This is a genomic window from Cupriavidus pauculus (assembly GCF_003854935.1).
Classification (GTDB): domain Bacteria; phylum Pseudomonadota; class Gammaproteobacteria; order Burkholderiales; family Burkholderiaceae; genus Cupriavidus; species Cupriavidus pauculus_C.
This window is the reverse complement of the sequence record NZ_CP033969.1, coordinates 1,021,174-1,133,568: the sequence shown is the minus strand read 5'-3', so window position 1 is coordinate 1,133,568 and position 112,395 is coordinate 1,021,174. Positions and strand designations below refer to the sequence as shown.

Genomic DNA, 112,395 nt, shown 5'->3' with positions numbered 1-112,395 from the left:
TGCTGTTCGGCAGTTGCCGCTCGGCCAGGGCCACGCGCTTTTCCACCTCCACCTTCTGCTTGCGCAGTTCGTCCAGATTGGCCACCTGGGCGACCTTCGACGCGAACTGCTGGCGTAGCTGCTCGTGCTCGGCGTGCTTGCGTTCCAGCTCGTCCTGCTTGTCGCTCCAGTAGAACTGCCATCCCAGCACCAGCACGATCAGCGCGGCCAGCACGGAGAACAGCACGCGCGGCGCGGCGGGCCAGGTCTCGGGTTCGTTGAGGTTCAGGCCGCGGAACTGCGCGGTCAGGTCCTGCAGCGAGATATCGGAATTGAGTGCCATGATCAGACCTTGCCTCCCGCGGGCTTGGCCGCCGCGTCGGAGGCGCCCTTCTTCTTGTCGCCCGGCTGCTCCGGGGCGCGGTACGAGAAGCGCATCGAGAAGTCGAACAGCCGGCGCTGCTCGCGCAGGTTGTTGGTCATCATGATCGCCTTGGACTCCACCAGCTCGGCGCGGTCGAGCCATTGCACCTGGCCGATGTTGCGCAGCAGTTCGGACACGCGCTCGTTGGACTGGGCCACGCCGGACATGACGAAGTCGTCTCCGGTCTGCTTGAGCCCGTTCAGGTACACGCCTTCGGGCACCTGGCGCACCAATTCCTCCAGCAGCTGCACCGGCAGGTTGCGCTGCGCCTGCAGGCTCTCGATGGCGCGCTGGCGATCCAGCAGGGCCTCGATGTCCTTCTTCAGCGTATTGACCTCGCGGATCTGCCCGTCCATGCGGGCGTTCTCGGTGGTCAGCGTCTGGTTCAACGCCGTCGTCTCGTCGATCTGGGCGTCGATGTAGAAGCCGCCGATCAGCACTACCAGCGCGCCGGCGCCCGCCGCGCCGCCGAGCATGGTGTAGACCTTCTTGCGCCGGGCGGCCTTGCGCGCCTCGTGATACGGCAGCAGGTTGACCGACGGAATGGTATTCGTCGTCGTGGACATGGGTGTCCCCCCGGGTGGCTTATTGCAGGCCGCGCAGCGCCAGTCCCGCACTGACGATGTAGGCGGGCAGGTCGCGCTGGAGATAGCGCTCGTTGACCTTGCCTGCGGTCGTCATGTTTGCGAAAGGATTGGCCAGCGTGGTCGTGATCTGCGTCTGTTGCTGGATCGCCGCCTGGACACCCAGCAGCGACGCGTGCCCGCCGGAAAGCAGGATCTCGTCGACGCGGCCGAGGCTGGAGCTGGCGATGAAGTTGCCGATGGCGCCCTGCACCTCCATGGCCAGCGCCTCTAGCGACGGCTTGAGCAGTTGCGCGCGCCAGGCATCGGGAAGCGTGTTCTTGCGCTTCTTGATTTCCGCCTTGAGCGCGTCGAGCGTGAACATGCGCGCCGCGCTCTGCGTCAACTGGTCGCCGTAGCTGTTGAGCGGCTGCTCGTAGAGTTCCTTCCAGCCCTGGTAGAAGATGGCCTTGGAGCGGCTGCCGCCGAGGTGGACCACTGCCACCACGGGCATGTCCTTGGCGTCGGTCTCCGTCAGCCCGGCGGGTACGCCGAGCATCTGGACCACCGAGCGCTGCACGGCGAATTCCTCCACGTCCATCACCTGCGGCTTCAGGCCGGCCATTTCGGCCGCCGTCACGCGCTCCTGGACACGATCACTGTTGGCGGCCGTGACACGCACGCCGATGCCGCCTTCCGTTTCGCTGGGACCAATCACCGCGAAGTCGAAGTTCACCGCCTGGGAAGGCGGATAGAGGCGGTGCGCCTCCGATTCGACCTGCGAATAGAGTTCGTCTTCGGACAGGTTGTCCGGCAGACTGACCGTCTGGGATTCCGTCAGCATGGACGGCACGCCAAGGACCACGTCCTTGGTGCGGATGCCGGCCTTGCCGAGCGCGCGCTTGAGCGCGATGCCCACGGCCTCGATGTTGACCACGTTGCCATCGGCAACGGCGTTGCGGTCCAGCAGTTCGCTGGCGCATTTTTCCAGCCTGAAGTCGTTTTTGCCTGCCCCGACGGACAGCTCGACGACCTTGACGCTGGACGACCCGATATCCACGCCGACCGTAGTGCGGCGCAGAAGACCCGACAAGATGCCCCGTCGCAAGGTGACCCCCTGACATTTGAACTCGCCCACGGCATGTTTGCTCTAATGGTGCGAGCCAGTTTCTTTGGATGAAACGTTTGCTCTTTTATGTTCGTGGATTCTCACAAAATCCGGAGGCGCTGGCAATGTGCCGCTCTGACCACGCTTTCTTTTTGAGAATGCGCCCCCGAATCCGTTGTCAAAATCCCACGGTCCGCAACCCCGCGATCGGGTGGCATCGGGCCGACACGAACGCTCCCGATCATCCTCCGCATCGCCCCGCCCGCCGCGTCCGACGACGGCCAGCCCGCCTCCCGCCCGCCTCTTTCACCGCGTGACCATCTGATATCAGCGCCATTACATCTTGTAACAGCGTCGTAGCGTCTCCGGCGGCACTGCCGGGCCGGGGCGCACGGGCACCGACGATATAATCGCGGCACTCTTGTTAGGTAAACCCTTATGGCCACAGCACAACAGAAGCCGTCCCTCCCCGTCCGCCGTCCGTTGTGGGCGCGCGTCATGTTCTGGGTACTTGGGCTGCTTGCTGCCGGCGCCGTCGCCGTGGCGCTGCTGGTTGGCTATGCGCTGGTCGTGGCCGCGCCGAACCTGCCGTCGCTCGACACGATCACCGACTACCGCCCCAAGATCCCGCTGCGCATCTACACCGCCGACAACGTGCTGATCGGCGAGTTTGGCGAGGAGCGCCGCAACTTCGTGCCGATCAGCGAGATTCCCGACGTCATGAAGAAGGCCGTGCTGGCCATCGAGGACGACCGCTTCTACGAGCACGGCGGCGTGGACTTCGTGGGCGTGATGCGGGCCGGCCTGGCCAACCTGCGCGGCGGGCTGTCGCAGGGCGCGTCGACGATCACGATGCAGGTGGCGCGCAACTTCTTCCTGTCCAGCGAGAAGACCTACACGCGCAAGATCTACGAGATGCTGCTGGCGTACAAGATCGAGGCCAACCTGAGCAAGGACCAGATCCTCGAGCTGTACATGAACCAGATCTACCTGGGCCAGCGCGCGTACGGCTTTACCAGCGCCGCGCGCGTCTACTTCGGCAAGTCGATCAAGGACGTGACGCCGGCCGAGGCCGCGATGCTGGCCGGGCTGCCCAAGGCGCCGTCGGCCTACAACCCGGTGGTGAACCCGCGCCGTGCCAAGGTGCGCCAGGAATACATCCTCCAGCGCATGCGCGACTTGCGCTACATCACGCCGGAGCAATACGACCAGGCCGTGCGCGAGGAACTGAAGGTACGCAGCGAAGGCAACGAGTTCTCGACGCATGCCGAGTACGTGGCCGAGATCGTGCGCCAGCTGATGTACGCGCAGTATCGCGAGGAAACCTACACCCGCGGCCTGACGGTCTACACGACGCTGAACAAGACCGACCAGGACGCCGCCTACGAGGCCGTGCGCAACGGCATCATGACCTACGAGCGCAAGCACGGCTACCGCGGGCCGGAGGCGTTCATCGACCTGCCGTCCGGCGCCGCCGAGCGCGAGCAGGCCATCGACGACGCGCTGGTCGAGCATCCGGGCAGCGACGACCTGCGCTCGGCCGTGGTGACCAGCGTGTCGGCCAAGCAGGTCAAGGCGACGCTGCTGTCCGGCGAGGTGGCGACGATCGAGGGCTCGGCGCTGCGCTTCATCGCGCCGTCGCTGTCGGCCAATGCCCAGCCCAAGGTCAAGATCCGGCCGGGCGCGATCATCCGCGTGACGCAGGACCCGAAGGACAACAGCTGGTCGGTCACGCAACTGCCCGAGGTGGCGGCCGCGTTCATTTCGCTGAACCCCGAGGACGGGTCGATCCGCTCGATGGTGGGTGGCTTCGACTTCAACCGCAACAAGTTCAACCATGTGACGCAGGCCTGGCGCCAGCCGGGCTCCAGCTTCAAGCCGTTCATCTACACGGCGGCGCTGGAAAAGGGCTTCTCGCCCGCGACGGTCATCAACGACGCCCCGCTCAGCATCGGCCCCGACACCGGCGGCCAGGTCTGGGAGCCGAAGAACTACGACGGCAAGTTCGAGGGCCCGATGACCATGCGCCGCGCGCTGGCCAAGTCGAAGAACCTGGTCTCGGTGCGCATCCTGCGCGCGATCGGCACCCAGTACGCGCAGGACTACATCACGCGCTTCGGCTTCGAGGCCGACAAGCACCCGGCCTACCTGCCGATGGCGCTGGGCTCGGGCAGCGTCACGCCGCTGCAGATGGCCGGCGCCTATTCGGTGTTCGCCAACGGCGGCTACCGCGTCAATCCGTACTTGATCCAGCGCGTGGAAGACTCGCGCGGCAAGGTTATCTCCGAGACGCATCCGCAGAAGGCCGGCGAGGACGCCGTGCGCGTGCTGGACGCCCGTACCGCCTTCATCGCCGACAGCATGCTGCGCGAGGTGGTGCGCAGCGGCACGGCCAACCCGGCCAAGCAGCGCCTGGGCCGCAACGACATGGCCGGCAAGACCGGTACGACCAACGACGCCGTCGATGCCTGGTTTGCCGGCTACACGCCGAAGCTGGTGGCCATCGCCTGGATGGGCTACGACCAGCCCAAGAGTTTGGGCGTGCGCGAGACCGGTGGCGGCCTGGCCCTGCCGATCTGGGTCGGCTACATGAGCAAGGCGCTCAAGGGCGTGCCGGAGAGCCCGGATCGCCAGCCGCCCGAGGGCGTGGTGATGGCCGCGGGCGACTGGACGCTGGAGGAGAATGCGGCCGGCGCCGGCGTGGCGTCGGTGGGCCTGGGAGACCCGTGGCCCGGCAAGCCCGAGGAAAGCTCGCGCCCGCCGCAGGACACCGAGCAGGAAAAGAAGAAGATCCTGGAAATGTTCGGCGGCGCCTGACGGCCTACCCGGCCTGCCGCCCGTCCCTGGCTGGGGCGGGCGAAAAAAAACCGGCCCAGAAGGGCCGGTTTTTTTGTGGCTTGCGCCAGTGTCACAGCATCACGGCGTCACAGTGCCAGCGTGGTGCCGGCCTGCTGGCTCATGTAGCCGGACAGCGCCGCGTACAGTTCGGCGCCGCTGCGCGTGTCAACCCAGCGGCTGCCGTCGTGGCGGAAGTGAAAGCCGCCGGCCTTGGCCGCCACCCACAGCTCCTGCATCGGCGCCTGGCTGTTGACGATGATCTTGGAGCCGTCCTCGAATTCCAGTTCCATCACGTTGCCGGTGCGGTTGATCTCCACGTCGGCGTCGGCGGCATCGGCGGCAGCCTCGATGTCGGCTTCCAGCTTGTCCAGGGCCGCGCTGGCCAGCACCAGGAACTCGGTCTCGCTAAGGGGGGGCATGCTACACTCCAAGGCCGCCGGCAGCCCTCAAGACGGGACCACTCGGCCGGCATCAAATTGATCGGAAACAGGAAAGCCACGCGCTTTCCAAGCCATCCGGAAGCCATCCAAACAATGAAAGACTCCCCGATGCTGCGTCGTGCTGCGATTGTATCGGCGTTTGCCGCCCTGCTCGCGATACCCCTGGCCGGGTGCGGCATTCGTGGCCCGCTGTACATGCCGCGCGTGCCGCCGGCCCCCACGCCGCCCACCGTGCCCGACCCTGGCCTGGGCCAGCCCGGCGCCACGCCGCCGGCCACCACGCCCATGGGCGAGCCGGCCACGTCCGCGCCGGTGCGCACCGAACCCGCCAAGAACAGCTCCGCCCCCTCGGCACGTTGAGTGCCCGCTCCGACATGAATGATTTTTTCCATCGCCGGCAAGACGGCGCCCTGACCGTCGAACAGGTACCGCTGGCGCGCATCGCCGCCGACTTCGGCACGCCCACCTTCGTCTACTCGCGCGCGGCCCTGACCACCGCGTACAACGCCTACGCGGCCGCCTGCCAGGGCCGCAACGCCCACGTGCAGTACGCGGTCAAGGCCAATTCGAACCTGGCGGTGCTGCAGGTGTTTGCCCGGCTGGGCGCGGGCTTCGACATCGTGTCGGGCGGCGAACTGCTGCGCGTGCTGGCCGCCGGCGGCGATCCGCGCAAGGTCGTGTTCTCGGGCGTCGCCAAGAGCGAGGCCGACATGGCGCTGGCGCTGGAGCACGACGTGCGCGGCTTCAACGTCGAGTCGATTCCCGAGCTGGACCGCCTGAACGCCGTGGCCGGCCGGCTGGGCAAGCGCGCGCGCGTGTCGCTGCGCATCAACCCGGACGTCGACGCCAAGACCCACCCGTACATCTCCACGGGGCTCAAGGGCAACAAGTTCGGCGTGGCGTTCGAGGACGTGCTGCCGACCTACCGCGCCGCCGCCGCGCTGCCGCACCTGGAAGTGGCCGGCATCGACTGCCATATCGGCTCGCAGATCACCGAGGTGGCGCCGTACCTGGAAGCGCTGGACAAGGTGCTGGACGTGGTGGAGCAGCTGGAAGCCGAAGGCATCCGTCTGGCGCACATCGACGTGGGCGGCGGGCTGGGCATTACCTATGACGACGAGACGCCGCCGGACATCACCGGCTTCGCCACCACGCTGATCGACCGCGTGGCCGCGCGGGGCCACGGCCACCGCGAGGTGCTGTTCGAGCCGGGCCGGTCGCTGGTGGGCAACGCCGGCGTGCTGCTGACGCGCGTGGAATTCCTGAAGCCGGGCGCGGCCAAGAACTTCTGCATCGTCGATGCCGCGATGAACGACCTGGCGCGTCCGGCCATGTACGAGGCGTACCACCGCATCGAGCCCGTGGCGCCGCGCGCCGACGCGCCAGCCACGTACGACGTGGTGGGGCCGGTCTGCGAATCGGGCGACTGGCTGGGCCGCGAGCGCGCGCTGGCGGTGCAGCCGGGCGACCTGCTGGCCGTGATGTCGGCCGGCGCCTATGGCTTTGTGATGAGCTCGAACTACAACACGCGCGGCCGCGCGGCCGAAGTGATGGTCGATGGCGACGCCGTGCACCTCGTGCGCGAGCGCGAACTGCCGGCCGACCTGTTCCGCAGCGAGCGCCTGCTGAACGACTGACGCCCGGCCAGCCTCAAGCAAAGCCAAAGGGCGACGCACTGCGCGTCGCCCTTTTTTCATCGTGCCACGGCCTGCGCCTTCGGCAGCTTCGGCTTGCGCGCCCACCACCACACCCGCATGGCCAGCAGCACGAACACGACGGCCGCGTAGATCGACACCTCGCCGAAATCGTTCTTGCCGGCCTTGTGCCACCAGTAATGAAGGATGGCCAGCACGGCGATTGCATAGATCGACCGGTGCAGCGCCTGCCAGCGCTTGCCGCCCAGCCAGCGGATGGCCGCATTGAACGACGTGGCCGCCAGCGGCACCATCAGCACGAAGGCCGCGAAGCCCATCGTGATAAATGGCCGTTTGCCGATGTCCTGGATCATGTAGGCGACGTCGAACCCGCGGTCGACGGCCAGCCAGAGCAGGAAGTGCTGCAAGGCGTAGAAGAACGTGAACAGGCCCAGCATGCGGCGCAGCCGCAGCAGCCACGGCCAGCCGGTGAGCCGGCGCAGCGGCGTGACCGACAGCGTCACGCAGAGCATCACCAGCGTCCAGGTGCCGGTCGAGCGCGTCACGAATTCCAGCGGATTGGCGCCGAATTGCGACGTGGCGCCCAGGTACAGCAACCGCAGGAACGGCAGCAGCGCCACGATCCAGACCACGACCTTCACCGCGCGCACGCGCGCCGGGGCCAGCATCGCCAGCCCGCCCGCCGGGCGCCCGCCGTCCGATGCCGCCCGGGCCCGCGCCGCGGCCTGCAGGTCGCGCTCGGCCATCAGAAGTTCTTCCTCAGGTCCATGCCCTGGTACAGCGACGCCACCTGGGCCGCGTAGCCGTTGAACGGCAGCGTCTTGCGCTTGGGCGCGAACAGCGCGGCAAACCCGCCGCCGCCCTTGTCCTCGCCAATGCGGCGCTCGGTGGCCTGGCTCCAGCGCGGGTGGTCGACGTCGGGGTTCACGTTCGAATAGAAGCCGTACTCGCTGGGCGCCGCAAGGTTCCAGCTGGTGGGCGGCTGCTTGTCCAGGAAGCGGATCTTGACGATCGACTTGGCGCTCTTGAAGCCGTATTTCCACGGCAGCACCATGCGCACCGGCGCGCCGTTCTGGTTCGGCAGCACCTCGCCGTACAGGCCGAAGGTCAGCAGCGCCAGCGAGTGCATCGCCTCGTCCATGCGCAGGCCCTCGCTATACGGCCAGTCGAGCACGCCGCTGGACAGCCCCGGCATCTGCTTCTTGTCCGCCAGCGTGATGAACTGGACGAACTTGGCCCCCGGCTGGGGCTCCACGCGGCGGATCAGCTCGGCCAGCGGATAGCCCGTCCACGGGATCACCATCGACCAGCCCTCCACGCACCGCAGGCGGTAGACGCGCTCTTCCATCGGCGCCAGTTTCAGCAGTTCGTCGAGGTCGTAGACCTTCGGATGCTTGACCAGCCCCTCCACGGCCACCTGCCACGGCCGGGGCCGCAGCGTGCCGGCGTGGCGTGCCGGATCGGCCTTGTCGGTGCCGAATTCGTAGAAGTTGTTGTAGGTGGTGACGTCGGCGTACGGCGTGCGTTTCTCGGTCACGGCATAGGCGCTGTTGAGCGTGCCCGGCAGCTTGGCCAGCTTGCCCGGCGCTTCCTGCGCAAACGCCTGCCGCGCGAACCAGGGCGACGCCAGGCCCGTGGCGGCCGCCGCGCCGCCCAGCGCCAGCAGGCGGCGGCGCGACAGGTAGAGCGACTGGGGCGTGATTTCCGAGGCGGCGATATCGTCACCGCGCAGCCATTTGGGGGAAGGGATCAGCATGATTCGCAGCGTGTTGGGGGAGCCTGGAGCATTGGACAGCAAAACCGGGGCGAAGGTGCGGCGCCCCGGTTTTGCTGTCCGCAGGGTGCCGCAGGCGGGCGGCACCCTGCGCAGGCGGCTGGCCTCCAGCCGCCGTGCCCGTCAGGGCTTGGCGACGTGCCAGACGTTGTTGAGGTTGTCGCCGGTCTTGTCGCCCGGCTTGGCGTCCTTGGCAAAGCGGTACAGCGGCATGCCCTTGTACGCGTACTGGCGCGCGCCGTCGTCGCGCGTGATGATCGAGTAGCTGCCCGATGCGGTGCGGCCCGGCTCGGCCAGCAGCGGCGGCCAGTTGGTGGCGCACATGCCGTTGCAGGCGCTCTTGCCGCTATTGGCGGTGTCGCGGTCGAACGTGTAGAGCGTCAGGCCCTGCGGATCGGTCAGCACGCCGTTGGTCACCTTCACCGTCGGCGGCATGTTGCCCGCGCCGGACCCGCCCATGCCCATCCCGGAGCAGCCGGCCAGCAACACGGCGGCGGCTCCCACGGCCAGGGCAAACGGACGCAGCGCGGATACAGCAGTGTGACGATTGGTCATCTTCAGGTCTCCTTCTCGGGTCGGTGCCGCCAGTCGGCCCCGTTCTCCCTCAGTAAACACCCGATGTGACTTGTTTATTCCGTTTGCGCGAAAAAAAGTGCTGCTTCGGTGAGAAAAGTGGATTTATAGGCATATGTCGACCGGGAAGCGAACGAAAAAAAGCCTGCCGGGCAGGGGCAGGCTTTTGTACGACGGCGACACGCCGGATCAGAGTTCGCCGTAGCTATGCAGGCCGGACAGGAACATGTTGACGCCGAGGAACGCGAAGGTCGTCACCAGCAGGCCCACCAGCGCCCACCACGCCGCCACCGTGCCTCGCAGCCCCTTCATCAGCCGCATGTGCAGCCACGCTGCATAGTTCAGCCAGACGATCAGCGCCCAGGTTTCCTTCGGGTCCCAACTCCAGTAGCCGCCCCACGCCTCGGCCGCCCACAGCGCCCCCAGGATCGTGGCGATCGTGAAGAACGCAAAACCCACCGCGATGGCCTTGTACATCACATCGTCGAGCAGCTCCAGCGACGGCAGGCGTTCGGCCAGGATGCCCCGCTGCTTGAGCAGGTACGCCACCGACACCATCGCCGCCAGCGCAAACGTGCCGTAGCCGATGAAGTTCGCCGGCACGTGGATCTTCATCCACCAGCTTTGCAGCGCCGGTACCAGCGGCTGGATCTCCTGCGCGTTGCGGCTGACCGTGTACCAGAGCAGGAAGCCAACGGCCGCCGACACCACCAGCATCACGAACGGCCCCATCGCCCGCGTGGCATAGCGGCGCTCGTAGTAGAGGTAGAACAGCGACGTGATCAGCGTGAAGAGGACGAAGACCTCGTAGAGATTCGAGATGGGGATGTGCCCGATGTCGGCGCCAATCAGGTACGACTCGTACCAGCGCACCATCAGGCCGGTGAAACCGAGCACCACGGCCGCCCAGCACAGCTTGCTGCCGATGCTGGAGCCCGTATCGGACTTCGACGCAAACCCGACCCAGTGGAACAGCGTCGACAGGAACACCAGCGCGCTCATCCACAGGATGGCCGACTGGCTCGACAGGAAGTACTTGAGGAAGAACGCCTGGTCGGCGCGCGCCAGGCTGCCCTGGTACAACTGGATGGCGAACAGCGACAGCACCGCGATGCCCGCCATCAGCGGCCGCACCGCCTTCCAGTGCCAGCCGAGCAGCGCGAACGTCGGCACGGCGGCAATCAGCACCGCCTTGTCGTAGCCGTTCATCCAGTGACCGTACTGCATCAGCGCAAACCCGGCGCCCACGGCCAGCAGCACGGCAAACAGCCAGTCCACCCAGCCCAGCCGGCGCAGGAACGACGGTTCCAGGAAGTCGGCTTCCAGGGCCGCGCCGGCGCCTTCGTCAGGTGCGGCGGATTGTCGCGGCGTCAGGCCGGGATCGGCGTGATGGAGATTGGAGGACATGGCATTCCTGCTCTGCTTGTTGAAGCACTGTTATGTCTGCGGTTGGCCGGCACAGGCGGCCACTCACTTTCTACTATAGCGAGGGCCCCGGCCTATCATCGGCGCCTGATGGCCCGGATCGCGGTGCGTCCGGCGTCATCGGCGCCGGGCCGCTGGCTGGCACCGCCGTCACTTCGGCCCCGACGGCGCGCCCCACGTCGTCACGCAAGGTGACGAATTCCTTTTCGAAATCCATCGTGCGGCGCTGGGTGGACATCGCCATCAGGACATGGCTGCCCGCCGAATGGTCGAGGTCGCCGGGCTGCCTGTCCTTGATCCAGATCCAGACGCGCCGCTCGCGGATATAGAACATCGCGAACACGCCCAGGACCAGCAGCAGGCAGCCAAGATACACGATGTTCTTGCCCGGCGCACGGGTCATCTGGAACACGCTGGCGTTGACCTTCTGGAAGTCGTCGAGCTGCAGGAACACCGGCGCGGCGTAGAAAAAACTGTCTGACAGCGCGTTGATCGACTGCTGCAGGAACTGGCCGCTCTTGGCGTCGTTCGGCACGGCCGGCAGCTTGTCCTGCTCGCGCGCCAGCTGCCACAGTTCCCACATCGAACCATTGAGAATCTTCAGCAGCACGTCGGCGGCCTTCTGCTGCTCGGCCTGCGGGACCGATTTCTCCAGGAAGGCGGCGATGGCCGTGAAGCCACCCGGCGGCGCGTCCGGCGCGGCGCGCGTGGCGCCGGCAAACAGGTCCATCGCGCGCAGCGCGCTCTCGGCAAGCTGGTGGCGCAGCGTTTCCTTGTCCGCGCCGGGCATCGACACCAGCGCAAAGCGCCGGGCCGCCTCGCCCCGCATCGCGCTGGACTGCAGCGCGGCGCGCAGGCGCATCCAGTCGGCCACGCTCATCTGGTCGTCGGCCGGGATGCGGAGGTAGCGGAACGGCTCGCTCGGTGACTCGCGCATGCCAGCCAGGAACAGCGTCTGACCGTCGAGCTGCACCGGCAGCATGTAGTTGTTGAACTCGCGCGCCTGGCCGTTGCGGTCGCGCAGCTTGTACTGGACCGACGGCCCGACGTTGCGCAGGTCCTTGTCCTTGTCCAGGCTGGCGGCGGCGCCCAGGTGCTGCTCCAGCGTGGACTTGCGCGCCACGCCGCGCACGTCGGCCTTGCCCGACGCATCGGTCACGGTCTCGACGTTGATCTGGCGGAAGTCGCTGAACTCGACGGTCAGGCTTTCCTGGTCGGCCGCGGTGCCCGTGCCGGTCAGCTGGACGTTGCCGCCTACCGTGCCGGCCAGCGGGAACGTGGCGTGCGTGCTGCCCGCCATCGGATAGCCGACGAACTTGAGCCGCGACCCGCCGTCCTCGAAGCTGGACTGGTAGATCGCCACGCCGTCGACGATCAGCGGCTCGTTGACCTTGATCGTCGCCGCGGTCTGCTTGCCGGTCGCGCGGTCCGTCACCACCACGTCGGACGCGAACAGCTTGGGCATGCCGGTGGAGTAGTAGTCGACCGTGAACTTCTTGAGCGTGATCGAGAACGGCAGGTCTTGCACCAGCGCGCCGTCGGCGACATTGAGGATGGCCGTCGACACGGTGGCGCCCTCCGGCACGAATGCATTGCCGCGGAAGCCCGGGTTCGACGCCGACAGCCGGTGCTTGGCCGGGATCTCGCTGATGATGGCGTTGCCCGAGATGGGGGACTTGCCGCCGAACCACATCTGGGCGCGGATCAGCATGTCGCCGTCCAGCAGGCCGCCCACGCAGATCACGACGATGGCCGTGTGCGCGAGGATGTAGCCAAGCTTGTTGGCCGCGCCGGCCTTGGCCGCCAGCAGCGTGGCGCCGTCGTGCGCCACGGGCTTGACGCGGTAGCCGCGGTTGCGCAGCAGCGCGCCCAGCCGCGCGGCGGCCTCGGCACGGGGGCGCGGGGCATCGAACTCGCCCCGGTGGTGGAACGCCCGCAGGCTGCGCTCGCGCACGTGGTCTTTCCACGAGCGCATGTCGACGATCATCTTCGGCGCGTTGCGCGCGATACACAGCGACGTCGACACGACCAGAAAGCCGAGGATCAGCAGGAACCACCAGGAGCTGTACACCTTCTGCAGCGACAGCGCGTGGAACAGGTCCGCCCAGAACGGCCCGAACTGGTTCACGTAGTTCGGGTACGGTTCGTTCTGCTTCAGTACCGTGCCGATGATGCTTGCGATGGCAATCACCGTCAGCAGCGTGATGGCGAAGCGCATCGAGGACAACAGCTCGACGCCGTCTCGCAGCACGCGGTGTTGGGTCTTCAGGTGCAGGCCCGAAGTGGAAGGGGTGGACATGTACGGTAAAGCCTAAGGCCGGTTTGGCGCGCTGATCGGGAGCCCGCCAGTGTCACGCGCCGATGTGACGCGACGTGGTGGCGCGGAAAATGAAAAAGGGTGGACATGCTTCGGCAAGCAGGCCACCCTCTTCGATTGTCGGCCGCGCGGGCGGTTCATCCCCTGCGGGAATCCCCGGACGCGCCGCCCAGGTACGACTTAGCGGACGCCGGCGACGTAATCCGCCACCGCCTTGATCTCGGCATCCGACATCCTAGCGGCAATCGTGCTCATGACCGAATTGTTCTTGCGGGTGCCCTGGCGGAACGCCACCAGTTGCGCTTCGGTGTACTCGGAATACTGGCCTCCAATACGCGGATACTGGGACGGGATGCCGGCGCCGGTGGGGCCGTGGCAGGCCGCGCAGGCCGGCACGCCCTTGGCGGCGATACCCGCGCGGTAGATCTTCTGGCCGTCCTCGATCGTCGTCTTGTTCTTGGCCGTGGCAGGCTTGAGCTGCTGCTTGCCCAGGTAGGCGCCGATGTCCTTCATGTCCTGATCGCTCAGTGCCTGGGCGTACAGCGACATGATGGGGTTGTCACGGGTCTTGGCCTTGAAATCGGCAAGCTGCTTGTGCGTGTACTCGGGCTGCTGGCCCGCCAGCTTGGGATTGACGGCGGCGGTGCTGTTGCCGGCCGTGCCGTGGCAGGAGAAACATGCGGGAACATTGCGATCGGGAACACCCTGCGTATAGAGCGTCTCGCCCTTGGCGGGATCCGCCTTGGCGGCCTGGGCCTGCTCTGCGGCAGATGCCAGCCCTGTCATTGCCCCCAGCGGAACGGCCAGCGCCATGACACCCAGAAGTTTCGCAATGCGGTTCATCCTTACACCTTGTCAGATTTGTTATGAACACCGTAATGCATGCCGGTCTCCTTTCTCCCCCTGCCCGGCGGTGAGGAGGCGCCATGGGGCAAGAGCTGGTTACGCGGCTGCGCGAATGCCGAAAAATTGATCGCGGACAATACCGACAACCAATTTCAGGCTTCGCCGATGACATCCGGCAAGGATGCCACACGTCACCCGCTCAGGAGACCGTAAACCGGGTTATTGTACAATAAATCGCTTTCCGGATTGACTTAGGTCAGTCTCTGTGGCGACGTCTGCACTGGCCTCTTGCCAGCCCCGGGTCTAGCCGCTCCAACGCAACCGCGCATGTCCCTCCTACACCAGGCCCGATTCTTCAATACCGTCAACCATCTGCGCGACCTGCCCGCCACGGCCGTTCCGGAGGTGGCGTTCGCCGGCCGGTCCAACGCCGGCAAGTCGACGGCCATCAACACGCTGTGCAACCAGAAGCGGCTGGCGTTCTCGTCGCGCACGCCGGGCCGCACGCAGCATATCAACTACTTCACCGTGGCGCCGGTCAAGGCGACCGATCCGCTCGGGTTCCTGGTGGACCTGCCCGGCTATGGCTATGCCGAGGTGTCGGGCAGCGCCAAGTTCCACTGGCAGGGGCTGCTGTCCGACTACGTGCAGAGCCGTGCGCAACTGGCCGGCCTGATCCTGATGATGGACGCGCGGCGGCCGTTTACCGACCTCGATTGCCAGATGGTCGAGTGGTTCCTGCCCACCGGCAAGCCGATCCACGTGCTGCTGACGAAGGCCGACAAGCTCACGAACAACGAGAACGCCAACGCGCTGCGCGAGACCCGGCAGATGCTGGCCGACTACGCGCGGCAACTGGAGCATCCGCCGGCGCTGACCGCCCAGCTGTTCTCCAGCCTCAAGCGCCGCGGCATCGAGGAAGCCCAGCGCGTGGTGGCTGGCTGGCTGGCACTGCCCGAGGCCCAGCCGCCCGAGGCCGCCGCCCCGCAGGCCTAGGTACGGCGCGCACACCTGCCCAGCCCGTCACGCCGCCGGTCGCGCCGCCGGTCGCCCAAGCACGCCGGACAAAAAAAAGCCCCGTTGCAAGCAACGGGGTCCAACTTTCCCGCCGGTTCAGGGCGGGTACCCGCTCAGGGAGGAGTAGCGGGGGACACCGTGCTGCGCGAAGCAACACAAGGTGTCCGCGAGTATGATAGCGGGCACGCACAAAAGTTCTTTTTTCTTTCGGTGCGTGGATTCCCGGCACGCCGCGCGTTGTCGCGGCGACGGGCCCACGCCATCCGTCCACGACCCAATCCTCCCCGTTTCTGCCATGTCCACGTTCCCCGAGTATCGTCCCCGCCGCATGCGCCGCGATGACTTCTCGCGTCGCATGATGCGCGAGAACCGCCTGTCGGCCGACAACCTGATCTATCCGGTGTTCATCCTGGAAGGCCAGAACAAGCGCGAAGCCGTGGCGTCGATGCCGGGCGTGGAACGGGTGTCGGTAGATCTGCTGCTGCCGGTGGCCGAGGATTGCGTGAAGCTGGGCATTCCCGTGATCGCGCTGTTCCCGGTCATCGATCCGTCGATCAAGACGCCCGACGGCATCGAGGCCACGCGCGCCGACGGCCTGGTGCCGCGCGCCGTGCGGGCGCTGAAGGACCGCTTTCCCGAACTGGGCGTGCTGACCGACGTGGCGCTGGACCCGTACACGAGCCACGGCCAGGACGGCGTGCTCGACGAGAACGGCTACGTGATCAACGACGTCACGGTCGACATCCTGGTCCGCCAGGCGCTGGTGCAGGCCGAGGCCGGCGTCGATATCGTCGCGCCGTCCGACATGATGGATGGCCGCATCGGGGCCGTGCGCACGGCGCTGGAAAACGCCGACCACATCCACACCCGGATCATGGCCTACTCGGCCAAGTACGCGTCGGCGTTCTACGGCCCGTTCCGCGATGCGGTGGGCTCCGCGGCCAACCTGGGCAAGGGCAACAAGATGACCTACCAGATGGACCCGGCCAACACCGACGAGGCGCTGCGCGAAGTGGCGCAGGACATCCTGGAAGGCGCCGACATGGTCATGGTGAAACCGGGCATGCCGTACCTGGACATCGTGCGCCGCGTGAAGGACGAGTTCCGCTATCCGACCTACGTCTACCAGGTGAGCGGCGAGTACGCCATGCTCAAGGCCGCCGCGCAGAACGGCTGGCTGGACCACGACAAGGTCATGATGGAATCGCTGCTGGCGTTCCGCCGCGCTGGCGCCGACGGCATCCTCACCTACTTCGCGCGCGACGCCGCGCGCCTGCTGAAGGCCACGGCCTGACAGCCGCCGCATGCAGCTACTCGGCTTTTCAGCCAGCCAGGTGCATCCGCTCGCGACGCTGGATGCCGCGCGCGACTTCCTGGCCGGCAACGCGGCAGCCCGCTTCGTGTGGGCCGACTGCTCGACGGACGAAGTCACGCCCGCACCCGGCGCGTGGCGCGACCGGCTGGAGGCGCTGACCGGCGCCCCGATCCTCGACCTGCACCTGGCCGACGCCACCAATCCCGCGCATCCGTCGTTCTTCGACACGACAAACGCGTACGACATGGTGATCTTCCGCAAGCTGACGTTCGAGACCAGCCGGCAGTTTGCCGAGGCCGACGCGGCGCCGGGAGACGGGGCCGGCGAGCGGCTGGCGACGGGTGCCACGGTGGCGCCTTCGGCCGGCAACGGAAGCGTTGCCGGCGTGCCGCCGGCCGGTGCTGTGGGCGCGTCGCCGCTGCCCGCGCCGCGCAAGGCATCGCGCAAGTACCCGCCCGGGTTCCTGCCCGCGCTGGCGCGCATCGACACGCAGCCGGTGGCCTTCTTCGTCTTCGACAACGTGCTGGTCACCGTGCGGCCCGCGCCCTCGCGGACCATCGAGCAGGTCAGGCAGCGGCTGCTGGATACGTGCGGCGCGCCGGCGTCGGCCGCGCGCCCGAATGGCAGCGGTTCGCTGCTGCACGGCGTGCGCCCGCCCACGCGGCCCGAGGACCTGATGCTGCGGCTGCTGAACGCGATGGTGGACCGCTACCTGGACCTGCGGACGCCGCTGACGCGCCAGCTCGACCGCTGGCAGCGCGCGCTGCTGAGCACGCGACAGAGTTTTTCGAGCTGGGAGGGGCTGCTAGACGCCCGCATCCAGCTCCGCCGGCTTGAAAACCTCAGCGAGGAACAGCGCGACGCGCTGCAGGAATTCCGCGACAGCCTGCTGGACAACCGCTACAGCTCCGGCGATGCCGATCCCGGCGCCGCCAGCCGCGACGAAATGCTGCTGGTACGGCTGACGGACCTCATGGAGCACATCCTGCGCGTGCTGGCGCACGCGCGGCGGCTGGAAGACTCGATCGAATCGGCGGTGCAGATCCACTTCTCGGCGGTTGCCCACCGCACCAACCGCACGATGCGGGCGCTGACCGTCATCACGGCCCTGTTCATGCCGCTGACGCTGATCACAGGCGTCTTCGGCATGAACTTCGCGCGCATGCCGTGGCTGCAGGAGCCCAACGGTTTCTGGTGGTCGATCGGACTGATGGGCGGCGTGGTGGCGACGATCGGCACCATCTGGGCGCTCGGGCGCTGGCTGGACCGCTAGGCGGCCTGGGCGGCCGCCAGCGGGGCGCGCTCAGGTCTGCGGCGCCTTGCCCAGGGCCCGCTCCAGGCTGTCCAGGAAGCGGTTGGCCGACTGGTAGCCGATCACCCGCACCGGCCGCTCGCGTCCGTCCGGGCCGAACAGGATGATGCCGGGCGGGCCGAACAGCCCGAACCGCTTGAGCAGCGCCTTGTCGTCCGCATTGTTGGCTGTCACGTCGGCCTGCAGCAGCACCACGTTGGCCAGCCGCGCGCGGACCCTCGGATCGGGAAACGTCAGCTTTTCCATTTCCTTGCAGCTCACGCACCAGTCGGCATAGAAATCGAGCAGCACCGGCCGGCCCGCGGCCGCCGCCTGCGCGACCCGCGCATCGAGTTCCGCCACGCTGCGCACGCGGTCGAACCTGAGCGCGGCATCCTTGCCCGCCGGCGCGCCCGACACGGCGCCGGAGAATCCGCCAATGTGGGACAGCGGCTGCAGCGGATCGCGTCCGCCCGAGGCGACGCCGACGACCTGGATCGCGCCGGCCAGCGCCGCAACCAGGCCGAGACCCTTGCCCAGGCGCAGCAAGCCGCGCGGGTCGGGGCCCAGCGCGTCGAAGGCGCCGAGATAGACCGCGGCAACAATCAGCAGCGCGGCCCACGCGAGCATCACCAGCCAGGCCGGCAGCACCGGCGTGACCATCCAGATTGCCACCCCGAGCAGCAGGAATCCGAAAAAGCGCTTGGTGGCTTCCATCCACTTGCCGGCGCGCGGCAGCAGGTTGCCCGCCCCGACGCCGACCAGCAGCAGCGGCACGCCCATGCCCAGCGCCATGGCCAGCAGCGCGGCCCCCCCGACCAGCGCATCGCCGGTCTGCGCGATATAGGCCAGCGCCCCCGCCAGCGGCGCGGTGACACACGGGCCAACGATCAGCGCCGAAATGGCGCCCATCGCCGCTGCACCCGCAATCTGGCCGCCCTGGCGACGGTTCGACGACTCGGTCAGTCGCGTCTGCCAGCGCTGCGGCAACTGCAGTTCATAGAGGCCGAACATCGACAGCGACAGCGCGATCAGCAGCAGCGCGAAGAGGCCGAGCACCCAGGGGGTCTGCAGCGCCGCGGACAGGCCCTCGCCCGCCAGGCCCGCCGCCACGCCCACGGCGGTGTAGACCACCGCCATTCCAAGCACGTAGGCCAGCGACACGACGAAGGCCCGGCCGCGCGTGACATGCTCGCCGACGACGATCGACGACAGGATCGGCACCATCGGCAGCACGCACGGCGTGAACGTCAGCAGCAGCCCCAGCCCGAAGAACAGCCCGGCGATCAGCGGCAGGCTGCGGCTGGCCAGCGCGCCGGCAATACGGTCGTTGTCGTCGACCGGCGCACCGCGCACGCGTCCGGCCGACGATTCGCCGGCTGGCGGCTCGGCCGCGGGGCTATCGGCCTGGGGCGCGACGGGGCTGGAGCGCGCCGGCGCGTTGCGGTCGCCGAACAGGTTGCCGAGGACCGATCCGCCCACCTTGTAGACGCTCTCCATCGGCGGATAGCAGAGCCCCTTGTCCGCGCAGCCCTGGGAGGTCACCACCAGCGTCCAGCGGCCGTCGGCGGGCGCCTGCTCCACCGGCACCCTGACGACCACGGCGCCGCGGTATGTCTCCATGTCCTTGCCAAAGGTCTCGTCGAAATGCACCTTGCCCGCCGGCATCGACGGCTTGCCGAGCACCACCCCGGCCGGCTGGGCGGCAAACGCAAAGCGCTCGCGGTAGAGGTAGTAGCCGTCGGCCACGTCGAAGCGGACTTCGATCGTCGTCGGATCGATCTGGCGCGCGGCGAACTTGAACGCCTGTTCGGGCGGCAGGAAATCATCCTCGGTGGCGGCATGGGCGCCGCCGAGCCCGATCAGGCAGGCCAGCATCGCCAGCACCAATGCGACGATATGCCGCATGCCCGACCGCAGCCCGAAGCCCCGGCTGTCGCCTTGCCGCGACGCTGCACCGATACAGATCCCCGTCATTCCCATGTTTTTCCGTTATGTGTTCTGGCGTCAGGTACGCGGTGCCGGCCCGGTCGTTTCCGCCCGCACCCAGCCCAGGTAGGCCGGCAATCCGGCCTGCAGCGGCCATGCAACCACCTCGGGCACGTCGTAGGGGTGCTCGGCGCGGATGATGGCCTCCAGGGCCGCGTACTGGCCGGCGGTCGTCTTGATCAGCAGGGGCCATTCCTGCGCCTGCTCCAGCTTGCCTTGCCACCAGTACTCCGACTGGCACGGCGCCAGCCGGTTCACGCACGCGGCCACCCGGGCGGACAGTATCGCCTGCGTCACGCGGATGGCCGACGGCTCGTCCGGAAGGTTGGTCATCGCCATCCAGACGGCTTCAAAGGGTGCGGGCTGCGCGGTGCCGCTGGGGGCAGGTGTGACGGTCATGACAGGTCGGGAAGCACAAAACAAAAGAGCCAGGCAAAAGCCTGGCTCGATTGTAGTGCTGTGTCCGCTGGCCCGTCAGCGTGCGACGGACCGGGCATCACTTATTCCGCGGCTTCTTCGGCCGGGGCTTCGGTGATTTCCGGACGATCCACCAGCTCGACCAGCGCCATCGGCGCGTTGTCGCCCTGACGGAAGCCGAACTTCAGGATGCGGGTGTAGCCGCCCGGACGAGCGTTGTAGCGCGGGCCCAGTTCGGTGAACAGCTTGGTGACCATGTCGCGGTCGCGCAGGCGGGCGAAAGCCAGGCGGCGGTTGGCAACGGTGTCTTTCTTGGCCAGCGTGATGAGCGGCTCGACAACCTTGCGCAGTTCCTTGGCCTTGGGCAGGGTGGTCTTGATCAGCTCGTGCTGGAACAGCGAGTTGGACATGTTGCGCAGCATCGCGAGACGGTGCGACGAGGTGCGGTTCAGTTTCCGCAGGCCATGACGGTGACGCATGATGATTCCTTTCGATTACAGTGTTTGACCAGCTCTTCTATCGCTGCCGCCTGCGAGATCGCGGGCGTCGGCGCGGGCCGGTAGTGCTTCATTGCCACGGGCGGAATTGCCCGGGGCACATGACCGGCGAAGCCACCTTGCGGCAGCCTCGCCCTGCCAATTACTTCTCCAGACCTGCGGGCGGCCAGTTCTCGAGCTTCATGCCGAGGGTCAGGCCACGCGAAGCCAGGACTTCCTTGATCTCGTTGAGCGACTTGCGACCCAGGTTCGGGGTCTTGAGCAGTTCGTTCTCGGTACGCTGGATCAGGTCGCCGATGTAGTAGATATTCTCGGCCTTCAGGCAGTTGGCCGAACGCACCGTCAGTTCCAGGTCGTCCACCGGACGCAGCAGGATCGGATCGATCTGCGGCGCGCGGCTCGACGCGGCCTCGGCGGCCGATTCCGTGCCTTCCAGCGCGGCGAACACCGACAGTTGGTCCACCAGGATGCGGGCCGACTGGCGAATCGCTTCCTCGGGCGAGATCACGCCGTCGGTTTCGATGTTCATCACCAGCTTGTCCAGGTCCGTACGCTGTTCCACACGGGCCGATTCCACGGCGTACGACACGCGGCGGACCGGCGAGAACGAGGCGTCCAGCACGATGCGGCCGATGACCTTGCCCGATTCGTCGCCGAACTTGCGCACGTTACCCGGCACGTAGCCACGGCCTTGCTCGACCTTGATCTGCATGTCGAGCTTGCCGCCGGCGGACAGGTGGGCAATCACGTGATTCGGGTTGATGATCTCGACGTCGTGCGGCAGCTCGATATCGGCGGCCGTGACCACGCCTTCGCCATCCTTGCGCAGCGACACCGTGACTTCGTCGCGGTTGTGCAGCTTGAACACCACGCCCTTCAGGTTGAGCAGCAGGTTGACGACGTCTTCCTGCACGCCATCGATGGTGGAATACTCGTGGACGACCCCAGCGATCGTGACCTCGGTCGGGGCATAGCCGACCATCGACGACAGCAGGACGCGACGCAGCGCGTTACCAAGCGTATGCCCATAACCGCGCTCAAACGGCTCCATCACGACTTTGGCGTGGTGGTCGCCCAGCGGTTCGACGGCGATGATTTTTGGCTTGAGGAGTGCTGTTTGCATTAGGTTGTCCTTTTCAATACCCTCGGCTCGTTACACCGATAAGGCTGACGTTTGGAACCTGAGAAAACCCATCGCATGATGGGCAATAAGCCCGGCGCGCCGCAGGGCGCGCCGGGCTGAAAGCGAAGCCTTGATAACCAGGCAAGCGCTGAACCGTTCGAATGTCGGTCCGCGATTAACGCGAATACAGTTCGACGATCAGGCTTTCGTTGATGTCGCCAGAGATATCGGCGCGATCCGGAGCCTGCTTGAACGTGCCTTCGAACTTCTTGGCGTCAACGCTCACCCAGCTCGGGAAGCCCGACTGCTCGGCCAGCGACAGGGCCTCGGCGATACGGACCTGCTTCTTCGACTGCTCGCGGATCGACACGATGTCGCCAGCCTTGATCTGGGCCGACGGCACGTTCAGCGTCTGACCGTTCACCAGGATCGCCTTGTGCGACACCAGCTGGCGCGCTTCGGCGCGGGTCGAGCCGAAGCCCATGCGGTACACGACGTTGTCCAGGCGCGATTCCAGCAGTTGCAGCAGCTTTTCGCCGGTGTTGCCCTTGCGGCGGTCGGCTTCGGCGAAGTAGCGGCGGAACTGACGCTCCAGCACGCCGTAGATGCGCTTGACCTTCTGCTTTTCACGCAGCTGGTTGCCGTAGTCCGACGTACGGGCACCCGAGGTGCGGCCGTGCTGGCCCGGCTTGCTGTCCAGCTTGCACTTGTCGGCCAGCGAGCGACGGGCGCTCTTCAGGAACAGGTCGGTGCCTTCGCGGCGGGAAAGTTTGGCCTTCGGGCCGGTATAACGTGCCACTTTATCTTCCTTTGATCGATCGCGACGCCATCGAGACGCGCCGCGAGTCCGCCATCAGATCGTGGCGGACGGTGGGCTTATGGTTCTTCATCCGCCGTGGGCAAGCCACGCGGAGGCAACGCAAAAGCATGACGAAATCGCCCTCGCCCGAGACAGCAGTCTCGGCACGCGGACGCAAAACGAAAGCCCGCCGCAATGAATTGCAGCAGGCCAACGCGGGATACTACCACAGCCCGGAGACATAGGGCAAAGCCCCTCGCCCCGCAGGCCCAGCCTGGCGCTTAGATACGGCGGCGCTTCGGCGGACGGCAGCCGTTGTGCGGCACCGGCGTCACATCCTCGATCACGGCGATCTTGATGCCCAGCGCGTTCAGCGCACGGACAGCCGACTCGCGACCCGGACCCGGACCCTTGATGCGCACTTCCAGGTTCTTGATACCCTGGTCTTGCGCCACACGGCCGGCGTTCTCGGCAGCTACCTGGGCAGCGAACGGGGTCGACTTGCGCGAACCCTTGAAGCCCTGGCCACCGGCGGTTGCCCACGACAGGGCGTTGCCCTGGCGATCGGTGATGGTGATGATGGTGTTGTTGAACGAAGCGTGGACGTGTGCGATGCCGTCGGCAACGTTCTTCTTGACCTTCTTACGCGCGCGCTGGGCGGCGTTATTCGGACCTTTTGCCATTCGATTCTTCCTATGCCTTCGGCTTTACTTCTTCAGTGCCACGCCGGCCTTGCGCGGACCCTTGCGAGTACGTGCATTGGTGCGGGTACGCTGACCGCGCATCGGCAGACCCTTGCGGTGACGCATGCCACGATAGCAACCAAGGTCCATCAGACGCTTGATATTCATCGTGGTTTCACGACGCAGGTCACCCTCGACCGTGACCTTGCCCACTTCGTCACGAAGCTTTTCCAGGTCGGCGTCGGTCAGATCCTTGACCTTCTTGTCAAACGGTACACCGGTAGCCTCGCAAATCTTGCGGGCGCGCGAGCGGCCGACACCATAAATGGCCGTCAGACCGATTTCGGTGTGCTTATGGTTCGGGATGTTAACCCCTGCGATACGTGCCATTCGTCAATCCTCTTTCCGATTAGCCTTGGCGTTGCTTGTGGCGGGGATCCGACGAGCAGATCACGCGCACGACACCGTTGCGCTTGATGATTTTGCAGTTGCGGCAAATGCGCTTAACAGAAGCCAGCACTTTCATGATTTTCCTCTTCCTTCAATTCCAGTTCGCGTCACTTAGTCCGAAAGACGATACGTGCGCGCGACAGATCATATGGAGTCAGCTCAACCGTCACCTTGTCACCCGGAAGAATCCGGATGTAGTTCATTCGCATCTTGCCCGAGATATGCCCGAGTACTACGTGGCCGTTTTCAAGCTTGACGCGGAACGTCGCGTTGGGGAGATTTTCCAGGACCTCCCCCTGCATCTGGATGACGTCGTCTTTTGCCATACCTGGTGCCCGTCCCGACCCGGCAGTTCTAGCGCAAGGTCAGGTTACCCTTGAAATTCGCCTTCTTCAGCAGCGACTCGTACTGCTGCGACATGACATAGGACTGAACCTGTGACATGAAGTCCATCGTGACGACCACGATGATCAGCAGCGAGGTTCCGCCAAAATAGAACGGAACGTTCCAGCGCAGCACCAGGAATTCCGGCAACAGGCAAACCAGTGTGATGTAAATCGCACCGGCCAGCGTCAGGCGCACCAGGATCTTGTCGATATAGCGCGTCGTTTGCTCGCCCGGACGGATGCCCGGAATGAAGGCTCCACTTTTCTTCAGGTTATCCGCAACTTCCCGGCTGTTATAGACCAGAGCCGTATAGAAGAAGCAGAAGAATACAATCGCAGCCGCATACAGCAGGATGTAGACCGGCTGGCCCGGCGACAGCGTGGCGGCCAGGTCCTTGATGAACCGTCCCACCGTGCCCGTCGAGTCAGACGTGAACCAGCCCGCAATCGTCGCCGGGAACAGAATGATCGACGATGCAAAGATCGGCGGAATCACCCCTGCCATGTTCAGCTTCAGCGGCAGGTGCGACGACTGACCGCCGTACACCTTGTTGCCGACCTGACGCTTGGCATAGTTCACCAGGATCTTGCGCTGGCCACGTTCGATAAACACCACGGCGAAGGTCACACCAGCCACGATCGCAACGATCAGGATCGCCGCGATGATACTCATGGAACCCGTGCGGACCAGTTCGAACAGTCCGCCGATCGCGTTGGGCAGGCCCGCCGCGATACCGCCGAAAATGATGATCGAAATGCCGTTGCCCAGACCACGCTCGGTGATCTGCTCACCCAGCCACATCAGGAACATCGTCCCGGTCACCAGCGTGATGACCGCCGTTGCCCGGAACATCAGGCCCGGATCGTTAACCAGCCCTGGCTGCGACTCCAGCGCCACCGCAATCGACAGCGCCTGGAACGTGGCCAGAACCACGGTGCCGTAGCGCGTGTACTGCGTGATCTTGCGTTGCCCTGCCTGCCCTTCCTTCTTCAGCGCTTCCAGCTGCGGCAGCACGATCGTCAGCAACTGCATGATGATCGACGCCGAGATGTACGGCATGATGCCGAGCGCGAAGACGGTAAAGCGCGACAGCGCACCGCCCGAGAACAGGTTGAACATCCCGAGGATGCCACCCGACTGACTCTGGAAAAGCTTCGCAAGCTGGTCCGGATCGATCCCCGGCACCGGAATATGTGCACCGATGCGGTAGACGATCAGGGCCAGCACCAGGAACATCAGCCGGCGCTTGAGATCGCCGTACTTCGCCGTGTTCCTGGCCTGCGCGCTTGCATTGGGTTTCGCCGTGGCCAAACGATGCTCCGACTGTGACTTCGCCTATGCTGCGAATGCTACTGCGTAATTACGCTTCGATCTGGCCGCCAGCGGCTTCGATCGCAGCCTTGGCGCCAGCGGTGGCACCCAGACCCTTGATCGTCACCTTGCGGGACAGTTCGCCAGCCTTGATCACCTTCGCGGTCTTGACCAGCTCGCCCACCAGGCCAGCCTGCTTGAGGACCAGCAGGTCCACTTCGGCAGCTTCCAGGCGTTCGATGTCGCGCAGGGTCACCTCGGCCGTGAAGGCCTTGGTCAGCGAGGTAAAGCCACGCTTCGGCAGGCGACGGTACAGCGGCATTTGACCGCCTTCGAAGCCGACCTTGTGGAAGCCGCCCGAACGCGACTTCTGACCCTTGTGACCGCGACCGGCCGTCTTGCCCAGGCCGGAGCCGATACCGCGGCCGACGCGACGCTTGGCGTGCTTCGAACCGGCAGCCGGTTTCAGGTTGTTCAGTTGCATGTTGCTCTCCAAGTCCCGATCAGGCCAGAACCTTGACCAGGTACGAGACCTTGTTGATCATGCCGCGCACGGCGGGCGTGTCCTGCAGCTCCGAAACGGAGTTCAGGCGACGCAGGCCCAGGCCACGTACGGTGGCGCGATGATCCTCGCGCGTGCCGATCAGGCTGCGCACGAGTTGCACTTTTACGGTTTTCTGCGACATTTCGTTCACCTTAGCCGAGGATGTCTTCAACCGACTTGCCACGCTTAGCGGCGATTTCCGCCGGCGTGCTCATCTTTTGCAGACCATCGAGGGTGGCACGAACCATGTTGTAAGGGTTCGTCGAACCGTGCGACTTGGTCACCACGTTCGTCACACCCATCACTTCGAAGATCGCGCGCATCGGGCCGCCGGCGATCACGCCGGTACCTTCCTTGGCGGGCATCATCAGCACCTTGGCGGCACCGTGCTTGCCAACGACTTCGTGCTGCAGCGTGCCGTTCTTCAGTGCGACCTTGACCATCTTGCGACGGGCTTCGTCCATTGCCTTCTGCACGGCCACCGGAACTTCCTTGGCCTTGCCCTTGCCCATGCCGATGCGGCCGTCGCCGTCACCCACCACGGTCAGCGCAGCGAAACCGAGGATACGGCCACCCTTCACCACCTTGGTGACACGGTTGACCGAGATCATCTTCTCGCGGAGGCCGTCGTCGCGTTCGTCCTGTTGGACTTTTGCTTGCATCTTTGCCATGACGTATCTCTCTTTGAGCGCTTAGAACTTGAGGCCGGCTTCACGCGCGGCATCAGCCAGGGCCTTCACGCGACCGTGGAAGCGGAAGCCACCGCGATCGAACGCGACGGTTTCCACGCCAGCGGCCTTTGCCTTCTCGGCAACGCGCTTGCCCACCAGGGTGGCGGCGGCAACGGTAGCGCCGCTGCCAGTCAGTTCCTTGCGCACTTCTGCTTCGGCGGTCGAGGCCGAAGCCAGCACTTGCGTGCCGCACGGCGAGTACACCTGAGCGTAAATATGCGAATTCGTACGGAACACGGTCAGACGATTGATCTTCAGTTCCGCGATCTTGGCGCGGGTCTGACGTGCACGGCGCAAACGAGCGTCTTTCTTGTTCATCATTGCACCCCTTACTTCTTCTTGGTTTCCTTCAGGATGACGCGCTCGTCGGCGTAACGGACACCCTTGCCCTTGTAGGGCTCGGGCGGACGGTACGCGCGGACTTCCGCGGCAACCTGACCGACTTTCTGCTTGTCAGCACCCTTGATCACGATCTCGGTCTGCGTCGGCGTTTCGGCCTTCACGCCTTCCGGCATTTCGTGGATCACATCGTGCGAGAAACCAAGCTGGAGCTTCAGCGCGGAGCCTTGCAGTTGAGCGCGGTAACCCACGCCAACCAGCGTCAGCTTGCGCTCGAAACCGGTGGTCACGCCCTTGACCATGTTTGCCGCCAGGGCGCGCATGGTGCCTTGCAGGGCGTTCGCTTCGCGCGACTCGTCAGCCGGTTCGAAAGTCAGCGTGCCGTCGGCAACGTTGGCCTTCACCAGGCTGTGAATCGGCTGGGACAGCGTACCGAGCGGGCCCTTCACGGAGAGCACGCCAGCCGCCACATTCACTTCCGCGCCTTTCGGCAGCGCGATGGGAGCCTTACCTACACGGGACATGTTTGCTCCTTACGCGACGTAGCAGAGAACTTCACCGCCCACGCCAGTGGCACGTGCCTTGCGGTCGGTCATCAGACCCTGCGGGGTCGAGATGATCGCCACACCCAGGCCGTTCATCACTTGGGGGATGTCGCTGCGGCCCTTGTACACGCGCAGGCCGGGCTTCGAGACGCGCTCGATGCGCTCGATCACCGGACGGCCGGCGTAGTACTTCAGACCAATGGTCAGTTGCGCCTTGCCGCCGTCTTCCTGCACCGAGTAGTCTTCGACGTAGCCTTCGTCCTTCAGGACCTTGGCGATCGCAACCTTCAGTTTGGACGAGGGCATGACCACCGACGCCTTCTGCACGCCCTGGGCGTTGCGAATGCGCGTCAGCATATCGGCGATAGGATCGCTCATGCTCATACTGTTTCTCCTGTAGCCTGTGCGTAATTACCAGCTGGCTTTCGTCAGACCCGGGATTTCGCCCTTGAAGGCGATTTCGCGGATCTTGTTACGCGCCAGGCCAAACTTGCGGAAGGTACCGCGGGGACGACCGGTGATCGCGCAGCGATTACGCTGGCGGGTCGGGTTCGCGTTGCGCGGGAGCTTTTGCAGCTCGAGACGCGCCAGATAACGCTCCTCTTCCGACTTTTCTTGGTCGTCAATAATGGCCTTGAGGTTTGCGCGCTTGTCGGCATACTTCGCCACGAGCTTTGCGCGCTTCTTCTCACGTTCAATCAGAGCCAGTTTAGCCACGGTTACCCCTTAATTACGGAACGGGAACTTGAACGCGTTCAGGAGAGCCTTGGCTTCCTCGTCGTTCTTTGCCGTCGTCGTGATGCTGATGTTCAGACCACGCAGTGCGTCGATCTTGTCGTACTCGATTTCGGGGAAAATGATCTGCTCTTTCACACCGATGTTGTAGTTGCCACGACCGTCGAACGACTTGCCCGATACACCACGGAAGTCACGCACGCGCGGCAGGGCCACGGTCACGAAACGGTCCAGGAATTCGAACATGCGCTCGCCACGCAGGGTCACCATCGCGCCGATGGGGTAGCCCTGACGGATCTTAAAGCCGGCGATGGCCTTCTTGGCCTTCGTCACCACGGGCTTCTGACCGGCGATCTTGGTCAGATCGCCAACGGCCAGCTCAATGACCTTCTTGTCATTGATGGCTTCACCGAGACCCATGTTCAGGGTGATCTTGGTGAAACGCGGCACTTCCATGATCGACTTGTAGCCGAACTGCTTCATCAGCGCCGGCACAACTTGTTCTTTGTAAAACTCTTGCAGACGTGCTGTCATGCTCAACTCCTATCTGTGCCCAGAATCAAGCGGCCAGGACGGCACCGGTCGACTTCAGCACGCGCACGCGCTTGCCGTCTTCGACCTTGATACCGACACGCGACGGCTTGCCATTGGCATCCACGAGCGCAACGTTGGAAATATGCAGCGGCATCAGCTTGTCGACCACGCCACCGGTGGTACCCAGCATCGGGTTCGGGCGAGCGTGCTTCTTGGCAACGTTCACGCCTTCGACCACGACCTTGTCGCCTTGCACTGCCTGGACGACACCGCGCTTGCCCTTGTCCTTGCCGGTCAGCACGATGACTTCGTCGCCTTTGCGAATCTTGTTCATGGCGGCTCCTTACAGCACTTCCGGAGCGAGCGACACGATCTTCATGAAGCGCTCGGTACGGAGTTCACGAGTCACCGGCCCGAAGATACGGGTGCCGATCGGCTCGAGCTTGTTGTTCAGCAGTACGGCGGCGTTGCCGTCGAACTTGACGAGCGAACCGTCAGCGCGGCGCACGCCCTTGGCGGTACGCACGACGACTGCGTTGTAGATGTCGCCCTTCTTCACGCGACCGCGCGGCGCCGCGTCCTTCACGGTCACCTTGATGATGTCGCCCACGCTCGCGTAGCGGCGCTTGGACCCACCCAGTACCTTGATGCACAGCACTTCGCGCGCACCGGTGTTATCGGCCACTTCGAGCCGGCTTTCTGTCTGAATCATGGTGTTATCTTCCCAACTTAATCCGCCAGTCCTTCTGTAATTGAGGACAGCCGGTCAGTCTTGGTCCCGTCGGAGCCAGGCATTGCGCCAGCGCCGCTTGGGTTGATCAACTTGGAAGTCGGTAGTGGCCGCATCCAAACCTGCCGGATGCCTGCCCTTGGCTCGCTTCACAGGCCGCCGGGTGATGTTGCAAGGCGAGCGCAATAAAGCGGAAGTCCAGGATTATAGCAACACAATCCTGGACTTGCAAGTCAACGTCGTACTGTTGTACTTAGATGACGCGCGCCGCTTCTACCAGCCGGGAAACCACCCAGGACTTGGTCCGCGACAGCGGACGCGTTTCCTGGATCTCGACCTTGTCGCCTTCCTTGTACTGGTTGGCTTCGTCGTGTGCGTGGTACTTCTTCGAACGCAGCACGTACTTGCCGTACAGAGGATGCTTGACGCGGTTTTCGATCAGGACCGTGACGGTCTTGTCCATCTTGTCGCTCACGACACGGCCCACGAGGGTCCGGCGAAGCGACGTTTCAGTCTTCGCAGCTTCAGTCATTTCGCGTTCGCCTTCTCGGTCAGCACGGTTTGCACGCGCGCGATGTCCTTGCGCACCTTCTTCAGCTGGCTGGTGTTCTGCAGCTGTTGGGTGGCCTTTTGCATGCGCAGGCTAAATTGAGCCTTCAGCAGCTCGGAGAGCTCCTGGTTCAGGCCTGCGGCGTCCTTGCCGCGCAGTTCGGATGCTTTCATCCCAATCTCCTTACGTACCGACCTGACGCACCACGAAATTCGTGGCGATCGGCAGCTTGGCGGCCGCGAGGCGGAACGCCTCACGCGCCAGCTCTTCGCTCACGCCATCCATCTCGTACAGCATCTTGCCCGGCTGAATTTCAGCCACGTAGTATTCCGGGTTGCCCTTGCCGTTACCCATACGGACTTCGGCAGGCTTCTTCGAAATCGGCTTGTCCGGGAAAATCCGGATCCAGATGCGGCCGCCACGCTTGATGTGACGGGTCATCGCACGACGTGCCGACTCGATCTGACGAGCGGTCAGGCGGCCACGGCCCATTGCCTTCAGGCCGAATTCGCCGAAAGACACGGCGTTGCCACGGGTAGCCTTACCCGTGTTGCGGCCCTTCTGCTCCTTGCGATACTTCCTACGCTTCGGTTGCAGCATTGTTATTCTCCACTCTTCGCGTCTGCGCCAGGCGCAGCACGACGACCAGCACCGGCACCACCGCGGCGGTTACCCGACGGACGGCCTTCGCCTTCACGGCGGCGGCCTTCCGGGCGACCCGGACGACGACGACGGTCTTCTTGCGGCTCTTCAACCACAGGCGCGTCGTTGCGGCCCAGGTGATCGCCCTTGTAGACCCACACCTTGACACCGATGATGCCGTAGGTGGTTTCGGCTTCCGAGAAGCCGTAGTCGATGTCGGCACGCAGGGTGTGCAGGGGCACACGGCCTTCGCGGTACCACTCGGTACGTGCGATTTCGATACCGTTCAGACGGCCCGAGCTCATGATCTTGATGCCCTGGGCACCCAGACGCATCGCGTTCTGCATCGCGCGCTTCATGGCGCGACGGAACATGATGCGGCGCTCGAGCTGCTGCGTGATCGAATCGGCGATGAGCTGCGCATCGGTTTCCGGCTTGCGGATTTCCTCGATGTTCACGTGCACGGGCACACCCATGCGACGTTGCAGCTCGGCCTTCAGCAGTTCGATGTCCTCGCCCTTCTTGCCGATCACCACGCCCGGACGCGAGCTGTAAATGGTGATGCGAGCATTACGGGCCGGGCGCTCGATCACGACGCGGCCAACCGATGCGTTCTTGAGCTTCTTCTTCAGGAAGTCGCGAACTTCGATGTCTTCTTTCAGCATGCCGGCGAACTTCGTGTTGTTGGCGTACCAACGCGAAGCCCAGTTACGGCTGACGGCCAGACGGAAGCCAGTCGGATGAATCTTCTGTCCCATCGTGACTCCTTAGTTGCCGAGCGTCACAGTGATGTGACAGGTTTGTTTCTCGATGCGGTTGCCGCGGCCCTTCGCCCGTGCGGTGAAGCGCTTGAGCGAGGTTGCCTTGTCGACGAAGATCGATTTGACCTTCAGTTCGTCGATATCGGCGCCTTCGTTGTGCTCGGCGTTGGCGATGGCCGACTCGACCACCTTCTTCACGATCCCGGCAGCCTTTTTCGGGCTGAACGTCAGGATGTTGAGCGCGCGCTCGATCGGCAGACCGCGGATCTGGTCAGCGACCAGACGCGTCTTCTGGGCGGAGATACGGGCACCGCGATGAATCGCTTTCACTTCCATGATGGCACCTTACCTCTTCGCTTTCTTGTCAGCCGCGTGGCCCTTGAACGTGCGGGTAATCGCAAATTCGCCGAGCTTGTGGCCAACCATGTTTTCCGTCACGTACACCGGCACGTGTTGACGGCCGTTGTGCACGGCGATCGTCAGACCGATGAACTCAGGCATGATCGTCGAACGGCGCGACCATGTCTTGATGGGCTTCTTGTCCTTGCCGCCTGCAGCCGCTTCCACCTTCTTCAGCAGGTGGTCGTCGCAGAACGGACCCTTTTTTGCGGAACGAGTCATATCTTTAGCTCCTACCTACCGATTAGCGCTTGTGACGGCGCTGGACGATCATGCTGTCCGTGCGCTTGTTGCTGCGGGTACGGTAACCCTTGGCCGGGGTACCCCACGGCGACACGGGATCGCGACCAGCAGCAGTCTTGCCTTCACCACCACCGTGCGGGTGGTCGACCGGGTTCATCACCACGCCGCGAACGGTCGGGCGAATGCCGCGCCAGCGCGTGGCACCGGCCTTGCCGATCACGCGCAGGCTGTGCTCTTCGTTGCCCACTTCACCGATGGTGGCGCGGCATTCGATGTGAACGCGACGCACTTCACCGGAGCGCAGACGAACCTGGGCGTACAGGCCTTCGCGGGCCAGCAGCACGGCGGAACCACCGGCAGCGCGTGCGACTTGCGCACCCTTGCCAGGCAGGATTTCGACGTTGTTGATCGTGGTACCGACCGGGATGTTGCGGATCGGCAGGTTGTTACCGGCCTTGATCGGCGCTTCCGAGCCATTCATCAGCGACTGGCCGGCTACCATGCCCTTGGTGGCGATGATGTAGCGGCGCTCGCCGTCGGCGAACAGCACCAGCGCGATATTGGCGCTGCGGTTCGGATCGTATTCCAGGCGCTCGACCTTGGCGGGGATGCCGTCCTTGTCGCTGCGCTTGAAATCGACCACGCGGTAGTGGTGCTTATGACCACCGCCCTTGTGGCGGGTGGTGATATGACCATTGTTGTTACGGCCCGACTTCTGGAATTGCTTTTCCAGCAGCGGAGCGTGCGGGGCGCCCTTGTGAAGGTCCTTGTTGACCACCTTCACCATCGAGCGACGACCCGGGGAAGTCGGCTTGGTCTTGACGAGTGCCATGATTACTTGGCCTCCGCTTCAAAATTGATTTCCTGACCCGGCTTGAGCGCCACGTATGCCTTCTTGACGTGGTTGCGACGGCCCATGAAGCGGCCAAAGCGCTTTTGCTTGCCCTTCTGGTTCAGGATCTGAACGGACTGCACCTCGACCTTGAACAGCAGTTCGACGGCGGCCTTCACTTCTGCCTTGTTGGCATCGCGAGCCACTTCGAACACGACTTGTTCATTCTTGTCGGCGACCAGGGTTGCCTTTTCGGAAACCACCGGCGCGAGCAGCACCTGCATCAAACGATGATCGTTCTTGGCTACTTGCGTCATTTCAGCAACTCCTCGATCTGCGCAACGGCTGCCTTCGTCACGATCACCTTCTTGTAGTGCACCAGCGACAGCGGATCAGCGTGACGCGGCTCCACGACTGCCACGTTCGGCAGGTTGCGCGAAGCCAGGTAGAGGTTTTCGTCGAGGCTGTCGGTGATGATCAGCACCGAGTCCAGGCCCATGGCCTTGAACTTGTCGGCCAGCAGCTTGGTCTTGGGCGCGTCGACAGCGAAACCGTCCACCACATTGATACGACCTTCACGTGCGAGCTGCGAGTAAATCGAGCGCATGCCGGCACGGAACATCTTCTTGTTGACCTTCTGGCTGAAGTTCTCTTCCGGCGTATTCGGGAAGATACGGCCACCGCCACGCCACAGCGGCGAGGACGACATACCCGCACGAGCACGGCCCGTACCCTTCTGGCGCCACGGCTTCTTGGTCGTGTGCTTGACCTCTTCGCGGTCCTTCTGCTTGCGGTTACCGCTACGGGCGTTCGCCTGGTACGCAACGACGATCTGGTGAACCAGCGCTTCGTTGTAGTCACGGCCGAACACTTCGGGCGAGGCAGCAACGCCGGCGCCGATTTGACCGTTATCCTGGAGGAGCTTGAGTTCCATTACATGCGCTCCTTAAGCTTTGGCCTTGACGGCCGGGGTCACGATGACCTTGCCGCCCTTGGAACCGGGGATGGCGCCCTTGACCAGCAGCAGCTTGCGCTCTGCGTCGATCTTGGCGATCTCGAGGTTTTGCACGGTACGGGTGACGTCACCGAGGTGACCCGTCATGCGCTTGCCCGGGAACACGCGGCCCGGATCCTGCGCCATACCGATGGAACCCGGCACGTTGTGCGAACGCGAGTTACCGTGGGTGGCACGACCCGATGCGAAGTGGTAGCGCTTAATGGTACCGGCGTAGCCCTTACCGATGGTCACGCCCTGCACGTCGATCTTCTGACCGACCTGGAACAGGTCGACCGACAGCGAACCGCCAGCTTGCAGTTCGGCAGCCTTGGCTGCATCGATGCGGAATTCTTTGATGATTTCACCAGCTTCCACGCCGGCTTTGGCGAGATGACCCGCCAGCGGCTTGGTAACGCGGCTTGCGCGTCGGCTGCCGAAGGTGACTTGAACCGCAGTGTAACCGTCGGTCTCGTCCGTCTTGATTTGCGTCACGCGGTTGTCGCCGACCTCGACCACGGTAACGGGAATCGAATCACCGTCGTCCGTGAAAATACGGGTCATGCCAACCTTGCGACCTACAAGGCCAAGGCTCATGGTTTGCTCCATTCCCAGCTGCGATTGGCCGGGGCTGATTGATACACGAAAACTGTGCGATTTGCGGGTTGCGCGAAAAGGACTGCGCCGGCCAAAACGGCCCCCACTACCCGGAGAAACGGGTAGCCTTACAATATAACGCAGGCTTTTGGAAAGGGCAAGATGTGTGGCGCTTTTTCTGGCTAGGAAGCGCAGAAATCGCCGGCACGGCGTCCAATGCGGCACTTTGCATGCCGAAGCCGTGGTTTTCCGGGCATATGCCGGCGCGGCAGGCGCCGCATAAACAAAAACGGCGAACTTGCGTCCGCCGTTTCCGCTGCACCAGGCCGCCAGGCGGCCCGACACATGATTACACCTTGATCTCGACGTCCACGCCGGCCGGCAGGTCGAGCTTCATCAGCGCGTCGACGGTCTTGTCCGTCGGATCGACGATGTCCATCAGGCGCTGGTGAGTGCGGATCTCGAACTGATCGCGGCTGGTCTTGTTGACGTGCGGCGAACGCAGGATGTCGAAGCGCTGGATGCGGGTCGGCAGGGGCACCGGGCCCTTGACGATCGCGCCGGTACGCTTGGCGGTATCCACGATTTCGGCGGCCGACTGGTCGATCAGGCGGTAGTCGAAAGCCTTCAGGCGGATACGGATCTTCTGGTTCTGCATGATTGTTCCTTAAAAGAGCGATGGGCAGCGTGCCCGGATTGTCGGGAACACGCCCGAAGGCATGTCCCGGGAAGGTTGCTTAGTCGAGGATCTTTGCCACAACGCCGGCGCCGACGGTACGACCGCCTTCGCGGATAGCGAAGCGCAGGCCTTCTTCCATGGCGATCGGGGCGATCAGCTTGACGGTGATCGACACGTTGTCACCCGGCATGACCATTTCCTTGTCCTTCGGCAGCTCGATCGAGCCGGTCACGTCGGTCGTGCGGAAATAGAACTGCGGGCGATAGTTGTTGAAGAACGGCGTGTGACGGCCGCCTTCGTCCTTCGACAGGATGTACACCTCGCCGGTGAAGTGCGTGTGCGGCTTGATCGAGCCCGGCTTGCACAGGACCTGACCACGCTCCACGTCTTCGCGCTTCGTGCCGCGCAGCAGCAGGCCGACGTTGTCGCCAGCCTGGCCCTGGTCCAGCAGCTTGCGGAACATTTCCACGCCCGTGCAGGTCGTCTTCACCGTCGGGCGGATACCCACGATTTCGATTTCCTCACCGACCTTCACCACGCCGCGCTCGATACGGCCGGTCACCACGGTACCGCGGCCCGAGATCGAGAACACGTCTTCCACCGGCATCAGGAACGTACCGTCCACGGCGCGCTCCGGCGTCGGGATGTACGTGTCCAGCGCTTCGGCCAGGCGCATGATCGCTTCTTCGCCCAGGTCGCCCTTGTCGCCTTCCAGCGCCAGCTTGGCCGAACCCTTCACGATCGGCGTGTCGTCGCCCGGGAAGTCGTACTTGCTCAGCAGCTCGCGCACTTCCATTTCCACCAGCTCGAGCAGCTCGGCGTCGTCCACCATGTCGCACTTGTTCAGGAACACGATGATGTACGGCACGCCAACCTGACGGGCCAGCAGGATGTGCTCGCGCGTCTGCGGCATCGGGCCGTCAGCGGCCGAGCACACCAGGATGGCGCCGTCCATCTGCGCGGCGCCCGTGATCATGTTCTTCACGTAGTCGGCGTGGCCCGGGCAGTCAACGTGGGCGTAGTGACGGTTGGCCGTCTCGTATTCCACGTGCGCGGTGTTGATCGTGATGCCACGCGCCTTCTCTTCCGGCGCAGCGTCGATCTCGTCGTACTTCTTGGCGGCGCCACCGAACTTCGCAGCCAGCACCGTGGCAATCGCTGCCGTCAGCGTCGTCTTGCCGTGGTCAACGTGACCAATCGTACCTACGTTCACGTGCGGCTTGGTCCGCTCGAACTTTTCCTTTGCCATGTTTCAGCTCCTAATGGAATACAGTCTGATTCGATTCTTTTGCGCCGCCACGCAGGTCATGCGTGGCGGTGCGACGTTTATTGCTTGCCCTTGGCGGTCATCACGGCTTCGGCGATGTTCTTCGGCGCCTCGGCGTAGTGCTTGAATTCCATGGTGTACGTGGCGCGGCCTTGGGTGGCCGAGCGCAGCGCCGTGGAATAACCGAACATTTCCGACAGCGGGACTTCGGCCTTGATGATCTTGCCGCCGCCAACCATGTCGTCCATGCCCTGCACGATGCCGCGGCGGGACGACAGATCGCCCATCACGGTACCCGTGTAGTCTTCCGGCGTTTCCACTTCCACGGCCATCATCGGCTCCAGCAGAACCGGGCTGGCCTTGCGCATGGCTTCCTTGAAAGCCATCGAGCCGGCCATGCGGAACGCGTTTTCGTTCGAGTCCACGTCGTGGTACGAACCGAACGTCAGCGTGACCTTCACGTCCACCACCGGGAAGCCGGCCAGGATACCGGACGGCAGCGTGTCGACGATACCCTTCTCCACCGCGGGGATGTATTCGCGAGGAATCACACCGCCCTTGATGGCGTCGATGAACTCGAAGCCCTTGCCCGGCTCCTGCGGTTCCAGCGTGATCACGGCGTGACCGTACTGGCCGCGGCCGCCCGACTGCTTGACGAACTTGCCTTCGACGTCCTCGGCCTTCTTGCGGATGGTTTCGCGGTAGGCCACCTGCGGGGCGCCGATGTTGGCTTCCACGCCGAATTCGCGCTTCATGCGGTCCACCAGGATTTCCAGGTGGAGCTCGCCCATGCCCGAAATGATGGTCTGGCCCGATTCTTCATCGGTACGCACGCGGAACGACGGATCCTCGGCGGCCAGGCGGTTCAGGGCGATGCCCATCTTTTCCTGGTCGGCCTTGGTCTTCGGCTCCACGGCCTGCGAGATCACCGGCTCCGGGAACACCATGCGCTCGAGCACGATCGGGGCAGCCGGATCGCACAGCGTGTCGCCCGTGGTGGCGTCCTTCAGGCCCACCGCGGCGGCGATGTCGCCGGCCAGCACTTCCTTGATTTCCTCGCGCTGGTTGGCGTGCATCTGCAGAATACGGCCCAGACGCTCCTTCTTCTGCTTCACCGGGTTGTACACGGTGTCGCCCGAGTTGATCTTGCCCGAGTACACGCGGAAGAAGATCAGCTGGCCGACGAACGGGTCGGTCATGATCTTGAAGGCCAGCGCCGAGAACTTCTCGTTGTCGTCGGCCTTGCGTTCCAGCTTCTTCTCGTCGTCGCTTTCGTCCACGCCCTTGACCGGCGGGATGTCCACGGGCGACGGCAGGAAGTCGATCACGGCGTCCAGCATACGCTGCACACCCTTGTTCTTGAACGCGGTGCCGCACAGCATCGGCTGGATTTCGCAGGCGATGGTACGGTCACGCAGCGCCTTGACGATCTCTGCGCGGGTCAGCTCTTCGCCGCCCAGGTACTTTTCCATCAGCTCTTCGCTGGCTTCGGCGGCCGACTCGACCATCTTCTCGCGCCATTCGTCAGCGGTGTCCTTCAGCTCGGCCGGGATGTCCTGGTACTCGAACTTCACGCCCTGGCTGGCTTCGTCCCAGATGATGGCCTTCATTTCCAGCAGGTCGACCACGCCCTGGAAGCCGTCTTCGGCGCCGATCGGCACCACCACGGGCACCGGGTTGGCCTTCAGGCGGGTCTTCAGCTGGTCGTAGACCTTGAAGAAGTTCGCGCCGGTACGGTCCATCTTGTTGACGAACGCCAGACGCGGCACGCCGTACTTGTTGGCCTGGCGCCAGACGGTTTCCGACTGGGGCTGCACGCCACCCACTGCGCAGTAGACCATGCAGGCGCCATCCAGCACGCGCATGGAACGCTCCACCTCGATGGTGAAGTCCACGTGGCCCGGGGTGTCGATGATGTTGAAACGGTGCTCGGGGTAGTTGCCGCCCATGCCCTTCCAGAAGGCGGTGGTAGCAGCGGAGGTGATCGTGATGCCACGCTCCTGCTCCTGCTCCATCCAGTCCATCGTGGCCGCGCCGTCGTGCACTTCACCGATCTTGTGGTTCACACCGGTGTAGAACAGGATCCGCTCGGTCGTGGTGGTTTTACCCGCGTCAATGTGAGCCGAAATACCGATATTGCGGTAGCGCTCAATGGGAGTCTTACGAGCCACTTTAATCCTCTATTCGTCCGTGAGGCGCAGCAATCTCATGGGCTGCGCCCCTAACACAAACGGGCGAGATGTGTGAAAACACAGCCCGCCCGGCAACCAACAGCGTTTTTCGCGCGCCTTAGAAGCGGAAGTGCGAGAACGCCTTGTTGGCTTCGGCCATGCGGTGTACTTCGTCGCGCTTCTTCATTGCGCCACCACGGCCTTCTGCAGCTTCCATCAGCTCACCTGCCAGGCGCAGCGCCATCGACTTCTCGCTGCGTTTTTTCGCGGCCTCGCGCAGCCAACGCATCGCCAATGCCAAACGACGCGACGGACGGACTTCGACCGGAACCTGATAGTTAGCACCGCCCACGCGACGGCTCTTCACTTCCACCACCGGCTTCACGTTGTTGATCGCAACGGAGAACACTTCGATGGGGGCCTTGCCTGCCTTCTTTTCGATCTGGTCGAACGCGCCGTACACGATACGTTCGGCAACCGACTTCTTGCCGTCCAGCATCAGCACGTTCATGAACTTGGCAACTTCGACATTGCCGAACTTCGGATCAGGCAGAACTTCCCGCTTGGGGACTTCACGACGACGTGGCATCTTCTTTCCTTAAGATTCAGTTGAGAGGCGGTCTGAATGTTTCCGCTCTCCGGCCACCAACTAGCTTGCCAGCATCAGGCTGGACAAATTCGCCGGGTGACCACTTACTCGACGGCACGGCGCACAAAAAACGCTCCGTTTTACCGCCGCCTGGTGACAGCTCCATGACGCATCGTCACGGCCGTCGGATATTGCTTTGCGCGAAAGCTTAGGCAGCCTTCGGACGCTTCGCACCGTACTTCGAACGGGCCTGCTTGCGGTCCTTCACGCCTTGCAGGTCCAGCGAGCCACGGACGATGTGGTAACGCACACCCGGCAGATCCTTCACACGGCCGCCGCGGATCAGCACGACCGAGTGTTCCTGCAGGTTGTGGCCTTCACCGCCGATATACGAAATGACTTCGAAACCGTTGGTCAGGCGCACCTTGGCGACCTTACGCAGTGCCGAGTTCGGCTTCTTCGGCGTCGTGGTGTACACGCGGGTGCACACGCCGCGACGCTGCGGGCAGTTCTCAAGCGCGGGGCTCTTGCTCTTGATGACTTCAGAGACACGCGGCTTGCGAACCAGTTGGTTGATAGTTGGCATTGTTCAATCCAGCTTGGTTTTACAAAAACACCCCTCCGCCAGCATCTGACCAAGGGGCAACAACGGGTTTTGGGCGGGAAAGGCGAGCAGGACGCTCTGTAGGAAGGGCTGTGAAGTGACAGACTTGCCAAAGAGCGCGAGCTTGCCGGGATCCCGCTGCCGTCCTGCCTGCCGGGCACCTGAAGCGCCACAAACCCGACGGACGAGCGAAATCCGAAGCCAAAAACTCGAATCTGGCACTCTAGCAGCGTGGTTTGCAACGGTCAAGGGGTATACGCGGCGTATACGTATACGTGCCACATCCAGTCTGGCCTCACACCGCCCGCAGCGCTTCGAGGATTTCGTCGCCGTACCGCTCCAGCTTCGACGCTCCGATGCCGGGCACCTCCGCCAGGTCGTCCAGCGACTCCGGCGCGCTGCGCGCCAGCTCGGCGAGCGTGGCATCGTGGAAGATCACGTAGGCCGGCACGCCATGCGACTTGGCCGTGGCCGTCCGCCAGCGCCGCAGCGCCTCCCAGTTGGCCAGCGTGTCGGCGTCCATCGTGGCGGTGTGGTCGGTGCGCGTGCCGCCGCGCCCTGCCCGCTCTCCGGACTTGGCCGGTTTGCTTACCTGGCGCCGCAGTGTGATCGATTGCTCACCCTTGAGCACCGCCCGGGCCGGCTCGCCCAGCAGCAGCGCGCCATGGCCGCCGTGATCGATCACCAGCAGCCCGTGGGCAATGAGCTGGCGGAAGATTGCGTGCCATTCCGATACGGACAGGTCCTTGCCGATGCCAAAGGTCGACACCTTGTCGTGGCCCCACTGGCGGATCTTCTCGGTCGAATTGCCGCGCAGCACGTCGATCAGGTGCGTGGCGCCGAAATGGACGCGACTGGTCTGCGCCGTGCGGTAGACGCAGGACAGTGCCATCTGCGCCTCCCGGGTGCCGTCCCACGTGGACGGCGGCTCCAGGCAGGTGTCGCAGTTGCCGCACGGCCCGGCCGACTCGTCGAAGTAGGCCAGGATCCGCACCCGCCGGCAGCCGGCCGTCTCGCACAAACCCAGCAGCGCGTCGAGCTTGGCGGACGACACCCGCTTGTGGGCGTCGTCCGCCTCGGATTCGTCGATCATGCGCTTCTGCTGCACGACGTCGCCCAGGCCATAGGCCATCCACGCGTTGGCCGGCAGCCCGTCGCGGCCGGCGCGGCCAGTTTCCTGGTAATAGCCTTCCATGCTCTTCGGCAAGTCCAGGTGTGCCACAAAGCGCACATCCGGCTTGTCGATGCCCATGCCGAACGCAATCGTCGCCACCATGACGATGCCCTCCTCCTCGCGGAACCGGGCCTGATGGTGCTGCCGCACCTGGGCGTCCATGCCGGCGTGGTAGGCCAGCGCGTTGATGCCGTGGCCGGCCAGCCACTGCGCGGTTTCCTCCACCTTCTTGCGCGACAGGCAGTAGACGATGCCGCTGTCGTGCCCGCCGTCGCCGTTCATGTGCTCGGCCTTGATGAAGGCCAGCAGTTGCTGCCTGGCGTTGTCTTTCTCGACGATGCGGTAGCGGATGTTCGGCCGGTCGAAGCTGGAGATGAAGACGCGCGCATCGTCCAGCGCGAGCCGCTCGATGATTTCGTTGCGCGTCAGCGAGTCCGCGGTGGCCGTGAGCGCGATGCGCGGCACGTTCGGGAACCGCTCGTGCAGCACCGAAAGCTGGATGTACTCGGGCCGGAAGTCGTGCCCCCATTGCGACACGCAGTGCGCCTCGTCGATGGCGAACAGCCCCACGCGCGTGCGGTCCAGCAGATCCAGGAAGCGCGGCGTCATCAGCCGTTCGGGCGCCACGTACAGCACCTCGATCCGGCCGGCCAGCAGGTCGCGCTCCACGGCCGACGCCTCGCCGCTGCTCAGCGTCGAGTTCAGCACCGCGGCGCGCACGCCCGCTTCGGTCAGCGCCGCCACCTGGTCCTGCATCAGCGCAATCAATGGCGAAACGACGATGCCGACACCATGGCCGGCCTGCTGGCGCAGCAGCGCGGGAATCTGGTAGCAGAGCGATTTGCCGCCACCGGTGGGCATCAGGACCAGGCAGTCCCCGCCATCGGCCACGTGGTCGATGATCTCGGCCTGCCTGCCGCGGAAGGCGTGATAGCCGAAGACTTCTTTGAGAATCGCCAGGGCGCGCGACATGGGACAGCCGGATACGGAAAGCGGGAAAGGCGTAACCATACCACCGCACGCGGCGCGCAGGTCCGGTGCGGCCGTGGCGATGTCGCGTGGATGCCAAATGCGGCCGGCTGTCTTGCGCCAGCACAAGCAGGGCGTGGCGCCACCGTCCTACGATGGCGACTCAGGTTCCCACCACAAGACACCATGCAGCGCCATGCCTTCACCCTTCCGATCGAGATCGTGCGCGGGGGGCCGGAGCCCTACAAGCGACAGATCATGCGGCAGGTCGAGCGCATGATCGTGACCGGGCGCCTGCAGACCGGCGACCGCCTGCCATCGATCACGTGCCTGGTCGCCACGCTGCGGGTGTCCCGCAACACCGTGGTCGGCGCCTACGAGGGCCTGACCGATGCCGGGCTGCTGCGCGGCGAGCCGGGCCGGGGCTTCTATGTGGCCGATGCCATACCGCGTGCCTCGGCGCCACCGGCACCGGTGCCACCATCGGCCATGCCGGCCGAGGCCGTGCCGCCGCCCATGGAATCCCCCGCCCGCGCAGCGGTGTGCCCGCCCGGCGTTCATACCTCGCCGCCCCGCCTGCCGGTGATCCACGATTTCAAGCTTGGCCGTCCGGCGCCCGATGCGTTCCCGGCCCGCCGCTGGGCCATGCTGTCGAACCCGCTGCTGCGGCAGATGCGCCAGGCCATCAGCGAATACCCGCCGGCGGAAGGCCTCTGGGGTCTGCGCATGCAGATTGCCGACTACCTGGCCGCCACGCGCGCGCTGGCCGTCGAGCCGACGCAGATCCTGATCGTCTCCGGCGTGCAGGAAGCCCTGCACCTGCTTGCCGCGCAGCTGGTCCACCATGGCGACCGCGTCGTGGTCGAATCGCCGGGCTATGCCGGCTTCTGCAACCTGCCCCAGCTTGCCCACGCGACGCCGATCGGCGTACCGGTCGATGCGGACGGGCTCTGCGCCCATGCGCTGCCGTCCGGGCCTGTTCGGCTGGTCTACACCACGCCTTCGCACCAGTACCCGCTGGGCTACACAATGTCGATGGACCGGCGCCGCGCCCTGCTGCGCTGGGCCGCCCAGTCCGGCGCCTGCGTCATCGAGGACGACTACGACGGCGACTTCGCCTACGAAGGCGCGCCGCCGCCGCCGCTGATGGCGATGGATCCTTCCCGGGTGGTCTACGTCGGATCGTTCTCAAAGGTGCTCGGGCCGGGCCTGCGGCTCGGCTTCATGGCCTGCCCGCCCTGGCTGACCGACGCCATCGCGCGCCGCAAGGCGCTGCTCAACCACGGCTGCCCATGGCTCGAGCAGGCCGTGCTGGCGCGGCTGATCGAATATGGCGACTACAGCCGGCATCTGTACCGCCTGCGCCGCCGCTACCGCGAGCAGCGCGACGCCCTGCTCGCCGGGCTGCATGACATCTGGGACGGCCGATGCCACATCAGCGGCGCGGACACGGGCATGCACGTCGCGCTCCATCTGCCGTCCGATGGGCCGACCGCCGCAAGCGTCGCGGATCGCGCACTGGCGCACGGCATCCGGCTGTATCCGCTGCACGAGGCCGCCTGCGGCTTCATCCCGGCCGCGGCCCAACGGATCCTGCTCCTCGGCTATGCGTCGCAGAACGTGGACCAGATCCGCCAGGCGCTGGTCCGGCTCAAGCTGGCCGTCGGCGCATGCCGGCAGCGGGCGGCCGATGCAGACGCACCGGCCGGCCTCGACGCCTGATCGCTACGGCGCGGCGCGCATCGCGCCGAAGTGGCGGGACAAGGCGTCGATGGCGGCGTCGTCGAGTGGCTCCGCCATCGGCCGCATCACGGCATCGTCGCGCCGGCCGGCCTTGAAGTCGCGCAGCTGCTTGGCCAGGTATTCGGCCTTCTGCCCGGCCAGGTTCGGATACAAGCCGACGCTGCTGATGCCGTCCACACCATGGCAGGTGGCGCACATCGGCAGGATGGCCGCCAGCTTGTCGGCCGGCTTCTGCACCGGCTTGCCCCCCTCAACGCCCGCAGCCGCCTGGGCCGCCGCGGCCACGCCAAGCCATGTCAGCACCGCGACCGGCAGTTTCCAATGAGAACGTGTCATGGTCGGGCTCCTTAGTGCTTGCGCGTCGGCGGCAAACCCACCGAGATCCATTGGGTACGGGCGCGCGAGAAGATGCCGGCCGGGCTTTCCATCTTGTGCTCGGCCACCAGCGCCAGGGTTTTGCTGTCGTAGATCCGCAGCCGGTCGCCGTAGTAGCCAGCGCTGACGTACAGGTACTTGCCGTCACGCGTGTATTCCGGGAAGAACGCATGGCCGCCTGCATCGAGCGTGCGCGCCACCTCCAGCGTCTGCTTGTCGATCAGCTGGATCTGCGACGCCTTCTTGTCCTTGCTGACGATGTCGACAGCCACGTACGGCGCGTCGGGATGCGCCGCCGGCGACTCCGTCGGGCCTGCCACGGCGATGTTCTTCACCACCGAGAAGTCGGCCGTGTCCCACACCGTGACGACGTCGCCCTTGTCGCACTGGCCGATATTGGTGCCGAACGCCAGCATCCGGCCGCCCACCGGCGTCACCGCGCCGGACCCCACGTGCGGCTGGCAGCCCGCAGGGATGTCGCGCGCCACCTTGTTCTCCTTGAGGTCGATGGCCACGATCTTGTTGTCGCCGTAAGACGCCACCATCGAGTACCGGCCATCGGGCGTCAGGAACGTGTCGTGCAGCATCCGGCCGACCTTTTCGAGCTTGGTCACCGGCATGCCTTCGCGGTCGGGGTCGACGATCCAGATCTGTCCCGCCTGACGCAACGTCAGCGCGAACCTGTTGTTGATCCGGCTCCCGATCACCGGCCCGCCGGCCGACTGGATGAACTTGCCATCGGGGTCCTTGCCCTCCAGGCGCAGGTACTTCACGGGCTCCAGCGTGTCCGCCTTCAGGATCACCACGAGATTCGGCACGAACGAACTCGCGGCCAGCCATTTGCCGTCGTTCGACACGGCGATGCCGGGCCCGGTCAGCCCCGTCTTGACCTTGCGCACCACCTTGAGCGTGTACAGGTCGATCTTGTAGACATGCCCGTCGTCGCTCTTGAGCCACGCCCAGCGCGCCTCCACCGGGCTGAATTCCATGATGTGCGGCGCAACCGGCGTGGCGATCTCGCCAACCACCTTGTTCGTGGCGCCGTCCAGGAACACGGTCTTCGCGTTGTCGCCGGTGCCGCGCCCGTAGCGGCCGCGCGCCATCACCACCATCAGGTCGTAGACCGAACCAATCTGGTAGCTGGGCTTCGACGGCAGCGTCGATTCATCGACGAGCACTTGCAGGCTGTCGCGGATCTGCTGCATCGACCATTCGGGGCGCCCCACTGGCTGCGTCTTGATGTACTGCGAGACCAACCGGATGTCCTCGTCCGCCATGCGCGAATGGAACGGCGGCATCAGCGTGTCAGGAATGCCGGTCATGATCGTGCCGCGCAGCGCGGCTTCGCTCTGCACCAGCCGGTCCTTGTGCAGGGCCGGCCCGACATAGCCGCCCCGGCTGGCCGAGTGACACACCGCGCAGTTGGCCTGGTACAGCGCGTCCGCACGCTTGAGGGCGTCCGCGGGCATGGCCGATATGGCCGACGACACGCCGGCCGCCAAAACGGTCCCTAGCACTTTTCCTAGCATCGCTTACCTTTTGTGGGGAACGCCACGCTCTGCTGGTGGCGACTACACAAGTCTGCGCGCGGACAGCGACGCCCACAGGGGATGGAAAGCGCGCGCCGGTGGGTACGGATTCGAAGCACTGTTTGCGCCAGATCAGGTGCACTTTAAGGATTCTTCGCTTGCTGCCCGCATGCCGAACGGCTCCAATCTGCCCAGAGGAATCTCAGTGGGGGAGGAGCGATGAGCGGCCAGCAGGACCACTATAGTTTCAGCAGCGAGCACACCCCAGTACCCGGCAGCCGATGGGCGGAGCGCTACGCCTGCTGGCTGATGCGTCGGCGCAGGCTGGTGCTGGCGCTCTCCATCTGCCTTTGCGCGCTTGCGGCCGTTGGACTGGATCGTCTGGGCTTCAGCAGCGACTACCGCGACTTCTTTCGGCCCGACGACCCCCAGCTGCTCGCGCATCAATCCCTTCGTCACTCGTATTCCGACGATTACGATGCCCTGGTCGCGTTCGTGCCTGGTGATGGCACCGTGTTTTCGGCCCGCGCCCTGGGCGCCATGGCGGCGTTCACCGAGAAAGCCTGGTCGTTGCCGCACGCGCGGCGCGTGGACAGCCTGACCAATCATCAGCACGCCGAGGCGGACGCCGATCTGCTTCGGGTTCGTCCGCTCTACCAGGCCGAACTGGCCGAGACCGCCAGCGGCATCGAGCGAATCCGCACCATTGCGATGGGCGAGACATCGCTGGTGGGCCGGCTGGTCTCGCACGACGGCGCCGTGTCGGGCGTGAACATCAGCTTTGCGCTCCCGGCGCCCACCGAAGCGAGCATGCCGGAAGCCGTGCATGGGCTGCGCAGACTGATCGAGGCGCATCGGGCCGAGTATCCCGACATCAAGATCAAGGCCAGCGGCGGCATCCTGCTCGATACGGCGTTCGAGGAGCAGGCGCAGAATGACCTGGAGACACTGACGCCGCTGATGTACGCGCTGATCCTGGTGGTAATGTTCATCGCCTTGCGCAGTGCGGTGGGCGTGCTGGCGGCGCTGCTGGTCATGACGTTGTCGATCGTCGCGTCGCTGGGAATGGCCGGATGGTTCGGGCTCCGGCTCACCGCCATGTCGGTGTCGGCGCCGACCATCCTGACGACGATCGCCGTGGCGTGCAGCCTGCACGTCATCGTCTATGCCGTGCGGCGCATGGCCGCCGGGCTGGGCCAGCAGGACGCCGTCCGTGAATCGGTGGCCATCAACCTGCCGATCGTGGCCATGGCGTGTGGCACGGACGCCCTGGGCTTCTTCAGCATGTGCCTGTCCGACGTGCCGCCGATTGCAACGTTTGGCGTGATACTGGGTACGGGGGCCCTGGCGATCTTCATCTTCTCGGTGACGTTCCTGCCCGCCTGCCTGGCGTTGCTGCCGCTGAAGGGCAACGGCCGTCTGCTGCGGCAGGGCCAAGCGTTGGGCAGGTTTGCCGTGGTAATGGTCGATCGGCGACGCCCGATCTTCGGATGCGCGGCTGCGCTGGCGGTCCTCGGCGGCATCTACGCCGCGCAAAACCAGCTCGAAGACAACTTCGTCGATTACTTCAGCCCCGCCGTCGAGTTTCGGCGCGATACGGACTTCATCAGCGCCCATCTGACGGGCGTGCACGCAGTCCACTACTCCCTGGCGGCGCCGGCGGGTACGTCGGTTGCGTCATCCAGCTATCTGCAGGACGTCGATCGTCTTGCCGCGTGGCTGCGGTCGCAGCCCGAGGTTCATCATGTCAGCGCGTTATCCGACATCGTGAAGCGGATTCACCGCACGCTTGAGAACGACTCGCCAGCGGCCTATCGCATCCCGGATGACGACGTGCAGAGCGCGCAGATGCTGCTGCTCTTCGAGATGTCGCTGCCACCCGGGCTCAGCCTCAACGATCAGATCCGGATCGATCGATCCGCCAGCCGGTTGACCGTGGTGCTCGCCGACATGTCTTCCGCGGAGCTGGTGGCGTTCGATCGCCGCGCGCATGAATGGATGCGCGCGAACCTGCCGGACACGATGGCCACGCACGGCACCGGCCCGTCCATGATGTTTGCGCGCATCGGCCAGTCCAACATCCCCGGGACACTGAAGGGGTATGTGCTGCAGATCCTGCTGATCTCGCTGGTTATTGCGGTGGCCATGCAGAGTGTTCGCCTTGGCATCGCCAGCCTGCTGCCGAATGTCCTGCCCTCGCTGCTGGCTTTTGGCGTCTGGGGCGCCACGGTGGGGCAGGTCGGGATGTCGGTTGCAATCGTCAGCGTCCTGGCCTACGGGATCATCGTCGACGACACCATCCACAGCATCTACAAGTATCACGCGGCGCGGACCCGGCAGGGGCTGCCGCCCCGCGCGGCAATCGAGTACGCGTATGGCAGTTCGGGTGTCGCGCTGGTCCTGACGACGGTCGTGCTGGTATTGGGATTCGGCGCCCTGACGCTGTCGCACTTCGATCTCAATGCCAACCTGGGAATCATGTCGCTGCTGACCATCGGCATTGCCGGCGTGATCGACCTGGTGGTCCTGCCGCCGCTGCTCTACGTGATGGACCGCCGCGCCACGCGCGAACTCGACAAGCCATTGCCATCAACCATGACACAGGGAACATTGACGCCATGATGCGAACCGTTTCAAGGCTGGCCGTACTCCTTTTCGTGCTCGCCGCGGTGCCGGTGCACGGTGAAACCTCGGCCGGTGCCCCGGACCCCGGGGAAGCGATTGCGGCAGAAGCCTACGCGCGGGAGAGAGGCTTCGACAGCTACCGGATGGACATGGAGATGATCCTGCGCGATCGGCAGGGCCGGGAGAGCGTGCGGCGGATGCGAGGCGCGGTGCTGGAGGTCGCAGACGATGGCGACAAGCATCTGATCGTTTTCGAAGCGCCGGCGGACATCAAGCACACCGCCTTCCTGACCTTCTCGCACGCCGACAAACCCGACGACCAATGGCTATACCTGCCGTCGCTGAAGCGGACCCGGCGCATTGCATCCGACAACAGGTCGGGCTCGTTCCTTGGCAGCGAGTTTTCCTTCGAGGACCTGACGTCGCAGTTGCCGCGCAAGTTCAGCCACACGCTGGTTGGCGAAGAAACGGTGGCCGACCGGCCCAGTTTCAAGCTGGAGCGCGTGCCGCGTTACGAAGGCTCGGGTTATACCCGACAGATGCTCTGGATCGACAAGGAGCGATGGGTCGCGCTGAAGACGGAGTTCTATGACCGGCGCGGCGCACTGCAGAAGACGCTGGAGACTGGCGGATATGAGCGCTACGAGGGTCGTCTGCTGAAGCCGGCCTGGATGTCCATGCTGAATCACCAGACGGGCAAGTCCACGCGCATCAACATGCGCAACTACAGGTTCCGCGAATCGAGCATCAACCGCCAGGACTTCCTGCCGCAGCGGCTTGAGTATGTCCGTTAGCCGGCGGATCGCTGCGCGGTGGTGCGCGGCCATCGGCTTCGGTCTTGCATCCGGTGGCACCGAGGCCGTGCCTGACGTCGAGACGTCGGGCAGCATCGGAATCGAAGCGCGGCTGTTCAACCGTCGCCCCGCGCTGCCGGACCAACGCTGGCATTCGGGTGCGCTGGTCCTGAATCCCGGCTGGATCGTCACGCATCCGGCGGTGCCCGAATTGTCGGCGCGATTGACGATCTACGCGCGGCTCGACACGGCGGACACTGCGATGCGGTACGTTGATGCGCGCGAAGCCCAGTTGCGCTATGAGGACGGTGACAACCTCTGGCAAGTCGGGATGGAGACCGTCGATTGGAGCGTGATGGAGTCCAGCCATCCGGCCAACATCATCAACCAGGTGGACACGCGCGCGGATATCGATCTGCAGGCCAAGCTCGGCCAGCCGATGCTGTCCTATACGCGCTTCACCGATCGGTATGGCCGGTTCGCCGCGTACTGGATGCCCTGGTTCCGTCCCCGGCCGCTGCTTGGCACCGGCAGCCGCCTGCGCGTAGGCCCCGTGGCGACGGACAACGCACCGCATGGGCTGTCGCCCTGGCTGCGCACCAATGATGTGGCGGTGTACTGGTCTGGTACGGTCGGCCCAGGCGACCTGAGCGCCTATGTTTTCGATGGCCTGTCGCGCGAGCCGGACTTCTCGGCGGACTTGACCGCGAACTACCGGCGCATCCGTCAGCTTGGCCTGACCGCCCAGGTGCCAGTGGGCAGCATGCTATGGAAAGGCGAGGCCATTCATCGACGGGGACAAGGACGCCCTTTCTGGTCCTGGACCGCTGGCGGGGAGTACACGGTGACGCAACCGAGCCTGGATGTCTCCCTGCTGTTCGAGATCCTGCGGGACGACCGCGACGACAGCGCGCCGCTGGCGCTCTACAAGAACGCCCTGTTCGGTGGCGTGCGGTTGCGCTTCAACGAGCCCGGCGACGCGGAACTTCTGTACGGCATCCTGCACGACCGCGCCAACCGCGTGCTGGTCCATCGCCTGGAGTTCAGCCGGCGCTTCGGGCAGTCCATCCGCCTGGCCCTGCAAGCGCGCAAGGCCGCGTGCAACAGTGACAGCCCCTTTGCGCCGATCTGCCATGACAGTGTTTTCCAGATCAATCTGAACCACAGCTTTTGAGGCGTCGTGTCGCCCAGCGGACTCGACCTGTGCGATGGACGGTGGCGCCCCGAGCCAGCGCCAGCAAGCCCTCCAGGACGAAAAAAAACCCGGCTCTTTCGAGCCGGGTTCTTGACTACCGCGGTAGCGTCGGACGCGATCAGACTGCGTCGCCGTCGCCTTCGGTGGCTTGCACCACCGGCGGCTCGATGAAGAGCGACTGCTCTTCGTCGCTGATCGCCTGGGCGCGTTCGCGCTCGGCGGCCTCGCGTGCCTTGCGGGCACGGTGGTAGGCCAGGCCGGTACCAGCCGGGATCAGGCGGCCCACGATCACGTTTTCCTTCAGACCACGCAGGTCGTCGGTCTTGCCCATGATCGCGGCTTCGGTCAGCACGCGCGTGGTTTCCTGGAACGATGCCGCCGAGATGAAGCTGTCGGTCGACAGCGACGCCTTGGTAATACCCAGCAGCAGGTTCTCGTGGATGGCCGGACGCTTGCCTTCGGCGATCACGCGATCGTTCTCGTCGAGCAGTTCCGAACGCTCCACCTGTTCACCCGGGATGAACTTGGTGTCGCCCACTTCCTGGATCTGCACGCGGCGCAGCATCTGACGAACAATCACTTCGATGTGCTTGTCGTTGATCTTCACGCCCTGCAGACGGTACACGTCCTGCACCTCGTCCACGATGTAGTGCGCCAGTTCCTCGATGCCCTTCAGGCGCAGGATGTCGTGCGGGTCCGCCGGACCTTCCACGATCATTTCGCCCTTGTTCACCACCTGGCCATCGTGCACCAGCACCTGCTTTTCCTTCGCGATCAGGAACTCGTGGGCGTTGCCGTCCAGGTCCGTGATGACCAGGCGCTGCTTGCCCTTCGTGTCCTTGCCGAACGACACCGTACCGGTGACCTCCGCCAGCACGGCGGCGTCCTTCGGCGAACGGGCTTCGAACAGCTCGGCCACACGCGGCAGACCCCCGGTAATGTCGCGGGTCTTCTGCGATTCGGTCGGGATACGCGCCAGGACTTCACCGACGTGCACCTGCTGGCCGTCCTTCACGGTAATCAGCGCGCCCACCTGGAAGCCGATGGTCACGGAGTGGTCCGTGCCCGGGATCTTGACTTCCTGGTTGTTCGCGTCGAGCAGCTTCACCTGCGGGCGCAGGCCCTTGGTGGCAGCCGTGCGGCGCTTGGCGTCGATCACCACGAGGGTCGACAGGCCGGTGACCTCGTCCATCTGCTTGGCGACGGTCACGCCTTCTTCCACGTTCTCGAACTTGATCGTGCCCGAGTACTCGGAAACGATCGGGCGCGTCAGCGCGTCCCACGTGGCCAGTTGCGTGCCAGCCTTGATGGCCTGGCCGTCCTGCACCAGCAGCGTGGCACCGTACGGGATCTTGTGGCGCTCACGCTCGCGGCCGTGGTCGTCCGTGATCAGTGCCTCGCCGGAACGCGAGATCACGATCAGTTCGCCCTTGGCGTTGGTCACGTAGCGCATGGTCACCGTGAAGCGCACCGTACCGGTGGCCTTGGCTTCCACGCTCGACGCCACTGCCGCACGCGATGCCGCACCACCGATGTGGAACGTACGCATGGTCAGCTGGGTACCCGGCTCGCCGATCGACTGCGCGGCGATCACACCCACCGCTTCGCCCGAGTTCACCAGCACGCCGCGGCCCAGGTCGCGGCCGTAGCACTTGGCGCACAGGCCGTAGCGCGTGTCGCACGACAGCGGCGTGCGGACCTTGACCTCGTCCACGCCGATGTTGTCGATCAGCTCGACCAGGTCTTCGTCCAGCAGCGTGCCGCTTTCGATGGCGGTTTCCTGGGTCTCAGGGTTCACCACGTCGCCCACGGTCACACGGCCCAGGATACGGTCGCGCAGGGCTTCGATCACTTCACCGCCCTCGACCAGCGCCTTCATGGCCACGCCGTTGGTCGTGCCGCAATCGTCTTCCACCACGACCAGATCCTGCGTCACGTCGACCAGACGACGGGTCAGGTAACCCGAGTTCGCGGTCTTCAGTGCCGTATCGGCCAGGCCCTTACGCGCACCGTGGGTCGAGATGAAGTACTGCAGAACGTTCAGGCCTTCACGGAAGTTCGCCGTAATCGGCGTTTCGATGATCGAGCCGTCCGGCTTGGCCATCAGGCCGCGCATCCCCGCAAGCTGACGAATCTGGGCCGCGCTACCGCGCGCACCCGAGTCCGCCATCATGTAGATCGAGTTGAACGATTCCTGCTTGACCGTCGCACCGGTGCGATCGACCACGTCCTCGTGCTGGAGTTGCTCCATCATCGCCTTGCCCACCTGGTCGCCCGCGGCGCCCCAGATGTCCACGACGTTGTTGTAGCGCTCCTGGTCCGTCACCAGACCCGACATGTACTGCTTGTCGTATTCCTTCACCTTGGCAGCCGCGTCGGAGATGATCTTCTCCTTCTGCGGCGGCACCAGCATGTCGTCGATGGCGATCGAGATACCGGCGCGCGTGGCCAGGCGGAAGCCCGACTGCAGCAGCTTGTCGGCAAAGATCACGGTCTCGCGCAGGCCGCACTTGCGGAATGCCGTGTTGATCAGGCGCGAGATTTCCTTCTTCTTCAGCGGCTTGTTCAGCACCGAGAACGGCAGGCCCTTCGGCAGGATCTCGGACAGGATCGCGCGGCCGACCGTGGTGGCCTGCAGCGTGATCTTGGGCGCGAAACGGGCATCGCCGTCGGCGTCCTTGTTCACGAGTTCGTACTCGGTGATCCGCACGTTCACGCGCGACGCGAGTTCGACTTCCTTGTTCTCGTAGGCGCGGATGACTTCGCTGATGTCAGCGAACGTCATGCCCTCGCCCTTGCCGTTGATCTTGTCGCGGGTCGTGTAGTACAGACCCAGCACCACGTCCTGCGACGGCACGATCGACGGATCGCCGTTGGCCGGGAACAGCACGTTGTTGGACGCCAGCATCAGCGTGCGGGCTTCCATCTGGGCTTCCAGCGACAGCGGCACGTGAACGGCCATCTGGTCACCGTCGAAGTCGGCGTTGAACGCCGCGCAGACCAGCGGGTGCAGCTGGATGGCCTTGCCTTCGATCAGCACCGGCTCGAACGCCTGGATGCCCAGGCGGTGCAGCGTCGGCGCGCGGTTCAGCATCACCGGGTGCTCGCGGATCACCTCTTCGAGGATGTCCCACACCACCGGCGTCTGGCTTTCCACTTCCTTCTTCGCCGCCTTGATCGTGGTGGCGATGCCCATCGTTTCCAGCTTGTGGAAGATGAACGGCTTGAACAGCTCCAGCGCCATCAGCTTCGGCAGGCCGCACTGGTGCAGCTTCAGCGTCGGGCCCACCACGATGACCGAACGGCCCGAGTAGTCCACGCGCTTGCCCAGCAGGTTCTGACGGAAGCGGCCGCCCTTGCCCTTGATCATTTCGGCCAGGGACTTCAGCGGACGCTTGTTGGCGCCGGTCATCGCCTTGCCGCGACGGCCGTTGTCCAGCAGCGAGTCGACGGCCTCCTGCAGCATGCGCTTTTCGTTGCGCACGATGATCTCGGGGGCCTTCAGTTCCAGCAGGCGCTTCAGGCGGTTGTTACGGTTGATGACGCGGCGATACAGGTCGTTCAGGTCCGACGTGGCGAAACGGCCACCATCGAGCGGAACCAGCGGACGCAGTTCGGGCGGCAGCACCGGCAGCACTTCCAGGATCATCCACTCGGGCTTGATGCCCGAACGCTGGAACGCCTCCAGCACCTTCAGGCGCTTGGCGAACTTCTTGATCTTGGCTTCGGAACCGGTGGCCTGCAGCTCGGCGCGGATCTGTTCGATCTGCTTCTCGATGTCGATGCCGCGCAGCAGTTCACGGATGCCCTCGGCACCCATCATGGCCACGAATTCGCCTTCGCCGTACTCGTCGCACTTGGCGATGTAGTCGTCCTCGGACATGATCTGGCTCTTCTTGAGCGGGGTCATGCCCGGTTCCAGCACCACGAATGCCTCGAAGTACAGCACGCGCTCGATGTCGCGCAGCGTCATGTCGAGCACCATGCCCAGACGCGACGGCAGCGACTTCAGGAACCAGATGTGCGCGGTCGGGGCGGCCAGTTCGATGTGGCCCATGCGCTCGCGGCGCACCTTGGCCAGCGTCACTTCCACGCCGCACTTCTCGCAGATCACGCCACGGTGCTTCAGGCGCTTGTACTTGCCGCACAGGCACTCGTAGTCCTTGATCGGCCCGAAGATCTTGGCGCAGAACAGACCGTCGCGTTCCGGCTTGAACGTACGGTAGTTGATCGTCTCGGGCTTCTTCACTTCGCCGTACGACCACGAACGGATCTTCTCCGGCGATGCCAGGCCGATCTTGATCGCGTCGAACTGCTCTTCCTGCTGAACCTGCTTAAAGAGATCGAGCAATGCTTTCATTGCAACTCCTTGTTTCGCCACCGGGCCGGAGTCTGTCCGGCGCGGCGGCATTCAATCCTGTGGGAAACCTTCGCTGGTGGGTACCGGCCGTGCCGGCACCCGCATCAAACCTGGATCAGTAGCGATCCAGGTCGATGTCGATACCCAGCGAGCGGATTTCCTTCACCAGCACGTTGAACGACTCCGGCATGCCGGCATCGATCGAGTGCTCGCCCTTGACGATGTTCTCGTACACCTTCGTACGGCCGTTCACGTCATCGGACTTGACCGTCAGCATTTCCTGCAGCACGTACGACGCGCCGTAGGCTTCCAGTGCCCACACTTCCATCTCACCGAAACGCTGGCCACCGAACTGGGCCTTGCCGCCCAGCGGCTGCTGCGTCACCAGCGAGTACGGGCCGGTCGAACGCGCGTGCATCTTGTCGTCGACCAGGTGGTGCAGCTTCAGCATGTGCATCACACCCAGCGTGACCGGACGCTCGAACGCCTCGCCGGTGCGGCCGTCGAACAGCGTGACCTGCTGCTTCGATGCGGTCAGGCCCTTTTCCTTGGCGATCTCGTCCGGGTAGGCCAGGTCGAGCATGCGGCGGATTTCGGCCTCGTGCGCACCGTCGAACACCGGCGTGGCAAACGGCACACCCTTCTTCAGGTTGGAGGCCAGTTCCAGCACTTCGGCGTCCGACAGGCTGTCCAGGTCTTCCGCCTTGCCGCTCTCGTTGTAGATCTGCGCGAGCAGCGGACGGAGTTCGGTGGCCTTGGCCTGCGCCTTGAGCATGTCGCCGATACGCTGGCCCAGGCCGCGCGCGGCCCAGCCCAGGTGGGTTTCCAGAATCTGGCCCACGTTCATCCGCGACGGCACGCCCAGCGGGTTCAGCACGATGTCCGCCGGCGTACCGTCGGCCATGTACGGCATGTCTTCGATCGGGACGATCTTCGACACCACACCCTTGTTACCGTGACGGCCGGCCATCTTGTCGCCCGGCTGCAGGCGGCGCTTGACGGCCAGGTACACCTTGACCATCTTGATCACGCCCGGCGGCAGTTCGTCGCCCTGCGTGAGCTTCTTGCGCTTCTCTTCGAAGGCCAGGTCGAACTCGTGGCGCTTCTGCTCGATGGCTTCCTTGACGGCTTCCAGCTGGGCAGCCACTTCCTCGTCGGCCGGACGGATGTCGAACCAGTGGTATTTGTCCAGGTCGGCCAGGTACTCGCGCGTCAGCTTGGCGCCCTTGGCCAGCTTCTTCGGACCGCCGTTGACGGTCTTGTCGAGCAGCAGGCGCTCCAGACGCTGGAAGGCATCGCCTTCCACGATACGCAGCTGGTCGTTCAGGTCCAGGCGGTAGCGCTTCAGTTCGTCGTCGATGATCGACTGGGCACGCTTGTCGCGCGTCACGCCCTCGCGGGTGAAGACCTGCACGTCGATCACGATGCCGCTCATGCCCGACGGCACGCGCAGCGACGTGTCCTTCACGTCCGAAGCCTTCTCGCCGAAGATGGCGCGCAGCAGCTTCTCTTCCGGCGTGAGCTGGGTCTCGCCCTTCGGCGTGACCTTGCCCACCAGCACGTCGCCGGCTTCCACTTCGGCGCCGATGTACGTGATGCCCGACTCGTCCAGACGCGCCAGTTGCGCTTCGGCCAGGTTCGAGATGTCGCGCGTGATTTCCTCGGGTCCGAGCTTCGTGTCGCGGGCGACGACCGACAGTTCCTCGATGTGGATCGAGGTATAGCGGTCTTCGGCCACCACGCGCTCCGAGATCAGGATCGAATCCTCGAAGTTGTAGCCGTTCCACGGCATGAACGCCACCAGCATGTTCTGGCCCAGTGCCAGCTCGCCCAGGTCGGTCGAGGCGCCGTCGGCAATCACGTCGCCGCGGGCAACGATATCGCCAACCTTCACCATCGGACGCTGGTTGATGTTGGTGTTCTGGTTCGAACGCGTGTACTTGATCAGGTTGTAGATGTCCACGCCAACTTCGCCGGCCACGGCTTCGTCGTCGTTCACGCGGATCACCACGCGCATTGCGTCGACATAGTCGACCACGCCGCCACGCATTGCCTGAACGGCCGTGCCCGAGTCAACGGCCACGGTGCGCTCGATGCCGGTACCCACCAGCGGCTTGTCCGGACGCAGGCAAGGCACGGCCTGGCGCTGCATGTTGGCGCCCATCAGTGCACGGTTCGCGTCATCGTGCTCCAGGAACGGCACCAGCGATGCAGCGGCCGACACGATCTGCGACGGCGCCACGTCGATGTACTGCACGCGGTCCGGCGTGACCATGCGGGTTTCACGCTCCGAACCTTCGCGGGCGGACACCAGTTCGTCGATCAGGTTGCCTTCGGCATCGACGGTCGCGTTGGCCTGGGCCACCACGTACTTGCCTTCCTCGATGGCCGACAGGTAATCCACCTGGTCGGTCAGCTTGCTGTTTTCCACCTTGCGGTACGGCGTCTCCAAGAAGCCGTATTCGTTCAGGCGGGCGTACAGTGCCAGCGAGTTGATCAGGCCGATGTTCGGGCCCTCCGGCGTTTCGATCGGGCACACGCGGCCATAGTGGGTCGGGTGCACGTCGCGGACTTCAAAGCCGGCGCGCTCGCGCGTCAGACCACCCGGGCCAAGGGCCGACACGCGGCGCTTGTGGGTGATTTCCGACAGCGGGTTGGTCTGGTCCATGAACTGCGACAGCTGCGACGAACCGAAGAACTCGCGGATGGCCGACGAAATCGGCTTCGAGTTGATCAGGTCGTGCGGCATCAGGTTCTCGGTCTCGGCCTGGCCCAGACGTTCCTTGACGGCACGCTCCACGCGCGACAGGCCGGCGCGGAACTGGTTTTCCGCCAGTTCGCCGACGCAACGCACGCGACGATTGCCCAGGTGGTCGATATCGTCGACTTCGCCCTTGCCGTTGCGCAGGTTCACCAGGATCTTGATCGTCTCGAGGATGTCCTCGTCCTGCAGCACCATGCTGCCCTCGCCGCTCGGGCGCGACAGGCGGCTGTTGACCTTCATCCGGCCAACGCGCGACAGGTCGTACGATTCCTCGCTGTAGAACAGGCGCTGGAACAGCGCTTCCACGGCGTCCTCGGTGGGCGGCTCGCCCGGGCGCATCATGCGGTAGATGGCGATCCGCGCGGCCGTCTGGTCGGCGGTGTCGTCGGCACGCAGCGTCTGCGAGATGTACGGGCCCTGGTCCAGGTCGTTCGTGTACAGCGTCTGGATCTGCTTGACACCGGCTTCGCGCAGGTTTTCCAGCAGCGTCTCGGTCAGCTCGTCGTTGGCGTTGGCAATCACCTCGCCCGTATCGGGGTCGATGATGTTCTTGGCCAGCACGCGGCCCAGCAGGTAGTCTTCCGGCACGCTGATCAGCTTGGTACCGGCCGAATCCAGGTCACGGATGTGCTTGGCGTTGATCCGCTTGTCCTTTTCCACCACGACGCGGCCGTTCTTGTCGGCGATGTCGAAGCGTGCGACTTCACCACGCAGGCGCTCAGGCACGAATTCCAGCTGTGCGCCTTCGCTTTGCAGCGTGAAGTTGTCGAACACGAAGAAGTGGGCCAGGATCTGTTCCGGCGTCAGGCCGATCGACTTCAGCAGGATCGTCACCGGCATCTTGCGGCGGCGGTCCACACGGAAGTACAGGATGTCCTTCGGATCGAATTCGAAGTCCAGCCACGAGCCACGGTACGGAATGATACGTGCCGAGAACAGCAGCTTGCCCGAGCTGTGCGTCTTGCCCTTGTCGTGCTCGAAGAACACGCCCGGCGAACGGTGCAGCTGGCTAACGATGACACGCTCGGTGCCGTTAATCACGAAGGAACCGGTCGACGTCATGAGCGGGATTTCGCCCATGTAGACTTCCTGCTCCTTCACTTCCTTCACCTTGCCCGGGTTCTCGCGATCGTTGATGATCAGGCGAACCTTGGCGCGCAGGGCCGAGTGGAACGTCAGGCCGCGCTGCTGGCATTCCTTGACGTCGAACGGCGGGTTGGACAGGTGATACGAGACGAATTCCATACGGGCAAGCCCGTTATGGGAGGAGATGGGGAAAATCGCGTTGAAAGCGGCCTGCAGGCCCTCGCTCTTGCGACGCGCGGCCGGCGTTTCCGCTTGCAAAAACTGGGTGTAGGATTCAATCTGTGTGGCAAGCAGGAATGGAACCTGATGAACCGTCGCACGCTTCGCAAAGGATTTGCGAATGCGCTTCTTTTCGGTGAAGCTGTACGCCATGGGATCTCCGAATCATCGCAGGGCTGGCTGGACCTTGCCGGCACCTGAGGTGTTCAGCGACTGGGAGGGGATTTGGCGGTTGGCCGCTACCAACCTCTGGCTGACGGTGCCCGCACGCTGCGGACGGTGTGGTCATTGCACGGCGCAATGCCTGCACACGTCCGGGGGGCACCCGACCAAACTTGTCTTCTGCAGTCGGTTCAGAAGACAAACATCAGCAACCACCTAGTGTGCCACTGATGTTTGGCTTCTGCTGAGGCAGCGATCGATATCGCCTGCCGAAGCATACGCTACTTCACATTTCGTCCATCCGGACCGGTCTGCGCCCTAGCTGGGTGCCGCATCGAACACACCCGCATAAGCGCAAAAAGGCTGGCGCCGGGAATTTCCCTTTGCCAGCCCCTGCCGCGTGCCACAGAGGCACGCGCGGTACCACTTACTTGACGTCGACCTTGGCGCCGGCTTCTTCCAGCTTCTTCTTGGCCTCGTCGGCAGCAGCCTTGTCCACGCCTTCCTTGACGGGCTTCGGTGCGCCATCGACCAGGTCCTTGGCTTCCTTCAGGCCCAGACCGGTGATCTCGCGCACGGCCTTGATCACGCCAACCTTGTTCGAGCCAACTTCGGCCAGAATCACGTTGAACTCGGTCTTTTCTTCAGCAGCGGCGGCACCGCCAGCGCCCGGGGCAGCAGCCACAGCCATGGCAGCAGCCGACACGCCAAACTTCTCTTCGAACGCCTTGACCAGGTCGTTCAGTTCCATCACGGACATCGCGCCAACGGCTTCCAGGATGTCGTCTTTAGTGATTGCCATTTGGATTACTCCTACTAGATTTGATTCGGGATCGGTATTGCGATCTGTCTATGCGGCAGCTCAGGCAGCCGGGGCTTCCGCTTCCGCGGGAGCGCCTTCGGCGTTCTTGGCAGCCAGCGCGGCCAGCAGACGGGCGAAGCCCGACACCGGCGCCTGCATCACGCCAAGCAGCTGAGCGATCAGTTCGTCGCGGCTCGGGATCGAAGCCAGGGCCTTGACGGCGCCAGCATCGAGAACGTTGCCGTTGTACGACCCTGCGCGCAGGACCAGCTTGTCGTTGGTCTTGGCAAAGTCGTTCAGAACCTTGGCCGAGGCCACTGCATCTTCGGAAATACCGTAGATCAGCGGACCCGTCATCTGCTCTGCGAGGCCTGCAAACGGCGTACCTTCGACGGCACGGCGAGCCAGCGTATTCTTCAGAACGCGCAGGTACACGCCTTGCTGACGAGCGGTAGCACGCAGCTTGGTCAGATCGCCAACCGTAATGCCGCGATATTCGGCCACGACGATGGTCTGGGCCTTGGCGACTTGCGCCGAAACCTCAGCAACGACGGCCTTCTTATCTTCAATATTGAGTGGCACGGTTAAGCTCCAAAACGATGCGAATGCGGCGGTTGCCCGTCGCCTCACGCATCAGTCCAAACGAACGGCGTCCGATTGGCCCGAATCCGCCGGAATGCTCCGGCATCATCAATCCCTTCGGGTGCGCCATCTGCGCTGGCGGGCCGGCGGCCATCGGGGCAAGCCCCGCAAGGGCCGACCGATTAAGTCCACGCTGCGTCGGCAGAGCCGTCGCGGTGTGAACACCAGCGGTCTTTGATAACCAGCAACACCTGCCCGGCAAATCTGCCTGGCTGATGCCACTGCCCAAAGCCTTGCGACGATCGCGGCGCCGCCGCGATCCTCAATTCTTCCCCTGGCCGGCGTTATCGGGTTCCGGTCAGGCGGTTGCCGTCAGCTCAGGCTGCCAGCGAGGTCTGTTCGACGCGGACGCCAACGCCCATCGTGGACGACACGGCGACCTTGCGCAGGTACACACCCTTGCTCGTGGCCGGCTTGGCCTTGACCAGGGCGTCCAGCAGGGCGCTCAGGTTGCTCTTCAGCGCAGCGTCTTCGAACGAGCGGCGGCCGATGGTGGCGTGGATGATACCGGCCTTGTCGACACGGAACTGCACCTGACCAGCCTTGGCGTTCTTCACGGCCTGGGCGACGTCCGGCGTCACGGTGCCAACCTTCGGGTTCGGCATCAGGCCGCGCGGGCCCAGGATCTGGCCCAGCGTACCGACGATACGCATCGTGTCCGGCGAGGCGATCACGACGTCGAAGTTCAGGTTACCGGCCTTGACTTGCTCGGCCAGGTCTTCCATGCCCACCACGTCGGCGCCAGCAGCCTTGGCGGCTTCAGCCTTGTCGCCCTGGGCGAACACGGCCACGCGGACGCTCTTGCCGGTACCGGCCGGCAGCACGACGGAACCACGGACAACCTGGTCCGACTTCTTGGCGTCGATGCCCAGTTGCACGGACACGTCGATCGACTCGTCGAACTTCGCCGAGGCGCAGCTCTTGACCAGGCTCAGGGCCTCGTCGATCGGGTAGAACTTGGTGCGCTCGATCTTCGCCTTGTTGGCGGCGACGCGCTTCGAAACCTTAGCCATTTACAGACCCTCCACGGTGATGCCCATCGAACGCGCCGAACCAGCGATCGTACGCACGGCGGCCTCGAGATCGGCAGCGGTGAGATCGGCGTTCTTGGCCTTCGCGATTTCTTCAGCCTGAGCGCGGGTGATCTTGCCAACCTTGTCGGTATGCGGCTTGGCCGAACCCTTGGTCAGGCCGGCTGCCTTCTTGATCAGCACGGTCGCCGGGGGCGACTTCATCACGAACGTGAAGCTCTTGTCGGCGAAGGCGGTAATCACCACCGGCACCGGCAGACCGGGTTCCATACCCTGGGTCTGGGCGTTGAACGCCTTGCAGAACTCCATGATGTTCAGACCACGCTGACCCAGTGCGGGACCAACGGGCGGGGAGGGATTTGCCTTACCAGCCGGAATCTGCAGCTTGATAAAGCCAATGATCTTCTTGGCCATCTCTACTCCAATCCGGATCCGTTCCTGTTGCGGAATCAGATCCTGTTGAGTCGTAACGCGCTATCGTCATGCCGGGCATGACCTCACGCTCCTCTTGAGCGCCCTTGCGGACCGCTCCATCCGCCCGGCGCCGCCTCAGGGGCTGCGCCGGACAAAATCCTTAAACCTTCTCGACCTGGCCGAACTCGAGCTCCACCGGCGTGGCACGTCCGAAGATCGTGACCGTCACGCGCAGGCGCGACTTTTCGTAGTTCACTTCCTCGACGTTACCGTTGAAGTCTGTGAACGGGCCGTCCTTGACGCGGACCATCTCGCCCACTTCGAACAGCGTCTTGGGACGCGGCTTCTCGACCCCTTCCTGCATCTGGGTCATGATCTTGTCCACTTCCCGCTGCGAGATCGGGCTCGGGCGATTGCGTGCGCCGCCCACGAAACCGGTCACCTTGCTGGTGTTCTTCACCAGGTGCCACGTCTCGTCGGTCATTTCCATTTCCACCAGCACGTAGCCGGGGAAGAAACGACGCTCGGTCACGGACTTGTGGCCGCCCTTGATCTCGACCACTTCTTCGGAGGGCACCAGGATGCGGCCGAACTTGTCCTGCATCTCGGCGCGCTCGATGCGCTCCTGCAGCGCGCGCTGCACGCTCTTTTCCATGCCGGAGTAGGCGTGCACCACGTACCAGCGCTTCTTCGAAGCGGGCGATTCTGCGGCCGTGGTTTCCTGCTGAGCGTTATCCGTCATGTGCTACCTCTTATTTCCAGCCCAGGACGAGCGAAAAGATGACCCACTCGATGAGCTTGTCGGCCGACCACAGGAACAGCGCCATGATCACCACGAAGGCAAACACGAGCCCGGTCATCTGACCGGCTTCCTTGCGCGTCGGCCAGACGACCTTGCGAACTTCTCGGTACGACTCACGCGCAAAACCCACAAAGTCCTTGCCCGGCGCGGAGACCAGCGCCACCACGACGCCAAGGGCGAGGCCAGCAAAAAGCGCGGCGCCACGGACGTACGACGGCTGCTGGGCCAGCGCGTAGAAACCGATGACTCCGGCGACCACCAGGAGTACCGCGACCACAAGCATCCACTTGCCGGTCGAGGCGCCTACGGTTTCGACATTGGGATTAGCCATGTTTCGCAAACGAGACTAAGCCGCGTCACAGGTATTCCTGCGACGCGGCTGATTGATTTGGCAGGGGCAGAGGGAATCGAACCCCCAACCTTCGGTTTTGGAGACCGACGCTCTGCCAGTTGAGCTATACCCCTAAAACAACTGTAGGGCCGGCTTCACGCCAACCCCTCTGGCAAACGAACGCGACTGGTTGGTGCCGCGTTCGCCAGTTCGACCTGAAAATCAGTCGAGGATCTTTGCCACAACGCCGGCGCCGACGGTACGGCCGCCTTCGCGGATGGCGAAGCGCAGGCCTTCTTCCATGGCGATCGGGGCGATCAGCTTGACGGTGATCGACACGTTGTCACCCGGCATGACCATTTCCTTGTCCTTCGGCAGCTCGATCGAGCCGGTCACGTCGGTCGTGCGGAAGTAGAACTGCGGGCGATAGTTGTTGAAGAACGGCGTGTGACGGCCGCCTTCGTCCTTCGACAGGATGTACACCTCGCCGGTGAAGTGCGTGTGCGGCTTGATCGAGCCCGGCTTGCACAGGACCTGACCACGCTCCACGTCTTCGCGCTTCGTGCCGCGCAGCAGCAGACCGACGTTGTCGCCAGCCTGGCCCTGGTCCAGCAGCTTGCGGAACATTTCCACGCCCGTGCAGGTCGTCTTCACCGTCGGGCGGATACCCACGATTTCGATTTCCTCACCGACCTTCACCACGCCGCGCTCGATACGGCCGGTCACCACGGTACCGCGGCCCGAGATCGAGAACACGTCTTCCACCGGCATCAGGAACGTACCGTCCACGGCGCGCTCCGGCGTCGGGATGTACGTGTCCAGCGCTTCGGCCAGGCGCATGATCGCTTCTTCGCCCAGGTCGCCCTTGTCGCCTTCCAGCGCCAGCTTGGCCGAACCCTTCACGATCGGCGTGTCGTCGCCCGGGAAGTCGTACTTGCTCAGCAGCTCGCGCACTTCCATTTCCACCAGCTCGAGCAGCTCGGCGTCGTCCACCATGTCGCACTTGTTCAGGAACACGATGATGTACGGCACGCCAACCTGACGGGCCAGCAGGATGTGCTCGCGCGTCTGCGGCATCGGGCCGTCAGCGGCCGAGCACACCAGGATGGCGCCGTCCATCTGCGCGGCGCCCGTGATCATGTTCTTCACGTAGTCGGCGTGGCCCGGGCAGTCAACGTGGGCGTAGTGGCGGTTGGCCGTCTCGTATTCCACGTGCGCGGTGTTGATCGTGATGCCGCGTGCCTTTTCTTCCGGCGCAGCGTCGATCTCGTCGTACTTCTTGGCGGCGCCACCGAACTTCGCAGCCAGCACCGTGGCAATCGCTGCCGTCAGCGTCGTCTTGCCGTGGTCAACGTGACCAATCGTACCTACGTTCACGTGCGGCTTGGTCCGCTCGAACTTTTCCTTTGCCATTTCGCGACTCCTGTCTCGGTAGCAATTGCCAGTGCGGGTATTGATGGTGCCCATGGGCAGGATCGAACTGCCGACCTCTCCCTTACCAAGGGAGTGCTCTACCACTGAGCCACATGGGCGAATCTTGACTTACTTCTGCGACGGCAACCTGGGCACTGGAGCGGGTGAAGGGAATCGAACCCTCGTCGTAAGCTTGGAAGGCTTCTGCTCTACCATTGAGCTACACCCGCCCGGTTACTTCCTGCCTCACCGGCTCAGTCCGGCTGCTGTCTTGCATTCTGGTGGAGAGGGCTGGATTCGAACCAGCGTAGGCGTAAGCCAACAGATTTACAGTCTGCCCCCTTTAGCCACTCGGGCACCTCTCCGCAGAGAACTTGTGATTATGGTTTAACTTGCCGGGGCTGTCAAGCACTTTCCAAGCGGGCTGTGCTGTTGCGGTTACTCCGGAAGCCTGCATTGGCAGCCTGGCGGCAGCCCTGTGCGGACCAGAATCATCGATCTGAAATCGACGCTCTCACCCTATAGGGTCTTGTAAATCGCGCTTTGGCAGCGGCATGGCGGCTGGCCGGCGCCAGCAATCTCGCCGCTGCAAAAGCAAAACCCCCAAGCTTTTGGGCTTGGGGGTTCTGGGTATAAGAGCCTGGCGATGACCTACTTTCACACGGGTAGTCCGCACTATCATCGGCGCAAAGTCGTTTCACGGTCCTGTTCGGGATGGGAAGGGGTGGTTCCAACTCGCTATGGTCACCAGGCATGAGGGGTTGCCGGCGCTGACGTGTGGTCAGCGCGGGCGAATCTGGGTGTAGTAAAGATATGGGGTTGTGCTGTATGCCTGTGGCACAGCGGAACACCAGGTAAAACACACTGGTTATAGGATCAAGCCTTACGGGCAATTAGTACTGGTTAGCTTAACGCATTACTGCGCTTCCACACCCAGCCTATCAACGTCCTGGTCTCGAACGACCCTTCAAGGAGGTCAAGCCTCCAGGGAATCCTCATCTTCAGGCGAGTTTCCCGCTTAGATGCTTTCAGCGGTTATCTCTTCCGTACATAGCTACCCTGCGATGCCTCTGGCGAGACAACAGGTACACCAGCGGTACGTCCACTCCGGTCCTCTCGTACTAGGAGCAGCCCCCGTCAAGATTCCAACGCCCACGGCAGATAGGGACCAAACTGTCTCACGACGTTTTAAACCCAGCTCACGTACCTCTTTAAATGGCGAACAGCCATACCCTTGGGACCGGCTACAGCCCCAGGATGAGATGAGCCGACATCGAGGTGCCAAACACCGCCGTCGATATGAACTCTTGGGCGGTATCAGCCTGTTATCCCCAGAGTACCTTTTATCCGTTGAGCGATGGCCCTTCCATTCAGAACCACCGGATCACTATGTCCTGCTTTCGCACCTGCTCGACTTGTCGGTCTCGCAGTTAAGCACGCTTTTGCCATTGCACTTTAGGTACGATGTCCGACCGTACCAAGCGTACCTTCGAACTCCTCCGTTACACTTTGGGAGGAGACCGCCCCAGTCAAACTGCCTACCATGCACTGTCCCCGACCCGGATTCACGGGCCAAGGTTAGAACCTCAAACAAACCAGGGTGGTATTTCAAGGACGGCTCCACGTGAACTAGCGTCCACGCTTCAAAGCCTCCCACCTATCCTACACAGATCGGTTCAAAGTCCAATGCAAAGCTACAGTAAAGGTTCATGGGGTCTTTCCGTCTAGCCGCGGGGAGATTGCATCATCACAAACACTTCAACTTCGCTGAGTCTCGGGAGGAGACAGTGTGGCCATCGTTACGCCATTCGTGCAGGTCGGAACTTACCCGACAAGGAATTTCGCTACCTTAGGACCGTTATAGTTACGGCCGCCGTTTACCGGGACTTCAATCAAGAGCTTGCACCCCATCATTTAATCTTCCGGCACCGGGCAGGCGTCACACCCTATACGTCCACTTTCGTGTTTGCAGAGTGCTGTGTTTTTATTAAACAGTCGCAGCCACCATTTTATTGCAACCCCTTCACCCTTCTGGCGCAGGCCAGTCAAGCTACCAGGGCGTACCTTATCCCGAAGTTACGGTACCAATTTGCCGAGTTCCTTCTCCCGAGTTCTCTCAAGCGCCTTAGAATACTCATCTCGCCCACCTGTGTCGGTTTGCGGTACGGTCTCGTATGACTGAAGCTTAGAGGCTTTTCTTGGAACCACTTCCAATTGCTTCGCAGCACTAGGCCGCTCGCCCCGCATCCTTGAATTCCGCGCCCGGATTTGCCTAAGCGCCTTCTCCAATGCAGGGACCGGGACTTCCAACACCCGGACAACCTTCCGCGATCCGTCCCCCCATCGCATCATACGACGGTGCAGGAATATTAACCTGCTTCCCATCAGCTACGCATCTCTGCCTCGCCTTAGGGGCCGACTCACCCTACGCCGATGAACGTTGCATAGGAAACCTTGGGCTTACGGCGAGGGGGCCTTTCACCCCCTTTATCGCTACTCATGTCAGCATTCGCACTTCTGATACCTCCAGCATCCTTTACAAGACACCTTCACAGGCTTACAGAACGCTCTCCTACCACGCGCTTGCGCGCGTCCGCAGCTTCGGTGACTGGCTTAGCCCCGTTACATCTTCCGCGCAGGACGACTCGATCAGTGAGCTATTACGCTTTCTTTAAAGGGTGGCTGCTTCTAAGCCAACCTCCTGACTGTTTTAGCCTTCCCACTTCGTTTCCCACTTAGCCATGACTTTGGGACCTTAGCTGGCGGTCTGGGTTGTTTCCCTCTTGACACCGGACGTTAGCACCCGATGTCTGTCTCCCGTGATTGCACTCTTCGGTATTCGGAGTTTGCTATGGCGGGGTAATCAGCAATAGACCCCCCAACCATGACAGTGCTCTACCCCCGAAGGTGAGACACGAGGCACTACCTAAATAGTTTTCGGAGAGAACCAGCTATTTCCAGATTTGTTTAGCCTTTCACCCCTATCCACAGCTCATCCCCTAACTTTTCAACGTTAGTGGGTTCGGTCCTCCAGTACGTGTTACCGCACCTTCAACCTGGCCATGGATAGATCATCTGGTTTCGGGTCTACACCCAGCGACTCAACGCCCTGTTCGGACTCGCTTTCGCTACGCCTTCCCTAATCGGTTAAGCTTGCCACTGAATGTAAGTCGCTGACCCATTATACAAAAGGTACGCCGTCACCCGTTGCCAGGCTCCGACTGTTTGTATGCATGCGGTTTCAGGATCTATTTCACTCCCCTCCCGGGGTTCTTTTCGCCTTTCCCTCACGGTACTGGTTCACTATCGGTCGATCACGAGTATTTAGCCTTGGAGGATGGTCCCCCCATCTTCAGACAGGATTTCACGTGTCCCGCCCTACTTGTCGTACACCTAGTTCCACAACGCTGTTTTCGCATACAGGGCTATCACCTGCTATGGCCGGGCTTTCCATCCCGTTCTGCTAACAATGCTGCTAAAGAGTACAAGGCTCTTCCCATTTCGTTCGCCACTACTTTGGGAATCTCGGTTGATTTCTGTTCCTGCAGCTACTTAGATGTTTCAGTTCGCCGCGTTCGCTTCCCTTGCCTATGTATTCAGCAAGGGATGACCCATACGGGCCGGGTTTCCCCATTCGGACATCTCCGGATCAAAGCTCGTTTGCCAGCTCCCCGAAGCTTTTCGCAGGCTACCGCGTCCTTCATCGCCTGTGATCGCCAAGGCATCCACCACATGCACTTGTTCGCTTGACCCTATAACGAGTGTGTCTCCACATCCATTACAGGTCTGAGTTCTCGCGTTTGTGCCGTATTCCAAGTCATCTTTCGATCACTTAAATACATTTTGGTTGATACAATCACAACCCGGTATCGCGTACTGCAGCGCGCCTCATCAACGCACTCGCGACACCTTTACTACATCCCATATTGTTAAAGAACAGCCGAGCAAACATGCTCGATGGCAACAGCCAAAGACAAACACTCGCAACCGAGCGCTTCTCTTTGACAACTACCCCAAGGTAAGTGGTGGAGGATGACGGGATCGAACCGACGACCCCCTGCTTGCAAAGCAGGTGCTCTCCCAGCTGAGCTAATCCCCCGGATAACTTGGTGGGTCTGGTAGGACTTGAACCTACGACCCCCGCCTTATCAAGACGGTGCTCTAACCACCTGAGCTACAGACCCTTGGCTGTAACACTCAAACAAACCGATAAGTGTGGACGCTTGACTTGTGAACACAAGCCTCTGGAAAGGAGGTGATCCAGCCGCACCTTCCGATACGGCTACCTTGTTACGACTTCACCCCAGTCATGAACCCTGCCGTGGTAATCGCCCTCCTTGCGGTTAGGCTAACTACTTCTGGCAAAACCCACTCCCATGGTGTGACGGGCGGTGTGTACAAGACCCGGGAACGTATTCACCGCGGCATGCTGATCCGCGATTACTAGCGATTCCAGCTTCACGCAGTCGAGTTGCAGACTGCGATCCGGACTACGATGCGTTTTCTGGGATTAGCTCCCCCTCGCGGGTTGGCAACCCTCTGTACGCACCATTGTATGACGTGTGAAGCCCTACCCATAAGGGCCATGAGGACTTGACGTCATCCCCACCTTCCTCCGGTTTGTCACCGGCAGTCTCTCTAGAGTGCCCTTTCGTAGCAACTAGAGACAAGGGTTGCGCTCGTTGCGGGACTTAACCCAACATCTCACGACACGAGCTGACGACAGCCATGCAGCACCTGTGTCCACTTTCCCTTTCGGGCACCTAATGCATCTCTGCTTCGTTAGTGGCATGTCAAGGGTAGGTAAGGTTTTTCGCGTTGCATCGAATTAATCCACATCATCCACCGCTTGTGCGGGTCCCCGTCAATTCCTTTGAGTTTTAATCTTGCGACCGTACTCCCCAGGCGGTCAACTTCACGCGTTAGCTACGTTACTGAGAAAATGAATCCCCAACAACTAGTTGACATCGTTTAGGGCGTGGACTACCAGGGTATCTAATCCTGTTTGCTCCCCACGCTTTCGTGCATGAGCGTCAGTCACGTCCCAGGGGGCTGCCTTCGCCATCGGTATTCCTCCACATCTCTACGCATTTCACTGCTACACGTGGAATTCTACCCCCCTCTGACGCACTCTAGCCTTGCAGTCACAAGCGCAATTCCCAGGTTAAGCCCGGGGATTTCACGCCTGTCTTACAAAACCGCCTGCGCACGCTTTACGCCCAGTAATTCCGATTAACGCTCGCACCCTACGTATTACCGCGGCTGCTGGCACGTAGTTAGCCGGTGCTTATTCTTCCGGTACCGTCATCCGCCCCAGGTATTAACCAGAACGTTTTCTTTCCGGACAAAAGTGCTTTACAACCCGAAGGCCTTCTTCACACACGCGGCATTGCTGGATCAGGGTTGCCCCCATTGTCCAAAATTCCCCACTGCTGCCTCCCGTAGGAGTCTGGGCCGTGTCTCAGTCCCAGTGTGGCTGATCGTCCTCTCAGACCAGCTACTGATCGTCGCCTTGGTGAGCCTTTACCCCACCAACTAGCTAATCAGACATCGGCCGCTCCTGCTGCGCGAGGCCTTACGGTCCCCCGCTTTCACCCTCAGGTCGTATGCGGTATTAGCTAATCTTTCGACTAGTTATCCCCCACAACAGGGTACGTTCCGATGTATTACTCACCCGTTCGCCACTCGCCGCCAGACCGAAGTCCGCGCTGCCGTTCGACTTGCATGTGTAAGGCATGCCGCCAGCGTTCAATCTGAGCCAGGATCAAACTCTTCAGTTCAATCTCTGTGTGCCCCGAAGGGCTCGCTCTTTCGAGCGGTCGCTCACTCTCAGAAAACTGACTGGCTTAGCTCCGAAGAGCCAAACCAACATGTTTTACTGTGCGAGCACTTGATACTGTTGAAGCAACACCAGGAACCCGAAGTCCCCGGCGGCGTTCGCCATCAAGCGCCCACACTTATCGGTTGTTTGGTTGTTAAAGAACTTCAGCGGGCCGGCTTCGCCGTTCGCTGTCGCTGCGTATTTCGTCGCAGCGGAGAAACGAGATTATGCAGAGCATTCAACGTTTCGTCAACAGGTTTCGCAGAACTTTTTTCCGCCGGCCGGCGCTGGCAAACCTCGCCAACTCCAACCCCCATCGACCCCGCAACCCTTGTCGCTGCTGCGTTTGCAGCGCGGTTCGTGTTGCGAGGGGGCGAATATTAGACGGGTTCCACGCGGTGCGCAAGGGCTTTCTGAAAAAAGGGAAGACGACCCCTGCCGGGCCATCTGTCATAAGCTTTCCGACACTGAATCAATAAGGAGCAGACCGATGGCCATCCGCATCGTCAGGCTTGGCGAAGCGCGTGCCGCGGACGAAGGGCTGCGCATGGGCACCGTGCGACGGCCGCCGCGCGGCGTGCCCAAGGCCGAGTTCGCCAGCCGCGATTTCTATGACGTCTGGTACCCGGTGCTGTCGCCCTCCGCCGACCTGGTGGCCCAGGCGCAGGCGGCAAAGGATCCCAAGGCGTGGCGGGCGTTCGAGAGGCAGTTTCGTGCCGAGATGGCGCAGCCCGACGCCAGCCGCACGCTGGACCTGCTCGCCGCCTTCTCCCACCAGACCAATTTTTCGCTCGGTTGCTATTGCGAGGACGAATCTCACTGCCATCGCTCGATCCTCCGCGCGTTACTGGCTGAACGCGGCGCCGACATCGCCTAGGACGGGCAGGCTATGATGCGAGGCTTCGCCGCGCCGCGCGGGGCGAAGCCTTCCACTGGCCTTATATACGTCGATGGCACTGAACCTCGTCTGGCTCGGATTCTTCCTATTGTCTTTCCTGGCCGCCTGCGTCCGGCTCGTGGCCGGCGATGCCACGGTCTTCCCTGCCCTGCTCGCCAGCCTGTTCGACAGCGCGCGCACCGCGTTCGAGATTTCGCTGGGCCTGGCCGGCGTCATGAGCCTGTGGATCGGCATCATGCGGATCGGCGAACGCGCCGGCGTGATCGACCTCTTTGCCCGGTTGATGAACCCGCTGCTGCGGCACTTCTTTCCGGGCGTCCCCCAGGGCCACCCGGCACAAGGCGCGATGATGATGAACGTGTCCGCCAACATGCTTGGCCTGGACAACGCCGCCACGCCGCTCGGCCTGACCGCGATGCGCGAGCTGCAAACCCTCAACCGCCGGCCCGACGCCGCGACGAACGCGCAGATCATGTTCATCGTGCTCAACACGGCCGGGCTGACGCTGATTCCGACCTCGGTGATCGCCATCCGCCAGGCGCTGGCCGTCAAGCAGGGGCTGGTCGGATTCAACGCGGCCGATATCTTCCTGCCGACACTGCTGGCCACCGGCGCGTCCTGCCTGGCCGGGCTGCTCGCCGTCGCGTGGGTACAGCGGCTGAACCTGTTCAAGCCTGCCGTGCTGATCGCCTTCGCCCTGGCCGGCGCGGCCGTCGCCGGGCTGTTCGTCTGGCTGCGCCATGCCCCGTCCGACCAGGTCAGCCAGATGGCGGCGCTGGCCGGCAGCGGCTTCATCCTGTCGCTGATCATGTTGTTCCTGGTCTGCGGCGCCCTGCGGCGCGTCAATGTCTATGACGCCTTCATCGAAGGCGCCAAGGAAGGTTTCGGCGTCGCGGTGCAGATCATTCCCTATCTGGTCGCCATCCTGGTAGCGATCGGATTATTCCGAGCCAGCGGCTGCATGGACGTGGCGATGCGGGCGCTGACGGCCGGATTCCAGTGGCTGGGCGTCAATACCGATTTCGTCCCGGCCCTGCCGGTCGGGCTGATGAAGATCCTGTCCGGCGCCGGCGCCCGGGGCCTGATGGTCGACGTCATGACCACCTACGGCGTCGATTCCTTCCAGGGCCGGCTCGCCGCGATCATCCAGGGGTCGACCGAGACCACCTTCTATGTGCTGGCTGTCTATTTTGGCAGCGTGAACGTGCGCAATACCCGCCACGCCCTGGGCTGTGCCCTGTTCGCCGATGGGGTCGGACTGGCCGCGGCCGTGTGGATCGCCTACCTCTTCCGCTGAATCCCCCCGCCTGTTGTACGACAACAACGCTGATTGTGCGGTCTTGCAGGCATTTTCACGGCCGAAGCTTGGTGCGTCGCAACAAGTCGTGTATAGTGAAGTCTGTCTCCTCCACCACCTCGGTGGATTCCAACCCGCGCACAACCTGCGCGGGTTTTTTTTTACCCAAAATTTGGGCAATCCCTTGGCTGCCCGCCATCATTCCGTCGCAAAGCTGCCGGAATGGCCTTCCGGCACCCGGGTGGATCACATTTCCCCAAACTGGTGCAACCGAGCACAAGCGACGCGCAAAACGCCGTGATTCCATGGAAATGTTGCGACGCAGCAATAGTGTCCGTAGAGTGGGGTCGGTACTCACCCTGAGACATCCTGCTTCTTTCCGCCCATGCGCCGCCCCCTGCGCCTTCCCTCGTTCTGGCTTGACGCCGCGTTTGTCCAGCGCGGCGTCGTCTATGCGCTGTCGTTCTTCGCCCTGGCCGGCATCGGGTGGCTCACGGGCGACCAGGGTTACCTGTGGTCGGCCACCGCTTCGATCTGGACCTGCCTGGCCGACCGCCAGGGCACCGCGGCTTCCCGCATCCGTGGCCTCGGCGCGGTCGGCATCGGCGGGGCGGCGGCCAGCCTGATTGGTGCCAGCCTGGCGCATTCGCCGCTTGCGGCGCTCGCCGTGGTGATCGCCGCGGGCGTCATCGCCGGGCTGGCCGAATTGCGCGGCCCGGCCGCCGCGCTGTGGTTCAAGCTGCTCTATGTGGTGCTGATCGCCGCCTGCCTGCAGCCGGTAGGCGATGCCGCCGTGCTGGCCCATGCCGGCGCGGCGGCCGTCGATTACCTGCGCGGCGGCGTCTTTGCCTGCCTGATGTGCCTGGTGCTGGTGCCGTCGCAGCGCGATGCGCGCCCGCGCCCCGAAATCATCGCGGTCTACGACGCCCTGCAGCGCTTTGCCGATTGCCTGGCGGCGCCCACGCCCGGCGACACGGCCCCGCACAAGAAGGAAATCCGCGAGCGAATTGAAGCCGGGCGCGCCGCAGTGGCGGCGCGGCGTGGCCTTGTCGATCCGGTCGGCATGCTCCACTACGCCTACTCGCTGGCCGTGGCCGACGCGATGTTCGCGCTGCTGATCGTCGCCGGCGAGCTGCGCGAGCGGGCCGGAGATAACCACGCGCTGCCGCTGGCCTACGCCGCGCGGTGCCTGGCCGATACGCAGGAGCAGGTACGGCAGGCGCTGGCCCGCCATGCCCCGGATCTGCCCGCGCTGAGCGCCATGCTCGACCGCGATGTGCGCCGCCTGATCGGACAGCGTGCCAATGCCGGCGCCCCGCCGGCGTACCAGTCGGCGCTGGCCGCGCTGGCCCAGCATCCGCCGTTCGATCGCTGGCGCGACACCTTCGCATGGCCGAAGGCCGGCCTGGCCACCGTCGTCGACCGGATCGGTCAGGCGCTGGCCGACATTGCCGCCCGCGATGCGCGGGTCACGCGGCACGCGCTGCGCATGGCGTTCGCCGGGGCCTTGAGCCTGCTGCCATCGCAGTTGCTGCAGGTCGACCATGGCTACTGGGTCGCCGTCACCGTGATCATGGTGTTGAGTCCGCGCCTGCAGACCACGCGCCAGATCTCGTTCCAGCGCTTTGCCGGGTCGCTGGCCGGCGCGCTGCTGGCGTGCGCGGTGGGGCTGGCCCATCCCAGCCCGGTGCTGGCCCTGGGACTCAGCGCGCTGGGGCTGGCCGCCGCCTACGCGCTGCGGCTGGCCGGCAGCGCGGGCGGCTTTGCGTTCTGCCTGACGCCGGCGGTCATCCTGTTTTCCTGGCTCGGCGAGCCGGCGTCCAGCAGCAGCCATGTGGCGGCGCTGCGCGGCGTGGATACGGCCATTGGCTGCCTGATCGCGCTGGCGAGCTATTACGTGCTGGCGCCGCGCGCGGAGCTGTCGCGCGCCTATCGGCACACGCTCGATGCGCTGTCGGTCAACGCGGTCTATCTGCGCGCCGCCATCAGCAGCGCGCGGACCGTCACGCCGGCCCGGATGCGGCTGGAGGCGCTGCGCGTGGCGGCCGGCCGGGCGTCGACGCGGGCCGAGGAGACGCTGGCACAGTGCGCCGGCGATCTCGACGCGCAGTTGGGCGCCGCCCACGTGGCGCTGCATGCCACGGCCCGGCGCATGGCGTCGCTGGCCGGGCTGGTCCGGGCGGGCGCCGAATCGGGCGAGCCCCACGCGCTGCCGGGGCCGGCCATCCAGACCCTGCTGTCCGATCTGGAAACCCGGCTGGCCGAAGTGGCCGTGCGGCCGGGCCGCACCGGCGTCAGCGCTGCCGTGGCGCCGGCGCGCCGGATGCCGCTGACGCCGTCCGACCCGTTGTTCGAACAGTTCCTGGCCGAGCAGTGCACCTATGCGGACGGCCATATCGACGCCGCCCACGACACCGTCGCCCGCCTGCGCCGGCTGGCGGCCGAGCAGGCCATGGCGCGGCGCGTGCGCCTGCCCGGCGCCGCCGCAGGTTGATCCAGCACCCGGTGCGCGGCTTGCCAGGCATCGGTAATTGCCTATATTGAAAGGATATTCGCGGTTTCCCCGTTCCCGGCAAGACGAGGTATGCCATGGCCGATATCACCTTTCCCACCAGCGTTCCCACCTACTGCGGGGCCAGCCTGACGCTGTCCTGTCCCGCCACGGTCAACGGCAACTGGTCGCAATATTCGGTCACGGCGGAGGCGCTGGAAGCCTATTGCGGGGCGCAATCGCCACGCGAGGAGGATCTTGTGCGGGCGTTCACGACCAACCGCAAGCGGATCGAGCAACTGGCCGAAACGCTATTCGAGCTGACCGAGGCACGCGAGATCGTGCTGCGCGGCGGACATTTCCGCTTTGCCGGATGATGGCTGGCTAATGGCAGCCTGACCCCCGGCCGCCCGCCGCGCGGTGGCGCGACGCCGTCAGTCGGCCGCTGCCTCGCCGCGTACCAGCAGCACCGGCATGGTCGATTGCCGAATCACGGCCTCGGCCACGCTGCCCAGCACCAGCCGGCGCACGCCGCGTCGGCCATGGGTACCGATCACCAGCAGGTCGGCGCCCCATTCGCTGGCGGCCGCGTTGATCGACCCGGCGATATCGCCAATGACGGCCGGCTCCGTCACGAGCCGCGTCTCGAATGCCACGCCCGCGTTGCCCAGCAGTTGCCCGGCCGATTCCAGCGCCTTCTTGCCGCTGTCCACGTAGGCCCGTTCGATCTGCGTCGGGTCGTAGAAACCGGCATCGAACAGCATGACGCCGTTGTCGACCACGTAGAGCGCCAGGATCGTACCGCCGCCCCCGCTGGCCACGCGAATCGCCTCTTGCAGCGCCAGGTCGGACGTGCTGCTGCCGTCCACTGCCACCGCGATCTTGCTGTAAGCCTTGCCAGACATCGTCATGCCCTCCGTGAAGAAGATGAAGTTCGATACTACACGTGGCGCCGGCCTCACGTGTTGATCAGGTTTTGTCGCGCCTGTCCATCGTACAAACCTTAAATTGACCGACCGGTCGGTTTATCTATATAGTAGCCAGACTGCCCGATCCCACTACCCATACCAATCAGCGATCGGCCCCCGCCAAAGACGAGTCAAGGAGACGCGATGTACACACAGAGCCTCGACCTCCCCGGCCAGCCCCAGCCGGCGCCCGACGCGCCGCATGCCGACGCTGGCGCCAGACAGGCCGCCTTCGACGCCCGCATGGCCGAGGACGGCAAGATCGAGCCGATGGACTGGATGCCCGAGGCGTACCGGAAAACGCTGGTGCGCCAGATCTCGCAGCACGCGCATTCCGAGATCATCGGCATGCAGCCGGAAGGCAACTGGATCAGCCGCGCGCCGTCGCTCAAGCGCAAGGCCATCCTGCTGGCCAAGGTGCAGGACGAAGCCGGCCACGGCCTCTATCTATATAGCGCGGCCGAGACGCTGAACGCCTCGCGCGACGACCTGGTCGATGCGCTGCACACCGGCCGCGCCAAGTATTCGTCGATCTTCAACTACCCCACGCTCACCTGGGCCGATGTCGGCGTGATCGGCTGGCTGGTGGATGGCGCGGCGATCATGAACCAGATTCCGCTGTGCCGCTGCTCGTACGGGCCGTACGCGCGGGCGATGATCCGCATCTGCAAGGAGGAATCGTTCCACCAGCGCCAGGGCTTTGACGCGCTGCTGGCGATGATGCGCGGCACCGAGGCCCAGCGCGCCATGGTGCAGGACGCCGTGGACCGCTGGTGGTTTCCGGTGCTGATGATGTTCGGCCCGCCCGACGCCGCCTCCACCAACAGCGCCCAGACGATGGCCTGGGGCATCAAGCGGATCTCGAACGACGACCTGCGGCAGAAGTTTGTCGACGCCACGGTGGAGCAGGCCAAGGTGCTCGGCGTGACGCTGCCCGACCCCGGCCTGGTCTGGAATGCCGACCGCGCCCACTACGACTACAGCCCGCTCGACTGGGACGAATTCTGGCGCGTGATCAACGGCGACGGCCCGTGCAACCGCGAGCGGCTGGCCACGCGCGTCAAGGCGCACCAGGACGGCGCGTGGGTGCGCGAAGCCGCGCTGGCCCATGCCGAAAAGCGCGCCCGGCGCGCCATCGCCGGCCAGACCGCCCAGGCCGCCTGACGCGCCGGCCAAGGAGACCACCATGACACAACAGAAGGAATGGCCGCTGTGGGAAGTCTTTGTCCGCAGCAAGCAGGGCCTGGAACACAAGCATTGCGGCAGCCTGCACGCCGCCGACGCGCAGCAGGCGCTGCACATGGCGCGCGACGTCTACACGCGCCGGCAGGAAGGCGTGTCGATCTGGGTGGTGCCGTCGTCGGCCATCACGGCCAGTGCGCCGGCCGAGAAAGCCGAGCTTTTCGACCCGGCCGCCGACAAGATCTACCGCCACCCCACGTTCTACCAGTTGCCCGACGAAGTGAACCACATGTAAGGCCGGCCCCATGACGCAAACCCTGGTCAACGACGGCGCCGCCGCCCTGGCGCGCCTGCCCCTGGCGCAGACCGCGCCGCTGCAGTACGTGCTGCGCCTGGCCGACAACGCGCTGGTCCTGGGCCAGCGCAACGCCGAATGGTGCGGCCACGGCCCGGTGCTGGAAGAAGACATCGCGCTGGCCAACATCAGCCTGGACCTGATCGGCCAGGCCCGCCTGCTCTACAGCCACGCCGGCGTGCTGGAAGGCCGCCTGACCGGCCGCGCGCGCCACGAGGACGACTACGCCTACTGGCGCCGCGAGTCCGACTTCCGCAACTGGACGCTGCAGGAACTGCCACACCACGGCCCACTGGCCGGCACCGCGCGCGCCGACCGCGACTACGCGGTCACCATCACGCGCAACTTCCTCTACAGCGCGCTGATGGCCGAGCTCTGGCCGGCGCTGGAAGCCAGCCGCGACGCCGACCTGGCGGCCATCGCGGCCAAGTCGGCCAAGGAGGTGCGCTACCACCTGCACCATGCGGCCGACTGGATGGTGCGGCTGGGCGATGGCACGGCGGCTTCGCACGACCGCATGCAGCGTGCGCTGGACCACCTGCTGCCGTACATGAACGAGTGCTTCGCCGTCGATGCCGTGGAGCAGGAAGCCGCCGCGCAGGGCGTGGGCTTGCTGACGGCCGACCTGCGCGAGGCGTGGGACGCCACGGTGACCGCCGTGCTCGACGACGCCACGCTGCGCCGTCCGGCCGCGTCGGACTTTGTTTCCACCGGCAAGCACGGCGTGCATTCCGAACACATGAGCTACCTGCTGGCCGAACTGCAGGGGCTGGCGCGGGCCCATCCGGGCGCGCAGTGGTAAGCGGGAGCCCGCCATGCAGCGCCCTGCCTCGCCGCCAGCCTTGCCGATGACGCCGCCCGCCATCTCGCCGTTCGCGCCCGTGTTCGATGCCGCCCCGGCCAGCGCAGCGCCGGGTACGGCCGACGACCGTCTGGCGCGGGCCTGGGCGGCGCTGGAGGCCGTGCCGGACCCGGAAATCCCCGTGGTGTCGATCCGCGACCTCGGCATCCTGCGCGACGTGGCGCTGGCCGACGACGGCACGACCATCGAGGCCGTGATCACGCCCACCTATTCGGGCTGCCCGGCGATGTCCCAGATCGAGGAAGACGTCGGCCGCGCGCTGCAAGCCGCCGGCCTGGGGCCGTGGCGCGTGCGCACCGTGCTGGCCCCGGCCTGGACCACCGACTGGATCACCGAAGCCGGCCGCGCCAGCCTGCGCGCCTACGGCATCGCGCCGCCCGGGCAGTGCGCGCCGGGCCCGTCGCGACCGGGGGCCGCGCAGCCGCTGCGCTTCGTCCCGCGCGCCGCGCAGCCGGTGGCCATCGCCTGCCCTCACTGCGGCAGCCGGCACACGCAGGAAGTGTCCCGCTTCGCGTCCACGGCCTGCAAGGCGCTGTACCGCTGCCTGGACTGCCGCGAGCCGTTCGACTACTTCAAACCCTACTGAGCACCGCCGGCCATGACTCCCCAGTTCCATCCGCTGCGCGTGGCGCAGGTCCGCCCGGAGACGTCGGACACGGTTTCGATCGCCTTCGACGTGCCGCCCGACCTGCGCGATGCCTACCGCTTCACCCAGGGCCAGTTCCTGACGCTCCGGGCGCCGGTCGACGGCACGGACGTGCGCCGCTCCTATTCGATCTGCTGCGGCGTGCAGGACTACGACGAGCGCGGCGAGCTGCGCGTGGCCGTCAAGCTGGTGGACGACGGCGTCTTCTCCACGTGGCTGCACGACACCGTGGCGGCGGGCCAGACCCTCGACGTGATGACGCCGGACGGCCGCTTCCACGTGCCGCTCGATGCCGGGGCGGCGCGCCACTACGTGGCCTTCGCGGCGGGCAGCGGCATCACGCCGGTGCTGTCGCTGATCCGCACCACGCTGGCCGTGGAGCCCGAGAGCCGTTTCACCTTGATCTACGGCAACCGCAGCGTCGACACGATCATCTTCTCCGAAGCGCTGGAGGACCTGAAGAACCAGTACCTGTCGCGCTTCACGCTGTACCACGTGCTGTCGCGCCAGCCGCAGGAGGTAGACCTGCTGCACGGCCGGCTGGACGGCCCGCGCGTGACCGCCTTCCTGGAAACGCTGCTGCCCGTCGATGACATCGACGCCGCGTTCGTCTGCGGCCCCGCGTCGATGATCGACGAGGTGGAGGCGGCGCTCAAGGCCGCCGGGCTTGACCCGCACAAGATCCACGCCGAGCGCTTTGGCGTGCCGCTGGCGCCCCGGCGCCCTGCCCCGGCCGCATCGGCCGCCCATGCCAGCCACGCCGGCACGGCCGAACTGGTGGTCGTGCTCGACGGCAAGCAGCACAGCATGCGCCTGCCGCTGGAAGACGCAAATGTACTGGACACCGCGCTGGCCGCCGGGCTGGACCTGCCCTATGCGTGCAAGGGCGGCGTCTGCTGTACCTGCCGGGCCAAGGTGCTGGAGGGCCAGGTCGAGATGGAGAAAAACTACACGCTGGAGCCGTGGGAGATGGAAAAGGGCTTCGTGCTGACGTGCCAGGCCCGCGCGCTGACCCCGCGCGTGGTGGTCAGCTACGACGAACGGTGACACGGTGACGCCCGGCCGGTGTCAAGGGGGGCCCGGGCTATGGCGGGAATCCCACATGTCAGACGGCCGCCGATGTCCGTCACACCGCGGGCCGTGATTACAATGGCGGAACACGCTTCATGCGTCGCATCGCCCGACGTGGCGCCGTTCGCCGGCCGGTCCGGCGGGCGCGGCCGGAGGCCCGGAGCCCGTCGCACCCTATACAATCACGGTCATGCAATACATTCATGTCGTCAACGGCGATGTCGCGGGCAATACGCTGCGCCAGGCACTGGCCCAGGCCGCCCGCCCCGACCCGGTGGTCGTCCTGCGCGACGACCTGGCCGTGGGCCCGATCGCCGACGTCGACAGTACCGGCCTGATCCGCTCCGGCTTCTGGCAGCGGGTGGCCCCGCACACCGACATCGACTTCGCCGCCGAGATGCGCCAGGCGCTGGACCAGCTCCAGCAGCTTCGGCGCGACAACATGGAGGTGGCGATCTGGCACGGCCAGAGCGCGTCCGACCAGTTGATGCTGCGCCGGGTGGTCTTCCACCTCTACCAGGCGCCGCAACGCATCAACGAGGTGGCCATGGACCTGCGCGAACTGGAAACCCCGGCCCACGGCAGCTTGACGGCCATCGGCATGTACCCGGCGGCCCGCCTGGCGCGGCGGTTCTCGACCATCGCGCCGGTATCGGTGCTGCGCCTGGGCCGGCTGGGCTACGAGTGGCAGCAGAACGTCAAGGAAAACGCCGACGTGCGGCTCTGGAAGGGCAATACGCTGGTGCCGGCCGCCTATCACAACGTCGACGACGTGATCCAGGACCGCGCCCCGGCCGAGTGGACGCCCGCCGCGCAGGTCGTCGGCAGCGTCATGGGCGCCATCGAGGGCCTGCTGGCCAGCGACTGGTTCGTGTTCTGGCGCTGCCGCGAACTGGTCAGCACCGGCCAACTGCAGTTGCGCGGCAACCCCGAAAGCCTGGATTCCTGCGAACTCCGCCGCCACCACGCCGCCAGCAGCGCCGATTGACGCCGTACCGATAACAGCACAACAGGCGGATCGATCCGACCCCTATGGCAAGAACCAAGGCGCCCGATTTCGAGGCGCAACGCGAGCAGATCCTGGACCTGGCGGCGACAGCCTTTGCGGCCACGAGCTATCCGAGCACGTCGATGGCCGACCTGGCCGCCGCCTGCGGCACCTCGAAGGCGCGGCTCTACCACTACTACGAGAGCAAGGAAGCAATCCTGTTCGACCTGCTGGACCGCTACACGGGCCAGCTGATGCAGATCGTCACGGATGTGGAGCGCGACGGCGAGCGCCACGGCCGCAGCCACCGCGAGACCTTTGCCGAACTGCTGCGGGCCTTCCTGGCCGAGTATGAGACGTCGCAAACCCGCCATATCGCGCTGATCAACGACGTGAAGTTCCTGGCCGAAGCCCAGCGCAACCAGATCCTGCAGCGCGAGCGCGACGTCGTCGCCGCCTTTGCGCGGCTGCTGCAGCGGGCCTACCCCGAGCGGGTGACCGCCGACAACCAGACCGCCCTGACCATGACCGTCTTCGGCATGATCAACTGGACCTTCACGTGGCTCAAGCCCGGCGGCCGGCTATCGTACGCGGGCTTTGCCGAAATGGTGGTCGGCCTGCTCGAAAACGGCCTGGCACCCGGCGCGGCCCCGCTGGCCGCGGCCGGCCGCCCGGCCCGCTAGGACCACTCGGCCTCTTCCTGCTTGCGGCGCTGCTCGCGGTCCTGGCGGAACATTTCCTCCAGCTCGTCGCGCGCCTGCTTGGCCATCGACACCAGCTTCTTCTGGTCCTTGTAGTACGGGTAGAAGCGCTCGATGGCCTGGATGTTGTGGCGCCGGAAGCGCAGCGCCACGCCGCGCGCCTCCACGGGGTCGAAACCCAGCCCTTCCAGCACCTTGCGGCCCAGCGCCACCGAACCCTCGAACATCTCGCGCTCGTAGCTGCTGGCGTCGATGCCGCGGTCCATGAGCTGGTAGACGTGCGAGACGTGCCGCGCCCGCGTGTAGATCCGCAGTTCCGGCCAGCGGTGGCGCACCTTGTCGATCAGGGCCAGGTTGTCGTCCAGGTCCTCAATTGCCACGATCAGGATGCGCGCCTCGCCGGCGCCGGCGGCCTCCAGCAGGTCCATCCGCGTGGCATCGCCATAGAAGATCTTGAAGCCGTACTGGCGCAGGAACTCGATCTGGTCGGGATCGTGGTCCAGCACCGTCACGCCCACGCCCTGCGCGTACAGCAACCGGCCGATGATCTGGCCGAAGCGGCCGAAGCCGGCGATGATCACCGGATTGTGATGATTGGTGATCTCGTCGTCGGGCTGCTGCGACATCGCGTTCAGGCGCGGTGCCAGCAGCTTGTCGAACATCAGCAGCAGCAGCGGCGTGGCCACCATCGACAACGCCACGATCAGCACCAGCAGCGCCTCGGTGTCCTTGGGCAGCAGGCCGACCGTGCGGGCCTCGGCAAACACCACGAACGCGAACTCGCCGCCCTGCGAGATCAGCAGCCCGAACAGCAACCACTGCCCGCGCGACACGCCAAAGCGCCGCGCCAGCATCGTCAGCACCGCCGTCTTGACCAGCACGAACGCCACCACGAAGCCCACCACCTTGCCCGGCGACTGCGCCAGGATGGCGAAGTCGATCGACATGCCCACGGCCATGAAGAACAGCCCGAGCAGCAGCCCCTTGAAAGGCTCGATGTCGGCCTCCAGCGCGTGGCGGTATTCCGAATCGGCCAGCAGCACGCCGGCCACGAACGTGCCGAGCGCCATCGACAGCCCCACCGCGTCCATCATCAGCGCGATGCCTACCACCAGCAGCAGCGCGAACGCGGTGAACATCTCGCGCATGCCGGTCCGGGCGATGATCCGCAGCGCCGGCCGCACCAGGTAGCGCCCGCCCACCACCACGGCGCCGATCACGGCCACGGCCTTGGCGGCCGTCTGCCAGTTCTCCGGGCCGTGCGCGGTGGCCGCGCCGCCCGCGTCGGCCGCCAGCAGCGGCAGCAGCGCGATCATCGGAATGGCGGCAATGTCCTGGAACAGCAGGATGCCGAAGCTGGCCGCCCCGGCGCCCGTGTTCATCAGGTTGCGTTCGGCCAGCGTGGCGAACGCGATGGCCGTGGACGACAGCGCCAGGCCCAGGCCCGCCACGATCGCCACCTGCCACGGCGCGCCGAAGGCCGCCGCCACCGCCCCGATGGCCAGCGCGCAGGCGGCCATTTGCACCGACCCATACCCGAAGATGCTGCGCTTGAGCGCCTTGAGCTTGCGCGGCTCCAGTTCCAGGCCGATCACGAACATCATCAGCACGACGCCGAACTCCGAGAAATGGAGGATCGACTCGACATTGGTCACCAGCCGCAGCGCGAACGGCCCGATGGCCGCGCCGGCAATCAGGTAGCCCAGCACGGCACCAAGCTGGAAGCGGCGTGCCACCGGCACGGCCACCACGGCGGCCACCAGGAACACCAGCAGCGCGATCAGAAAGTCATGCTGGTTCATCAGGCGCCCTCCCCGGTGGCTTCCGTTTCCGGAAAGTCCTGCACGCCGGGCGGCAGCGGCGGCGCGGCCAGATGGCGCGCGACGTGTTCGATATGGAGCGCGACGGCGTCGGTATCGGCACGGTCGGCGTCATGCAGCACGATGGGCGGCATCCACGTCATGCCGCACAGCAGCGCGGTCTGTTCCAGCGGCAGCAGGAAATCGCCAATCGGATGGCCGTGGGTGCCGTCCGGGCCGTAGGCATCGGCATGGCCGCCCGTGCTGACCACGGCCAGCATCGACTTGCCACGCAGCGCGGTGCCACCGGGGCCGTAGGCCCAGCCCATCTCCAGCACGTCGTCGAGCCAGAGCTTCAGCAGCGCCGGCACGCTGTACCAGCGCACCGGAAACAGCAGCACGACCGTCTCGGCCGTCGACAGCAGGCGCTGCTCGGCCACGACGTCGATGTCGTAGTCGACATAGCGCCGGTACAGCTCGCGCACCTCGACATGGGGGAGTTCCGCCAGCGCCTCGGCCAGCGGGTGGTTGACGCGGGAGCGGCGGGGCGCGGGATGCGCATAGATCACAACAATGGGTGGCTCGTTCATCGAGGGCGGGGATTCCTGGCCGGTCGGACCGATGCCGGCGGCGGGCCGGGCCGGTGCGGCGTTGCAGCATATCCACAACACCCGCCCCAATAGCGGCCCGGCCGCGCCGGCAAGTCCATGATTATTCGGTTCTTTTTGATATGCGGCACTTTCTGGCCGCAGACGGACGGTTCTGAAGCTTACGCCAGGCTGACAATTCCACTACAATACTTTTCGCATCGCAGCAACCTAGTGTTTGCCCGAATCCGGCATTTTGCATCACAAATGCCGCATCGTCCGAAAACGAGCAGGCAGACACCGCGCCGGTGCTATTTTTATACCGATCCCGGAAGAAGGAAACCAAAGTGAACCCGCTCGAACTGAGCAAGGCCGTCGGCGCTGTCACCGACGAAGATCTTCGCCGCGCAGCCGAGGCGAGCCAGGCCAGCCAGCGCCCCACCACCCTGGTGCGGGAACTCGCGGCCCATCATCGCTCGCGCCTGCAGAAGCATTTTCTCGCCCTGGGCGAGGAAGATCGCCTGCTCCGTTTTGGCCAGTCCGTTGGCAACCACGTGATCGAAGCCTACGTCGAGAGCATCGACTTCGACCATGACTCAGTGTTCGGCGTCTATGACGAACACCTGGAACTGGTGGGCGTGGGCCACTTTGCCAACCTGCGCGACAACGCGCAGGGCCGCGTGGCGGAGTTTGGCGTGTCGGTCTCGAAGAGCGCCCGCGGGCGCGGCATCGGCAGCGCCCTGTTCCAGCGCGCCGCCATGCACGGCCGCAACACCCATGTCCGCACGCTCTACATGCACTGCCTGTCGCGCAACGCGGCGATGATGCACATCGCCAAGAAGGCCGGCATGAAGGTCCAGTACGCCTACGGCGAGGCCGATGCCTACCTGGAACTGCCGCCCGCCGACACCGTGAGCCGCCTGACCGAAGCCATCGACGAGCAGGTGGCCGACCTAGACTACCTGGTCCGCCGCAACCTGCGCGATGCCCGCCGCTTCGGCCTGCGCTTCTGGCGCTCGCTGGTGCCGCAGAAGGGCACCGCCTGACCGCCCGCCGGCCAGCCGCACCATGCAAAACGGCGCACCATCACGGTGCGCCGTTTTTCGTTTGGTGCGCGGGACGTCAGGCGGCGCCGGCCACCGGCAGGGCCGTGGTGTCCTTGATCGACTCCAGCGCGAAGCTCGACCGCACGTCGATCACCGACGGATGCGCCAGCAGCTGCTCCTGCATGAATCGCGCAAAGTGCTCCATGTCTTCCACATAGACCTTCAGCAGCAGGTCCATCTCGCCGGTCATGGCGTGGCAGGCGGCCACTTCGGGCCAGTTCTGGATCGCGGCGCGGAACAGGTCCAGCGGCGCCTTGCCCTTGGGCGTGCCGCCCTGCTTTTCCAGCCGGACGTTGATATAGGCGAGCAGCCCGAGGCCGATCTTGTTCGGCTCCAGCAGCGCGGCGTACTGGCGAATCACGCCGATTTCCTCCAGCCGGCGGATACGGCGCAGGCAGGGGCTGGGCGACAGGTTCACGCGCTCGGCCACTTCCAGATTCGTCAGCCTCCCATTGGTCTGCAGGACCTCCAGTATTTTCCGGTCGATTTTGTCCAGCTCCACCTTGCTCACGTTTTGTTGCTCCGCAATATGTTTGTCGGCAATTTTTTTGCGCAAATTTAGCAAGTCGTGCACAAGTCCGCAATTTATTTCATGTAAGGACAAGTACGGTGGGCATATGCGGCGGGCGCATGCATCACGTGCAAAGAGGCAAGGATGGTGCCAGCCAACGAAAAAACGCGGCCCGGAGGCCGCGTTCGTGAGCGCTTGCGCGCCGGCTTAGTTGCCGCTGGTCGACGGGACCGCCGGCGCCGAGGCACCGCCCGGGCCGCGACGTTCCATGCGGTCCATCCGGTCCTTGTGCATCTTCTGCATGTCGGACTGGATCTCGGCCATCGTCACCTTGCCGTCGCGGTTGGCGTCAAGCTTGTCGAACCGGTTGGCCATGCGCGGGAAGGCCGTCTTGAACTCGTCGCGGGTCAGCGCGCCGTCGTTGTTCTTGTCGGCCGCCTTGAACTTGGCGTCGAACTCGGCCTTCATCTTGGACCGGCGCTGTTCCCACTGCGTCTTGCGGTAGGCCGCCATTTCCGACTTGTCCAGCTTGCCGTCGCGGTTGGTGTCGATCTTGTTGAACAGAGCGTCGGCTTCGGCCTTCGAGATGGCGCCATCGCCGTCGGTGTCCACCGACTTCATCCACATCTTGCCGCCGCCATGGTGGCCGTGCTCGCCGGGACCGCCCATGCGGTGGTGCGGGGCGGTATCGCCCTGCGTGGCGCCGGGCGCGGCCGGTGCGGGGGCCGGGCTGGTCTGGGCGAAGGCGGCGCCGGCCGCGACGACCATGGCCGAGGCCACGACAAAGCTCTTGAGGATGTGCGTCTTTTGGGTGCGTTGCATGTCCGTGCTCCTTTTCATGACGTTGGGCATGTACGGATTAGAACGCAGCGCCCCCGTCAGAGTTGGCATTTTTAATACGTTGTTACGGGGCTCACAGATTCGACTCCCGCGCTGAACACACGTAAGACAGTCAAATATTGCGCAACGCTTTGAAACGCGGATTTTTACGATTGGATCAGTCGCGCGGAATCTGGTTCTCGCCCGATCCGCCCGCGTGAGGCTCCTGCGCTGGCGGCGCAGCCAGCACCGGCGCCGGCATGGGCGTCGACAGCGGCGCGGCCGCGCCGGCCGGCGGCGGGGCCGGCAGACTGCCAGGCCCGCCCGCCGCCGCGTTCTGCAGCGGCAGCGCGATTTCCTGACGCACGCCATTGCGTTCGATCACGACCGTGCGGCCGTGGATTTCCACCAGTTGGATCTGCGGCGACAGCGTGGCGCCGACGCGCACGGCCTTCGGCGGGCCGCCATCGAGCGACACGATCGCCGCGGCCGGGCCGGCGCCGCTGACGGTCGCCACCACGCCAATCACCTGCACGTCGCGCACGCCCGGCTGGGCGCTGCCGCCGAACAGCGTAGCTGTGGCGCCGGTCTCCACGGCTTCGGTCTGCGCCACGCGCGCCGATTCGGGTACGGGAATCGTCCGCATCGCGCCGAAGCCCAGCACCCAATGCGTCACCAGCGCGCACAGTGCAACAAACAACAACAGACTGGCTGCGCGCGGCAGCCAGAGGGCGGTCAGGTCAAGACGGAAGGCAGGCCGGGTGAGAGTGGGCACGAACGTACGCCGGGCGGCGGAAGCAGGAGACCGCCAAGCGTACCAGACGGATGCGACGATTGTCTGTCAGTCGTGCTGCGCCGCCCGGCCGGCGCGGGGCCAGCTCAGAGCAGATCGTCGAGCAGGTCCGGGCCGAACACTTCACGGTGGATATGGCCCACGGGAATGCCGGCGCCGATCAGCGCATGGCGCTGGGCCTGCATGAACCCCAGCGGGCCGCACAGGTAGAAGCGGGCATCGTTGAACGCCGACGTTTCCTGAGCCTGCAGCAGCGACGCGATCGGCATGGTCCCGGCGTGGTCGTAGTCGGCACCGGCGACATCGGCCGCCAGCGGCGCCTCGTAGCTGATGTGGGTACGCAGGTTGGGCATCCGCGCGCGGGCCCAGGCCACGTCGCCCCGATGCGCATGGTGCTGGCCGTGGCGCGCGGCGTGCGCGAAGAGTACCGGCCGATGCGGATTCTCGCGGGCCAGCGTGCGCAGCACCGACACCATCGGCGTGACGCCGATACCGGCCGACATCAGCACGATCGGCCGGCGTCCGTCGATTTCCGGCGCAAAGTCGCCCCACGGCGTGCTCACGTTCAGCGTGGTGTCGACGTGGGCATGGTCGTGCAGCCAGTTCGACACCGCGCCGGCCGGCGTCTCGGCGTTGCCGGGCTCGCGCTTGACCGAAATGCGCCACGTCGGCAGCCCGCGCTCGCCGGACAACGAGTACTGGCGAAGCTGGCGGTACCCGTCGGCCAGCACGGCCTCGACGCTGATGTACTGCCCCGGCGCGAAGTCGCGCAGCGGCGACCCGTCGGCCGCAGCCAGCGTCAGCGCCACCACGTGCTCGCCCTCTTCCTCGCGCTGCACCACGCGCACGCGCTGCAGCTCGCCCGCCTTGACGTTGTGGCGGTCATAGAGCCGCGCCTCGGCCGCGATCAGCTCGCCGGCCAGCAGCCAGTAGGCTTCGTCCCAGGCGGCCAGCAACGGCGGCGTGGCGGCGGCGCCCAGCACCGCGGCAATCGCTTCCAGCAGGTACTTGCCGACGATCGGATAGTGCGCCGGCGTCAGGCCCACGGCCACGTGCTTGTGGACGATGCGCTCCACCACCGGCGCCAGCACGTCGGCGCGGTCGATGTTGGCGGCATAGGCGAACACGGCCGACGCCAGCGACTGCTGCTGCGATCCATTGGCCTGGTTGCCCATGTTGAACAGGTTCTTCAGCTCGGGCCGGGCCGCGAACATCTCGCGGTAGAAATGGGTGGTAATGGCAAGGCCGTGCTCGCGCAGCACGGGGACGCTGGCATCGATATAGGGGCGGGAAGCAGCGGACAACATCAGAAAGGACTCCTTGTTATTTCATGCATCTTGTATGCATGTTTTCTCGCACAATAAAACCGGCGGCTGCCTGCGGCGGGGTCTTGCCCCGTCCTCAAGCCGCGCGCCGGCTCAGGAAATCGCGATGCAGGTTGATGATCGACTCTGCCGTGCGGCTGTTGCCGGACACATCGTCCAGCGTCACGCCGTCCAGCGCCTGGTAGAACGCCTCCTCCGCCTGGTCCAGCGCGCGCTTGAGCCGGCAATTGCCGTGCAGCGCGCACGCGGGTTCGGAGCAGTCGATGATCGACTTGTGGCCTTCCAGCTCGCGCAGGATCGTTCCGATCGACAGCTTGCCGGCGCCGGGGCCCATCTGCAGGCCGCCATGGCGCCCGCGCGTGGCCGAGATCCAGCCCAGCTTCGACAGCCGCGCCGCCACCTTGACAAGGTGGTTGTGCGAAATGTCGAATTGCTGGCCTACCTCGGCGATCGTGATGGGCCGGGTGCCGTCGCCGCGCGAGACATACATCAGCAGGCGCAGCGCGTAGTCGGAGAATCGGGTCAGTTGCATCTTGACGGGAATCATAGTTAACGTGCATCTGCAATGCAAGATTTTTGTTGCAATTGCACATGGCTGCGGCGGCACCGGCACGCCCATGGCCGGATTGCGGCACCTGCGCCGCTCCCGGCACACCAAATGGTCATGAGACGAGGGTTATACTCTCCCACCATATCGTCCACTCCTGACATCAAGGCATACCAACCGATGCGCAGAACCGTCCTCCAGCCTTCCGCCATGCAGAACGCTCCCCGCCGCCGCGCCCGTGGCTTCACGCTGATCGAGATCATGGTCGTGATCGTGATCCTGGGCGTGCTCGCGGCGCTGGTCGTGCCGAAGATCATGAGCCGCCCCGACGAGGCCCGCATCGTGGCCGCGCGCCAGGACATCTCGTCGATCATGCAGGCGCTGAAGCTGTACCGCCTGGACAATGGCCGCTATCCCACCACCGAGCAGGGCCTGGCCGCGCTGGTCAGCAAGCCCACCACCGAGCCGGTGCCGAACAACTGGAAGGGCGGCGGCTACCTGGAAAAGCTGCCGAAAGACCCGTGGGGCCACCCGTACCAGTACCTGAACCCCGGTGTGCGCGGCGAGATCGACGTCTTCAGCCTGGCCGCCGACGGGCAGGCCGGCGGCAGCGGCAACGACGCCGACATCGGCAACTGGGAATAAGCGCCCACTTTCCTCATGATGCCGGCGACGCCGCGCGGCCAGGCCGCCTTTCTCCAGCGTCGCCGGCCGCGCGGCTTCACGCTGCTCGAACTGCTGGTGGTCATGGTGATCGCCGGCATCGTCATTTCCCTGGTGGCCGTCAACGCCACGCCCAACGACCGCGGCCGTGTGCTCGATGACGGCCAGCGCATCGCCCGCCTGTTCGAACTCGCCCAGGAAGACGCACAGCTAGGCGCCCGGCCGCTGGCCTGGGAAGGCGACGCCACGGGATGGCGCTTTCTGGAATCCACGCCGCAGGGCTGGGTGCCGCTGCGCACCGACGTCTTTGCGCCAGGCCGCTGGCGCATTCCGCTGGACGGCGCCGTGATAGTCCAGGGCGGCCGCCAGCCTGGCAACGGCCCCGTGCGCCTGATCTTCGGCCGTGAACTGATCGACGAACCGCAGCGGCTGGTGCTCACCCGCGGCGACATCCGCGTGGATGTGGCCGGCGACGGCAGCGGCCGCTACGTGGCCACGGTGACGCAATGAGTCGGCGCCCCCGCCCGGCCCCGGCCGGCTTCACGCTGATCGAGGTACTGGTGGCGCTGACCATCCTGGCCGTCGCGCTGACCGCCGCCATGCGCGCGATGGGGTCGATGACCGAGTCCAGCGCGTCGCTGCAGCAGCGCATGCTGGCCGAGTTCAGCGCCGAGAACCACCTGGCCACGCTGCGGCTGTCCAAGACCTGGCCCGAACCGGGCACGCGCGGCTACGACTGCCCGCAGGGCGGCGTGGCGCTGTGGTGCGAGGAATCGATCTCGGGCACGCCCAACCCGTCGTTCCGGCGCGTCGAGATCGCCGTGTATCCATCGGCCACCAACAAGTCGGTACGGCTGGCGTGGCTGGTGACGCTGGTGCCCAATGAATCCCGCAATGTCCTCTGAGCGCCGCCTCCGCCGCGCCCGCCCGCGCGGCTTCACGCTGCTGGAGATGCTGGTGGCCATCACGCTGCTGGCGGTGATGGCCGTCATCGGCTGGCGCGCGCTCGATTCCCTGACCCGCACGCGCGAGCGGCTGATCGACCACGACGCCCGGCTCGACGCGCTCAAGGTCCTCTACGGCCAGTTCCAGTCCGATTGCGAACACCTGGCGCAGCCCGCGCAACTGCAGGCCAGCCCGGTCGAGATCGCTCCGAACCAGTTGCTGATGGTGCGCGACCGCCGCGACGAAGGCCAGCCGCCGACGTGGCAGGTGGTGGCGTACCGGCTCGACGGCGACACCGTGGTGCGCGTGGCCAGCCGCGCCGCCATTTCCCGCAACGACGTGCAAAGCGCGCTGCTGGCGCTGCGGCAGGCCGGCAGCACCGGCGTGCAGGTGCGGCCGCTGCTGGGCCAGGCCGACCAGCTTTCGGCCCGCGCCTGGGTGGAGCCGGTGGGCTGGGTGGTCGACAGCAACCGCGTGCGCACGGCGCTGGTGCAGGGCAACGCGGCGGCCAGCGCGGCGGCGGCGGCCGCCCAGGCCACCGGCGCCAGCGACGCGCAGGCATCGACCTTTTCTGACGCCGTGTCGCTGCGCGCGGTGGAACTGACCGTGCTGGCCCGGATGGGCGACGGCGACACGCCGCGCCAGTTCCAGAAAGTCTGCATGACGGGGATGTGATGACGCGCGCCACCCGCTTCCGCCCACTGTCGCGCCAGCACGGCGCCGCCGTGGTCACCGCGCTGCTGATGGTGACGCTGGCCGTGGTCGTGGTCTCGGGCATGCTCTGGCGCCAGCAGGTGCAGATCCGCTCCATCGAGAACCAGCGCCTGGTGGCCCAGGCCGCGTGGATCGAGAAGGCGGCCGTCGACTGGTCGCGGCTGATCCTGCGCGACGACCAGCGCCGCTCGCAGGTCGACTACCTGGGCGAGCCGTGGTCAGTGCCCGTGGCCGAAACCCGGCTGTCCGACTTCCTGGGCGCCGGCGTCAGCACGGCCGAAGGCGGCGAGACGTCGTTCGTCTCGGGCCGGATCCTCGACGCCCAGGCGCGCTTCAACCTGACCAACCTCTATGAATGGCAGGCCGACGCCACGGGGCGGGTCGTCAACGTCAATCCCGTCAGCCTCGCGGCCTTCCGGCGCCTGCTTCAAACGCTCGGCATGAACGCCGGGCTGGCGGAGCCCACGGCGCAGTATTTCCTGCGCGCCGCGCGCGGCGTATCGACGAACGGCCAGCCGGCGCCCCGCCCGCCCGACAGCATCGAGGACCTGCTGGCCATCCCCGGCTACACCCCGGCGATGATCGCGGTGCTGGAGCCGTTTGTCACGGTGCTGCCGGAGCGCACGCTGGTCAACGCCAATACCGCCGAGGCCGAGGTGCTGGCGGCGGTGATCGACAAGCTGCCGATCGACCGCGCGCGCGAGCTGGTGCGCCAGCGGGACCGCAGCTACTTCCGGAATACGGGCGACATCACCAACCAGCTCCGTGGCATCGCCCCGCAGGCGGACGCTTCCGCGGGCACCGTGGATGTAAAAACCCGCTACTTCCTGATCTACGGCCTGGTGCGGCACGACCGGGCGCGGCGGCTCAAGGTGTCGCTGGTCTACCGGCCGGACGTGGTGGGCAGCGGCAGCAGTACGCGCATCGTCTGGGTACGCGACGCCGACGCCATGCCCGCGCAACGCTGAAACGCCGCCGGGCCGCAAGCCGGTTTTTGCCCCGATGCGTGTCGGCGTCATCCTTCCGCAGAATCAGATGGGTAGCTATTGACGCGGTTAAGTCACACAGGCAAGGTATGCTGCTGCACCGAGCCCGGCCCACCGCGGCACCCTGCCGCGCGCCACCGTGGCGCCCGCCCAGGACGGCATTCCGGGGCCCATCGCAGCTCCCAGGCGCCTCCAGCGCGACTTCGCCACTGATAACAGGGAAATCTTGAGTACCACGCTCTACGTCCGCCTGCCGCACCGGCCGCATGACCAGCCGCAACCGTGGCAGTTTGGCGCGATGCCGTTTGCGCTGGTACGGGCTTCCGCCGAGAAAAGCCGGCCCGGCGCCACGCCGCCGGCGCCCGAGCTGTTGCGCGAAGGCCACGGACTGCCCGCCGACATGCCCGCCGCGGACCGCCTGGTCCTGATCGTCGCCGCCAGCGACGTGCTGCTGACCGCCGCGATGGTCCCGCCGCTGCCGCCGGCCCGCCTGCGGCTGGCGCTGCCGAACCTGATCGAAGACGTGCTGGCCACCGACGCCGCGCCCTGCCACATCGCGCTGGGCCCCGCGCTGGACCCGTCCGCCCCGGCGCGCGGCCCGCGCCGCCGCCTGCTGATGGTGACCGACCGCGCCTGGCTGCGCGCCGCGCTGGACCAGTTCGCCGAACACAAGCACCGCCGCCGCAGCGTGCTGCCCGCGCAGCTTTGCCTGCCGCTGGCCGAAGCGGAAGCCGAACCCGAACCCGAAGCCGAGACCCCGGCTGCGGCCGAATTGCCCGAACCGGCCCTGGCCGAAGGCGCCGCGCCCACGCTGGCCCAAGGCGCCGAGCCGGCGCCCGCCCCGGCCGTGCCGCAGGCGCCCGTGGTGCCGGACGAACCGGTACCGGCCGCCACGCTGGTCGTGGAAGCCGCCGCGTCGGCACTGGCCCCGTCGGCCGGACTACTCGACGCCGCCGCGCCCCCGCCCGCCGCCGCCGAATCGGCCCGGCTGTGGCAGCTCACGGTCCGCACCGGCCCCTACGACGGCTACGGCCTGCTGCTCAACGACCAGGCGCTGGCCGCGTGGCAGGCCCTGGCCCCGGCCGGCGAATGGCACGGCGACAAGGCGGCCCTGGCCCACGCGCCCGTGCCGGCGCTGCGCAACCAGCGCCGCATCGCGCGGGCATCGCGGATTTCCGAAGACTGGCGCATCTGGCTGGCCGGCGCCGAAGCCTGCCTGCGCGAGCCGCAGGTCGACCTGGCCCAGTTCGAATTCGCCCAGGGCACGATGGACCGCTGGAACCTGCTGGCCTGGCGCCTGCCGGTGGCACTGGCCGTGGCGCTGGTGCTGGTCCAGATCATCGGCATGAACGCCCAGTGGCTGATGTTGCGCCAGGAATCGCGGCGCATCGAGGCCGCCCAGGTCGACATCCTGCACACCGCCTTTCCGAACGTCCCGCCCGTGGCCGAGCCGCCGCTGCTGATGCGCCGCCAGATCGAACAGCTTCGCACCGCCAGCGGCCGCAGCACGCCGGGCGATTTCCTGCCGCTGGCCGATGGCTTCGCGCGCGCCGCGCAGAGCCTGCCGCCGGACGCGCTGCTGCAGCTCGACTACCGTGCCGGCACGCTCTACGTCGCGCTCAAGGCCGGCACCAACACCAACGCCCTGCGCAGCGCCGTGCGGCAGGCGGGCCTACAGATGGAAGAAGACAAGACGCCACCCGACGCCGCCGTCCGCGCGGGCGGGGCTCCCACACCGCCGGGATCGCGCTGGACGATCCGCAGCGAATCGCGCGCCGAAGGCAAGGCGCCGGGCAGGGCCGCATCATGACGCCCGCCAAGCCCACCAACCCCGCAAAGCCTGCCGCCCGGCCCGCCGGCAACAGCCCGGCCGCCCGGCTGGCCCGCCTGCGGCCGCGCGTGCCGCCCGCCTGGCGCGAGCGGTTTGACACCTTCTGGAACGCCCGCAACCCGCGCGAGCAGGCCATCCTGGGCGGCGGCACGGTCGTGCTGGTCCTGGTATTCGGCTACCTCGTGCTCTGGGAGCCGGCCGCCACGGGCCGCGACCGCCTGATCCGCAACCTGCCCGCCCAGCGTGCGGACCTGGCCGAAATGGAAACGCTGGCGCAGGAAGCGCGCGGCCTGCAGGCCAGTCCGGCACCGTCGCTACGCGGCGATGCGCTGACGCAGGCGCTGCAGGACAACCTGGACCAGCACGGCCTGAAGGCCACGCGGCTGGCCGCCACCGGCGACAACGCCGTGCAGGTCCAGCTGGACAAGGTGCCGTTCGGCGCCGTGGCAAGCTGGCTGCAGGACGTGCGCGCGCAGCAGCGCCTCAAGGTGACCGACGCGCGCATCAGCTATGTTGGCGCCACGGCGCTGGTCAACGTCACGGCGACGCTGCAGGGCCCCGGTGCCGGCGGCCGCAACTGATGGCGCGGCTCGAAGCACTGCGCCTGCCCCGCCGGCAAGCCCGCGCGTCGCGCGGCTGGCAGTGGCTGCGCTGGGCGATACTGGGCGTCGCGACGGTAGCGGTGACCGTGGTGGCATCGATGCCGGCCACGTGGATGGCGGACCGCATCGCCACCGAAACCGGCCGGCGCGTGCTGCTGGCCGACGCGGCGGGCACGCTCTGGCACGGCAGCGCCACGCTGGCGCTGTCGGCGGGCACGGGCAGCCAGACGGCCACCGTCCTGCCGGGCCGGCTCACGTGGGACGTGGCGTTCTGGCCGATGCTGGCCGGCACGCTGCGCATCGTGCTGGAACAGGACATGGCGATGGCCGCACCCGTGACGGTGGCGGCCACGCCGGCCGGCTGGACCGTGCAGCCGGGCAGCATCCGGCTGCCGGCGTCGCTGCTGGAAGGCATCGGCGCGCCGTTCAACACGCTGCGCCCGGACGGCACGATGCGCGTGGACTGGTCCGCGCTGCAGGGCAAGTTCGCCGGCAACCAGAAATTCGGACATCTGACGCTGCAGCTCGACCAGATGTCCGCGGCGGTGAGCCGCCTGCGCCCGCTGGGCAGCTATCGCGCGGAGGTCGACCTGACCGGCGCCGATGGCAAGCTGCAACTGAGCACCACGGCCGGGCCGCTGCACCTGGAGGGCAGCGGCACCCTTGGCCGGCAGTCCCGCTTCGAGGGCACGGCGCACGCCGACCCCGAGGCGGCCACCCAGCTTGCGGGCCTGCTGAGCCTGCTGGGACGAACAGAAAACAACGTGACAAGGCTGCGCTTCTGATTGCCGAAGCTGCCGAAGCCCAAGCCTGGAACCGATGATGACCACGCAATCCACCCACCGACTTGTCCGAACCGCCTGCGCCCGCGCCACGGCGCTGCTGTGCACCCTGTCCCTGCTGTCGCCGGCCCTGGCCTGGGCACAGCCGCAGCAGCCGGTGCCGCAACCGAACGACATCACGCCGCGCAACCGCGACCAGGTGGTGCTGAACTTCGTCAACGCCGACCTGGAATCGGTCGTCAAGGCGGTGGGCCAGGCCACGGGCAAGAATTTCGTGATCGACCCGCGCGTGAAGGGCACCGTGAACCTGGTGACCGAGCAGCCGGTGTCGCGCGCCCAGGCGCTGGAAACGCTCGGTTCGGTGCTGCGCATGCAGGGCTACGCGATGGTCGAGTCGAACGGGTTCACCAAGGTCGTGCCGGAGGCCGATGCCAAGCTGCAGGGCTCGCCCACGGTGATCGGCGGCGGCGCCGGCCGGGGTGACCAGGTGGTGACGCAGGTGTTCCGCCTGAACTACGAGTCGGCCAACAACCTGGTACCCGTGCTGCGGCCGATGATTGCGCCGAACAACACGATTACCGCCTACCCGGCCAACAACACGCTGGTCATTACCGACTACGCCGACAACCTGCGCCGCCTGGCCCGCATCATCGCGGCCGTGGACGCGCCGGCGTCGGGCGAGGTGGAATTGATCCCGCTCAAGAATGCCGTGGCCAGCGACGCTGCCGTGGTGCTGCAGAAGCTGCTGGACCCGTCGGCGGCCGGCGGTGCCGGCGGGGGCGCGGGCGCGACCGATGCGTCGCTGCGGACCACCGTGGTGGCCGAGCCGCGTAGCAATTCGCTGATGATCCGCGCCACGAGCCGTGCGCGCGTGCAGCAGGCACGCCAGTTGATCGAGAAGATCGACCAGCCGTTCGCGCGGCCCGGCAACATCTGGGTGGTGCCGCTCAAGAACGCCGACGCCGTGAAGCTGGCCGCCACGCTGCGCGCGATCGTCGCGGCCGACAGCTCGTTCGCCAGCACGGCCCAGCCCGGCCAGGCCGGCGCCACCAGCGCCACCACGGGCACGTTCCAGAACACGGGCACGCAGCAGGCGGGCCAGTACTCGGGCGGCACCACGGGCTACAACCGCAGCGGATCGTCGTCGTCCTCGGGCTTCGGCAGCGGCACGGGCTCCAACGCGTTCTCGGCGTCGTTCGCGGTCAACCAGCAGCCGACCACGGGCGGCACGATCCAGGCCGACCAGTCGACCAACTCGCTGATCATCACCGCCAGCGAGCCGGTCTACCGCAACCTGCGCGTCGTGATCGACGACCTGGACGCGCGCCGCGCGCAGGTCTACATCGAGACGATGATCGTCGAGGTCACGGCTACCCAGGCGCAGCAGCTTGGCATCCAGTGGCAGGGCATCGTCAACCAGGCCGGCAACACGATTGGCGTGGCCGGCACGAACTTCGGCACCGGCGGCCAGAACATCCTGAACCTGACGCTGGCCGGCCTGCTGTACCGGAACAACAACACGGCCGGCATTGCCGCCGCGCAGCAGCTCGTGCCGGACATCGGCGGGCTGAACATCGGCGTGGTCAACCGGTCGTCGGGCCTGGGCGCGCTGATCAGCGCGCTGGGCACCAACGACAGCGTGAACCTGCTGTCGACGCCGAACCTGATCACGCTGGAGAACGAGGAAGCCAAGATCCTGATCGGCCAGAACATTCCGATCACGACCGGCTCGTACGCGCAGACGGGCAGCACGTCGACGGTATCGCCGTTCCAGACCTTCGACCGCAAGGACGTCGGCATCACGCTACGGGTGCGCCCGCAGATCACCGAAGGCGGCCAGGTCAAGATGCAGATCTACCAGGAGTCGTCGTCGGTGGTGGCCAGCACGGCCACGCTGATCCAGGGGCCGACCACCAACGTGCGGTCGATCGAGACCAACGTGCTGGTGGACGACGGCCAGATCATCGTGCTGGGCGGCCTGATCGAGGACAGCTACGGCGACGGCGTGCAGAAGGTGCCGCTGCTGGGCGACATTCCCTACCTGGGTTCGCTGTTCCGCTACGAGAACAAGAACCGCCGGAAGACCAACCTGCTGGTGTTCCTGCGGCCGTACGTGATGCGCACGGCCGGCGCGACCGACCGCCTGACGCAGGACCGCTACGAGTACATCCGCGGCCAGCAGCAGGGCTTCGTGTCGCCTAACATGGTCGTACGCGACAAGGACACGCCGGTGCTGCCGCCGGCCGACGCGCCGTCGGCGCCGTTCGTCGATCCGCGCTACAACGGGCCGGTGCAGGCACCGCTGCCGCTGGACCCGACGCTGCCGGCCGCGCCCGCACCGCAGCCGGCGCCGCAGGTGCCGCCGCGTCCGCTGTCGCTCAACGACGGGGCAGCCGTCCAGCGCCCGCAGGGCTGAGCACCATGGCTACCGAAACACTCGCCAATCCCGCCGCCGGGGCCGAGGCCCCGCTGGAGCCGCCGTCGCCCATGGCGGCGCGGCTGGTGTCGTATTCGTTCTCGCGCGAGGCCCCGCTGCTGATCGCCCATCAGCGCCCGGACGGGCTGGAAGTGTGGGTCAGCCGCAAGACCTCGCCGGCCGCGCTGGCCGAAGTGGCGCGCGTGCATGGCGCGCTGCACCTGCGCGTGCTGGAGCCGGCCGCGCTGGAAGCGGCGATGTCCGACGCCTACAACCGCCAGGACGGCTCGGCCGCCCAGGTGGTGGGCGAGGTGGAGGGCGAGGTGGACCTGTCGCGGCTGATGCAGGACATCCCGGCCGTGGAAGACCTGCTCGAATCCGAGGACGACGCGCCGATCATCCGCATGATCAACGCGCTGCTGACGCAGGCCGCGCGCGAGCAGGCGTCGGATATCCACATCGAGCCGTTCGAGTCGTCGTCGGTGGTGCGCTTCCGCGTGGACGGCACGCTGCGCGACGTGGTGCGGCCCAAGAAGGCGCTGCACGGCGCGCTGATCTCGCGGATCAAGATCATGGCGCAGCTCGACATCGCCGAGAAACGGCTGCCGCAGGACGGCCGCATCACGCTGCGCGTGGGCGGCCGGCCGGTTGACGTGCGCGTGTCGACGCTGCCCACCGGCCACGGCGAGCGCGCGGTGCTGCGTCTGCTGGACAAGGAGGCTGGCCGGCTGGACCTGGCCAAGCTGGGCATGGCGCGCGAGACGCTGGCCGGCTTCGACCACCTGGTGCGCCAGCCGCACGGCATCGTGCTGGTGACCGGCCCGACCGGCTCCGGCAAGACCACCACGCTGTACGCGGCGCTGTCGCGGCTCGATTCGCACACGACGAACATCATGACCGTCGAGGACCCGATCGAGTACGACCTCGACGGCATCGGCCAGACGCAGGTGAACCCGCGTATCGACATGACGTTCGGCAAGGCGCTGCGCGCGATCCTGCGGCAGGACCCGGACGTGGTGATGATCGGCGAAATCCGCGACCTGGAAACGGCGCAGATTGCCGTGCAGGCGTCGCTGACCGGCCACCTGGTGCTGGCCACGCTGCACACCAACGACTCGGCGTCGGCCGTGACGCGGCTGGTGGACATGGGGATCGAGCCGTTCCTGCTGTCGTCGTCGCTGCTGGGCGTGCTGGCGCAGCGGCTGGTACGCCGCCTGTGCCCGCACTGCAAGCGCGAGGAAGTGATCGAGGTGACCGCCGCCGACGCCGCCACGCTGCAGGCCGAGGGCCGCCCGCTGCAGCGCGTGTGGCACGCCGTGGGCTGCGACAAGTGCGGCCATTCGGGCTATCAGGGCCGGATGGGCGTCTACGAACTGCTGACCGTGGACAGCGAGATCCAGACGATGATCCACCGCCAGCAGCCCGAATCCGAGATCAAGCAGGTGGCGCTGGCCAAGGGCATGCACACGATGCGCGGCGACGCGCAGCGCTGGATCGACAGCGGCGCCACCTCGCTGGAAGAGGTGCTGCGCGTCACGCGCGAGTAAGCCATGCCCGCCTTTCGCTACGAAGCCGCCGACGCCGCTGGCCGCGCCGACCGCGGCGTCATCGAGGCCGACAGTCCCAGGCAGGCGCGCTCGCAGCTCCGCGCGCGCGGGCTGACGCCGATCACCGTCGATGCGCTGGCCGGCGCCGGCCTGGCCCAGCGCAGCCGCGGCGGCATGTTCGTGCGCCGGCTGACCACGCAGGAACAGGCGCTGTTCACGCGCCAGCTAGCCAGCCTGATCGTATCCGGCCTGCCGCTGGACGAGGCGCTCGGCGCGCTGGCCGACCAGGCCGAGCGCCAGTACGTGCACGAGTTGCTGGCCGGCATCCGCGCGGAAGTCATGGGCGGCAGTTCGCTGTCCGTGGCGCTGGCCCAGCATCCTAAGGATTTTCCGGACATCTACCGCGCGCTGGTGTCGGCGGGCGAGCACTCGGGCCACCTTGGCGTGGTGCTGGAGCGGCTGGCGACCTATATCGAGACGCGCAACCAGCTTACGTCGAAGATCCGGCTGGCGTTCACCTACCCGGCCATCGTCACGTTCGTGGCGTTCGCGATCGTCATCTTCCTGCTGTCGTACGTGGTGCCGCAGGTGGTCAGCGTGTTCGCCAACACCAAGCAGAAGCTGCCCACGCTGACGATCGTCATGCTGTGGCTGTCCGATTTCGTGCGCAACTGGTGGTGGGCCGCCGTGGCCGTGATCGCGGTGGTCACGGCCATCGTGCGCAGCCTGCTGCGGCAGCCCGACGTGCGGCTGTCATGGCACCGCTGGCTGCTGACCGCGCCGCTGGTGGGCAAGCTGATCCGTGGCTACAACACGGCCCGCTTTGCGAGCACGCTGGCCATCCTGGTATCGGCCGGCGTGCCGATCCTGCGCAGCCTGCAGGCCGCCGGCGAGACGCTGACCAACGTGGCGCTCAAGGCCAACGTCGACGATGCCACCACGCGGGTGCGCGAAGGCGCGTCACTGGCCCGCGCGCTGGCCGCGCAGAACCAGTTCCCGCCGGTGCTGGTGCACCTGATCCGCTCCGGCGAAGCCACCGGCAACCTGCCGGTCATGCTGGAGCGCGCCGCCACGGGCGAGGGCCAGGAACTGGAACGCCGCACGCTGTTCCTGACCAGCTTGCTGGAGCCGCTGCTGATCCTGACGATGGGGGTGGTGGTGCTGCTGATCGTGCTGGCGGTGCTGATGCCGATTATCGAGATCAATCAGTTGGTGCGGTAGCTGGGGGACGGGCCAAGGCTGTCGGGTTTCGATACGCCTTTGCCCTCTCCCCAAACCCCTCTCCCGCGCGCGGGAGAGGGGAGCAAACCAAGGGGCTTGGGGCGCGCGGTGGCTCCCTCTCCGGCACCGACAAATCCCCTTACTCCCCGCCCGCCACCTTCTTCTTGGCCGGCGCACGCTTGCGCGGGGCGGCCTTCCTGGCGGCGGTCTTGGCCGGGGCCTTGGCCGGCGCGGCTTCCTCGGCGGCCGGCGTCACGTCTTCTGCCACCGCTTCCCGCGATTCCACGGTTTCCACCGCCACCACGGGCGCCGATGCCGACAGCACGGTCGTGCCCGGCGCCGAGAATACCGACTGGTCGATCGGCCACGGCGTTTCGCTGAGCGTCACCTCGGGGCGGCGGGTGCGCTTGCCGCGGGCCTTGGGGGCTTCTTCCACCGGGTCCACGGTTTCCGCGATCAGCGTCGAGGCCGAGCCGGCGCCCTCTTCCTCGGTCTCGGCGGACAGCGCCGGGGCCGGTTCGGGGATGGCGTCGATGTCGACGACCGGGGCCGGGGTTTCCACCGGCGGCACCGGCTGGGCGACCGTCGTGGTCGGCGGCTGCGGGGCCGGCTTCGGCTGGCCCTGCGGCGGACGCGGCTGGCCGCCCTGGGGCTGGGCCTGCGCCTGCGGCTGGCCGGAAGTCTGGCCGGAAGACTGCACCACCCCCTGCCCGCCCTGCTGTCCGCCCTCGCCCTTGCCGCGCTTCTTCAGCCGCACCCAGATGGTCTTGTTGTTACCGCAGTTGCGCGTTTCCACCTCGAACAGGTTGGTGGCGGCCACCAGTTCCGACAGCTTGCCGTAGCCGTAGTTACGCGAATCGAACTCGGGGGCCTGCTTGGCGATGTAGTTGCCGATGCCGCCCAGCGTCGACCAGCCGTCCTCGTCGGACACGGCCTGCGACGCGTTCTGCAGCAGCCGCACCAGCCGCGAGTCCTGGCGCAGTTCCTGGCTGCTGCGGCGGCGCGCGGCCGGGGCGGCCTCGGTCTCGGCGTCGCTGTCGGTATCGGCATCGGCCACGCCGGCGCGCAGCACGTCCGAATAGATGAACTTGTCGCAGGCCGTCACGAACGGCTTGGGCGTCTTGCGCTCGCCAAAGCCGTACACCATCAGGCCCTGCTCGCGGATGCGCGACGCCAGCCGGGTGAAGTCGCTGTCACTCGACACGATGCAGAAGCCGTCGAAGCGGCCCGTGTACAGCAGGTCCATCGCGTCGATGATCATCGCGCTGTCCGTGGCGTTCTTGCCCACGGTGTAGCGGAACTGCTGGATCGGCTGGATCGAATGGGCCAGCAGGCGGTCCTTCCAGCCTGACAGGTTCGGGCGCGTCCAGTCGCCGTAGATGCGCTTGACGGCGGCCACGCCGTACTTGGCCACCTCGGCCAGCAGGCCTTCGACGATGGCGGGCGCCGCGTTGTCGGCGTCGATCAGCACGGCCAGGGTGGCGCCCTGGCGGGGGGAATTGGTCATGGTCGGGTTCTTCTCGATGGGGCCGGTTGCACCATGGCGGGGTGGCCGGCGTGTGGCGCGCGGGCGTCATGCGACGCGGGCGCGCGCCCGTTGGATGCACCGCAGTGTACACGCGCGGGCCGCGCGTATACGGGAAATCACGGGGGCATCTGGCGCGTTTTATGCTGCATCGCACGGTACCGCGGCCTGCACGCCGGTGCTACCATGCCGCGCAGAGACACGGCTGCCCAATGCCTCCACAAGAGACCAGCGGACGGCCGCCCATAACTGATGTGTCGGTGATCCCGACAGCATGCCCCACGCAGGGCCCAAAGAGGAGCACCCATGAATGCCCCCCTGACCCCACCGGTCAGCGACGCCATCCGCCGCGCGCTCGAAAACGTTTCCCTCGAAGACAAGTACACGCTGGAGCGTGGCCGCATCTACATCAGCGGCACGCAGGCGCTGGTCAGGCTGCCGATGCTACAGCAGGAACGCGACCGCGCCGCCGGGCTGAACACCGCCGGCTTCATCTCCGGCTACCGGGGCTCGCCGCTCGGCGCGCTCGATCAATCACTCTGGAAGGCCAAGAAGCACCTGGCGGCGCATAACGTCGTGTTCCAGGCCGGCCTGAACGAGGACCTGGCCGCCACGTCCGTGTGGGGGTCGCAGCAGGTCAACATGTACCCCGACGCCCGGTTCGATGGCGTATTCGGCATGTGGTACGGCAAGGGCCCGGGCGTGGACCGCACCGGCGACGTCTTCAAGCACGCCAACTCCGCTGGCTCCAGCAAGTACGGCGGCGTGCTGGTGCTGGCCGGCGACGACCACTCGGCCAAGTCGTCCACGCTGGCGCACCAGTCCGAGCACATCTTCAAGGCCTGCGGCCTGCCCGTGCTGTACCCGTCGAACGTCCAGGAATACCTGGACTACGGCCTGCACGGCTGGGCGATGAGCCGCTACTCGGGCCTGTGGGTGGCAATGAAGTGCGTGACCGACGTGGTGGAATCGTCGGCATCGGTCGAGCTGGATCCGCACCGCGTGCAGATCGTGATTCCCGACGACTTCGTGCTGCCGCAGGGCGGGCTGAACATCCGCTGGCCGGACCCGCCGCTGGAACAGGAAGCCCGGCTGCTGGACTTCAAGTGGTACGCGGGCCTGGCCTACGTGCGCGCCAACAAGATCGACCGGATCGAGATCGATTCGCCGCACGCGCGCTTCGGCATCATGACGGCCGGCAAGGCGTACCTGGACACGCGCCAGGCGCTGGCCGACCTGGGCCTGGACGACGACACCTGCGCCCGGCTGGGCATCCGGCTGTACAAGGTGGGCTGCGTCTGGCCGCTGGAGGCGCACGGCGCGCGCGCGTTTGCCGAGGGGCTGCAGGAAATCCTGGTGGTCGAGGAAAAGCGCCAGATCATGGAGTACGCGCTCAAGGAAGAGCTGTACAACTGGCGCGACGACGTGCGGCCCAAGGTGTACGGCAAGTTCGACGAGCGCGACAACGCGGGCGGCGAGTGGTCGATCCCGCAGAACAACTGGCTGCTGCCGGCGCACTACGAGCTGTCGCCGGCCATCATCGCCAAGGCCATCGCCACGCGACTGGAAAAGTTCGACCTGCCGTCGGACATCCGCGCCCGCATCGAGGCCCGGCTGGCGGTGATCCACTCCAAGGAACGCGCGCTGGCCACGCCGCGCGTGACCGCCGAGCGCAAGCCGTGGTTCTGCTCGGGCTGCCCGCACAACACGTCGACCAACGTGCCCGAGGGCTCGCGCGCGCTGGCCGGCATCGGCTGCCACTACATGACGGTCTGGATGGACCGCAACACGAGCACGTTCAGCCAGATGGGCGGCGAGGGCGTGGCCTGGATCGGCCAGGCGCCGTTCGCGGGCGACAGCCACGTGTTCGCCAACCTGGGCGACGGCACCTATTTCCACTCGGGCCTGCTGGCGATCCGCGCGTCGATCGCGGCCGGGGTGAACATCACGTACAAGATCCTCTACAACGACGCGGTGGCGATGACCGGCGGCCAGCCCGTGGACGGCCAGCTCTCGGTGCAGGACATCGCGTTCCAGGTGGCGGCCGAGGGCGCGAAGAAGATCGTCATCGTCACGGACCAGCCCGAGAAGTACAACAGCGCGATCAAGCTGCCCGACGGGCTGACCGTGCACCCGCGCGAGCAGCTGGACACCATCCAGCGCGAACTGCGCGAGGTGCCCGGCTGCACGATCCTGATCTACGACCAGACCTGCGCCACCGAGAAGCGCCGCCGCCGCAAGCGCGGCACATTCCCGGACCCGGCGCGCCGCGCGTTCATCAACGACGCGGTGTGCGAAGGCTGCGGCGACTGCTCAGTCAAGTCGAACTGCCTGTCGGTGGAGCCGCTGGAGACAGAGCTGGGCACCAAGCGCCAGATCAACCAGTCGTCGTGCAACAAGGATTTCTCCTGCGTGAACGGCTTCTGCCCGAGCTTTGTCACGGCCGAGGGCGCGCAGGTGCGCAAGCCCACGGCGCACGGCATCTCGATGGGCGGCCTGCCCGAACTGCCGCTGCCGGCGCTGCCCGACATGCGGCGCGCGTACGGCATCCTGGTGACCGGCGTGGGCGGCACCGGCGTGGTGACGATCGGCGGGCTGCTGGGCATGGCCGCGCACCTGGAGAACAAGGGCGTGACCGTGCTGGACATGGCCGGCCTGGCGCAGAAGGGCGGCGCGGTGCTGTCGCACGTGCAGATCGCCGCCAGCCCGCAGGACCTGCATGCCACGCGCATCGCCATGGGCGAGGCCGACCTGGTGATCGGCTGCGACGCGATCGTGTCGGCCACCGACGAGGTCATCTCCAAGACCCAGTCGGGCCGCACGCGCGCCGTGGTCAACACGGCCCAGACGCCGACCGCCGCGTTCATCAAGGACCCGAAGTGGCAGTTCCCGGGCATGTCGGCCGAGCAGGACATCCGCAACGCCGTGGGCGACGCCTGCGACTTCATCAACGCCAGCGCGCTGGCCGTGGCGCTGCTGGGCGACACGATCTACACCAACCCGCTGGTGCTGGGCTACGCCTGGCAGAAGGGCTGGATTCCGCTGACGCTGGCCGCGCTGGAGCGCGCCATCGAGCTGAACGGCGTGTCGGTGGACAAGAACAAGGCCGCGTTCGACTGGGGCCGCCACATGGCCCATGACCCGGACCACGTGCTGGCGCTGACCGGCAAGCTCAAGACCCAGACCGAAGGCGCCGACGTGGTGAAGCTGCCGACGTCGAGCGGCGCGCTGCTGGAAAAGCTGATCGCCAGCCGCGCGGACCTGCTGACCCGCTACCAGAACGCGGCCTATGCCGCGCAGTTCCGCGAGGCCGTGCAGCGCGTGCGCGCCGCCGAATCGGCGCTGGTCGGCGCCGGCAAGCCGCTGCCGCTGACCGAGGCCGCCGCGCGCAACCTGGCCAAGCTGATGGCGTACAAGGACGAGTACGAGGTGGCGCGGCTGTACACCGACCCGCTGTTCCTGGACAAGCTGCGCGCCCAGTTCGAGGGCGAGCCGGGCCGCGACTACCAGCTCAACTTCTGGCTGGCGCCGCCGGCCACGGCCAGGCGTGACGACAAGGGGCACCTGGTCAAGCGCCGCTTCGGGCCGTCGACGATGACGCTGTTCCGCATCCTCGCCCGGCTCAAGGGCCTGCGCGGCGGCCCGCTGGACGTGTTCGGCCGCACCGAGGAACGCCGCACCGAACGCGCGCTGATCGTCGAATACCGCACGCTGCTGGACGAGCTGTCGCGGGGCCTGTCGGCCGCCAACCACGCCACGGCCGTGGAGCTGGCCAACGTGCCCGACGACATCCGCGGCTTCGGCCACGTCAAGGAAAACAACCTCAAGGCCGCCCGCGCCAAGTGGGACAGGCTGCTGAAGGTCTTCCGCGACCCGAAGACGGGGCAGCAGGCGGCTTGAGGATGCCGGGGGCGGTGCTCCCGGCTGACGTATCGTTTTGCTCCCCTCTCCCGCATGGCGGGAGAGGGGCTGGGGGAGAGGGCCAGCGGTTCTGATGAAACCGGTCGCAACGTAAGCCGCCACACCCTCTCCCCCGACCCCTCTCCCGCGCGCGGGAGAGGGGAGCCAACCCGACGTCGCGACCGCCAACCGGAGCTCACCATGCCCACCTACCAGGGAAGCTGTCACTGTGGCCGCGTCGCCTTCGAGGCCGACGGGGAGATCACGCAAGTCCTGCAATGCAACTGCACGATGTGCCGGCGGCGCGGCCATCTGCTGTGGTTCGTGCCGAAGGCCAGCTTCCGGCTGAAAACGCCCGAGGATAACGCGTCCACCTACCGGTTCAACACGATGAAGATCGCGCACCGGTTCTGTCCCACCTGCGGCATCGGGCCGTATTCCGAGGCCACCGACCCGCAGGGCAATCCCACCGCCGCCGTGAACGCGCGCTGCCTGGACGGCGTGGACCTGGCGGGCCTCAAGGTCATCGACTACGACGGGCTGCACAAGTAATCCGGGCGCCCTACCCCCCTACGGGCGCCTTTCCTCCCCGGCCGCCGCGCCGATACAATTCCCGCTTCTCTCACCGCATCGCACCGGCGCTCCCGCCTGCGCCGGGCGCGCCATGACCGCCTCCGCCGCCCCCGCCCCCGCGCTGTCGCCCCGCCAGATCGTCTGGACGCTCGGCATCACCGAGATCATCAGTTGGGGCACGCTGTACTTCACCTTCACGGTCTTCATCGGGCCGATGCACGACGCGCTGGGCTTCGGCAAGCCGTTCCTGGCCGGCGGGTTCTCGCTGGGGCTGCTGGTCTGGGCGATGTGCTCGTTCGCGGTGGGCCGCCTGCTGGACCGCGTGCCGGCGCGCAAGGTGATGGGGCTGGGGTCGGTGCTGGCGGCCATCGGGCTGCTGCTCTGGGCGTGGAGCCCGTCGCCGGCGCTGTTCCTGCTGATGTGGCTGCCGCTCGGGCTGGCCATGGCCACCACGCTGTACGAACCCGCCTTCGTCGTGCTGCGCCAGGCGTTCGGCGACGGCTACCAGAAACCCATCGTCCAGGTGACGCTGCTGGCCGGCTTTGCCAGCACGATCTTCATCCCGGTGGGCCAATGGCTGGTGCTGCATCTGGGCTGGCGCGAGACGCTGGTGATCTTTGCCGCGCTGAACCTGTTTGTCTGCGCGCCGCTGCATGCGCGGCTGCGCTACGCCGTGCAGGCCACCTATGGCGGCACGCCGGTGCCGGGCGCGGGGTCGCCGGGCATTGCGCGGTCCACGCTGCGCCAGCCCGTGTTCTGGGCCGTGGTGCTGGCGTTCACGGCCACGGCGGTCATCGCGTCGCTGCTGGGCGCCCACCTGATCCCGATGCTGACCGAAAAGGGCATGCCCGTGGGCCAGCAGCTCGTGGTGGCGGCGCTGATCGGCCCGGCGCAGGTAGCGGGGCGCCTGGCGATGGCGCGGCTGCCCACGCGCCACCCGGTGCGGCTGTCGATGCCGGTCTACATCGTCATGAGCCTGGGCCTGCTGTGCCTGACCCTTGGCCACGGCTACTGGCTGATGGTCGCGGCCATCTGCTACGGTTGCGCCAATGGCGTGAACACGATGCTGCGCGCGATGGCCATGCCCGAGCTGATCTCGCGCCATCACTACGCCACGCTGAACGGGTTGATGATGACCCCGGTGCTGCTGATGCAGGCGGCCGCGCCGTGGTTCGGCGCGCTGCTGTGGCGCGCGGCCGGCGGCTACTGGCTCATGCTGTGGGTCATGGTGGCGCTGGCCGTGGGCGCGCTGGGCGCCTTCGCGTTCGCGCTGCACCAGCGGGGCCTGCTGCGGCAGGTAGCCGCGCCCGCCTGAAACTTTTCCGCCATCCGCTGTCCGGCCGTACCCGATGTCCGACTATTCGATCGAAACGCCCTCATCCGCCCCTTCGTCCGCTGCCGCCACCCCGGCCCCGTCGCCGGCGGCCGTCTCGCGCGCCACGCGCGGCACGATGGCGCTGTTCTTTGCCAACGGCGCCACGTTTGCCACCTGGGGCGTCCATATCCCGACGATCAAGGCGCGCTTCGGGCTGTCCGACGCCATGCTGTCGCTGGCGATGCTGGCCGTAGCCGGCGGCGCGATCCTGATCATGGGCCCGGTGGGCCGCTGGGTTGGCCGGATGGGCAGCGCGCGGGCGTCGATGATCGGCGGGCTGGCGTTCGCCTGCATGACGCTGGCGATCCTGGCAATGCCCAGCTTTGCGCTGCTGCTGCCGGCGCTGCTGGTCTTCGGCATGGCCAACGCGCTGTTCGACGTCGGCATGAACGCGCAGGCCGCCACCGTGGAGGCCAGCCGGACCCGGCCGATCATGTCGGCGCTGCACGGCATGTTCAGCCTGGGCGGTATGGCCGGCGCGGCGTTTGGCGGGCTGATGCTGGCGCTGCACGTGCCGCCGCTGGCGCACACCGCGCTGATCGCCGCGCTGACGGCGGCCGTGGCGCTGGCCAGTCATCGCGGGCTGCTGGCCGACCATCCGGTGCTGCCATCGGCCGATCACCACCGCGAGCACGCGTCGCGCGCGCTGTGGCTGCTTGGGCTGATGGCGTTCCTGGGGCTGGTGGGCGAAGGCGCGATGTACGACTGGACCACGGTCTACATGCGCGAGGTGGCGATGGCGCCGCTGGCGTGGATCAGCTTCGGCTACGCGGCGTTCTCGGGCGGCATGGCCTGCGGCCGCTTTGGCGGCGACCGCCTGCGCGCCCGGTTTGGCGATGCCCGCACGCTCACCGGCAGCGCCTGGCTCGGCTTTGCCGGCATCGCGCTGGCGATTGCCGTGCCGTACCCGCTGGCCGCGCTGGTCGGCTTCAGCCTGATGGGGCTGGGCGCGGCAAACATGGTGCCGATCTTCTTCGTGGCGGCGTCGCGCCTGCCGGGCGTGACCGCGGCCGAGGCCATCGCCCGCGTGGCGCGCTTTGCCTACGTCGGGCTGCTGATCGGCCCGGTGCTGATCGGCGGCGTGGCCCACCTGGCCGAACTGCGCGCCGGGCTGGCCGTGGTGGCGCTGACGATGGGCTACATCGCCCTGTTCGGCGCCCGGGCCGTGCGGCGCTACCTGACGACCTGACGACCTGAGGGCCTGGCCCCGTCCCTAGGCGGCCTTGGGCAGCGGCGCGTGGCCGGCGCCGATGCCGTCGAACACGAACGTATCCATCGCCAGCACGCCGTAGGTGACCTCGTCGGCCACGCGGGACACGCTCGCGTCCTGCCCAGCCGCCGTGGCCGGACCCAGCGCCGCGCCCAGCGTGACGTAGAACGGCAGCAGGTGCTCGTCGGTTGGGTGGGCCCGGCGCGCGTACGGCGCCTGGGTGCGGTAGTCGGCAATCCGGCTGACGTCGCCCGTGGCCAGCGCCTCGTTCAGCGCGTCGGCCATCCAGCCACGGAACGCGTCGACGTACGGCTCGGTCTGCGGCCCATGCTGGGCCTTGCGGGCGCCGCTGCCGAACACTTCCTGCAGGTTGTGGGTGAAGCTGCCCGACCCGACCACCAGCACGCCCTCCTGGCGCAGCGGCGCCAGCGCGCGGCCGATCTCGATCTGCGTGGCCGGGCTCAGGTACGGGTTGAAGGCAAGCTGGACCACCGGCACGTCGGCATCGGGAAAGAAGAAGCGCAGCGGCATCCACGCGCCGTGGTCGAGCGGGCGATCCTCGTCCTGGGCGACAAAGCCGGCGCCCGGAATGGCGGCGGCCTCGATCAGCGCCTTTACCCGCGCGGCCACGTCCGGGGCGCCCGGGGCGTCGTAGCGCAGCGCGTACAGTTCGCGCGGAAAGCCGCCGAAGTCGTGCCACGCCTCCTGGCGGGCGCGCGTGCCGACGGCCAGCGTGCTGTAGATCCAGTGCGCGGAGATCACCAGCACGGCCTTGGGCCGCAGCGCGCGCAGGTGCTCGCCCAGCGCGCTGAAGGCGGCGCCGGTGGGGCCGGGATCGATCGCCAGCATCGGCGATCCGTGGGACACGTAAAGGGCGGGAAGCATCGGGGTCATGGCAGCAACCTGTCTGGCTTTTCAAGCGATGGCCCCAGTCTGGCAAACCCGGCGGCCGCTGGCGCATGCCATTTGCGGACAAGTCCTGCAAAAAACTTGAACGTGCGCGGCGCCCGCTGTGACGGGCGTTGGATACCGCACACACCCCACGCCGGTTTCCGCTTGTCTGACAGCGGCCGCAGCGGGAATCGGCCTATGATTGCCGCAGAGATGCGCGTTACGCATCCGCCGGAGAAAGCCCGTGTCAAAGCGTTTCGATCCCCTGCACGCCCTGCCCCACGCGCTGTGGTGGCAGCCCGGCGTCTATGGCAGCGGCCCGGCCGTGCTGCTGTGGATCGTCGCGCGGCTGCCGGCCGACGTACTGGCCGACATCTTCGGCACCCCCTACGCCCCGGCCCTGCTGAACCACGCCGGCGACACCGTGTTCCTGGTGGGATGGCTGGCCAGCGCCGCCTGGCTCTGGTTCACGCGCAAGCGCCCGGCGCCGGCCGCCCCGGCTGCCACGCTGGACCTTGGCGCCCCTACCCAGACCCCGCCCGCCGCACATCCGCCCGGCCACCACGCCGGCTGACCGTGCGTGGACATGGTTGACACGTGATCTGTCATCCACGTCGGCGGCATAGCCGTTCGACGAAACGATGTAAGGAATCGCTTAAGATGTCGACTTGCGTCACCGCCGGGGCACACCGGCGGGGGCATCCACCGGTTCTTCTTCAGCAGTTTCCTGCCTCATGTCCGTTACCGCCGCATCCGCCAACGACCTGTCCCGCGCCACCCGACGACGCGCGATCATTGCCGCCACCATCGGCAATGGCCTGGAATGGTTCGATTTCACCGTCTACAGCTTCTTTGCCGTCATCATCGCCAAGCTGTTCTTTCCCACCGGCAATGACCTGACGTCGTTCCTGCTCACCGTTGCCACGTTCGGCGTGGGCTTCTTCATGCGGCCCGTGGGCGCCATCGTGCTGGGCGTCTATGCCGACCGCGTCGGCCGCAAGGCGGCGCTAACGCTGACCATCCTGCTGATGGCGCTGGGCACGGCCATCATCGGCCTGGCCCCCACGTACGACTCCATCGGCCTCTGGGCGCCGGCGCTGATCGTGCTGGCACGGCTGATCCAGGGCTTTTCGGCCGGCGGCGAGGTGGGCGGCGCCACGGCGTTCCTGATCGAGCATGCACCGGACGAGGAACGCGGCGCCTACGCCAGCTGGCAGCAGGCCAGCCAGGGGATCTCGTTCATGCTCGGCGCCGCCATGGGCGCGCTGGTCACCAACGGGCTGGACCAGGCGCAGATCGACGCCTGGGGCTGGCGCATCCCGTTCCTGTTCGGCCTGCTGATCGGCCCGGTGGGCATGTACATCCGCTCGCACCTGGAGGAGCCGCCCGAGTTCGAGCAGCGCCAGGCCGAGCGCCGCGCCAGCAATGTGAAGTTTTCGCCGCTGTCGCAGGTGCTGCGCGACCACCCGCGCGAGGTGCTGGCCGGCCTGGGCGTGACCATCCTGTGGACGGTCTGCACCTACGTGCTGGTGTTCTACATGCCGTCCTACGCCAAGCAGCAGCTTGGCCTGCCGCTGGGCGCGACGTTCCAGTCCACCGCCATCTGCGGCGCCATCATCCTGGTGCTGTGTCCGCTGATGGGCATGCTGTCCGACCGCGTGGGCCGCAAGCGCATGCTGAGCGTGGTGGCGCTGACCATCCTGGCCCTGGCGTACCCGCTGTTCCACTGGCTCAACGTGTCGCCCACCACCGCCACGCTGCTGCAGGTGCAGATCGTGCTCGGCATCCTGCTGGCCGCGTTCACGGGCCCGGCGCCGGCCGTGCTGGCCGAGCAGTTCCCGACCGAGGTGCGCTCCACGGGCCTGTCGCTGGCCTACAACTTCGCCGTGACGATCTTCGGCGGCTTTGCCCCGCTGATCGTGACGTGGCTGATCGAATCGACGCAGAACAAGCTGGCGCCGGCCTATTACGTGATTGCCGCGGCAGCCATCAGCTTTGTCGCGCTGATCTTCATGCACGACCGCACCGGCAAGAAGCTGGCCTGACGCCAGGCCATTGCCGCCCTGCCGCAAAGCCAGCCCCCGGGCTGGCTTTTTTTCGTCCGGCGGTTGGCAGTTGGATGTCCGGATCCAGCGGTTTCGGTGGATTACGATGTCGGCTGCCGGTCCGAGGGGGCCGGCCTGTCTGCCCAAAGGAGCTTTCCCGTATGACGACGACGTCCGCGCCGCAGCCCCCGGTACGCTGCGGCTGGTGTGGCGACCTGGAGGACTACTGCCACTATCACGACAACGAATGGGGGTTTCCGGTCGA

At 65.8% G+C, this 112,395-nt stretch carries 107 protein-coding genes, 6 tRNA genes and 3 rRNA genes (2 of these 116 cut by a window edge); 40 read left to right on the top strand and 76 right to left on the bottom strand.

The genetic code is table 11. From position 1 onward, the window contains the following. The 3 genes in view from EHF44_RS06930 to pilM are tightly spaced (at most 19 nt apart) and all read right to left on the bottom strand, a layout consistent with a single transcriptional unit that may run on beyond the window. On the bottom strand, window positions 1-322 hold the 5' portion of the coding sequence (locus tag EHF44_RS06930) for a type 4a pilus biogenesis protein PilO (RefSeq protein WP_124683058.1). 350 nt of this gene lie to the left of the window's left edge; the window shows 322 of its 672 coding nt (coding positions 1-322); the start codon lies at window positions 320-322; the stop codon falls past the left edge of the window. A 2-nt stretch (window positions 323-324) separates the two neighbouring features. After that, window positions 325-969 carry a PilN domain-containing protein gene (locus tag EHF44_RS06925; protein ID WP_124683057.1) on the bottom strand — a complete coding sequence of 215 codons (645 nt, stop codon included), beginning with the start codon at window positions 967-969 and terminating at the stop codon, window positions 325-327. Between the two features lie 19 nt (window positions 970-988). After that, window positions 989-2,059: a type IV pilus assembly protein PilM gene (gene pilM / locus EHF44_RS06920; RefSeq protein ID WP_172966022.1), complete on the bottom strand. Its 1,071-nt coding sequence runs from the start codon at window positions 2,057-2,059 to the stop codon at window positions 989-991. A 453-nt stretch (window positions 2,060-2,512) separates the two neighbouring features. Here pilM and EHF44_RS06915 point away from each other — a divergent pair, with 453 nt between their 5' ends. Next, entirely contained in the window at window positions 2,513-4,891 is a 2,379-nt protein-coding gene (locus EHF44_RS06915; protein ID WP_124683055.1) for a penicillin-binding protein 1A, read from the top strand. Window positions 4,892-4,998: 107 nt separating this feature from the next. Here the strand turns inward: EHF44_RS06915 and cyaY are convergent, their stop codons facing one another. Then, window positions 4,999-5,331: an iron donor protein CyaY gene (gene cyaY / locus EHF44_RS06910; protein WP_124683054.1), complete on the bottom strand. Its 333-nt coding sequence runs from the start codon at window positions 5,329-5,331 to the stop codon at window positions 4,999-5,001. Between the two features lie 129 nt (window positions 5,332-5,460). On the opposite strand from cyaY, the gene lptM reads away from it, so the two are divergent. Continuing rightward, the gene (lptM, locus tag EHF44_RS06905) at window positions 5,461-5,712 is read left to right on the top strand and encodes an LPS translocon maturation chaperone LptM (RefSeq protein WP_124683053.1); all 252 of its coding nucleotides are present in this window, start codon (window positions 5,461-5,463) and stop codon (window positions 5,710-5,712) included. A 14-nt stretch (window positions 5,713-5,726) separates the two neighbouring features. Beyond that, window positions 5,727-6,989, top strand: a complete 1,263-nt coding sequence (lysA, locus tag EHF44_RS06900; protein WP_124683052.1) for a diaminopimelate decarboxylase — start codon at window positions 5,727-5,729, stop codon at window positions 6,987-6,989. A gap of 56 nt (window positions 6,990-7,045) precedes the next feature. Here lysA and msrQ read toward each other — a convergent pair whose 3' ends face one another. From msrQ to EHF44_RS06870, 6 genes are all read right to left on the bottom strand, one after another. Continuing rightward, window positions 7,046-7,753 carry a protein-methionine-sulfoxide reductase heme-binding subunit MsrQ gene (msrQ, locus tag EHF44_RS06895; protein ID WP_124683051.1) on the bottom strand — a complete coding sequence of 236 codons (708 nt, stop codon included), beginning with the start codon at window positions 7,751-7,753 and terminating at the stop codon, window positions 7,046-7,048. Then, on the bottom strand, window positions 7,753-8,763 hold the full coding sequence (msrP, locus tag EHF44_RS06890; protein WP_124683050.1) for a protein-methionine-sulfoxide reductase catalytic subunit MsrP: 1,011 nt from the start codon (window positions 8,761-8,763) through the stop codon (window positions 7,753-7,755). Before msrP ends, msrQ begins: the two co-directional genes overlap by 1 nt. A gap of 141 nt (window positions 8,764-8,904) precedes the next feature. Next, window positions 8,905-9,336, bottom strand: a complete 432-nt coding sequence (locus EHF44_RS06885) for a COG4315 family predicted lipoprotein (protein WP_124683049.1) — start codon at window positions 9,334-9,336, stop codon at window positions 8,905-8,907. A 207-nt stretch (window positions 9,337-9,543) separates the two neighbouring features. Then, window positions 9,544-10,761 (bottom strand): c-type cytochrome biogenesis protein CcsB, encoded by a 1,218-nt coding sequence (gene ccsB / locus EHF44_RS06880; RefSeq protein WP_124683048.1) that lies wholly within the window; start codon window positions 10,759-10,761, stop codon window positions 9,544-9,546. Window positions 10,762-10,834: 73 nt separating this feature from the next. After that, complete coding sequence (locus EHF44_RS06875) at window positions 10,835-13,078, bottom strand: cytochrome c biogenesis protein ResB (RefSeq protein ID WP_124683047.1); 2,244 nt, start codon at window positions 13,076-13,078, stop codon at window positions 10,835-10,837. A 198-nt stretch (window positions 13,079-13,276) separates the two neighbouring features. Continuing rightward, window positions 13,277-13,939, bottom strand: coding sequence for a c-type cytochrome (locus EHF44_RS06870; RefSeq protein WP_124683046.1), 663 nt, complete (start codon window positions 13,937-13,939; stop codon window positions 13,277-13,279). A gap of 330 nt (window positions 13,940-14,269) precedes the next feature. Between EHF44_RS06870 and yihA the strand changes: the two genes are divergently transcribed. The 3 genes from yihA to EHF44_RS06855 all read left to right on the top strand — a co-directional run bounded on the left by yihA (window position 14,270) and on the right by EHF44_RS06855 (window position 17,547). Continuing rightward, window positions 14,270-14,938 carry a ribosome biogenesis GTP-binding protein YihA/YsxC gene (gene yihA / locus EHF44_RS06865; protein ID WP_124683045.1) on the top strand — a complete coding sequence of 223 codons (669 nt, stop codon included), beginning with the start codon at window positions 14,270-14,272 and terminating at the stop codon, window positions 14,936-14,938. Between the two features lie 316 nt (window positions 14,939-15,254). After that, on the top strand, window positions 15,255-16,253 hold the full coding sequence (hemB, locus tag EHF44_RS06860; protein ID WP_124683044.1) for a porphobilinogen synthase: 999 nt from the start codon (window positions 15,255-15,257) through the stop codon (window positions 16,251-16,253). Between the two features lie 10 nt (window positions 16,254-16,263). After that, window positions 16,264-17,547, top strand: a complete 1,284-nt coding sequence (locus tag EHF44_RS06855) for a magnesium transporter CorA family protein (RefSeq protein ID WP_124683043.1) — start codon at window positions 16,264-16,266, stop codon at window positions 17,545-17,547. 30 nt (window positions 17,548-17,577) lie between these two features. Here the strand turns inward: EHF44_RS06855 and dsbD are convergent, their stop codons facing one another. The 36 genes from dsbD to recQ all read right to left on the bottom strand — a co-directional run bounded on the left by dsbD (window position 17,578) and on the right by recQ (window position 41,853). Continuing rightward, window positions 17,578-19,473 carry a protein-disulfide reductase DsbD gene (gene dsbD / locus EHF44_RS06850; RefSeq protein WP_124685020.1) on the bottom strand — a complete coding sequence of 632 codons (1,896 nt, stop codon included), beginning with the start codon at window positions 19,471-19,473 and terminating at the stop codon, window positions 17,578-17,580. Between the two features lie 99 nt (window positions 19,474-19,572). Then, window positions 19,573-19,953, bottom strand: a complete 381-nt coding sequence (gene cutA, locus EHF44_RS06845) for a divalent-cation tolerance protein CutA (RefSeq protein WP_124683042.1) — start codon at window positions 19,951-19,953, stop codon at window positions 19,573-19,575. 101 nt (window positions 19,954-20,054) lie between these two features. Next, on the bottom strand, window positions 20,055-20,450 hold the full coding sequence (gene rplQ / locus EHF44_RS06840) for a 50S ribosomal protein L17 (RefSeq protein ID WP_011299296.1): 396 nt from the start codon (window positions 20,448-20,450) through the stop codon (window positions 20,055-20,057). Window positions 20,451-20,610: 160 nt separating this feature from the next. Continuing rightward, window positions 20,611-21,591 carry a DNA-directed RNA polymerase subunit alpha gene (locus EHF44_RS06835; protein ID WP_124683041.1) on the bottom strand — a complete coding sequence of 327 codons (981 nt, stop codon included), beginning with the start codon at window positions 21,589-21,591 and terminating at the stop codon, window positions 20,611-20,613. A 175-nt stretch (window positions 21,592-21,766) separates the two neighbouring features. After that, window positions 21,767-22,390, bottom strand: coding sequence for a 30S ribosomal protein S4 (rpsD, locus tag EHF44_RS06830; RefSeq protein ID WP_124683040.1), 624 nt, complete (start codon window positions 22,388-22,390; stop codon window positions 21,767-21,769). 281 nt (window positions 22,391-22,671) lie between these two features. Then, window positions 22,672-23,073, bottom strand: a complete 402-nt coding sequence (gene rpsK / locus EHF44_RS06825) for a 30S ribosomal protein S11 (RefSeq protein ID WP_008642963.1) — start codon at window positions 23,071-23,073, stop codon at window positions 22,672-22,674. Window positions 23,074-23,097: 24 nt separating this feature from the next. Further along, window positions 23,098-23,463 (bottom strand): 30S ribosomal protein S13, encoded by a 366-nt coding sequence (rpsM, locus tag EHF44_RS06820; protein WP_010812377.1) that lies wholly within the window; start codon window positions 23,461-23,463, stop codon window positions 23,098-23,100. Window positions 23,464-23,482: 19 nt separating this feature from the next. Then, window positions 23,483-23,599, bottom strand: a complete 117-nt coding sequence (gene rpmJ / locus EHF44_RS06815; protein ID WP_008642959.1) for a 50S ribosomal protein L36 — start codon at window positions 23,597-23,599, stop codon at window positions 23,483-23,485. A gap of 31 nt (window positions 23,600-23,630) precedes the next feature. After that, window positions 23,631-23,849, bottom strand: coding sequence for a translation initiation factor IF-1 (gene infA, locus EHF44_RS06810; RefSeq protein ID WP_010812378.1), 219 nt, complete (start codon window positions 23,847-23,849; stop codon window positions 23,631-23,633). Between the two features lie 28 nt (window positions 23,850-23,877). Continuing rightward, window positions 23,878-25,221, bottom strand: coding sequence for a preprotein translocase subunit SecY (secY, locus tag EHF44_RS06805; RefSeq protein WP_124683039.1), 1,344 nt, complete (start codon window positions 25,219-25,221; stop codon window positions 23,878-23,880). 49 nt (window positions 25,222-25,270) lie between these two features. Further along, window positions 25,271-25,705 (bottom strand): 50S ribosomal protein L15, encoded by a 435-nt coding sequence (rplO, locus tag EHF44_RS06800; RefSeq protein ID WP_124683038.1) that lies wholly within the window; start codon window positions 25,703-25,705, stop codon window positions 25,271-25,273. 19 nt (window positions 25,706-25,724) lie between these two features. Then, entirely contained in the window at window positions 25,725-25,907 is a 183-nt protein-coding gene (rpmD, locus tag EHF44_RS06795) for a 50S ribosomal protein L30 (protein WP_008642953.1), read from the bottom strand. A gap of 10 nt (window positions 25,908-25,917) precedes the next feature. Beyond that, window positions 25,918-26,436 carry a 30S ribosomal protein S5 gene (rpsE, locus tag EHF44_RS06790; RefSeq protein WP_124683037.1) on the bottom strand — a complete coding sequence of 173 codons (519 nt, stop codon included), beginning with the start codon at window positions 26,434-26,436 and terminating at the stop codon, window positions 25,918-25,920. A 21-nt stretch (window positions 26,437-26,457) separates the two neighbouring features. Then, the gene (gene rplR / locus EHF44_RS06785; protein WP_061956591.1) at window positions 26,458-26,814 is read right to left on the bottom strand and encodes a 50S ribosomal protein L18; all 357 of its coding nucleotides are present in this window, start codon (window positions 26,812-26,814) and stop codon (window positions 26,458-26,460) included. Window positions 26,815-26,825: 11 nt separating this feature from the next. After that, entirely contained in the window at window positions 26,826-27,359 is a 534-nt protein-coding gene (rplF, locus tag EHF44_RS06780) for a 50S ribosomal protein L6 (protein ID WP_124683036.1), read from the bottom strand. 9 nt (window positions 27,360-27,368) lie between these two features. After that, complete coding sequence (gene rpsH, locus EHF44_RS06775) at window positions 27,369-27,764, bottom strand: 30S ribosomal protein S8 (protein ID WP_124683035.1); 396 nt, start codon at window positions 27,762-27,764, stop codon at window positions 27,369-27,371. A gap of 27 nt (window positions 27,765-27,791) precedes the next feature. Then, the gene (gene rpsN, locus EHF44_RS06770) at window positions 27,792-28,097 is read right to left on the bottom strand and encodes a 30S ribosomal protein S14 (protein ID WP_008642942.1); all 306 of its coding nucleotides are present in this window, start codon (window positions 28,095-28,097) and stop codon (window positions 27,792-27,794) included. Window positions 28,098-28,106: 9 nt separating this feature from the next. Further along, window positions 28,107-28,649 (bottom strand): 50S ribosomal protein L5, encoded by a 543-nt coding sequence (gene rplE / locus EHF44_RS06765; RefSeq protein WP_124683034.1) that lies wholly within the window; start codon window positions 28,647-28,649, stop codon window positions 28,107-28,109. A 25-nt stretch (window positions 28,650-28,674) separates the two neighbouring features. Further along, a complete protein-coding gene (rplX, locus tag EHF44_RS06760) occupies window positions 28,675-28,983 on the bottom strand; it encodes a 50S ribosomal protein L24 (protein ID WP_124683033.1) in 309 nt (102 codons plus the stop codon). 9 nt (window positions 28,984-28,992) lie between these two features. Beyond that, the gene (gene rplN / locus EHF44_RS06755; RefSeq protein ID WP_006576237.1) at window positions 28,993-29,361 is read right to left on the bottom strand and encodes a 50S ribosomal protein L14; all 369 of its coding nucleotides are present in this window, start codon (window positions 29,359-29,361) and stop codon (window positions 28,993-28,995) included. Between the two features lie 271 nt (window positions 29,362-29,632). Further along, window positions 29,633-29,911, bottom strand: coding sequence for a 30S ribosomal protein S17 (gene rpsQ, locus EHF44_RS06750; protein ID WP_008642939.1), 279 nt, complete (start codon window positions 29,909-29,911; stop codon window positions 29,633-29,635). Beyond that, entirely contained in the window at window positions 29,908-30,102 is a 195-nt protein-coding gene (rpmC, locus tag EHF44_RS06745; RefSeq protein ID WP_008642937.1) for a 50S ribosomal protein L29, read from the bottom strand. The genes rpsQ and rpmC overlap by 4 nt, the downstream gene beginning before the upstream one ends. Before the next feature lie 10 nt (window positions 30,103-30,112). After that, window positions 30,113-30,529 (bottom strand): 50S ribosomal protein L16, encoded by a 417-nt coding sequence (gene rplP / locus EHF44_RS06740; RefSeq protein WP_006576240.1) that lies wholly within the window; start codon window positions 30,527-30,529, stop codon window positions 30,113-30,115. Window positions 30,530-30,531: 2 nt separating this feature from the next. Continuing rightward, a complete protein-coding gene (gene rpsC, locus EHF44_RS06735) occupies window positions 30,532-31,329 on the bottom strand; it encodes a 30S ribosomal protein S3 (protein WP_092602196.1) in 798 nt (265 codons plus the stop codon). A gap of 9 nt (window positions 31,330-31,338) precedes the next feature. Continuing rightward, window positions 31,339-31,668, bottom strand: a complete 330-nt coding sequence (rplV, locus tag EHF44_RS06730; protein ID WP_092602198.1) for a 50S ribosomal protein L22 — start codon at window positions 31,666-31,668, stop codon at window positions 31,339-31,341. Window positions 31,669-31,677: 9 nt separating this feature from the next. Continuing rightward, window positions 31,678-31,953, bottom strand: a complete 276-nt coding sequence (rpsS, locus tag EHF44_RS06725) for a 30S ribosomal protein S19 (RefSeq protein WP_124683032.1) — start codon at window positions 31,951-31,953, stop codon at window positions 31,678-31,680. A gap of 22 nt (window positions 31,954-31,975) precedes the next feature. Then, entirely contained in the window at window positions 31,976-32,806 is an 831-nt protein-coding gene (gene rplB / locus EHF44_RS06720) for a 50S ribosomal protein L2 (protein WP_124683031.1), read from the bottom strand. Window positions 32,807-32,808: 2 nt separating this feature from the next. Further along, entirely contained in the window at window positions 32,809-33,123 is a 315-nt protein-coding gene (gene rplW, locus EHF44_RS06715) for a 50S ribosomal protein L23 (protein ID WP_061956557.1), read from the bottom strand. After that, entirely contained in the window at window positions 33,120-33,740 is a 621-nt protein-coding gene (gene rplD / locus EHF44_RS06710) for a 50S ribosomal protein L4 (protein ID WP_124683030.1), read from the bottom strand. The genes rplW and rplD overlap by 4 nt, the downstream gene beginning before the upstream one ends. A gap of 12 nt (window positions 33,741-33,752) precedes the next feature. Further along, complete coding sequence (gene rplC / locus EHF44_RS06705; protein ID WP_066731279.1) at window positions 33,753-34,397, bottom strand: 50S ribosomal protein L3; 645 nt, start codon at window positions 34,395-34,397, stop codon at window positions 33,753-33,755. A 349-nt stretch (window positions 34,398-34,746) separates the two neighbouring features. After that, window positions 34,747-35,055: a 30S ribosomal protein S10 gene (gene rpsJ, locus EHF44_RS06700; protein WP_006160488.1), complete on the bottom strand. Its 309-nt coding sequence runs from the start codon at window positions 35,053-35,055 to the stop codon at window positions 34,747-34,749. 79 nt (window positions 35,056-35,134) lie between these two features. Then, window positions 35,135-36,325, bottom strand: a complete 1,191-nt coding sequence (tuf, locus tag EHF44_RS06695) for an elongation factor Tu (protein WP_124683012.1) — start codon at window positions 36,323-36,325, stop codon at window positions 35,135-35,137. Window positions 36,326-36,402: 77 nt separating this feature from the next. Next, window positions 36,403-38,514 carry an elongation factor G gene (gene fusA / locus EHF44_RS06690; protein WP_124683029.1) on the bottom strand — a complete coding sequence of 704 codons (2,112 nt, stop codon included), beginning with the start codon at window positions 38,512-38,514 and terminating at the stop codon, window positions 36,403-36,405. Between the two features lie 118 nt (window positions 38,515-38,632). Next, window positions 38,633-39,103, bottom strand: coding sequence for a 30S ribosomal protein S7 (gene rpsG / locus EHF44_RS06685; RefSeq protein ID WP_124683028.1), 471 nt, complete (start codon window positions 39,101-39,103; stop codon window positions 38,633-38,635). 208 nt (window positions 39,104-39,311) lie between these two features. Then, on the bottom strand, window positions 39,312-39,689 hold the full coding sequence (gene rpsL / locus EHF44_RS06680; RefSeq protein WP_006576501.1) for a 30S ribosomal protein S12: 378 nt from the start codon (window positions 39,687-39,689) through the stop codon (window positions 39,312-39,314). A 313-nt stretch (window positions 39,690-40,002) separates the two neighbouring features. Beyond that, window positions 40,003-41,853, bottom strand: coding sequence for a DNA helicase RecQ (gene recQ / locus EHF44_RS06675; protein WP_124683027.1), 1,851 nt, complete (start codon window positions 41,851-41,853; stop codon window positions 40,003-40,005). Window positions 41,854-42,036: 183 nt separating this feature from the next. On the opposite strand from recQ, the gene EHF44_RS06670 reads away from it, so the two are divergent. Then, complete coding sequence (locus tag EHF44_RS06670; RefSeq protein ID WP_124683026.1) at window positions 42,037-43,572, top strand: PLP-dependent aminotransferase family protein; 1,536 nt, start codon at window positions 42,037-42,039, stop codon at window positions 43,570-43,572. A 3-nt stretch (window positions 43,573-43,575) separates the two neighbouring features. Here the strand turns inward: EHF44_RS06670 and EHF44_RS06665 are convergent, their stop codons facing one another. Together EHF44_RS06665 and EHF44_RS06660 are read right to left on the bottom strand one after the other, a co-directional pair. Continuing rightward, on the bottom strand, window positions 43,576-43,929 hold the full coding sequence (locus EHF44_RS06665) for a c-type cytochrome (RefSeq protein ID WP_124683025.1): 354 nt from the start codon (window positions 43,927-43,929) through the stop codon (window positions 43,576-43,578). 11 nt (window positions 43,930-43,940) lie between these two features. Further along, window positions 43,941-45,437, bottom strand: a complete 1,497-nt coding sequence (locus tag EHF44_RS06660; protein WP_172966021.1) for a nitrite reductase — start codon at window positions 45,435-45,437, stop codon at window positions 43,941-43,943. Between the two features lie 279 nt (window positions 45,438-45,716). Between EHF44_RS06660 and EHF44_RS06655 the strand changes: the two genes are divergently transcribed. The 3 genes from EHF44_RS06655 to EHF44_RS06645 are packed head-to-tail and all read left to right on the top strand — an operon-like array spanning window position 45,717 to window position 50,090. Next, complete coding sequence (locus EHF44_RS06655; protein WP_124683023.1) at window positions 45,717-48,119, top strand: efflux RND transporter permease subunit; 2,403 nt, start codon at window positions 45,717-45,719, stop codon at window positions 48,117-48,119. Continuing rightward, a complete protein-coding gene (locus tag EHF44_RS06650; protein ID WP_124683022.1) occupies window positions 48,116-48,916 on the top strand; it encodes an outer membrane lipoprotein-sorting protein in 801 nt (266 codons plus the stop codon). Before EHF44_RS06655 ends, EHF44_RS06650 begins: the two co-directional genes overlap by 4 nt. Then, window positions 48,906-50,090, top strand: a complete 1,185-nt coding sequence (locus EHF44_RS06645) for a hypothetical protein (RefSeq protein WP_124683021.1) — start codon at window positions 48,906-48,908, stop codon at window positions 50,088-50,090. Before EHF44_RS06650 ends, EHF44_RS06645 begins: the two co-directional genes overlap by 11 nt. A gap of 139 nt (window positions 50,091-50,229) precedes the next feature. On the opposite strand, the gene rpoC is transcribed toward EHF44_RS06645, so the two are convergent. The 18 genes from rpoC to EHF44_RS06555 all read right to left on the bottom strand — a co-directional run bounded on the left by rpoC (window position 50,230) and on the right by EHF44_RS06555 (window position 69,917). Further along, window positions 50,230-54,471, bottom strand: coding sequence for a DNA-directed RNA polymerase subunit beta' (gene rpoC, locus EHF44_RS06640; RefSeq protein WP_124683020.1), 4,242 nt, complete (start codon window positions 54,469-54,471; stop codon window positions 50,230-50,232). Between the two features lie 115 nt (window positions 54,472-54,586). Continuing rightward, window positions 54,587-58,693, bottom strand: a complete 4,107-nt coding sequence (gene rpoB / locus EHF44_RS06635) for a DNA-directed RNA polymerase subunit beta (RefSeq protein ID WP_124683019.1) — start codon at window positions 58,691-58,693, stop codon at window positions 54,587-54,589. Window positions 58,694-59,129: 436 nt separating this feature from the next. Beyond that, window positions 59,130-59,504, bottom strand: a complete 375-nt coding sequence (gene rplL, locus EHF44_RS06630) for a 50S ribosomal protein L7/L12 (protein WP_124683018.1) — start codon at window positions 59,502-59,504, stop codon at window positions 59,130-59,132. A 60-nt stretch (window positions 59,505-59,564) separates the two neighbouring features. Then, window positions 59,565-60,086 (bottom strand): 50S ribosomal protein L10, encoded by a 522-nt coding sequence (rplJ, locus tag EHF44_RS06625; RefSeq protein WP_124683017.1) that lies wholly within the window; start codon window positions 60,084-60,086, stop codon window positions 59,565-59,567. A 377-nt stretch (window positions 60,087-60,463) separates the two neighbouring features. After that, window positions 60,464-61,159: a 50S ribosomal protein L1 gene (gene rplA / locus EHF44_RS06620; RefSeq protein ID WP_124683016.1), complete on the bottom strand. Its 696-nt coding sequence runs from the start codon at window positions 61,157-61,159 to the stop codon at window positions 60,464-60,466. Then, complete coding sequence (rplK, locus tag EHF44_RS06615; protein WP_124683015.1) at window positions 61,160-61,591, bottom strand: 50S ribosomal protein L11; 432 nt, start codon at window positions 61,589-61,591, stop codon at window positions 61,160-61,162. It abuts the gene before it with no gap. Between the two features lie 160 nt (window positions 61,592-61,751). After that, window positions 61,752-62,333, bottom strand: coding sequence for a transcription termination/antitermination protein NusG (gene nusG, locus EHF44_RS06610; protein ID WP_124683014.1), 582 nt, complete (start codon window positions 62,331-62,333; stop codon window positions 61,752-61,754). 10 nt (window positions 62,334-62,343) lie between these two features. Continuing rightward, window positions 62,344-62,724 (bottom strand): preprotein translocase subunit SecE, encoded by a 381-nt coding sequence (gene secE / locus EHF44_RS06605; RefSeq protein WP_124683013.1) that lies wholly within the window; start codon window positions 62,722-62,724, stop codon window positions 62,344-62,346. A 58-nt stretch (window positions 62,725-62,782) separates the two neighbouring features. Then, window positions 62,783-62,858, bottom strand: a tRNA-Trp gene (locus EHF44_RS06600). An 88-nt stretch (window positions 62,859-62,946) separates the two neighbouring features. Then, window positions 62,947-64,137: an elongation factor Tu gene (gene tuf, locus EHF44_RS06595; RefSeq protein ID WP_124683012.1), complete on the bottom strand. Its 1,191-nt coding sequence runs from the start codon at window positions 64,135-64,137 to the stop codon at window positions 62,947-62,949. A 44-nt stretch (window positions 64,138-64,181) separates the two neighbouring features. Further along, window positions 64,182-64,256: transfer RNA gene (locus EHF44_RS06590), tRNA-Thr, on the bottom strand. Window positions 64,257-64,293: 37 nt separating this feature from the next. Then, a tRNA-Gly gene (locus tag EHF44_RS06585) sits at window positions 64,294-64,367 on the bottom strand. Between the two features lie 49 nt (window positions 64,368-64,416). Further along, window positions 64,417-64,502 (bottom strand) — tRNA-Tyr (locus EHF44_RS06580). A gap of 273 nt (window positions 64,503-64,775) precedes the next feature. Continuing rightward, a 5S ribosomal RNA gene (gene rrf / locus EHF44_RS06575) occupies window positions 64,776-64,889 on the bottom strand. Between the two features lie 120 nt (window positions 64,890-65,009). After that, window positions 65,010-67,889 (bottom strand): 23S ribosomal RNA (locus EHF44_RS06570). Window positions 67,890-68,160: 271 nt separating this feature from the next. Continuing rightward, a tRNA-Ala gene (locus tag EHF44_RS06565) sits at window positions 68,161-68,236 on the bottom strand. 8 nt (window positions 68,237-68,244) lie between these two features. Further along, window positions 68,245-68,321, bottom strand: a tRNA-Ile gene (locus EHF44_RS06560). 64 nt (window positions 68,322-68,385) lie between these two features. After that, window positions 68,386-69,917 (bottom strand): 16S ribosomal RNA (locus EHF44_RS06555). The 16S, 23S and 5S rRNA genes sit together here with 5 tRNA genes alongside, the layout of an rRNA operon. A 531-nt stretch (window positions 69,918-70,448) precedes the next feature. Between EHF44_RS06555 and EHF44_RS06550 the strand changes: the two genes are divergently transcribed. From EHF44_RS06550 to EHF44_RS06535, 4 genes are all read left to right on the top strand, one after another. After that, entirely contained in the window at window positions 70,449-70,835 is a 387-nt protein-coding gene (locus EHF44_RS06550) for a DUF488 domain-containing protein (protein WP_124683011.1), read from the top strand. Window positions 70,836-70,908: 73 nt separating this feature from the next. Next, on the top strand, window positions 70,909-72,153 hold the full coding sequence (locus EHF44_RS06545; protein ID WP_124683010.1) for a nucleoside recognition domain-containing protein: 1,245 nt from the start codon (window positions 70,909-70,911) through the stop codon (window positions 72,151-72,153). Window positions 72,154-72,538: 385 nt separating this feature from the next. Beyond that, window positions 72,539-74,647 (top strand): FUSC family protein, encoded by a 2,109-nt coding sequence (locus EHF44_RS06540; protein WP_124683009.1) that lies wholly within the window; start codon window positions 72,539-72,541, stop codon window positions 74,645-74,647. A gap of 95 nt (window positions 74,648-74,742) precedes the next feature. Continuing rightward, complete coding sequence (locus tag EHF44_RS06535; RefSeq protein ID WP_124683008.1) at window positions 74,743-75,021, top strand: DUF1488 domain-containing protein; 279 nt, start codon at window positions 74,743-74,745, stop codon at window positions 75,019-75,021. A 57-nt stretch (window positions 75,022-75,078) separates the two neighbouring features. Here EHF44_RS06535 and EHF44_RS06530 read toward each other — a convergent pair whose 3' ends face one another. Then, the gene (locus EHF44_RS06530; RefSeq protein ID WP_124683007.1) at window positions 75,079-75,549 is read right to left on the bottom strand and encodes a universal stress protein; all 471 of its coding nucleotides are present in this window, start codon (window positions 75,547-75,549) and stop codon (window positions 75,079-75,081) included. A 207-nt stretch (window positions 75,550-75,756) separates the two neighbouring features. Here EHF44_RS06530 and paaA point away from each other — a divergent pair, with 207 nt between their 5' ends. The 7 genes from paaA (at window position 75,757) to EHF44_RS06495 (ending at window position 81,399) form a co-directional block, all read left to right on the top strand. Further along, window positions 75,757-76,776 (top strand): 1,2-phenylacetyl-CoA epoxidase subunit PaaA, encoded by a 1,020-nt coding sequence (gene paaA / locus EHF44_RS06525; protein WP_124683006.1) that lies wholly within the window; start codon window positions 75,757-75,759, stop codon window positions 76,774-76,776. A gap of 22 nt (window positions 76,777-76,798) precedes the next feature. Further along, on the top strand, window positions 76,799-77,089 hold the full coding sequence (paaB, locus tag EHF44_RS06520; RefSeq protein ID WP_124683005.1) for a 1,2-phenylacetyl-CoA epoxidase subunit PaaB: 291 nt from the start codon (window positions 76,799-76,801) through the stop codon (window positions 77,087-77,089). A gap of 10 nt (window positions 77,090-77,099) precedes the next feature. Further along, window positions 77,100-77,951 carry a 1,2-phenylacetyl-CoA epoxidase subunit PaaC gene (paaC, locus tag EHF44_RS06515; RefSeq protein ID WP_124683004.1) on the top strand — a complete coding sequence of 284 codons (852 nt, stop codon included), beginning with the start codon at window positions 77,100-77,102 and terminating at the stop codon, window positions 77,949-77,951. A 13-nt stretch (window positions 77,952-77,964) separates the two neighbouring features. Continuing rightward, window positions 77,965-78,597, top strand: a complete 633-nt coding sequence (gene paaD, locus EHF44_RS06510) for a 1,2-phenylacetyl-CoA epoxidase subunit PaaD (RefSeq protein ID WP_437340318.1) — start codon at window positions 77,965-77,967, stop codon at window positions 78,595-78,597. 12 nt (window positions 78,598-78,609) lie between these two features. Continuing rightward, a complete protein-coding gene (gene paaE / locus EHF44_RS06505) occupies window positions 78,610-79,704 on the top strand; it encodes a 1,2-phenylacetyl-CoA epoxidase subunit PaaE (protein WP_124683003.1) in 1,095 nt (364 codons plus the stop codon). A 214-nt stretch (window positions 79,705-79,918) separates the two neighbouring features. Continuing rightward, a complete protein-coding gene (locus tag EHF44_RS06500) occupies window positions 79,919-80,716 on the top strand; it encodes a DUF1835 domain-containing protein (RefSeq protein WP_124683002.1) in 798 nt (265 codons plus the stop codon). Between the two features lie 44 nt (window positions 80,717-80,760). Further along, on the top strand, window positions 80,761-81,399 hold the full coding sequence (locus EHF44_RS06495; RefSeq protein WP_124683001.1) for a TetR/AcrR family transcriptional regulator: 639 nt from the start codon (window positions 80,761-80,763) through the stop codon (window positions 81,397-81,399). Here EHF44_RS06495 and kefC read toward each other — a convergent pair. Beyond that, window positions 81,396-83,219, bottom strand: a complete 1,824-nt coding sequence (gene kefC / locus EHF44_RS06490; protein ID WP_124683000.1) for a glutathione-regulated potassium-efflux system protein KefC — start codon at window positions 83,217-83,219, stop codon at window positions 81,396-81,398. The two genes, EHF44_RS06495 and kefC, sit on opposite strands and share 4 nt — an antisense overlap. Further along, window positions 83,219-83,806 carry an NAD(P)H-dependent oxidoreductase gene (locus tag EHF44_RS06485; protein ID WP_124682999.1) on the bottom strand — a complete coding sequence of 196 codons (588 nt, stop codon included), beginning with the start codon at window positions 83,804-83,806 and terminating at the stop codon, window positions 83,219-83,221. The genes kefC and EHF44_RS06485 overlap by 1 nt, the downstream gene beginning before the upstream one ends. Window positions 83,807-84,150: 344 nt before the next feature. On the opposite strand from EHF44_RS06485, the gene EHF44_RS06480 reads away from it, so the two are divergent. Continuing rightward, window positions 84,151-84,849 carry a GNAT family N-acetyltransferase gene (locus EHF44_RS06480; RefSeq protein ID WP_124682998.1) on the top strand — a complete coding sequence of 233 codons (699 nt, stop codon included), beginning with the start codon at window positions 84,151-84,153 and terminating at the stop codon, window positions 84,847-84,849. Window positions 84,850-84,925: 76 nt separating this feature from the next. Here EHF44_RS06480 and EHF44_RS06475 read toward each other — a convergent pair whose 3' ends face one another. The 5 genes from EHF44_RS06475 to EHF44_RS06455 form a co-directional block, all read right to left on the bottom strand. Continuing rightward, window positions 84,926-85,420 (bottom strand): Lrp/AsnC family transcriptional regulator, encoded by a 495-nt coding sequence (locus EHF44_RS06475; RefSeq protein ID WP_124682997.1) that lies wholly within the window; start codon window positions 85,418-85,420, stop codon window positions 84,926-84,928. 207 nt (window positions 85,421-85,627) lie between these two features. Continuing rightward, window positions 85,628-86,242: an EF-hand domain-containing protein gene (locus tag EHF44_RS06470; protein WP_124682996.1), complete on the bottom strand. Its 615-nt coding sequence runs from the start codon at window positions 86,240-86,242 to the stop codon at window positions 85,628-85,630. Window positions 86,243-86,417: 175 nt separating this feature from the next. Beyond that, entirely contained in the window at window positions 86,418-87,014 is a 597-nt protein-coding gene (locus EHF44_RS06465) for a type II secretion system protein N (RefSeq protein WP_409559010.1), read from the bottom strand. A 104-nt stretch (window positions 87,015-87,118) separates the two neighbouring features. Further along, window positions 87,119-88,339 (bottom strand): globin domain-containing protein, encoded by a 1,221-nt coding sequence (locus tag EHF44_RS06460; RefSeq protein ID WP_124682995.1) that lies wholly within the window; start codon window positions 88,337-88,339, stop codon window positions 87,119-87,121. 94 nt (window positions 88,340-88,433) lie between these two features. Next, window positions 88,434-88,889, bottom strand: coding sequence for an RrF2 family transcriptional regulator (locus EHF44_RS06455; RefSeq protein ID WP_172966020.1), 456 nt, complete (start codon window positions 88,887-88,889; stop codon window positions 88,434-88,436). Window positions 88,890-89,114: 225 nt separating this feature from the next. Here EHF44_RS06455 and gspG point away from each other — a divergent pair, with 225 nt between their 5' ends. The 11 genes from gspG to gspF all read left to right on the top strand — a co-directional run bounded on the left by gspG (window position 89,115) and on the right by gspF (window position 100,611). Beyond that, window positions 89,115-89,549, top strand: a complete 435-nt coding sequence (gspG, locus tag EHF44_RS06450; RefSeq protein ID WP_172966019.1) for a type II secretion system major pseudopilin GspG — start codon at window positions 89,115-89,117, stop codon at window positions 89,547-89,549. 18 nt (window positions 89,550-89,567) lie between these two features. Further along, complete coding sequence (locus tag EHF44_RS06445) at window positions 89,568-90,077, top strand: prepilin-type N-terminal cleavage/methylation domain-containing protein (protein ID WP_124685017.1); 510 nt, start codon at window positions 89,568-89,570, stop codon at window positions 90,075-90,077. Further along, window positions 90,074-90,472: a type II secretion system minor pseudopilin GspI gene (gene gspI, locus EHF44_RS06440; RefSeq protein ID WP_124682992.1), complete on the top strand. Its 399-nt coding sequence runs from the start codon at window positions 90,074-90,076 to the stop codon at window positions 90,470-90,472. Before EHF44_RS06445 ends, gspI begins: the two co-directional genes overlap by 4 nt. Then, window positions 90,462-91,187 (top strand): PulJ/GspJ family protein, encoded by a 726-nt coding sequence (locus tag EHF44_RS06435; protein WP_124682991.1) that lies wholly within the window; start codon window positions 90,462-90,464, stop codon window positions 91,185-91,187. The genes gspI and EHF44_RS06435 overlap by 11 nt, the downstream gene beginning before the upstream one ends. Next, window positions 91,187-92,194 (top strand): type II secretion system minor pseudopilin GspK, encoded by a 1,008-nt coding sequence (gene gspK / locus EHF44_RS06430; protein WP_124682990.1) that lies wholly within the window; start codon window positions 91,187-91,189, stop codon window positions 92,192-92,194. The genes EHF44_RS06435 and gspK overlap by 1 nt, the downstream gene beginning before the upstream one ends. A gap of 244 nt (window positions 92,195-92,438) precedes the next feature. Further along, window positions 92,439-94,022: a type II secretion system protein GspL gene (gene gspL, locus EHF44_RS06425; protein ID WP_124682989.1), complete on the top strand. Its 1,584-nt coding sequence runs from the start codon at window positions 92,439-92,441 to the stop codon at window positions 94,020-94,022. Beyond that, window positions 94,019-94,624: a type II secretion system protein M gene (locus EHF44_RS06420; RefSeq protein ID WP_124682988.1), complete on the top strand. Its 606-nt coding sequence runs from the start codon at window positions 94,019-94,021 to the stop codon at window positions 94,622-94,624. Before gspL ends, EHF44_RS06420 begins: the two co-directional genes overlap by 4 nt. Next, window positions 94,624-95,430, top strand: a complete 807-nt coding sequence (locus tag EHF44_RS06415) for a type II secretion system protein N (RefSeq protein ID WP_124682987.1) — start codon at window positions 94,624-94,626, stop codon at window positions 95,428-95,430. Before EHF44_RS06420 ends, EHF44_RS06415 begins: the two co-directional genes overlap by 1 nt. Before the next feature lie 37 nt (window positions 95,431-95,467). Continuing rightward, the gene (gene gspD, locus EHF44_RS06410) at window positions 95,468-97,843 is read left to right on the top strand and encodes a type II secretion system secretin GspD (protein WP_124685016.1); all 2,376 of its coding nucleotides are present in this window, start codon (window positions 95,468-95,470) and stop codon (window positions 97,841-97,843) included. A 5-nt stretch (window positions 97,844-97,848) separates the two neighbouring features. Further along, a complete protein-coding gene (gene gspE / locus EHF44_RS06405) occupies window positions 97,849-99,390 on the top strand; it encodes a type II secretion system ATPase GspE (RefSeq protein ID WP_172966018.1) in 1,542 nt (513 codons plus the stop codon). 3 nt (window positions 99,391-99,393) lie between these two features. After that, a complete protein-coding gene (gspF, locus tag EHF44_RS06400) occupies window positions 99,394-100,611 on the top strand; it encodes a type II secretion system inner membrane protein GspF (protein WP_124682986.1) in 1,218 nt (405 codons plus the stop codon). Between the two features lie 139 nt (window positions 100,612-100,750). On the opposite strand, the gene EHF44_RS06395 is transcribed toward gspF, so the two are convergent. Beyond that, entirely contained in the window at window positions 100,751-102,118 is a 1,368-nt protein-coding gene (locus tag EHF44_RS06395; RefSeq protein ID WP_124682985.1) for an NYN domain-containing protein, read from the bottom strand. A gap of 324 nt (window positions 102,119-102,442) precedes the next feature. Here EHF44_RS06395 and EHF44_RS06390 point away from each other — a divergent pair, with 324 nt between their 5' ends. The 4 genes from EHF44_RS06390 (at window position 102,443) to EHF44_RS06375 (ending at window position 109,173) form a co-directional block, all read left to right on the top strand. Next, entirely contained in the window at window positions 102,443-106,036 is a 3,594-nt protein-coding gene (locus EHF44_RS06390; protein ID WP_124682984.1) for an indolepyruvate ferredoxin oxidoreductase family protein, read from the top strand. A 201-nt stretch (window positions 106,037-106,237) separates the two neighbouring features. Further along, entirely contained in the window at window positions 106,238-106,588 is a 351-nt protein-coding gene (locus EHF44_RS06385) for a GFA family protein (RefSeq protein ID WP_124682983.1), read from the top strand. A 112-nt stretch (window positions 106,589-106,700) separates the two neighbouring features. Further along, window positions 106,701-107,924 carry an MFS transporter gene (locus EHF44_RS06380; RefSeq protein WP_124682982.1) on the top strand — a complete coding sequence of 408 codons (1,224 nt, stop codon included), beginning with the start codon at window positions 106,701-106,703 and terminating at the stop codon, window positions 107,922-107,924. A gap of 34 nt (window positions 107,925-107,958) precedes the next feature. Then, window positions 107,959-109,173, top strand: coding sequence for an MFS transporter (locus EHF44_RS06375; protein WP_124682981.1), 1,215 nt, complete (start codon window positions 107,959-107,961; stop codon window positions 109,171-109,173). Between the two features lie 24 nt (window positions 109,174-109,197). Here the strand turns inward: EHF44_RS06375 and EHF44_RS06370 are convergent, their stop codons facing one another. Then, a complete protein-coding gene (locus EHF44_RS06370; protein ID WP_124685014.1) occupies window positions 109,198-110,079 on the bottom strand; it encodes a DODA-type extradiol aromatic ring-opening family dioxygenase in 882 nt (293 codons plus the stop codon). A gap of 292 nt (window positions 110,080-110,371) precedes the next feature. Here EHF44_RS06370 and EHF44_RS06365 point away from each other — a divergent pair, with 292 nt between their 5' ends. From EHF44_RS06365 to EHF44_RS06355, 3 genes are all read left to right on the top strand, one after another. Beyond that, the gene (locus EHF44_RS06365; protein WP_437340327.1) at window positions 110,372-110,659 is read left to right on the top strand and encodes a hypothetical protein; all 288 of its coding nucleotides are present in this window, start codon (window positions 110,372-110,374) and stop codon (window positions 110,657-110,659) included. Window positions 110,660-110,819: 160 nt separating this feature from the next. Next, window positions 110,820-112,130 (top strand): MFS transporter, encoded by a 1,311-nt coding sequence (locus EHF44_RS06360; protein WP_124682979.1) that lies wholly within the window; start codon window positions 110,820-110,822, stop codon window positions 112,128-112,130. Between the two features lie 161 nt (window positions 112,131-112,291). Then, window positions 112,292-112,395, top strand: the 5' end (the start) of a protein-coding gene (locus tag EHF44_RS06355) for a DNA-3-methyladenine glycosylase I (RefSeq protein WP_124682978.1). Its footprint extends 520 nt past the window's final position; the window shows 104 of its 624 coding nt (coding positions 1-104); it begins with the start codon at window positions 112,292-112,294; its stop codon lies beyond the right edge, outside the window.

Bases quoted from the DNA above. Each gene is read 5' to 3' on its own strand.
- secE (WP_124683013.1), bottom strand. From the start codon at position 62,724: ATGGCTAATCCCAATGTCGAAACCGTAGGCGCCTCGACCGGCAAGTGG.
- cyaY (WP_124683054.1), bottom strand. From the start codon at position 5,331: ATGCCCCCCCTTAGCGAGACCGAGTTCCTGGTGCTGGCCAGCGCGGCC.
- rplK (WP_124683015.1), bottom strand. From the start codon at position 61,591: ATGGCCAAGAAGATCATTGGCTTTATCAAGCTGCAGATTCCGGCTGGT.
- EHF44_RS06470 (WP_124682996.1), bottom strand. From the start codon at position 86,242: ATGCAACGCACCCAAAAGACGCACATCCTCAAGAGCTTTGTCGTGGCC.
- EHF44_RS06870 (WP_124683046.1), bottom strand. From the start codon at position 13,939: ATGAACCGCATTGCGAAACTTCTGGGTGTCATGGCGCTGGCCGTTCCG.
- EHF44_RS06535 (WP_124683008.1), top strand. From the start codon at position 74,743: ATGGCCGATATCACCTTTCCCACCAGCGTTCCCACCTACTGCGGGGCC.
- gspD (WP_124685016.1), top strand. From the start codon at position 95,468: ATGACCACGCAATCCACCCACCGACTTGTCCGAACCGCCTGCGCCCGC.
- hemB (WP_124683044.1), top strand. From the start codon at position 15,255: ATGTCCACGTTCCCCGAGTATCGTCCCCGCCGCATGCGCCGCGATGAC.
- gspE (WP_172966018.1), top strand. From the start codon at position 97,849: ATGGCTACCGAAACACTCGCCAATCCCGCCGCCGGGGCCGAGGCCCCG.
- rplB (WP_124683031.1), bottom strand. From the start codon at position 32,806: ATGGCACTCGTCAAGACCAAGCCGACTTCCCCGGGTCGTCGCTCGATG.
- EHF44_RS06545 (WP_124683010.1), top strand. From the start codon at position 70,909: ATGGCACTGAACCTCGTCTGGCTCGGATTCTTCCTATTGTCTTTCCTG.
- rpsQ (WP_008642939.1), bottom strand. From the start codon at position 29,911: ATGACTGAAGCTGCGAAGACTGAAACGTCGCTTCGCCGGACCCTCGTG.
- rplO (WP_124683038.1), bottom strand. From the start codon at position 25,705: ATGCAACTGAACAACCTGAAACCGGCTGCCGGTTCGAAGCACGCCAAG.
- rplQ (WP_011299296.1), bottom strand. From the start codon at position 20,450: ATGCGTCACCGTCATGGCCTGCGGAAACTGAACCGCACCTCGTCGCAC.
- paaB (WP_124683005.1), top strand. From the start codon at position 76,799: ATGACACAACAGAAGGAATGGCCGCTGTGGGAAGTCTTTGTCCGCAGC.
- lptM (WP_124683053.1), top strand. From the start codon at position 5,461: ATGCTGCGTCGTGCTGCGATTGTATCGGCGTTTGCCGCCCTGCTCGCG.
- rplE (WP_124683034.1), bottom strand. From the start codon at position 28,649: ATGACAGCACGTCTGCAAGAGTTTTACAAAGAACAAGTTGTGCCGGCG.
- EHF44_RS06660 (WP_172966021.1), bottom strand. From the start codon at position 45,437: ATGCCCGCGGACGCCCTCAAGCGTGCGGACGCGCTGTACCAGGCCAAC.
- rplX (WP_124683033.1), bottom strand. From the start codon at position 28,983: ATGAACAAGATTCGCAAAGGCGACGAAGTCATCGTGCTGACCGGCAAG.
- paaA (WP_124683006.1), top strand. From the start codon at position 75,757: ATGTACACACAGAGCCTCGACCTCCCCGGCCAGCCCCAGCCGGCGCCC.
- rpsL (WP_006576501.1), bottom strand. From the start codon at position 39,689: ATGCCAACTATCAACCAACTGGTTCGCAAGCCGCGTGTCTCTGAAGTC.
- EHF44_RS06650 (WP_124683022.1), top strand. From the start codon at position 48,116: ATGATGCGAACCGTTTCAAGGCTGGCCGTACTCCTTTTCGTGCTCGCC.
- rpsM (WP_010812377.1), bottom strand. From the start codon at position 23,463: ATGGCACGTATCGCAGGGGTTAACATCCCGAACCATAAGCACACCGAA.
- paaC (WP_124683004.1), top strand. From the start codon at position 77,100: ATGACGCAAACCCTGGTCAACGACGGCGCCGCCGCCCTGGCGCGCCTG.
- EHF44_RS06645 (WP_124683021.1), top strand. From the start codon at position 48,906: ATGTCCGTTAGCCGGCGGATCGCTGCGCGGTGGTGCGCGGCCATCGGC.
- rplL (WP_124683018.1), bottom strand. From the start codon at position 59,504: ATGGCAATCACTAAAGACGACATCCTGGAAGCCGTTGGCGCGATGTCC.
- infA (WP_010812378.1), bottom strand. From the start codon at position 23,849: ATGGCAAAAGACGACGTCATCCAGATGCAGGGGGAGGTCCTGGAAAAT.
- gspF (WP_124682986.1), top strand. From the start codon at position 99,394: ATGCCCGCCTTTCGCTACGAAGCCGCCGACGCCGCTGGCCGCGCCGAC.
- EHF44_RS06530 (WP_124683007.1), bottom strand. From the start codon at position 75,549: ATGTCTGGCAAGGCTTACAGCAAGATCGCGGTGGCAGTGGACGGCAGC.
- gspK (WP_124682990.1), top strand. From the start codon at position 91,187: ATGACGCGCGCCACCCGCTTCCGCCCACTGTCGCGCCAGCACGGCGCC.
- ccsB (WP_124683048.1), bottom strand. From the start codon at position 10,761: ATGTCCTCCAATCTCCATCACGCCGATCCCGGCCTGACGCCGCGACAA.
- EHF44_RS06925 (WP_124683057.1), bottom strand. From the start codon at position 969: ATGTCCACGACGACGAATACCATTCCGTCGGTCAACCTGCTGCCGTAT.
- rpsK (WP_008642963.1), bottom strand. From the start codon at position 23,073: ATGGCAAAAGGTCCGAATAACGCCGCCCAGCGCGCGCGTAAGAAGGTC.
- EHF44_RS06855 (WP_124683043.1), top strand. From the start codon at position 16,264: ATGCAGCTACTCGGCTTTTCAGCCAGCCAGGTGCATCCGCTCGCGACG.
- nusG (WP_124683014.1), bottom strand. From the start codon at position 62,333: ATGACGGATAACGCTCAGCAGGAAACCACGGCCGCAGAATCGCCCGCT.
- rpsH (WP_124683035.1), bottom strand. From the start codon at position 27,764: ATGAGCATGAGCGATCCTATCGCCGATATGCTGACGCGCATTCGCAAC.
- gspG (WP_172966019.1), top strand. From the start codon at position 89,115: ATGCAGAACGCTCCCCGCCGCCGCGCCCGTGGCTTCACGCTGATCGAG.
- rplP (WP_006576240.1), bottom strand. From the start codon at position 30,529: ATGCTGCAACCGAAGCGTAGGAAGTATCGCAAGGAGCAGAAGGGCCGC.
- EHF44_RS06875 (WP_124683047.1), bottom strand. From the start codon at position 13,078: ATGTCCACCCCTTCCACTTCGGGCCTGCACCTGAAGACCCAACACCGC.
- yihA (WP_124683045.1), top strand. From the start codon at position 14,270: ATGTCCCTCCTACACCAGGCCCGATTCTTCAATACCGTCAACCATCTG.
- EHF44_RS06420 (WP_124682988.1), top strand. From the start codon at position 94,019: ATGACGCCCGCCAAGCCCACCAACCCCGCAAAGCCTGCCGCCCGGCCC.
- msrQ (WP_124683051.1), bottom strand. From the start codon at position 7,753: ATGGCCGAGCGCGACCTGCAGGCCGCGGCGCGGGCCCGGGCGGCATCG.
- EHF44_RS06385 (WP_124682983.1), top strand. From the start codon at position 106,238: ATGCCCACCTACCAGGGAAGCTGTCACTGTGGCCGCGTCGCCTTCGAG.
- rpsS (WP_124683032.1), bottom strand. From the start codon at position 31,953: ATGACTCGTTCCGCAAAAAAGGGTCCGTTCTGCGACGACCACCTGCTG.
- EHF44_RS06360 (WP_124682979.1), top strand. From the start codon at position 110,820: ATGTCCGTTACCGCCGCATCCGCCAACGACCTGTCCCGCGCCACCCGA.
- rplF (WP_124683036.1), bottom strand. From the start codon at position 27,359: ATGTCCCGTGTAGGTAAGGCTCCCATCGCGCTGCCGAAAGGCGCGGAA.
- recQ (WP_124683027.1), bottom strand. From the start codon at position 41,853: ATGTCGCGCGCCCTGGCGATTCTCAAAGAAGTCTTCGGCTATCACGCC.
- EHF44_RS06665 (WP_124683025.1), bottom strand. From the start codon at position 43,929: ATGACACGTTCTCATTGGAAACTGCCGGTCGCGGTGCTGACATGGCTT.
- rpoB (WP_124683019.1), bottom strand. From the start codon at position 58,693: ATGGCGTACAGCTTCACCGAAAAGAAGCGCATTCGCAAATCCTTTGCG.
- tuf (WP_124683012.1), bottom strand. From the start codon at position 64,137: ATGGCAAAGGAAAAGTTCGAGCGGACCAAGCCGCACGTGAACGTAGGT.
- tuf (WP_124683012.1), bottom strand. From the start codon at position 36,325: ATGGCAAAGGAAAAGTTCGAGCGGACCAAGCCGCACGTGAACGTAGGT.
- EHF44_RS06485 (WP_124682999.1), bottom strand. From the start codon at position 83,806: ATGAACGAGCCACCCATTGTTGTGATCTATGCGCATCCCGCGCCCCGC.
- rpmD (WP_008642953.1), bottom strand. From the start codon at position 25,907: ATGTCGCAGAAAACCGTAAAAGTGCAACTCGTGCGCAGCCTGATCGGC.
- EHF44_RS06655 (WP_124683023.1), top strand. From the start codon at position 45,717: ATGAGCGGCCAGCAGGACCACTATAGTTTCAGCAGCGAGCACACCCCA.
- gspI (WP_124682992.1), top strand. From the start codon at position 90,074: ATGAGTCGGCGCCCCCGCCCGGCCCCGGCCGGCTTCACGCTGATCGAG.
- EHF44_RS06435 (WP_124682991.1), top strand. From the start codon at position 90,462: ATGTCCTCTGAGCGCCGCCTCCGCCGCGCCCGCCCGCGCGGCTTCACG.
- EHF44_RS06390 (WP_124682984.1), top strand. From the start codon at position 102,443: ATGAATGCCCCCCTGACCCCACCGGTCAGCGACGCCATCCGCCGCGCG.
- EHF44_RS06885 (WP_124683049.1), bottom strand. From the start codon at position 9,336: ATGACCAATCGTCACACTGCTGTATCCGCGCTGCGTCCGTTTGCCCTG.
- EHF44_RS06460 (WP_124682995.1), bottom strand. From the start codon at position 88,339: ATGTTGTCCGCTGCTTCCCGCCCCTATATCGATGCCAGCGTCCCCGTG.
- EHF44_RS06500 (WP_124683002.1), top strand. From the start codon at position 79,919: ATGCAATACATTCATGTCGTCAACGGCGATGTCGCGGGCAATACGCTG.
- paaD (WP_437340318.1), top strand. From the start codon at position 77,965: ATGCAGCGCCCTGCCTCGCCGCCAGCCTTGCCGATGACGCCGCCCGCC.
- EHF44_RS06380 (WP_124682982.1), top strand. From the start codon at position 106,701: ATGACCGCCTCCGCCGCCCCCGCCCCCGCGCTGTCGCCCCGCCAGATC.
- rpoC (WP_124683020.1), bottom strand. From the start codon at position 54,471: ATGAAAGCATTGCTCGATCTCTTTAAGCAGGTTCAGCAGGAAGAGCAG.
- EHF44_RS06445 (WP_124685017.1), top strand. From the start codon at position 89,568: ATGCCGGCGACGCCGCGCGGCCAGGCCGCCTTTCTCCAGCGTCGCCGG.
- dsbD (WP_124685020.1), bottom strand. From the start codon at position 19,473: ATGCGGCATATCGTCGCATTGGTGCTGGCGATGCTGGCCTGCCTGATC.
- EHF44_RS06455 (WP_172966020.1), bottom strand. From the start codon at position 88,889: ATGCAACTGACCCGATTCTCCGACTACGCGCTGCGCCTGCTGATGTAT.
- rplV (WP_092602198.1), bottom strand. From the start codon at position 31,668: ATGGAAGTGAAAGCGATTCATCGCGGTGCCCGTATCTCCGCCCAGAAG.
- rpsC (WP_092602196.1), bottom strand. From the start codon at position 31,329: ATGGGACAGAAGATTCATCCGACTGGCTTCCGTCTGGCCGTCAGCCGT.
- EHF44_RS06495 (WP_124683001.1), top strand. From the start codon at position 80,761: ATGGCAAGAACCAAGGCGCCCGATTTCGAGGCGCAACGCGAGCAGATC.
- EHF44_RS06375 (WP_124682981.1), top strand. From the start codon at position 107,959: ATGTCCGACTATTCGATCGAAACGCCCTCATCCGCCCCTTCGTCCGCT.
- msrP (WP_124683050.1), bottom strand. From the start codon at position 8,763: ATGCTGATCCCTTCCCCCAAATGGCTGCGCGGTGACGATATCGCCGCC.
- rplW (WP_061956557.1), bottom strand. From the start codon at position 33,123: ATGACGCAAGTAGCCAAGAACGATCATCGTTTGATGCAGGTGCTGCTC.
- EHF44_RS06550 (WP_124683011.1), top strand. From the start codon at position 70,449: ATGGCCATCCGCATCGTCAGGCTTGGCGAAGCGCGTGCCGCGGACGAA.
- rpsG (WP_124683028.1), bottom strand. From the start codon at position 39,103: ATGCCACGTCGTCGTGAAGTCCCCAAGCGGGAAGTTCTGCCTGATCCG.
- rplR (WP_061956591.1), bottom strand. From the start codon at position 26,814: ATGAACAAGAAAGACGCTCGTTTGCGCCGTGCACGTCAGACCCGCGCC.
- lysA (WP_124683052.1), top strand. From the start codon at position 5,727: ATGAATGATTTTTTCCATCGCCGGCAAGACGGCGCCCTGACCGTCGAA.
- rplD (WP_124683030.1), bottom strand. From the start codon at position 33,740: ATGGAACTCAAGCTCCTCCAGGATAACGGTCAAATCGGCGCCGGCGTT.
- paaE (WP_124683003.1), top strand. From the start codon at position 78,610: ATGACTCCCCAGTTCCATCCGCTGCGCGTGGCGCAGGTCCGCCCGGAG.
- rpmJ (WP_008642959.1), bottom strand. From the start codon at position 23,599: ATGAAAGTGCTGGCTTCTGTTAAGCGCATTTGCCGCAACTGCAAAATC.
- EHF44_RS06415 (WP_124682987.1), top strand. From the start codon at position 94,624: ATGGCGCGGCTCGAAGCACTGCGCCTGCCCCGCCGGCAAGCCCGCGCG.
- cutA (WP_124683042.1), bottom strand. From the start codon at position 19,953: ATGACCGTCACACCTGCCCCCAGCGGCACCGCGCAGCCCGCACCCTTT.
- EHF44_RS06395 (WP_124682985.1), bottom strand. From the start codon at position 102,118: ATGACCAATTCCCCCCGCCAGGGCGCCACCCTGGCCGTGCTGATCGAC.
- rpsE (WP_124683037.1), bottom strand. From the start codon at position 26,436: ATGGCAAAGATGCAAGCAAAAGTCCAACAGGACGAACGCGACGACGGC.
- rpsJ (WP_006160488.1), bottom strand. From the start codon at position 35,055: ATGCAGAACCAGAAGATCCGTATCCGCCTGAAGGCTTTCGACTACCGC.
- EHF44_RS06915 (WP_124683055.1), top strand. From the start codon at position 2,513: ATGGCCACAGCACAACAGAAGCCGTCCCTCCCCGTCCGCCGTCCGTTG.
- kefC (WP_124683000.1), bottom strand. From the start codon at position 83,219: ATGAACCAGCATGACTTTCTGATCGCGCTGCTGGTGTTCCTGGTGGCC.
- EHF44_RS06540 (WP_124683009.1), top strand. From the start codon at position 72,539: ATGCGCCGCCCCCTGCGCCTTCCCTCGTTCTGGCTTGACGCCGCGTTT.
- EHF44_RS06835 (WP_124683041.1), bottom strand. From the start codon at position 21,591: ATGCAAACAGCACTCCTCAAGCCAAAAATCATCGCCGTCGAACCGCTG.
- rplA (WP_124683016.1), bottom strand. From the start codon at position 61,159: ATGGCTAAGGTTTCGAAGCGCGTCGCCGCCAACAAGGCGAAGATCGAG.
- EHF44_RS06670 (WP_124683026.1), top strand. From the start codon at position 42,037: ATGCAGCGCCATGCCTTCACCCTTCCGATCGAGATCGTGCGCGGGGGG.
- rpmC (WP_008642937.1), bottom strand. From the start codon at position 30,102: ATGAAAGCATCCGAACTGCGCGGCAAGGACGCCGCAGGCCTGAACCAG.
- EHF44_RS06370 (WP_124685014.1), bottom strand. From the start codon at position 110,079: ATGCTTCCCGCCCTTTACGTGTCCCACGGATCGCCGATGCTGGCGATC.
- rplC (WP_066731279.1), bottom strand. From the start codon at position 34,397: ATGAGCCTTGGCCTTGTAGGTCGCAAGGTTGGCATGACCCGTATTTTC.
- rplN (WP_006576237.1), bottom strand. From the start codon at position 29,361: ATGATTCAGACAGAAAGCCGGCTCGAAGTGGCCGATAACACCGGTGCG.